90 protein-coding genes and 1 pseudogene (2 of these 91 cut by a window edge) are annotated in these 115,343 nt (G+C 43.5%); 50 read left to right on the top strand and 41 right to left on the bottom strand.

Translation table 11 applies throughout. From position 1 onward, the window contains the following. Positions 1-228, bottom strand: the beginning of a protein-coding gene (locus tag ABIE26_RS06620; protein WP_310138703.1) for an HD domain-containing protein. 627 nt of this gene lie to the left of the window's left edge; 228 of the gene's 855 nt are visible here — the first part of the coding sequence; it begins with the start codon at positions 226-228; its stop codon lies off the left edge, out of view. A 302-nt stretch (positions 229-530) separates the two neighbouring features. Then, the gene (locus ABIE26_RS06615) at positions 531-1,121 is read right to left on the bottom strand and encodes an RNA polymerase sigma factor (protein ID WP_310138704.1); all 591 of its coding nucleotides are present in this window, start codon (positions 1,119-1,121) and stop codon (positions 531-533) included. 134 nt (positions 1,122-1,255) lie between these two features. On the opposite strand from ABIE26_RS06615, the gene ABIE26_RS06610 reads away from it, so the two are divergent. The 24 genes from ABIE26_RS06610 to ABIE26_RS06495 all read left to right on the top strand — a co-directional run bounded on the left by ABIE26_RS06610 (position 1,256) and on the right by ABIE26_RS06495 (position 38,435). Then, the gene (locus ABIE26_RS06610) at positions 1,256-2,461 is read left to right on the top strand and encodes a FecR family protein (protein ID WP_310138706.1); all 1,206 of its coding nucleotides are present in this window, start codon (positions 1,256-1,258) and stop codon (positions 2,459-2,461) included. Between the two features lie 121 nt (positions 2,462-2,582). Further along, a complete protein-coding gene (locus tag ABIE26_RS06605; RefSeq protein WP_310138709.1) occupies positions 2,583-6,254 on the top strand; it encodes a SusC/RagA family TonB-linked outer membrane protein in 3,672 nt (1,223 codons plus the stop codon). A 10-nt stretch (positions 6,255-6,264) separates the two neighbouring features. Next, positions 6,265-7,740, top strand: a complete 1,476-nt coding sequence (locus ABIE26_RS06600; RefSeq protein ID WP_310138710.1) for a RagB/SusD family nutrient uptake outer membrane protein — start codon at positions 6,265-6,267, stop codon at positions 7,738-7,740. 51 nt (positions 7,741-7,791) lie between these two features. Then, positions 7,792-9,333, top strand: coding sequence for a redoxin domain-containing protein (locus ABIE26_RS06595; protein WP_310138714.1), 1,542 nt, complete (start codon positions 7,792-7,794; stop codon positions 9,331-9,333). Between the two features lie 19 nt (positions 9,334-9,352). Further along, entirely contained in the window at positions 9,353-11,284 is a 1,932-nt protein-coding gene (locus ABIE26_RS06590) for a protein-disulfide reductase DsbD domain-containing protein (RefSeq protein ID WP_310138717.1), read from the top strand. 33 nt (positions 11,285-11,317) lie between these two features. Next, the gene (locus tag ABIE26_RS06585; protein ID WP_310138720.1) at positions 11,318-12,463 is read left to right on the top strand and encodes a TlpA family protein disulfide reductase; all 1,146 of its coding nucleotides are present in this window, start codon (positions 11,318-11,320) and stop codon (positions 12,461-12,463) included. A 130-nt stretch (positions 12,464-12,593) separates the two neighbouring features. Beyond that, on the top strand, positions 12,594-12,863 hold the full coding sequence (locus ABIE26_RS06580) for a hypothetical protein (RefSeq protein WP_310138722.1): 270 nt from the start codon (positions 12,594-12,596) through the stop codon (positions 12,861-12,863). A gap of 56 nt (positions 12,864-12,919) precedes the next feature. Beyond that, positions 12,920-14,365: a TlpA family protein disulfide reductase gene (locus ABIE26_RS06575; protein ID WP_310138725.1), complete on the top strand. Its 1,446-nt coding sequence runs from the start codon at positions 12,920-12,922 to the stop codon at positions 14,363-14,365. Between the two features lie 65 nt (positions 14,366-14,430). Continuing rightward, the gene (locus ABIE26_RS06570; RefSeq protein ID WP_310138727.1) at positions 14,431-16,014 is read left to right on the top strand and encodes a cysteine peptidase family C39 domain-containing protein; all 1,584 of its coding nucleotides are present in this window, start codon (positions 14,431-14,433) and stop codon (positions 16,012-16,014) included. 138 nt (positions 16,015-16,152) lie between these two features. After that, a complete protein-coding gene (locus tag ABIE26_RS06565) occupies positions 16,153-16,422 on the top strand; it encodes a hypothetical protein (protein WP_310138729.1) in 270 nt (89 codons plus the stop codon). A 53-nt stretch (positions 16,423-16,475) separates the two neighbouring features. Then, positions 16,476-17,579, top strand: a complete 1,104-nt coding sequence (locus tag ABIE26_RS06560; RefSeq protein ID WP_310138731.1) for a TlpA disulfide reductase family protein — start codon at positions 16,476-16,478, stop codon at positions 17,577-17,579. 9 nt (positions 17,580-17,588) lie between these two features. Then, positions 17,589-19,790 carry a peptidase domain-containing ABC transporter gene (locus ABIE26_RS06555; RefSeq protein WP_310138733.1) on the top strand — a complete coding sequence of 734 codons (2,202 nt, stop codon included), beginning with the start codon at positions 17,589-17,591 and terminating at the stop codon, positions 19,788-19,790. Positions 19,791-19,794: 4 nt separating this feature from the next. Beyond that, entirely contained in the window at positions 19,795-21,108 is a 1,314-nt protein-coding gene (locus ABIE26_RS06550) for an HlyD family secretion protein (RefSeq protein WP_310138735.1), read from the top strand. Positions 21,109-21,144: 36 nt separating this feature from the next. Then, a complete protein-coding gene (locus tag ABIE26_RS06545) occupies positions 21,145-21,705 on the top strand; it encodes a thioredoxin family protein (protein WP_310138736.1) in 561 nt (186 codons plus the stop codon). A gap of 189 nt (positions 21,706-21,894) precedes the next feature. Continuing rightward, entirely contained in the window at positions 21,895-22,470 is a 576-nt protein-coding gene (locus ABIE26_RS06540) for an RNA polymerase sigma factor (protein ID WP_310138738.1), read from the top strand. An 89-nt stretch (positions 22,471-22,559) separates the two neighbouring features. Further along, entirely contained in the window at positions 22,560-23,654 is a 1,095-nt protein-coding gene (locus ABIE26_RS06535) for a FecR family protein (protein WP_310138741.1), read from the top strand. A gap of 188 nt (positions 23,655-23,842) precedes the next feature. Beyond that, positions 23,843-27,466, top strand: coding sequence for a SusC/RagA family TonB-linked outer membrane protein (locus ABIE26_RS06530; protein ID WP_310138743.1), 3,624 nt, complete (start codon positions 23,843-23,845; stop codon positions 27,464-27,466). 10 nt (positions 27,467-27,476) lie between these two features. Further along, positions 27,477-28,949, top strand: coding sequence for a RagB/SusD family nutrient uptake outer membrane protein (locus ABIE26_RS06525; RefSeq protein WP_310138744.1), 1,473 nt, complete (start codon positions 27,477-27,479; stop codon positions 28,947-28,949). 37 nt (positions 28,950-28,986) lie between these two features. Continuing rightward, entirely contained in the window at positions 28,987-30,405 is a 1,419-nt protein-coding gene (locus tag ABIE26_RS06520) for a TlpA family protein disulfide reductase (RefSeq protein ID WP_310138747.1), read from the top strand. 10 nt (positions 30,406-30,415) lie between these two features. After that, entirely contained in the window at positions 30,416-31,819 is a 1,404-nt protein-coding gene (locus tag ABIE26_RS06515; protein WP_310138748.1) for a TlpA family protein disulfide reductase, read from the top strand. Between the two features lie 111 nt (positions 31,820-31,930). Continuing rightward, a complete protein-coding gene (locus ABIE26_RS06510; protein WP_310138751.1) occupies positions 31,931-33,112 on the top strand; it encodes an MFS transporter in 1,182 nt (393 codons plus the stop codon). Between the two features lie 76 nt (positions 33,113-33,188). Then, on the top strand, positions 33,189-34,625 hold the full coding sequence (locus tag ABIE26_RS06505; RefSeq protein WP_310138753.1) for a 3-keto-disaccharide hydrolase: 1,437 nt from the start codon (positions 33,189-33,191) through the stop codon (positions 34,623-34,625). Between the two features lie 57 nt (positions 34,626-34,682). Next, entirely contained in the window at positions 34,683-36,635 is a 1,953-nt protein-coding gene (locus ABIE26_RS06500; protein WP_310138755.1) for a hypothetical protein, read from the top strand. Positions 36,636-36,749: 114 nt separating this feature from the next. Beyond that, the gene (locus tag ABIE26_RS06495; protein WP_310138757.1) at positions 36,750-38,435 is read left to right on the top strand and encodes a sodium:solute symporter family transporter; all 1,686 of its coding nucleotides are present in this window, start codon (positions 36,750-36,752) and stop codon (positions 38,433-38,435) included. Between the two features lie 186 nt (positions 38,436-38,621). On the opposite strand, the gene ABIE26_RS06490 is transcribed toward ABIE26_RS06495, so the two are convergent. Genes ABIE26_RS06490 through ABIE26_RS06480 form a run of 3 tightly spaced genes read right to left on the bottom strand, consistent with a single transcriptional unit; the run spans position 38,622 to position 42,434 of the window. Then, positions 38,622-39,980, bottom strand: coding sequence for a Gfo/Idh/MocA family protein (locus tag ABIE26_RS06490; protein ID WP_310138760.1), 1,359 nt, complete (start codon positions 39,978-39,980; stop codon positions 38,622-38,624). A gap of 12 nt (positions 39,981-39,992) precedes the next feature. Next, on the bottom strand, positions 39,993-41,354 hold the full coding sequence (locus ABIE26_RS06485) for a 3-keto-disaccharide hydrolase (protein ID WP_310138763.1): 1,362 nt from the start codon (positions 41,352-41,354) through the stop codon (positions 39,993-39,995). Positions 41,355-41,408: 54 nt separating this feature from the next. Further along, positions 41,409-42,434: a PmoA family protein gene (locus ABIE26_RS06480; protein ID WP_310138766.1), complete on the bottom strand. Its 1,026-nt coding sequence runs from the start codon at positions 42,432-42,434 to the stop codon at positions 41,409-41,411. Positions 42,435-42,639: 205 nt separating this feature from the next. Here ABIE26_RS06480 and ABIE26_RS06475 point away from each other — a divergent pair, with 205 nt between their 5' ends. Genes ABIE26_RS06475 through xseB form a run of 3 tightly spaced genes read left to right on the top strand, consistent with a single transcriptional unit; the run spans position 42,640 to position 45,212 of the window. Beyond that, positions 42,640-43,659: a S66 peptidase family protein gene (locus ABIE26_RS06475; protein WP_310138768.1), complete on the top strand. Its 1,020-nt coding sequence runs from the start codon at positions 42,640-42,642 to the stop codon at positions 43,657-43,659. Further along, positions 43,634-45,028 (top strand): exodeoxyribonuclease VII large subunit, encoded by a 1,395-nt coding sequence (xseA, locus tag ABIE26_RS06470; RefSeq protein WP_310138770.1) that lies wholly within the window; start codon positions 43,634-43,636, stop codon positions 45,026-45,028. Before ABIE26_RS06475 ends, xseA begins: the two co-directional genes overlap by 26 nt. Next, positions 45,003-45,212, top strand: a complete 210-nt coding sequence (gene xseB, locus ABIE26_RS06465) for an exodeoxyribonuclease VII small subunit (RefSeq protein WP_310138773.1) — start codon at positions 45,003-45,005, stop codon at positions 45,210-45,212. Before xseA ends, xseB begins: the two co-directional genes overlap by 26 nt. Before the next feature lie 2 nt (positions 45,213-45,214). On the opposite strand, the gene ABIE26_RS06460 is transcribed toward xseB, so the two are convergent. The 5 genes from ABIE26_RS06460 to spt are packed head-to-tail and all read right to left on the bottom strand — an operon-like array spanning position 45,215 to position 51,019. Beyond that, positions 45,215-46,219, bottom strand: a complete 1,005-nt coding sequence (locus ABIE26_RS06460) for an SPFH domain-containing protein (RefSeq protein ID WP_310138775.1) — start codon at positions 46,217-46,219, stop codon at positions 45,215-45,217. Positions 46,220-46,222: 3 nt separating this feature from the next. Next, complete coding sequence (locus ABIE26_RS06455) at positions 46,223-47,584, bottom strand: hypothetical protein (protein WP_310138776.1); 1,362 nt, start codon at positions 47,582-47,584, stop codon at positions 46,223-46,225. Between the two features lie 60 nt (positions 47,585-47,644). After that, positions 47,645-48,637: an NAD-dependent epimerase/dehydratase family protein gene (locus ABIE26_RS06450; protein WP_310138778.1), complete on the bottom strand. Its 993-nt coding sequence runs from the start codon at positions 48,635-48,637 to the stop codon at positions 47,645-47,647. Between the two features lie 20 nt (positions 48,638-48,657). Continuing rightward, positions 48,658-49,785, bottom strand: a complete 1,128-nt coding sequence (locus ABIE26_RS06445) for a GNAT family N-acetyltransferase (RefSeq protein ID WP_310138779.1) — start codon at positions 49,783-49,785, stop codon at positions 48,658-48,660. Between the two features lie 28 nt (positions 49,786-49,813). Next, complete coding sequence (gene spt, locus ABIE26_RS06440) at positions 49,814-51,019, bottom strand: serine palmitoyltransferase (protein ID WP_310138781.1); 1,206 nt, start codon at positions 51,017-51,019, stop codon at positions 49,814-49,816. Between the two features lie 385 nt (positions 51,020-51,404). On the opposite strand from spt, the pseudogene ABIE26_RS26540 reads away from it, so the two are divergent. From ABIE26_RS26540 to ABIE26_RS06425, 4 genes and pseudogenes are all read left to right on the top strand, one after another. Then, positions 51,405-51,479, top strand: a pseudogene (locus tag ABIE26_RS26540) (hypothetical protein); the annotation flags it as partial. Then, positions 51,474-52,259 (top strand): dienelactone hydrolase family protein, encoded by a 786-nt coding sequence (locus tag ABIE26_RS06435; protein WP_436410403.1) that lies wholly within the window; start codon positions 51,474-51,476, stop codon positions 52,257-52,259. The pseudogene ABIE26_RS26540 and the gene ABIE26_RS06435, both read left to right, overlap by 6 nt. Before the next feature lie 75 nt (positions 52,260-52,334). Further along, a complete protein-coding gene (locus ABIE26_RS06430; RefSeq protein ID WP_310138785.1) occupies positions 52,335-52,643 on the top strand; it encodes an RNA recognition motif domain-containing protein in 309 nt (102 codons plus the stop codon). Positions 52,644-52,731: 88 nt separating this feature from the next. Next, positions 52,732-53,424, top strand: a complete 693-nt coding sequence (locus tag ABIE26_RS06425) for a lysoplasmalogenase (RefSeq protein WP_310138788.1) — start codon at positions 52,732-52,734, stop codon at positions 53,422-53,424. On the opposite strand, the gene pbpC is transcribed toward ABIE26_RS06425, so the two are convergent. Together pbpC and ABIE26_RS06415 are read right to left on the bottom strand one after the other, a co-directional pair. Continuing rightward, positions 53,421-55,802: a penicillin-binding protein 1C gene (gene pbpC / locus ABIE26_RS06420; protein ID WP_310138790.1), complete on the bottom strand. Its 2,382-nt coding sequence runs from the start codon at positions 55,800-55,802 to the stop codon at positions 53,421-53,423. The two genes, ABIE26_RS06425 and pbpC, sit on opposite strands and share 4 nt — an antisense overlap. Before the next feature lie 154 nt (positions 55,803-55,956). Then, entirely contained in the window at positions 55,957-61,515 is a 5,559-nt protein-coding gene (locus tag ABIE26_RS06415; RefSeq protein ID WP_310138792.1) for an alpha-2-macroglobulin family protein, read from the bottom strand. Positions 61,516-61,724: 209 nt separating this feature from the next. On the opposite strand from ABIE26_RS06415, the gene ABIE26_RS06410 reads away from it, so the two are divergent. Then, the gene (locus ABIE26_RS06410) at positions 61,725-63,143 is read left to right on the top strand and encodes a DNA/RNA non-specific endonuclease (protein ID WP_310138794.1); all 1,419 of its coding nucleotides are present in this window, start codon (positions 61,725-61,727) and stop codon (positions 63,141-63,143) included. A 14-nt stretch (positions 63,144-63,157) separates the two neighbouring features. Here the strand turns inward: ABIE26_RS06410 and ABIE26_RS06405 are convergent, their stop codons facing one another. Both ABIE26_RS06405 and topA read right to left on the bottom strand, forming a co-directional pair. Then, a complete protein-coding gene (locus ABIE26_RS06405) occupies positions 63,158-63,562 on the bottom strand; it encodes a hypothetical protein (protein ID WP_310138796.1) in 405 nt (134 codons plus the stop codon). Continuing rightward, positions 63,562-66,120: a type I DNA topoisomerase gene (gene topA / locus ABIE26_RS06400; RefSeq protein WP_310138799.1), complete on the bottom strand. Its 2,559-nt coding sequence runs from the start codon at positions 66,118-66,120 to the stop codon at positions 63,562-63,564. The genes ABIE26_RS06405 and topA overlap by 1 nt, the downstream gene beginning before the upstream one ends. A gap of 443 nt (positions 66,121-66,563) precedes the next feature. On the opposite strand from topA, the gene ABIE26_RS06395 reads away from it, so the two are divergent. The 3 genes from ABIE26_RS06395 to ABIE26_RS06385 are packed head-to-tail and all read left to right on the top strand — an operon-like array spanning position 66,564 to position 68,772. Further along, on the top strand, positions 66,564-67,076 hold the full coding sequence (locus ABIE26_RS06395; protein WP_084240680.1) for a glutathione peroxidase: 513 nt from the start codon (positions 66,564-66,566) through the stop codon (positions 67,074-67,076). A 12-nt stretch (positions 67,077-67,088) separates the two neighbouring features. Next, complete coding sequence (locus ABIE26_RS06390) at positions 67,089-67,847, top strand: 5'-nucleotidase C-terminal domain-containing protein (RefSeq protein WP_310138803.1); 759 nt, start codon at positions 67,089-67,091, stop codon at positions 67,845-67,847. Then, the gene (locus ABIE26_RS06385) at positions 67,825-68,772 is read left to right on the top strand and encodes a bifunctional metallophosphatase/5'-nucleotidase (RefSeq protein ID WP_310138804.1); all 948 of its coding nucleotides are present in this window, start codon (positions 67,825-67,827) and stop codon (positions 68,770-68,772) included. The genes ABIE26_RS06390 and ABIE26_RS06385 overlap by 23 nt, the downstream gene beginning before the upstream one ends. Before the next feature lie 3 nt (positions 68,773-68,775). Here ABIE26_RS06385 and mnmA read toward each other — a convergent pair whose 3' ends face one another. After that, the gene (gene mnmA, locus ABIE26_RS06380) at positions 68,776-69,867 is read right to left on the bottom strand and encodes a tRNA 2-thiouridine(34) synthase MnmA (protein ID WP_310138805.1); all 1,092 of its coding nucleotides are present in this window, start codon (positions 69,865-69,867) and stop codon (positions 68,776-68,778) included. Between the two features lie 318 nt (positions 69,868-70,185). Here mnmA and ABIE26_RS06375 point away from each other — a divergent pair, with 318 nt between their 5' ends. Further along, entirely contained in the window at positions 70,186-72,495 is a 2,310-nt protein-coding gene (locus tag ABIE26_RS06375) for a GH92 family glycosyl hydrolase (RefSeq protein WP_310138807.1), read from the top strand. Positions 72,496-72,579: 84 nt separating this feature from the next. Here ABIE26_RS06375 and ABIE26_RS06370 read toward each other — a convergent pair whose 3' ends face one another. The 5 genes from ABIE26_RS06370 to ribD all read right to left on the bottom strand — a co-directional run bounded on the left by ABIE26_RS06370 (position 72,580) and on the right by ribD (position 76,382). Next, positions 72,580-72,900: a hypothetical protein gene (locus tag ABIE26_RS06370; RefSeq protein WP_310138809.1), complete on the bottom strand. Its 321-nt coding sequence runs from the start codon at positions 72,898-72,900 to the stop codon at positions 72,580-72,582. A 74-nt stretch (positions 72,901-72,974) separates the two neighbouring features. Continuing rightward, positions 72,975-73,841 carry a nucleoside phosphorylase gene (locus tag ABIE26_RS06365; RefSeq protein ID WP_310138810.1) on the bottom strand — a complete coding sequence of 289 codons (867 nt, stop codon included), beginning with the start codon at positions 73,839-73,841 and terminating at the stop codon, positions 72,975-72,977. Positions 73,842-73,861: 20 nt separating this feature from the next. Further along, positions 73,862-74,476 (bottom strand): IMPACT family protein, encoded by a 615-nt coding sequence (locus ABIE26_RS06360; RefSeq protein ID WP_310138812.1) that lies wholly within the window; start codon positions 74,474-74,476, stop codon positions 73,862-73,864. Beyond that, entirely contained in the window at positions 74,476-75,333 is an 858-nt protein-coding gene (locus ABIE26_RS06355; RefSeq protein ID WP_310138814.1) for an EamA family transporter, read from the bottom strand. Before ABIE26_RS06355 ends, ABIE26_RS06360 begins: the two co-directional genes overlap by 1 nt. After that, a complete protein-coding gene (ribD, locus tag ABIE26_RS06350; protein ID WP_310138815.1) occupies positions 75,330-76,382 on the bottom strand; it encodes a bifunctional diaminohydroxyphosphoribosylaminopyrimidine deaminase/5-amino-6-(5-phosphoribosylamino)uracil reductase RibD in 1,053 nt (350 codons plus the stop codon). The genes ABIE26_RS06355 and ribD overlap by 4 nt, the downstream gene beginning before the upstream one ends. 48 nt (positions 76,383-76,430) lie before the next feature. On the opposite strand from ribD, the gene prmC reads away from it, so the two are divergent. Beyond that, on the top strand, positions 76,431-77,297 hold the full coding sequence (gene prmC / locus ABIE26_RS06345) for a peptide chain release factor N(5)-glutamine methyltransferase (protein ID WP_310138817.1): 867 nt from the start codon (positions 76,431-76,433) through the stop codon (positions 77,295-77,297). Between the two features lie 3 nt (positions 77,298-77,300). Here prmC and xerD read toward each other — a convergent pair whose 3' ends face one another. Then, a complete protein-coding gene (gene xerD, locus ABIE26_RS06340; protein ID WP_310138820.1) occupies positions 77,301-78,200 on the bottom strand; it encodes a site-specific tyrosine recombinase XerD in 900 nt (299 codons plus the stop codon). A gap of 46 nt (positions 78,201-78,246) precedes the next feature. On the opposite strand from xerD, the gene aroQ reads away from it, so the two are divergent. After that, on the top strand, positions 78,247-78,666 hold the full coding sequence (aroQ, locus tag ABIE26_RS06335) for a type II 3-dehydroquinate dehydratase (RefSeq protein WP_310138823.1): 420 nt from the start codon (positions 78,247-78,249) through the stop codon (positions 78,664-78,666). A gap of 2 nt (positions 78,667-78,668) precedes the next feature. Then, a complete protein-coding gene (locus ABIE26_RS06330; RefSeq protein WP_310138825.1) occupies positions 78,669-79,637 on the top strand; it encodes a M20/M25/M40 family metallo-hydrolase in 969 nt (322 codons plus the stop codon). On the opposite strand, the gene ABIE26_RS06325 is transcribed toward ABIE26_RS06330, so the two are convergent. Together ABIE26_RS06325 and ABIE26_RS06320 are read right to left on the bottom strand one after the other, a co-directional pair. After that, positions 79,634-80,653 carry a glycosyltransferase family 2 protein gene (locus ABIE26_RS06325; RefSeq protein ID WP_310138827.1) on the bottom strand — a complete coding sequence of 340 codons (1,020 nt, stop codon included), beginning with the start codon at positions 80,651-80,653 and terminating at the stop codon, positions 79,634-79,636. The genes ABIE26_RS06330 and ABIE26_RS06325 overlap by 4 nt on opposite strands. Continuing rightward, positions 80,653-81,495: a lysophospholipid acyltransferase family protein gene (locus tag ABIE26_RS06320; protein WP_310138829.1), complete on the bottom strand. Its 843-nt coding sequence runs from the start codon at positions 81,493-81,495 to the stop codon at positions 80,653-80,655. The genes ABIE26_RS06325 and ABIE26_RS06320 overlap by 1 nt, the downstream gene beginning before the upstream one ends. Positions 81,496-81,572: 77 nt before the next feature. Here ABIE26_RS06320 and ABIE26_RS06315 point away from each other — a divergent pair, with 77 nt between their 5' ends. From ABIE26_RS06315 to bioB, 4 genes are read left to right on the top strand one after another with little or no spacing between them, the layout of a single operon-like run. Continuing rightward, positions 81,573-82,184, top strand: coding sequence for a WbqC family protein (locus ABIE26_RS06315; protein ID WP_310138831.1), 612 nt, complete (start codon positions 81,573-81,575; stop codon positions 82,182-82,184). A 3-nt stretch (positions 82,185-82,187) separates the two neighbouring features. Next, positions 82,188-83,306: a magnesium/cobalt transporter CorA gene (corA, locus tag ABIE26_RS06310; protein WP_310138833.1), complete on the top strand. Its 1,119-nt coding sequence runs from the start codon at positions 82,188-82,190 to the stop codon at positions 83,304-83,306. 28 nt (positions 83,307-83,334) lie between these two features. Next, positions 83,335-84,684: a magnesium transporter gene (mgtE, locus tag ABIE26_RS06305; RefSeq protein ID WP_310138836.1), complete on the top strand. Its 1,350-nt coding sequence runs from the start codon at positions 83,335-83,337 to the stop codon at positions 84,682-84,684. Between the two features lie 13 nt (positions 84,685-84,697). Then, on the top strand, positions 84,698-85,708 hold the full coding sequence (gene bioB / locus ABIE26_RS06300) for a biotin synthase BioB (protein WP_310138839.1): 1,011 nt from the start codon (positions 84,698-84,700) through the stop codon (positions 85,706-85,708). On the opposite strand, the gene ABIE26_RS06295 is transcribed toward bioB, so the two are convergent. The 9 genes from ABIE26_RS06295 to ABIE26_RS06255 form a co-directional block, all read right to left on the bottom strand. Then, the gene (locus tag ABIE26_RS06295) at positions 85,705-86,115 is read right to left on the bottom strand and encodes an organic hydroperoxide resistance protein (RefSeq protein ID WP_310138841.1); all 411 of its coding nucleotides are present in this window, start codon (positions 86,113-86,115) and stop codon (positions 85,705-85,707) included. The two genes, bioB and ABIE26_RS06295, sit on opposite strands and share 4 nt — an antisense overlap. A 77-nt stretch (positions 86,116-86,192) precedes the next feature. Then, entirely contained in the window at positions 86,193-88,352 is a 2,160-nt protein-coding gene (locus ABIE26_RS06290) for an FUSC family protein (RefSeq protein WP_310138843.1), read from the bottom strand. A 226-nt stretch (positions 88,353-88,578) separates the two neighbouring features. Then, on the bottom strand, positions 88,579-89,730 hold the full coding sequence (locus tag ABIE26_RS06285; protein ID WP_310138846.1) for a tetratricopeptide repeat protein: 1,152 nt from the start codon (positions 89,728-89,730) through the stop codon (positions 88,579-88,581). A gap of 84 nt (positions 89,731-89,814) precedes the next feature. Next, a complete protein-coding gene (locus tag ABIE26_RS06280) occupies positions 89,815-90,891 on the bottom strand; it encodes a tetratricopeptide repeat protein (protein WP_310138849.1) in 1,077 nt (358 codons plus the stop codon). A 98-nt stretch (positions 90,892-90,989) separates the two neighbouring features. Further along, positions 90,990-93,593, bottom strand: coding sequence for a DNA gyrase subunit A (gyrA, locus tag ABIE26_RS06275; protein WP_310138851.1), 2,604 nt, complete (start codon positions 93,591-93,593; stop codon positions 90,990-90,992). Between the two features lie 129 nt (positions 93,594-93,722). Continuing rightward, positions 93,723-94,619 (bottom strand): oxygen-dependent coproporphyrinogen oxidase, encoded by an 897-nt coding sequence (gene hemF, locus ABIE26_RS06270; RefSeq protein WP_310138854.1) that lies wholly within the window; start codon positions 94,617-94,619, stop codon positions 93,723-93,725. An 80-nt stretch (positions 94,620-94,699) separates the two neighbouring features. After that, positions 94,700-95,923, bottom strand: a complete 1,224-nt coding sequence (locus ABIE26_RS06265) for an MFS transporter (protein ID WP_310138856.1) — start codon at positions 95,921-95,923, stop codon at positions 94,700-94,702. Positions 95,924-96,041: 118 nt separating this feature from the next. Beyond that, positions 96,042-96,251, bottom strand: a complete 210-nt coding sequence (locus ABIE26_RS06260) for a coproporphyrinogen III oxidase (protein ID WP_310138857.1) — start codon at positions 96,249-96,251, stop codon at positions 96,042-96,044. Between the two features lie 85 nt (positions 96,252-96,336). Beyond that, positions 96,337-96,642 carry a phosphoribosylpyrophosphate synthetase gene (locus ABIE26_RS06255; RefSeq protein WP_084240656.1) on the bottom strand — a complete coding sequence of 102 codons (306 nt, stop codon included), beginning with the start codon at positions 96,640-96,642 and terminating at the stop codon, positions 96,337-96,339. An 81-nt stretch (positions 96,643-96,723) separates the two neighbouring features. Between ABIE26_RS06255 and ABIE26_RS06250 the strand changes: the two genes are divergently transcribed. From ABIE26_RS06250 to ABIE26_RS06230, 5 genes are all read left to right on the top strand, one after another. Then, a complete protein-coding gene (locus ABIE26_RS06250; RefSeq protein WP_310138861.1) occupies positions 96,724-97,209 on the top strand; it encodes a DUF4442 domain-containing protein in 486 nt (161 codons plus the stop codon). Between the two features lie 17 nt (positions 97,210-97,226). Beyond that, a complete protein-coding gene (locus ABIE26_RS06245; RefSeq protein WP_310138862.1) occupies positions 97,227-97,850 on the top strand; it encodes an AlbA family DNA-binding domain-containing protein in 624 nt (207 codons plus the stop codon). Positions 97,851-97,980: 130 nt separating this feature from the next. Next, complete coding sequence (locus ABIE26_RS06240) at positions 97,981-99,348, top strand: MATE family efflux transporter (RefSeq protein WP_310138863.1); 1,368 nt, start codon at positions 97,981-97,983, stop codon at positions 99,346-99,348. A gap of 301 nt (positions 99,349-99,649) precedes the next feature. Beyond that, complete coding sequence (locus tag ABIE26_RS06235) at positions 99,650-102,586, top strand: TonB-dependent receptor (protein WP_310138865.1); 2,937 nt, start codon at positions 99,650-99,652, stop codon at positions 102,584-102,586. An 86-nt stretch (positions 102,587-102,672) separates the two neighbouring features. Beyond that, positions 102,673-103,611: a sulfite exporter TauE/SafE family protein gene (locus tag ABIE26_RS06230; protein WP_310138867.1), complete on the top strand. Its 939-nt coding sequence runs from the start codon at positions 102,673-102,675 to the stop codon at positions 103,609-103,611. Positions 103,612-103,615: 4 nt separating this feature from the next. Here ABIE26_RS06230 and ABIE26_RS06225 read toward each other — a convergent pair whose 3' ends face one another. From ABIE26_RS06225 to ABIE26_RS06195, 7 genes are all read right to left on the bottom strand, one after another. Beyond that, entirely contained in the window at positions 103,616-103,813 is a 198-nt protein-coding gene (locus ABIE26_RS06225; RefSeq protein WP_084240650.1) for a hypothetical protein, read from the bottom strand. Positions 103,814-103,849: 36 nt separating this feature from the next. Then, positions 103,850-104,431 carry a DUF4833 domain-containing protein gene (locus tag ABIE26_RS06220; RefSeq protein WP_310138870.1) on the bottom strand — a complete coding sequence of 194 codons (582 nt, stop codon included), beginning with the start codon at positions 104,429-104,431 and terminating at the stop codon, positions 103,850-103,852. A gap of 99 nt (positions 104,432-104,530) precedes the next feature. After that, complete coding sequence (locus ABIE26_RS06215; protein ID WP_310138872.1) at positions 104,531-105,040, bottom strand: DinB family protein; 510 nt, start codon at positions 105,038-105,040, stop codon at positions 104,531-104,533. A 343-nt stretch (positions 105,041-105,383) separates the two neighbouring features. Next, the gene (locus ABIE26_RS06210) at positions 105,384-105,839 is read right to left on the bottom strand and encodes a GNAT family N-acetyltransferase (RefSeq protein WP_310138874.1); all 456 of its coding nucleotides are present in this window, start codon (positions 105,837-105,839) and stop codon (positions 105,384-105,386) included. A gap of 95 nt (positions 105,840-105,934) precedes the next feature. Further along, a complete protein-coding gene (locus ABIE26_RS06205; protein WP_310138876.1) occupies positions 105,935-106,636 on the bottom strand; it encodes a sterol desaturase family protein in 702 nt (233 codons plus the stop codon). A 157-nt stretch (positions 106,637-106,793) separates the two neighbouring features. After that, positions 106,794-107,438 carry a DsbA family oxidoreductase gene (locus ABIE26_RS06200; protein WP_310138877.1) on the bottom strand — a complete coding sequence of 215 codons (645 nt, stop codon included), beginning with the start codon at positions 107,436-107,438 and terminating at the stop codon, positions 106,794-106,796. Next, positions 107,438-108,475, bottom strand: a complete 1,038-nt coding sequence (locus tag ABIE26_RS06195; protein WP_310138878.1) for an aldose epimerase family protein — start codon at positions 108,473-108,475, stop codon at positions 107,438-107,440. The genes ABIE26_RS06200 and ABIE26_RS06195 overlap by 1 nt, the downstream gene beginning before the upstream one ends. 224 nt (positions 108,476-108,699) lie before the next feature. Between ABIE26_RS06195 and ABIE26_RS06190 the strand changes: the two genes are divergently transcribed. Together ABIE26_RS06190 and ABIE26_RS06185 are read left to right on the top strand one after the other, a co-directional pair. Beyond that, positions 108,700-109,851 (top strand): galactokinase, encoded by a 1,152-nt coding sequence (locus tag ABIE26_RS06190; protein ID WP_310138879.1) that lies wholly within the window; start codon positions 108,700-108,702, stop codon positions 109,849-109,851. 15 nt (positions 109,852-109,866) lie between these two features. Then, positions 109,867-110,397, top strand: a complete 531-nt coding sequence (locus ABIE26_RS06185; protein ID WP_310138880.1) for an RNA methyltransferase — start codon at positions 109,867-109,869, stop codon at positions 110,395-110,397. Positions 110,398-110,456: 59 nt separating this feature from the next. Here the strand turns inward: ABIE26_RS06185 and ABIE26_RS06180 are convergent, their stop codons facing one another. Both ABIE26_RS06180 and gltB read right to left on the bottom strand, forming a co-directional pair. Next, complete coding sequence (locus ABIE26_RS06180) at positions 110,457-111,923, bottom strand: glutamate synthase subunit beta (protein ID WP_310138881.1); 1,467 nt, start codon at positions 111,921-111,923, stop codon at positions 110,457-110,459. Between the two features lie 62 nt (positions 111,924-111,985). Continuing rightward, a protein-coding gene (gene gltB / locus ABIE26_RS06175) for a glutamate synthase large subunit (protein ID WP_310138882.1) crosses the window boundary here: on the bottom strand, positions 111,986-115,343 show its 3' portion. 1,151 nt of this gene lie beyond the right edge of the window; 3,358 of the gene's 4,509 nt are visible here — the last part of the coding sequence; its start codon lies beyond the right edge, outside the window — the gene reads right to left on this strand; it ends in the stop codon at positions 111,986-111,988.

Raw genomic sequence — 115,343 nt, 5'->3', positions numbered from 1 at the left:
AAGCAGGCCGGCAATCTGTTCCAGTTCTGTGCCTCCAAGCATCCTGATGAGCAGGGCTACCCCAATAGAATGTTCCAGACGGGAATGGCCCAGATCGGGGTTTACCAGGAAAATTGCCCCGCTCTGATGAATACCAGCTAAACGCTTCAATGCCTTGGTATCCAAAAGATCAGCAAAAACTGCTGGCAGTTCCACATTTCCGTAAAGTATATCATTCACCTGTATCATTTTTGCTGGGGCTAAAAATTATATAATCGTATTAAATATTGATGACGCAATAATACTAATTATTTTAGCAAACAAAAAATAATGCGACTTTTTTTAGTGTTATAATCTTCCAATAAAAGCCCTATATGCGTCTAAGATACTTAGGATCCCGCTAGGTCTTTTCTAGGTCCTTTCTAGGTCGTCTCTAGGTCAAATAACCCAAAAAAGACCTACGAATGTCCTAATAAGGTTTAAAAGATATTTAAAGGGTAGAAGCAACAACCTTTAGCCTTAATTACAGTCGGCAAATGGACATTAAATCTTTATTTCAGAAACAGCCAGGCCAGTAAAATACTATAGGAAATTCCCGATTCTTTGAATTGCTGCCGGAGGTTCTTTAAGGCTTCAACAAGGTGGTTGTTTACTGTATTTTTAGAGATGTTTAATCTTGCTGCAATCTCCTCATGGCTAAGCCCTTCATAACGGCTAAGTTTAAAAACCAGCTGCTGCTGTTTGGGCAGTTTAGCTACAGACTGATCGGTAAATTCCTGCAGATCGGCCAGCAATACCGCTTCTTCTGTTTCATTATGTGCCTCGCTAAGGTCTGACCATAATTTTTCGCGTGCAGCTCCTGCTGTTGCTGCATTGCGCAGTACATTTAGCGTTAACCTCCTGGCAATCTTATATAAGTACGGACCGAGGGGGTAATTTACATCCAGCTGATGCCGGTTTGTCCAAAGGTTGATCAGGGTTTCCTGTACAATTTCCTGGCTCATTGCCTTGTTTTTAAGGAAACGCCAGGCAAAGCTATAAAGTTTGGTTTTATAAGTATCATAAACAATAGCAAATACAGGTTCTTCATTATTACGAAGCCCTATGATAAGTTTAGTTTCACTATGTATTTGCCCTTCCATGCCCCGGTTATTTCATCCCTGCAAGGTAAAAATAACTCGGCAATTTGCCTTCAGATAAAAAAATAAAAAAAAATGTATTCCGACTAGTTATCTTTTGCATCTGGCGTGTATTACCTATATTATCTCATTATAACATGACATCAGAAAAGAACTTCAATAAATCCAGAATACGTCAGTTGTTCGTTGCCTATGTGACCAATAGCATACCGCATACCGACTATAATGAGTTAATGGATTACGTACAGGAAGCCAGGCGTGATACAGAACTACATGCCTTTATGGAACAGGTATGGAATGCGCAACCCATAACGCAGCCTTTTACCGAGTTGGAATCGAAAGTACTGTATCAGCAGATTTTAAGTGACAAACGTTTTACTGCAAACCCCAAACCTACAATACCCGTTTATAGAATGTGGTACGGAATTGCAGCAAGTCTGGTACTGATCAGTCTGATTGCCATACTGATGCTGAATTACAGGGGCGTTTTTAAAGAAAAGGAGTTTTTATCAAAAAATATTATAAAAAATGATATTCCGCCCGGCACCCAGAAGGCTGTGCTAACCTTAGGTAACGGCATTCAGGTGGAGCTTACCGCTGCAGGCAACGATTCGTTGATGAGAAATTCGGAAAATATTGTTAAAGCAGCTGATGGACAGCTGGTTTATCAGCAATCCGGCAAAACAAGAGTAACCAGTTATAATACCATTGAAACCCCAAGGGGCGGACAATACCAGATCATACTTCCTGATGGGACCAAAGTATGGTTAAATAGCTCTTCCAGAATAAAATACCCTGAAAGCTTTGCCGGACTGCATAAAAGAGCGATAGAATTATCAGGGGAAGCTTATTTTGAAGTCGCACACAACCGGAAGCAGCCATTCACAGTAAATACGGACAATCAAACTGTTGAGGTTCTGGGAACCCATTTTAACGTCACTAGCTATGCTAATGAAAATGAAACCAGGACCACCTTAGTTGAAGGTTCGGTGAAAGTATCAAAAAATCAGGATAAAGATCAGCAACAATCCTTAACTTTGATACCAGGTCAGCAAGCTGTTTTAACCGGGGGAATACTTAATATTGAAAAGGCTGATCTGGAAGCTGCAACAGCCTGGAAAGACGGTTATTTTATTTTTAAGGATGAGAGTCTGCAAAGCATTATGCGCAAAATATCAAGGTGGTACGATGTTGAGGTTACCTACAGCAAAAATATTCCTGACAAGCGCTATGAGGGATCAATTTCACGATTTAAAAACGTATCCGAAATATTGAGAAAATTTGAGTTAACAGAAGGTGTTCATTTTAAAGTAGAAGGAAGGAGGATTACCGTTATGCCATAACTATACCCTGTAACGGTAACTGAATAAACCAGGAGTGATTGGAGCCACTCCCGGTAAATTTAGGTTACCTTTTAAATTGTCTTCACACAACCATATCAACTAACCTAAACAATTCAAATGTATGAAATTTTACATTCAATTGAAGCGTAAGCTACTGCTTTGCACTTCAACCAAAGGTATACTATCAAAACAAACAGTAATGCGGATAAACCTAACCTGTATTCTGCTCTTAATGACCCTGATGCAAGTATCTGCATCTGGTTTTGCCCAAAGACTGACCCTATCCAGAAAGAACATTACTCTTGAACAACTGTTCAGAGAAATCAAGGCACAAAGCGGTTACGACTTTCTATATGAACCACAGGAGCTGAGAAGTGCCAAACGCATCAGTATCAATGTAAATGGTGCCCAGCTCAGGAATGTCCTGGATGAGGCTTTTAACCATCAACCACTTACTTATACGATCGACCAGAATACCATTGTGGTCAGAAGAAAGGAAAAGTCATTGTTCGAATCTATTAGCGATTTCTTTAAGAAAATCAATATCAGTGGTAAAGTAACCGATCAAAAGGGAAATCCTTTACCTGGAGCAACTGTAAAGGTAAAAGGCAGCAGCAAAGCTGTGATCACCAATGCACAGGGAAATTTCAGATTAAACGATGTAGAAGAAGGCGTTGTGCTGGTTGTTTCCTATATAGGCTATAAACCTAAGGAAATAGCCGGCAGGGCTGGTTTTATGAACATTGTACTTGATGAATCTTCTGCAGAGCTTGCGGCAGTCGCGATCACAGGAAGTACTGGATATCAGAAAATATCCAAGGACAGAGCTACCGGTTCCTATGATGTAGTCGGTCAGGAGGTCTTGTCCAGACGGCCAGTTTCCAATTTGTCTACTGCACTACAGGGCACTGTTGCAGGTCTGCAAGCCAAAGAAAACCTGGATGGCAGTGTATCTTTTTTATTAAGAGGAGCGGGGACCATGAATTCAACAACCAATCAACCGCTTGCGGTAACACAACCATTGGTAGTAGTAGATGGTTTTGCCATTTCAGGATTTGATTTCAACAATATCAATCCCAATGATGTAGAATCAGTTACCGTATTAAAAGATGCTGCTGCCTTATCCATTTGGGGATCCAGGGGCGCTAATGGGGTAATTGTGATCACAACTAAAACGCCAAAAGCAGGAAAGTCCAATGTGGAAGTTCAGGCATTTACACGTATATCTGACATGATTGATCTGGACCAGGTGATGAGGCAGGCAAAGTCACCTGACCATATCCGTTATGAAAAACTTGCGTTTGATCGGAATTTGGTTCTTTTTCCTTATGCTGGTGGATTTACTGAAATCCAAAAGCCGCTGACCTTGGCCCAGGAACAATTATTTGCGTTTAGAAATGGTACCATCACCGAATCACAGTTAAACTCAGAGCTGGCCCGTCTTAGCGCAATTGACAACAGGTCTCAAATCCGTGAGGAATTGATGCAACGTGCTATTTTGAACCAGGTAAACCTCCGGTTTTCAGGTGGGACAGAAAAAATGAGGACTGCCGCCTCTTTATTGTATGAAAACAATCGGGAAGGATTTAAAAAAAGGGGCTATGACCGGGTCGTTCTCAATTTCAACAATAACTTTAAAGCCACATCTTTCCTTACTTTTAATTTCGGCGCAAACGTTTCTTACAGGAAGAACGACTTCAGTGGCGTGGGTGGACAATCAGGTACAGATATTGCTGAAATTGAGGAACTTTCCCCTTATGAATTGTTGTTAAACGAGGATGGAAGTTACGGGGTGAATTTACGTCGATTGAACAGGGTAGAACTGAGTAAGTTACCTTTAAACAAGTTTCCTTATCAGGACTGGTCATACAACTTACTAAGGGAAGTTCGTGGCAGGGAACGTACCAACGAAAACATTAGTGTACGACTCCAGGGAGGTGTTACCGCTAAAATTTTAAGCGGCTTAAATTTTGACGGTACTGCCCAATACGAAAAAAGAAAAATAAATTCCAGGTCGTATTTTAACGAAGAGACTTTTGAGGTTAGAAATTATGTGAATTCTTACCTGGAGTACAATGATGCGACCAAAGCTGTTGGCAAAATATATTTGCCGAAGGGAGGTATTTTACGCACATCGCAGGGAATTTATGACGGTTCCAACCTAAGGGAGGGTGATTTTCAAAGTTATACCTTAAGGGGACAATTTAATTTTGACAAAAAAATTGGGAATAAGCACCAGATTACGGCAATTGCAGGTTCGGAAATAGTTGACGAACTGACTACAGGACAAAATAACCCAACTGCATGGGGATACTTTCCAGAAAAGAATCAGATTACAGTCCCTCCCTACGGCTATGGAAGTTCAGTGAATCCACTCCGTACATTTGACAACCCTGTTGCAGCGGCACCATTACCCCCTTTAGGCTCTTTGTTTCCAACCGATGGAGGTAACACCATTTTGTCATGGAGGTCTAATCGCTTGGCTTCTTTTTACACCAGTGCCGGGTATACTTTTGACGGGAAATATAGCTTATCAGGAAGTGTAAGGAGTGACGCTTCGAATTTTATTACCGATAATCCAAAACTAAGATGGACCCCATTATGGTCGGTAGGCGCGATGTGGAATGCCGGAAATGAAAACTTTATAAAACCGTTAAAATGGATTGATGCCTTAAATGTACGTTTAACTTACGGGAGTAATGGCTTAGCCAATCAGACAGTTTCTACACAAACATTGGTAAATATTGGAACTTCACCAAATGCTAGTACCGGATTAATATCAGGTACAATTGGAACTGTAGGAAATGAACTTTTACGGTGGGAAAGGACCTATACCACCAATTTTGGTATTGATTTTTCATTGTTTGGGCGAAAGCTTTTTGGGAAGTTTGATGCTTACAATAAAATCGGCAAAGATATCGTTGGGAATATTGCACTTGCGTCGGCAACCGGAACAACCAGTGCACGCGTAAACAATGCAGGCATATCGAACAAGGGCATTGAAATTGAACTCGGAACATTGGTAACCATTAGCCGTGATTTTGCATATAACACCAATTTAACCTATGCTTACAACAAAAATAAGGTAACGAAGCTTTATTTTCCAGCACTTGTTGCTTTTGAGATGATTGATGGTCAGTATGTAGAAGAACGACCTGTAGGCGCTGTATACGCATACAACTACGCAGGTATGATTGACGGTGTACCATATGTTGAAGGCCCCAATCAAACACCATCCACAATGAATGCGGTTACTTTACATAACAGGGGCTTAGGCCGTGAATTTTTGAGGTATGAAGGAACTGCTATTCCGCCACATACCCTGGGTTGGATTAACAATTTTAGCTACAGAAACTTTAACCTAATGGTTGTAATGACTGGTACTTTTGGAGGTAAGTTCCGCAGACCGGTGTTTAATTATTCTACTACTGTTGGATCGAGTAAGACATCAGTAGACCGTTTTGTGGCGGATGTTTTTGCTGGCGACCCAACTATGCCAGAATTTCCAAAACTAAACGAATCCAATTCCTATTTATGGTCTAGGTATACGCCAAACCTGCATGGATTGGTAGAGAGTTCCTCTTTTATGGAATTGAAAGAGGTTAATTTAGAATATTTTCTTCCGAAATCATGGGCCAACAAAGCCAGCTTTAGTAACATTAAGGTGTATGCACAAATGAGAAATATGGGTTTGCTTTATACCAACAATAGCAAAAATTACCACCCGGAATGGTTACCGGGAACAAACAGGCCTGTTGGAACCTATACTTTCGGTCTAAATCTTCAATTTTAACTTATAAGCTATGAAATTATCATATATAACAACCTTAGGTATTATTTTAATGCTGAGTGGAACAGGTTGTAAACGTTTTTTAGAACAGGAACCAACTCGTCAGACATCTATTAAGAATGTAGACCAGTTACAAGCACTTGTTGATAATAGTCCTGCCCTGTGTGATGAACCAAACAATACAGCCGTATTTTCGACCGATGATACGGAAATTCCTGCTGATTTTTATAAAAATAATGTTAACAGGGCGCATGCATTGGCTTCTATATTTTATTACGTTTTTGATGTTGACATGATCGTTGGTGAACCTGCAGATAATTTTTGGAGTCGGGAATACCGTAATATATTTACTGCAAACACAGTACTTGACAATGTCGAAATGGCTGCTGGGTCAGCTACAGATAAAGCAATGGTTAAGGCAGATGCACATTTCCTCCGTGCATATTCTTATTGGATGCTTGCCAATTATTATTGTTTGCCTTACAGTTCAGCTAATTTGGCGACTCCAGGACTACCTTTAAAAAAAACTTCGAATGTTGAAGAGTCTCTTAAACGCTCAAGTTTGGGAGAAGTCTATCAGTTTATACTGGATGATCTCAACGAAGCGATGAAGGTGAACAGAGAGGATGTTGATGCTTCAAAGCGGTGGCGGGTCACCAGGAAAACGGTTGAAGCAATGCTTAGCAGGTATTACCTTTTTACAGAAGATTATCCTAAATCATTGGAATATGCAAATAGAGCTTTAAGTTCAACAAGTGTAGTGCTGAAAGATTATAAAACTATCATTGCCTCTCCTCCGATCGTATACAACAACCCTACAGCATCTTTGGAAATCCCCGAAATGTATAACTGGTCAAATTTACAGACACTCCAGTGGCCTGAACTTTATTACCCTCGCTATACAAATACCCCAGGCCAATGGTTTCAACCAAGCGAGTCTTTGTTACAGATGTACGAAGGCCAGAATGATCTTCGTTATAAGTGGTTTGTGATTGAAAACGGAGGCAGGAGATTCAGTGTGATCAGCCCTATTGCCTTTAGATATTCACAATTTAGCGATGGTCGTCAAATCATTTCTGGTCCTTCCCGGGCAGAAATGTTATTGAATAAGGCTGAAGCCCTAGCGCGTACCGGAAAGCCAGGCGAGGCTATGAATGCAGTTAATGAACTGCGGGCCGCCAGGTTTACCACACCAACAAACCTAAGCGCTGCTGATACTAATCAGGCTATTAAGAATGTACTGGCAGAACGAAGAAGGGAATTTCCTTTCGCCATGCGCTGGATGGACATCAGGAGGTTCAGTATAAACAATTATCCTGGGGATGATGTAACAGTCACACGGAACTTCTTCAAAGTCAATGCAGGTGGGGTAGATGTAAATACTCCCCAAACGTATACACTTCCTGTGGGCAGCAAGAGATATATGGTGCCTATTAACGGGGTAGATATCAATGCAAGCAATGGCCAGATCGAACAAAACAAATATTAATTAAGATTGGAAGGTCTCTCATCAGACCTTCCTTGTTTAAAACCTATAACTATGATATTGAACAGATTAAATGCAGCTGCAATGCTGCTTACTGGCATGCTATTTTTCAATTCAATTGAAGGGTTTGCCCAGCATGGTAAAAATGAAGTAGTTACCGACAAGGCCCAGCTTGCCAAACTGAAAGCTGCAGTAGAAGCAAGTCCCGATAGCTTAAGTGTACATACAGCTTATACCAAAGCCATCGGTACAGAAAATCCAGAACTGGAAAAACAATATGCCATCTGGATGAAAAAGCACCCTAAATCGGCTATGGTACCATATGGTATAGCAAAAGCCTATCTGAATGAAGAAAGTCCGAAAGCCAAACCTTACCTGTTAAAAGCAGTTGAGATCGACCCTAAATTTACAGAAGCCTGGGGAGGGTTGTGGTCGGACGGCGAACGTTGGGGGGATTTCAAATTATCTGCCAGCTATCTGGCTAAAGCAGCAGCATCCGATCCTTCTAATCCTACTTATGCCTTTTATTATGCGTCATCATTTAGTAAAACAGATGAGGTAAAATGGACAAAAATGAGCCTTGAAGTAGCCAAACGTTTTCCTGATCACGAACGTGGGGCGCAGGCATTGTATTGGCTTGCTGTGCGGTCAAAGAAAACTGTCGATAAAATGAAGTACTTTGAATTGTTGCACCACAGTTATGCGCCAGGTAAGTTCAACTGGTCGGCAAGTGGCATGTCTTCTTATTACAACATTTTGCTTTCAGAAAATCCTCAAAAGGCTGTAGCTCTGGCTCAGGAAATGCAAAAGACCGAAAAAGAGGAAAGAAAGCAATGGCCAGGCATGGTATTGCAAGCCCAGACCATAGCAAAAGCAAAAACACTAATGGATCAGAAAAAAGGTGCTGAAGCTTTGACTGAATTGAAACTGTTAAAATTATCGAAATATTCCTCGTTTAAAACAGAGTTGGAGCTGCTAAAAGCACAGGCAAATGATGTGGCCGGTAATACCAGGGGAGCTTACGATAGCCTGATTGTGGTTTTTGCAAAAAGTCCTTCTACTGCATTAAGAACTGCGATAGCCAGCTACGGCAATAAACTGAGCAAGAGCACAGCACAAACAGATGCAGATATCTGGGCAGGGTTAAATGCCAATGCACAAGTTGCCACTGCATTTAATGGTTTAAAACGTTACCTGAGCCCTGGTGAAGCTTCATTAGCCGATTATAAAGGCAAAGTAGTATTGTTAACCTACTGGTTTCCGGGCTGTGGGCCATGCCGTGGGGAGTTCCCGCACTTTGAAAATGTAGTCCAAAAATTTAAAGGTAAAGACCTGGAATACCTGGGCATCAACATCGTATCCAAACAAAATGACTATGTAGTACCCTTTATGAAGGGCAGTGGTTATAGCTTTACGCCTTTGGAAGATGTGGAAGGAAGGGCAAAAGGAAATCTGGATAACCGCAACGCAGCCCCTATGAATTTCCTGATCGATAAAGAAGGCCGCCTGATTTTCTCAAATTTCCGTACGGATGGCGACAATGAGGATGACCTGGAGCTGATGATCAATCTATTGCTCAACCCTAAACAAGCATAATTCAAGTAAAACCAATGCCATGAAAAGAATAACATTTCAGATTGCAGTGCTGCTTTTAAGCTTGTGCTGTTTTGTGCCTGCAATGGCTCAGAAAAATGGTAGCCTGAACAATCTCAGCGTTTTGTATGTTGGTGGCTCTGCCAACTGGGAAAATGATGCTTTTAAGACACCTGAAGACAAAGCAAAAGATGTACAGCGACGTATGGCTTCATTTGAAGCCATGCTTAAGCAACATTTCAGCAATGTAAAGGTAGTGGATGCCAAGGGGTATACTCAGGACATGTCCAATACTTATGACGTAACTGTAATCGATGGAACGCCTAAACCGATTGCTGAAAGACAAATGATCAAAGATGCCAAGGGCAATGTCACCAAATATATTCCCCCGGCTTACCTGACAGAAAGTTTTAACAGACCTGTTGTTTTTATAGGTGAAACGGGCGAGAAGCTGGGACGTAGCATTGGTTTAAAACTGGATTGGTATTGCCTGTGCCTGGACGCCTATGCACATAGCTTCCGTAAAGAACATCCGATCTTTAAAGGGCCATTCCCGGTAAAAATGACCATTGAACAAAAAGCTACACCAGAAGATGCTTTTCATTACGAGTATTTCATGGGTAAGCCTACCCCTAAAACCTTACCCATGTGGAGGGTGCAAACCAAAGGCTATGTGACTGATAAGGGGTTCAGAATTGGAATGGTAGCCAGACCATGGGGCTTTGAAGATTCTCCGGATGCAGAATCCATTTCCAGCGGGGTATGTGCCAAAACACTGGACGCTGTTGCCTTGGGCCGGCATGGAAACTTCTTTCACTGGGGCTTTGCCGCTTCTCCTGAATACATGACCGCGGAAGCGCAGAACGTGCTGGCAAATGCCATTGTTTATATTTCAAAGTTTAAGGACAAAGGCGTGATTGCCCGTAAATATCTGGACAGGCGCGCCACCAAGGAATACCTGAAAGAAAGGAAATACCTGGCCACAAAAGAAGCTTTTGACAGTTATGCAGAAATGGACCTGAAATTCGATCAGCAAATGCTGGCCGCAAAAAAGGAAGCAGAAGAAAAGAAAGTCAGGAATGAAAAGCTGACAGAACGTGAGGAACAGAGTTTAAGCTACCAGACACAGCCAAAGCAGACCTTTGAAGGCTTTCTGAAGAAAAACCAGAAAGAGCTGTTCAACAAGTTTAGCACGAACAGCGCTGCCTACCTCAAATATTACGATGAAAACAAAGATTACTTTTACTCAGAAGATGCCAGTTACGTAATTACCGTAGATGAAGATGTGAAAAGCCTGGGTATCCCAAACACCGACAAACGCCTGTTGGAAAAATGCATTGCTATGCTGGAAAAAGGTCAGGACACGGAAAAGGCCAAACGCATCCTGGGCCGCTATACCCTGCTTGACTATAAAACGGCAGGAGAGTGGAGGAACTGGTACGAGAAAAATAAGAGCAAAATATTCTTCACAGAAACCGGAGGCTATTATTTTATGGTAAACAGCTATGATAAGGATACCGAAGGAAATAACTATAAAAAAAAGTCAACAGAGGTATCTTATAACCAGATCAAACCGGCAGAAACAAATGACAACAATGCCGTAAGTGTGGCCACAGGTATTGTAGACAAGGGTGCAAATAAAGAAGTTGTGGTTAAAGTCAGGATTCATCCTGGCTACCACATCTATGCTTTTGTTGCAGATGTTGACCCCTATACCCAAACCGCCATAAAGATCAGCCTGCCTGAAGGCTATGCGAAAGTAGGTGATCTAAAAAAGCCTTCTTTCAAATACTTCAGTGATAGTGGAACTACCATTTATGAAGACGAGATTATGTTTACCCAGGAAATCAGTGGCAGCGGAAAAGGCGCAGTAACTTGCGCAATTTCATATCAATGCTGTGATACGCATATCTGCTTTCCACCAGTTAATAAATCATATGAAATTCAGATATAATTTAAAAAACATTAAAGTCTAAAATGTAATAAAATGAGAAAAAAAATGATAATTTCCTTGTTATTGCTTTCTTCATCCGTATTTGCCCAAGAAGGAAAATTCACTGTATCGGGTAAAATAGATGGCCTTGAATCAAAAACAATACGCATTTATACCAAGGACAAAAATGGCAGTAGCGTAGTCGATTCTGTCAAAGTTAGTGATGGATACTTTAATTATACTAGTAAAATTGAAGGTATGGAATCGATTAGTTTTTATCCTCCTAATGAAAGCGTAATGAAGAGGGTAAATAGAGGGTTTTATCCGGCTAAATCCTCTACATTTCAATTCATCGCCTTTCCGGGAGCAAACATAAAATTCAGCGGAAAAATTACTGACTTCGTTGATGCTTACCCCTCTGGAGATCCAGCAAATAATGATCTGGGTAGTTTAAACAACGCCATATATCCATTAATGAATGAGAGTGTTAATCTGGCCGTTAAAATCGCTAAAATTTTAATTACCGATTCTTTAGCTATTAAAAAAGCGAAAGAACAAATTGAAAAGCTGGACAATGACGTAGTAAATATCAAAACAGCATTTATAAAGAACCATCCTTCATCCGCGGCGGCAGCATGGCTGCTTGGCGACATGATGTTAAGAAACCAGGTCAAAAACGAGGAAGCAATTACCCTATATCAGAAAATGGACCAGCAAAAACTAAAAACCAACCCATTCTATATAGAAGTTGTAAAGAGAGTAGAAGGACTTCGAGCCACCACAATTGGGAAGCCTGCTCCGACAATCAACTCAATGCATACTTATAATAAAAAAAGGTTTGAACTTGCTGCTTTGAAAGGCAAATATGTAATTTTAGATTTTTGGGGTACATGGTGCGGCCCTTGTGTTTCCGGAATGCCCAAAATGAAAGAATATCTGGATAAGTACAAGGGTAAAATGGAAATGGTAGGCGTTGCCAATGAGTCTGATAATGGCAATAAATGGCGAGAGTTTCTTGACAAAAATAAGGATTACCACTGGCACCAGGTTTTGAACAGGAATGATGATGATTATATTCTTAAATATAGTGTAGCAGGCTTTCCAACAAAAATTATTGTGGATCCACAAGGGAATATTGTAGGGAGATATGTTGGCGAGGATGATTCGATCTACAAAAGAATAGATGAAATTTTTAAATAAACATAAGAGGTTCGTCAATATGTTATCGTTGTTTCAGTGCGAATTTACTTTCCGCCTGTAAATGATAAGCAATTAATGTCACCAAAATAGCCCTGGTGGAATCGGGCTCTACATAACTAAACTTAATTTTATGAAAAACTTCACTCCCCTCAGCAAAGCTGAGATGAAAAAAGTAGTAGGAGGTGCCTATTGCATGACAGATTCTGATTGTTTACCAAATCAGGTATGCAGTGCCACAACCCATGCCTGTTTTCATAACGATGGCAGCGGTACCATGACCTGTGAGATAACAGGCAGTGGGGGTGGTTGTGGTACAGGGGCTAGCATTACAATGCCCGTTTCACAAGACCCCTATGCATGGTGTAACTCACAACCATGTTGTGCAAGCATTTCCTGCTAATTCGATTTTCAAGGTATGCATGAAAATGCATACCTTAACCCAAAAAACCAAACCAAATGAAATTAAAGCTCCTCTTGTTACTGTTGTTTTATGCCGGAATTCATTCAAATGCCCAGCAAACAACAATAGTTCTTTCTTATAACCCAAACCAGCCTGGTTTCAATAAAGACGCATTTCATTTTGTTTTAAATAAAAAACTATACGCACTTTGCACCGGAAAAATCCCGTCTCATAAACCTGTAAATATCCAGGCAATTAAATCCGGCGAGATGAGCAGCACCATTGTTACCTATGCGCTCAAAGATACCAGCCTTGCCATATTTGAAGATCTTTTTGGTCACGAAGTGATTTTAATTCCGGGAGATACGATGAAAGTTACTATTGGCAAACTGGAAAAACCTAAGGACATATTGCTGCCATGGTATTATAGCCTAAGTTATTCAGGTAAAAACAAATACATCTATAGCATCCTGGATTCCATGGCACTTGCAACTACCGACGTAAAATCAGACATGATCAATCCAAAAGGGAAAACAGCTGATGAATTTATCCGGTTAGCTGAAACGAGGTTTCACAATCGCCAGAATTACCTCAATGAGTATTGTATCCGGCATAATATCCCTTTACACATCAAAGAAATGGTATATAATGAGGTTTATGCAGCTTATGTAAGAGACCTGGTCTTCCTGCAGTCAACTCTGAAATCAGATGACACTTCAGCAGATATTACCTCCATACTAAACCCAAAAATTGATTACAACAGACTTAAATCAGAAGGATTTTCAAAGGCAGTCACTTCAGCCCATGTGCTTTACCAATATCTTCTGGTGATGACTTCGCCCTTCAAATCGGCTGATTTTTATAATCAAAATCGCTTTACTACAACCTACAACCTCATAAAAAGGGACTTTAAAGATGAAATGAGAGATGATTTGCTGTCAAGACACTTGAAAACATACATCAGCTATGGCGATCACAGGATGATCAGCCCGGAAATAATGACACGTTTTAACTCCGACTGTAAAAATCCAAAATTTATCTCTTATATAGATTCATTGCTCAAAACAAAGCAGGTAAAAGAAAGCCTGAATTTTATTGATGTAATGAATAGCCAGGTTACAAACGTAAAAGGAAAATCACAACCATTAAAAGATATAATTACCAAAAAGCCAACCCTGATTGATTGCTGGGCTTCCTGGTGCAGGCCTTGTATTGATGAATTCCCGTTTTCAAAGGAACTGGAAAAAAGCTATGGCAATAAAATAAAATTCATTTATTTATCCTTCGACAAGGATACCAAAGCATGGTGTTCAAAAGCAAAAGAACTGAATTTGCAATCTACCTACCACATGCCAGATAACTTTGAATCCAACTTTGCGGCCTTTTTTAAACTAAAAACGATTCCGAGATACATTTTGATAGATGCAAATGGTATTCTGCTGAAAGCAGATGCGCCAAGACCAAGTGATCCCCGATTGAAAGAAATTTTCGATTCATTGTAATCAATTTTGTCATTGATATTCGAATTAATTTTCTACTTTTAAATAACTAACCAAACTTTCAAACTATGCTCTTATCTCCCTTTTCAAAAAAAGAAAACGCCGTTGCTGTACTTCATGCACTGGTAAAAAAATTAAATGTCCGTGTAAGTTATGAGACCATTAAATCCGCATTACATGAACATCCGGATTATCCAAGTCTGCTGGCACTTAGTGATTGCCTGACCGAATGGAAAATCCCCAACAATGCCTATCAGATTGATAAAAATGATTACAATCCGGCCGATCTTTCCTTTCCGCTGATTGCACACCTTCAGAAAACGGGGCAGTTTATCCTGATCAACAACATCAATAAAGGATCTGTAAACTATACCGACGAGAAAAAAAGCAACGCCAGCATGCCTGAGCAGGATTTTCTTGCCCAATGGGGAGGGGTGATCTTATATGCCGAAGCAAGCGCAGAAAGTGGGGAGGCCGACTATAAAGCACAGTCTTTTAAGGGGCTTTTAAACGGCTTGCGCATCCCTGCACTGGTTGTTGCCATTTTAAGCTGCATCGTCTATGTCTTTTTCCAGTACAGCTTCAGCTGGGTGTTTACAGCTTTAACTGTACTTAGTTTGGCAGGCCTTACGGTAAGTACTTTACTGCTGATCTATAGTGTCAATGCCAGCAATCCTTTTGTACAAAACCTCTGCAGTCTGGGCAAAAAAAACGATTGTAATGCCATTTTAAAATCCAAAGAAGCAAAGGTTACCGACTGGCTAAGCTGGAGTGAAGTAGGCTTTTTCTACTTTGCAGGCTCCTTGCTGAGTTTGTTATTCGTAAATAATGCGGTTCCCTATTTAGCCATTTTAAATTTATGCTGCCTGCCTTATACTTTCTGGTCGCTCTGGTACCAGTATAAAGCCAAAAACTGGTGTGTATTGTGCTGTACGGTGCAGGCTTTGCTTTGGCTGCAGTTTATCGTTTTCGCAACAGGCACAGGATACACAGTACCAGCTTTGGAAATAACCACAATTCTAGCTATGCTGTTCAGTTTTGCAATCCCGGTTGTGATATGGGCATTTGTAAAGCCCTTTATGCTGAAAGCGGAGCAACTGGCTCCTTTGAAACAACAATTAAAGAAATTCAAATACAATAGCGATCTGTTCAACCAGGTTTTGACCAATCAACCGCGTTTTTCGGTACCTAATGACATTATGCCTATTGTATTGGGTAATGCTGAAGCAGAAAACATCATCACCATGGTCAGCAATCCGTTCTGCGGCCCATGTGCCAGTACGCACCGCACCCTTGACCAATGGTTAAATACCAGGGACGATATTCAGGTAAAGATCGTCTTTACCACAGCCAATCATGACGATGACCCGAAAACAAAAGTAGCAAGGCATTTAACCGCGCTGAGTTTACTGGGCGATAAAAAGAAAGTAGAACAGGCATTGAGCGATTGGTACGATAGTGCCAAGAAAGATTACGATACCTGGGCAAAGAATTATCCGATGCAGGTGAATGGCGAAATGGAAGTGGTTACCCAAAGGCAAAAGGAGTGGTGCGAGTTGACAGAAGTTACCTTTACCCCAACCATCCTGGTGAATGGGTACAAGCTACCTGATCCTTACAGACTAGATGACATTAAGTATTTATTGAGTTAAAGACCTTGTGCACAACAAATGAACTGTTAAGTTGCAACGATACGGTTCAGATAACCAGCATCAAGTTATAAAATTGATGCCTCTCATGTAACTCGGGTGAAAATGAGTTACCTACTTTAAAACTCTAAATTCAATGTTATGAAAAATCTAACTCCTCTAAACAGGGTAGAAATGAAAAAAATAACAGGAGGAAATGATACTGTTTCCTGTCCTCCAGGCCAAATTTATGACCCTATAACAGATATGTGTGTTATAGGACGATGTAAAGAAAATGTGATTTGCCATGCTTTTGGTCCTTATAACGGAACCTGTGAACCTATGCAAACCGGGCAGTGTAGATGTGTAAACTATGAAGATGGCGTAGCGGTTGAAAGCGTTCCGTGGGACCTTTGCAAACAAGTAAATTAAGTTATTCCAAAAGAGGGGAGTCATTAATGTGCTCCCCCTTAACAAGATAAAAAATGAAGACCTGGAGCTTAATTGTAGTATTTTGTCTTATGATTAATATCCCTTGCTTTAGTCAGTATAGTTTCGTGCTCAATGCATTCAGTGCTACTTTAACGGGGAAAAAGATCTACTTAAGTTTTATGGACTTTACAACGCTAAGGTTTGTACGAGTGGATTCTTGTGTTGTAACAAACAACTTAATAAAGATGCAAGGAAAAATGACCCAGCCAGCTAGTTTAGTACGTTTTTCAGTATTACACAAAGGAAAATCTGTTGCGTCCAATTTCTTCCTTGATTCGGGCATAAATAATTTCAATATGGAATTAATTAATGACAGAGGCTTGTTGAAGCTACAATCAAATTCAAAGAGCAATCATATCGATAACGAATTGAAAAACATATTTAATGCCAAAGCAGCATCTACAAAAATAAATGGTTATTATCAAGTTACAGCCGCGCTCAATAGTGAAATTATAGCCGAACAAATGAAAGCACTTCATGCTTACAAAAATAATTTTACAGCTATATTGTCTTTATATTTAATTGGTAAAACAACAACTAACGTTGGGGATGCGAAAAAGATACTGACTACACTTGCGATTTTCGAGGATAGTATTAGAAATTCTGAAATTGGTAAAAAACTATACGATGAAAAACTAGCATTGATAACCAATACGGAGTCTTCAAAAATTGGCAACAAAGTAAAGGAGTTTGTTATAAATGATATTGATAATAAAAAGTTTAACAATAATGACCTTAAAGGGCAAAACTATCTGATCGTTTTTTCTGCCACCTGGTGCGGTCCCTGCCAGGAACAATTACCCAGATTAAAAGAAATATACAAAAACTATAAAAGTAAGGGTCTAAAAGTTGTATATTTTAACAATGATGACGATGTAGCGCGTTGGAAAAAACATGTACAATTAAATAAACTGGACTGGATAAATGTATCTGAAAGATTAAAGCCTTCTGTGAGCAAAATCCAAAAATCATTTGGTGTTTATGCAATCCCCACCTGTTTGTTAGTCAATAAAGATGGCATGATTGTCTACAATTCTGATCAAATGGATACAGAACTTTATCAGCTCGAAACATATATAAAGAAAACATTAGAGTAACTTACCCACTTGAAAAAATTCCCCCATTATAAACAACCCGATCAGATGGACTGCGGCCCGACCTGTTTGCGCATCATTGCCAAACACTATGGCCGCAATTACAGCCTGCAGCGTCTGCGCGAAATCTCCGGCATCAATCGAGAGGGCGTGTCCCTGCTGGGTATCAGTGAAGCTGCAGAAAAGATCGGTTTCCGTACCACAGGCATCCGGCTAAGCCTGGAGAAGCTGCATGAAATAGACCTGCCCTGCATCCTGCACTGGCAGCAAAAGCATTTTGTGGTGCTGTACAAGATCAGCTCAAAATCATCTTCCAAAAGAACTTATCACATCTCCGACCCGGCAAGGGGACTGATTGAATATAAAGAAGCAGAGTTTTTAAGGTGCTGGCTCAGCACCCAGAACAACGGACATTCAGAGGGCATTGCCTTAACGCTTTCTGCTGCCCCTGAATTTTATGCCCAGGGAGGTGACCCCAATAAAGGGCTCGACCTGAGTTATATGCTCCGCTACCTGTACAAGTACAAACAGCTCATTGTTCAACTGTTCGTAGGGCTGGGCGTAGGCAGTTTATTGCAACTGATTCTGCCTTTTCTGACCCAGTCGGTAGTCGACATCGGGATCAATACCCGCAACCTGAACTTTGTTTACATCATCCTGATTGCCCAGACCATGCTGTTTCTGGGCAGGATGAGTGTTGATTTTATCCGTTCCTGGATTTTGCTGCACATCACCACCCGGATCAATATCTCCATCCTTACAGATTTTTTGATCAAGCTGATGAAGCTGCCCATGAGTTTCTTTGAAACCAAAATGACGGGTGACATCATGCAGCGGATGAGCGACCAGGGCCGTATCCAGAGTTTTTTAACCGGTTCATCGCTCAGTACCATATTTTCCCTGTTCAACCTGGTGGTATTTGCCTTTGTGCTGGCCTATTACAATGTCAACATCTTTATCATCTTTTTGGTAAGCAGTATCCTGTACAGCCTCTGGGTGATCTTTTTCCTTAAAAAGCGCCGGGAGCTGGACTTCAAGCGTTTCGACATTTCTTCAGAAAACCAGAGCAATATTGTACAGCTGATCGGCGGGATGCAGGAGATCAAACTGAACAACTGCGAGCAGCAGAAACGCTGGGAATGGGAGCGCATACAGGCAGGCTTGTTCAAGTTCAGCATGAAAAGTCTGGCTTTGGGGCAGTACCAGCAGTTTGGGGCTTTTTTCATCAACGAAGGCAAGAACATCCTGATTACCTTTATGGTCGCCAAATCGGTCATCGACGGGCAGCTTACCCTGGGGGCGATGATGGCCATACAGTACATCGTAGGCCAGCTGAACAGCCCTATAGAACAACTATTGGGTTTCCTGCAATCCTTCCAGGATGCCAAGATCAGTCTGGAACGTTTGAATGAGATCCATGAACTGGAAGATGAAGAACCTGTTGACAGACAATTCTTAAGGGAACTTCCATTGAACAAAAGCGTCAGCATGCAGAACATCACCTTTACCTATCCCGGTGCGGGGAATGAGCCTGTTTTGCAAAACATCAGCCTGAACATCCCCGAAGGAAAAACTACGGCCATTGTAGGCATGAGCGGAAGCGGCAAGACCACCATTTTAAAGCTACTGCTGCGCTTTTATGAACCTGAAAAGGGCGAGATCAGGGTGGGCAGTACCCATCTGCAGCAGATCGGTTACCGCTACTGGCGGGGCAAATGCGGCATTGTGATGCAGGATGGATTTATCTTTTCGGATACCATAGCCCGCAACATTGCCGTGGGCGATGAATACCCGGACATGCCCAAACTGCTGCATGCCATCCAGGTAGCCAATATCCGTGAGTTTATTGAAGAGCTGCCGCTGGGCCTGAACACCAAAATCGGTGCGGCAGGAAATGGCATCAGTCAGGGACAAAGGCAAAGAATGCTGATTGCAAGGGCAGTTTACAAAAACCCGGACTATATCTTTTTTGATGAGGCTACCAATGCACTGGATGCCAATAACGAAAAGGTGATCATGGAGAACCTGGAAACCTTCTTTAAAGGACGTACGGTAGTGGTGGTGGCCCACAGGCTCAGCACGGTTAAACATGCCGATAACATCATTGTGCTGGACAAAGGGCTAATTATAGAACAGGGCACACACCAGGAACTGGTAAGTGCTAATGGGGAATATTATCAGCTGGTGAAAAACCAATTGGAACTGGGGGCATAAGTATATGGAAACAACAACAGAACAGGCACAGGAAACAGACAAAAGGATCAACGGACTGGAGGTGAACAGCGAGGAGGTGCAGGAGATCATCACTGCAGTGCCTTCCTGGCTCCTGCGCAGGGGCATAACGCTGATTTTCACTATCCTGCTGGCCATAGTACTGATCTCTGCCTTTATCCAATACCCCGATGTGGTGAAAACCAGTCTGAAGGTCAATTCCCTGAATGCACCAAAGGCAGTATTTGTAAAACAGACCGGTAAACTGCTTAGCCTGCTGGCTCCAGAAGGCAGCACGGTTAAGCAAAACCAGCCCCTGGCCTTTATGGAAAGTACGGCCAATCATAACGATGTATTGAAATTGCACGACATCCTGGCAAAGATCACTGCTGAACTGAGTGCTAGCGGCATTGCCCCGAACCTTTTGGTAAAAGGCTTAAACCTGGGCGAACTGCAGGGGGCTTACCAGAATTTTTACCAGCAGTACCTGCAATATGTATCGGCACAGAATGGGGGCTATTACCTGAACAGGAAACAGTTCCTGGAGCGCGACCTGAAAGAGATCGAAAAGTTAAAGGCGCAGATCATCGACCAGCAAAAGATTCAGGAAAAGGAGTTTGCCAATGTGGAGCATGAGTTTGAGGCTTACAAAAAACTGTACCAGAAAAACATGGTCTCTACCAGCGAATTTAAGCAGCAGGAGAACAAATACCTGGCCGGCAGGTATCCTTTGCAGCAAAGCGCTACCGCCTTGCTGAACAACAATACCAATTATGCAGCCAAACAAAAGGAAATCCTGGAGCTGGAACATACCATACAGGACGAAAGGGCAAAGTTTGTACAGTCGCTCAGCAATATGGTAACCGAAACCGATGCCTGGATCAACCAGTACATTTTAAGGGCGCCTGTAGATGGGCGGGTGAGTTATGCAGGGATAGTGCAGGAAAACCAGACCCTGAACGCAGGGCAGGAGGTATTTATGATCAACCCGGCCAATACCGATTTCTTTGGAGAGGTGTACATCCCGCAGTATAACATGGGTAAGGTTAAGACCGGGCAGCGCACACTGGTAAAGATGAGGAGTTTCCCTTTTGAGCAGTATGGACTGATCAGGGGCAAGGTCAACTATATCTCTGATGTGGCTTTTAAGGATAGTGTATTTATTGCCAAGATCGGTTTTGAACGCTTTGAGAACAAAGACCCTGAGCATAAGATTGTATTGAAAAACGGTATGCAGGCGGATGCAGAGATCATTACTGAAGAAAGTTCCCTGCTGCAAAGGTTCATGAGGAATATCACAAAGATGTTAAACAGCAATTGAGGGAAATCCCTTAACTTTATACAAACTTATTAGATCATGAAACTAAAAACATTGTTGTTCGCATTTGCAGCAGCGCTGACCATTCAAACGGCAATTGCGCAAAGCACACCTGCCCCGGCTACCGAGGTATTGAACGCCGCCATTAAAAAGGCTGCAAAAGAAAAAAAACAGGTATTGGCTGTTTTTCATGCCTCCTGGTGCGGCTGGTGCCATAAAATGACGGCCAGCTTAAACGATCCGGCCATCAAACCTTACTTCGACAAAAATTATGTGATTGCCGACTTTACAGTGTACGAGAGCAAGGGAAAAGAAAACCTGGAAAACCCAGGCGCTGCCGATCTGTTGAAAAAATACAACAATGCCGATCAGGGCTTACCTACATGGCTGGTATTTGATGCCAAACAAAACCTGGTTGCCGATTCGCAGATGAGACCTGCAGGTGCTGCACTTACCGCTAAAGGCGATAACGTAGGCTGTCCGGCAAAACCGGAAGAAGTTGCACACTTTATTGCTTCCTTAAAGAAAAGCTCTAAACTGAACGATAAAGAACTTGAAGATATTGCTGTGGTTTTCAGGAAGAATGAGATCAAAAGATAAAGAAATTATTAAGTTATAAAAAAGGCGCAGGTCAGATGATCTGCGCCTTTTTTATGACCATACCATAGTAAATGTCATTTAATATTTATAAGATTGTGGAAATTCTGATGAAACAGATTGGGCATTCAGCAGTCTGATTAGAGAAAAATAGTTAAATTAGACAATCATTCAGACGGAAGGGAAAATACAATGGTAACGTATGGTGGTCTTTCAGATCAGGAACTTGTTTCCTTGCTAAAGCACGGAGACAGGCTTGCATTTACCCAGATTTATGACAGGTACAAATACCTGTTGTATGCCCATGCTTTCAAAAGGTTAAGAAATGACGAAGAATCGGAAGACCTGATCCACGATCTTTTTGCCACATTATGGAACAGAAGGGAAACTTTTGAACTGAAAAGCCATTTACAAGGTTACCTGTATACCGCAGTCAGGAACCGCATATTCAAGCTACTGGCGCATAAGGATATTGAATCTGAATACATTTCCTCATTTCAGCAGGCAAGTGAACAGAGCAGCAATATTACCGACTACCTGGTGCGGGAAAATCAGATGGCCATGAGGATCGAAAAAGAAATTGCCGCCCTGCCCCCAAAAATGCGGGAAGTATTTGAGCTGAGCCGCAAACATAACCTTTCGCACAAAGAAATCGCAGAACAATTGGGCATTTCAGAACAGACAGTTTCCAGGCAGGTAACCAATGCCTTAAAGATCCTGAAAACAAAGCTTGGCCTGTTGGTTTACCTCGTTTTCCTGATCAGGTAAAAAAATATTTCTTTTTTTTAATATCATCTACCTGTTACCCGGATGTTAAGGGTCTATAGTACTAATCAGGGCAAAACCCACCCTTTAATATGAACAAACACGAAGTAAAAGCACTGTTAGAAAAGTTTGACGCAGGTAACTGCAGCGAAGAGGAGCTTGCCATGCTGGAAAGCTGGTATATAACCTGGCGAAACGAAGAACCGTTAAAAATAGAAAGTACTGTTGCAGACAGAAGCGTTGAACGGATTTGGGCGAGATTGCAGGAGAATGAAGAAAACAAATCAGTTAAATTATGGCCAGGTAAACTAATATGGTGGGCAAGTGCTGCTGCTGTGTTTATCGTAATGGGTATTGGCTTCTATTTTTATAAAAACCAACACGCTGCACCTTATGCAAACGACATTGCTCCGGGTAGCAACAAGGCTTACCTCATATTGGCCGACGGGAGCACCATCAGTTTAAGTGATGCAAAAGCAGGATTAAATATACAGGATAACCAGCTCCACTATAATGATGGAACCCAGGTAAAAACAGGATCAAAAGATTTATCGCTCCTGGAAAAAGGCATTACCATTAATACTCCTCGCGGTGGTACTTACCAGATAAGCCTACAGGATGGTACCCGTGTGTGGTTAAATGCAGCCTCAAGCCTCACCTATCATAAAGGTCTGAACAAGCGTGGTGAACGTATAGTAACGCTAAATGGGGAGGCTTATTTTGAAGTAGCCAAAGACAAAATTCACCCATTCATTGTACAAAGCAAAAAACAAAGGGTAGAAGTGCTGGGTACGCATTTCAACATCAGCAATTATGATGACGACAGCACCGCTAGAACAACCCTGCTGGAAGGGAGTGTGAAGATTAATGAAACGATGCTGAAACCAGGCCAGCAATCGGTAATTACAGGTAATCAGCTTAAGGTTGTTCCGGCCAATATAGAATTGGCAATGGCCTGGAAAAAAGAGGATTTTATATTTGAAGGGGAGGATTTTAAAACAACCATGCGGAAAATTGGACGCTGGTATGATGTAGATATTGAATACGCCCCTGGTGTAAGGGAAGACATTGAACTGGGCGGTTGGATCTCCAGGAAAAGCAAGCTTTCTGAAGTACTGGAAAAAATAGAACAGGTAGGAAATGTACACTTTAAAGTTGAAGGAAGGAGGATTATAGTGGAAAAATAGATACCATCCTGTATAAGCCTTAAAACAAGAAGTCAGAAGTGCACCAACACTCCTGACCCAAGTTTGGCTTAGATGAATCAAATTATCAACGTAAACGCATAATGCCGAAGCTTCGAACCTAAAGGCAGCATGCTCACCAAAACCTTAAACAAATGTATAAAATTTATAGTTGTAAACTATTGCGCATTATGCGATTAACCACCGCCATATTAATAGTAACCATGTTACAGGTAAGTGCCGCTACCTTTGGCCAGCGGGTAACACTAAACGAACAGAAATCTTCCATTGAAAACGTCCTTAAAAAGATAAGGTCCCAAACCGGCTACGATTTTTTATTCGAACGCAAACTGGTGAGGAGCGCCGGCTTGGTAGACCTTAAACTCAACAATGTAACCTTAGACGAGGCGCTGAAAACCCTGTTCAGCAAAGTTCCGCTGACCTATAACATTGATGGCAAAATTGTGGTCATAGAAGCCAAAAAGAAATCTATCCTGGATAAAGTTATTGATCTATTTAGCGAAATTGATGTAAAGGGTAGGGTACTGGATGAAGAAGGAAAGCCCTTGCCCGGGGCAACCATAAGCATCATCTTTCAGGAGTCTTCTGAAAACAAGAAAACAGGGGATTTTTCTATGATGGTTAAGGGAAGAAAAGCGGTTACCATAACAAATGCTGCCGGAGAATTTGAACTTAAAAGCATAGATGAAAAGGCTTACATCATTATTTCCTATACAGGTTACCAGGACTATTCTGTTAAAGCCGCAAAAGATCTGGGCACCATTAAAATGAAGCTCTCCGGAAATCTGGAAGAGGTCATTGTAAGTACGGGTTACCAGAAGATATCAAAAGAGCGGAGCTCCGGTTCATTTTCAAAACCTGATATGGAGGTGCTGGCCAACAGGGCAACCAGCACCAATATCATACAGCGGCTGGACGGCCTTATCCCGGGACTTGTAATCAACAACTCACCGACCTCTGGCAAACAGCAGTTTCTGATCCGCGGATTAACGACCTTGCCTACAGTACAAAATTATACGAGTGCTTCTCCTTTATTTGTGGTAGACGGGATCGCAGTGCCTGACATCTCTTTTATAAACCCTCAGGATGTGTTGGATGTAACCGTACTAAAGGATGCAACTGCCGCCTCCATCTGGGGTGCCCGTGCGTCGAATGGTGTGATTGTGATCGTCACCAGAAAAGGGGAGAACAGTCAGAAACTGAAGATCAATTACGACGCATTTGCCAATTTCCAGGGCCGGCCTGATATCGAATATTTCCCGGTATTGAATAGTCAGCAGTATATCCAGGCATCTAAAGAAACCTTTGATCCTGTAAGCTTTGCCTACAATCCTGCTTATAGTCCCGCTACCGGCAATACCGGCTATTCACCTGATCGGCAAATAGAGTGGGATTTTTCCCGTGGAAAAATTTCGGCAGCTGTAAGAGCTAGCAGGTTGGATAGTCTTGCCGCCATAAATAACCTGAGCCAGATGCGGGATATCTTTTACCGTCCGCAAACGCTGATGAACCATACCCTGTCTATGTCTGGCGGCACCGAAAAATATGCCAATTATACTTCGTTAGCTTATACAGGTAATCAAAATTACATCCCTGGAAATAAAGACAATACATTTAAGATCAATACACGGAACGACTACACCTTCAACAGCTGGATCAAGGCATTCTTTATTGGCGACCTGACCAACCAGCGTACCGGCTCAAACCGGGCTGTTTCACCTGATAACCGCTTTTTGCCTTATCAATTGTTCCGTGATGCACAAGGTAACAATATCGACATGTCCTATCTGGGTTTCCTGCCAAATGAAGCCATTGGCCCGATAGCCAGTTTAACCGGACGGAGCCTGAATTATAATCCGCTTAGTAATGCAGAAACCGGCACTACAAATAGCAATGCCTTAATTGCACGCCTAACATCAGGTCTTACCATAAACCTTTACAAAGGCTTACGCTATGAGGGTGTATTTGGCTATACCAGAGGAACAAACCGAACAACAATATACGACGACAATACAAATTATAGCCAGAACATCCTGCTGCTTAGGTTTGCCCAGAACAATAACGGAAATATCAAATATAATTTACCCAATACTGGCGGCAGATATGCTGTTTCCAGTTTAACCGATGAGAACTGGACACTCAGGAATCAACTGGTTTATGATTACGCTACATTAAATCAGCTCCATCAACTCAGTGTGCTGGCAGGGTATGAAGAACAGGAACAGAAGAATATCATCACAGGCAATACTGTATACGGCTACGATCAGAACGCAGAAACATCGGTATTGCTTGATTACAATACACTGGCAACAACAGGTATAGTAGGAGGAATCCTGCCATCGCTCGGTGGAAATGCAATATTTGGAGGAAACTCAACACTCGGTGAAGCCCCTGTTACACAACACGAATCATTACTCAGGTTCAGATCTTATTACGCCAATCTGGGCTATACCTATGGTAAAAGATATACCATAAATGCAAGCTGGAGACAGGACAAAAGTAATTTGTTTGGAATTAACAAATCGGCACAACGCAAACCTGCATGGAGCGTTGGCGGTAAGTGGGCCCTAAGCAATGAAGAATTTATGCAGAGCGTCAGCTTTGTGAACGATTTGTCGGCCAGGATTACCTATGGCATCGGTGGAAATTCTCCTCTGCCGGGTAAAAGTGCGAGTCAGGATGTATTAAGACCATTATCAAATCCTTATGTACCGGGTGGACAAGGATACTATGTAGCTACCGCTGGTAATAAGAATCTGACCTGGGAGCAAACCAGAACACTTAACATTGGGTTAGACCTTTCTCTGCTGGACCGCCGTCTGAACGCTTCATTGGATTACTATCAAAAAAAATCAACCGATCTGATCGGGCCTCTGGAAGTAAATCCTTTTACAGGCTTTCCTACCATTGTAGGTAATGTAGGTGATCTTTCAAACAAAGGAATAGAGGCTGCCATTAATTCTGTAAACATCCGCAACCATAGCTTTCAGTGGAACAGTTCCTTTACATTGGCTTACAATAAGAATAAGATCACCAAAATCAACCTGCTAACCGCTGTCGCCACTGGTCGCGATCAGATCGCTGCCCAGTATTTACCAAATTATCCTGCCTTCTCTGTCTTTGCTTATAACTACGCCGGACTGGATGCCAATGGTAACCCACTAGTAAGACATTCAGACGGTACCACATCCTTAGGAATGACGAATGCAGACTTACCTAAGGTAAATGATGTGTTATTTAAGGGCGTATTCCAGCCGGCATGGAGTGGGGGGCTATCCAACACCTTTGCTTATAAAGGTCTTTCGCTCAACATCAATGTCATTTACAATCTTGGCCACGTCATGTTCCGCGACGTAAATAACACCTATATAGAATCCACACAGGGTTATGGTTTTATTAGCAACCAGAATTTCCAAATAGGAAACCTGCATGCTGATTTTGCCAATCGCTGGCAAAAACCTGGTGATGAGAACCGGACCGATATTCCAGGATATAAGACACCTTCTGATAACGCAGACAGAAACACAGCCTATTATATTTATGGCAACCAGAATGTGGTCAGCGCTTCTTACATGAAGATAAGGGATTTGGGGTTAACCTATGCATTTCCACGGTCTGTTATCGGAAAATTGAAAATTGAAGGCCTGAGCCTACGCGCAGGTATGTCAAACATCATGCTTTGGAAGGCCAATGATTACGGTATTGATCCTGAATTTCAGGATGCACGCTATGGCTCAAGATCCCTGCCTACAGGCCAAAATGCATTTAATGTAGGTGTTCATTTAACCTTATAATTTAAAAGCCATGTCTTACTATAAAAATATTATAAACATAATCAGCATTGCTATTCTAACCATAAGTTTAAGTTCTTGTAAAAAGGATTTTCTGGAAGTTGTTCCAAAAGGAGTGGCCATTGCCACCAAAACCTCTGATTATGAGCGTTTGCTGAATGACCTTAACTTAAATTCTATAGCTTCAGTTTCACAGATTGTAATGTCTGATGAGCTTGCGGGCTTTGCCCCTTTGTACAGCCCCGGAACAGGTGTTTTGAACATTGCCGATCAAAAGGCTTTCGAATATCAGGACGACATTTACCTGCCAACTGAAAATACATCTGAACTAACCCAATTGGAAAAACAGTTATACACCTATAATAAGGTAATTAACGAGGTAATGGAATCTAAAGAAGGGAACGATGCTCAGAAAAAGAGTCTGCGTGCCGAGGCGCTAGCCGGGAGGGCATGGGTGCATTTCATGCTCGTTAACTATTATGGCAAACCCTATAATGCCGTCACAGCTGCTTCTGACCCTGGTATTCCCTTAATAAAAATAGCAGACGTAACCCAAACTACGTTCACCCGAGTCTCAGTACAGGCCGCTTACGACCTGATCATCGCCGATTTAACGGAAGCCATTTCTGATCTGCCTGCCCGGATCATCAGCAGACACCGCATGTCCAGAGCAGCTGCAGAGGCAATACTGGGAAAAGTATACGTATACATGCAGCAATTTGATAAAGCCTTGCCCTTGTTTACCTCCTGTCTCGCAAATCTTTCAAACGCCAGTGTTTCAGTAGGACTATATGATTTTAATGGCGCTTTTAGTACAGGAGGGGTTTTCTTCCCGGTCAACCCCTTTACAGGCCCAAACAGGACCAATATGCAAATCGACCAGGAGGTATTGTATCTGAAAATGTTCATTAATTTTTACAGTTATTTTTTTTCAGGTATTCCCATCAGCAGACAAACTGCAGAATTGTATACAACAACAGATTTGCGCCTTAATTTTTTTACAGCCTCACCTTTCCCGCCAACAGGCGCTACTTATCCGAATAAAATGATGAGGTGTTATGGCAAATATGCCAATATGGGGATAAATGTTCCAGACGTTTATCTGTTAAAGGCCGAATGCGAATCACGTAGAGGTGATCTTACCAATGCCGTTAATGACCTTGTTGCCTTGCGTAGAACAAGGATGAACAAAAATGTGGCAAACGCAGCCGATGTACCCGCAAATATCGCTTCAGATAAAGTGGCGCTGACCAAATACATTTTAGAAGAAAGGATCAGAGAATTTGCTACCACGGGAGAGCGTTGGTGGGATATGCGTCGTCTTTCAGTTGACGACACCTACAAATCTACAGTAGGCATGGTACATCACATGTATGATGCCACAGGAAATATTGTCAAATCCTATCCATTAAGGCCTGAAAGGTTAACCTTCCGGTTTCCTCAGTATATCATAAACGCTAATCCGGGTTTGCAGCAAAACCCATAAAAACAGGGACAAAAAAAACAATTTAATAAACGGAACCATGAAAAAATTAATCATGATGTCCATACTATGCCTGTACGCAGGCATAGTATTCGGACAAAAAAGAGAAACAAAAGTAACCATTGAGCTTACCTCAATTAAGCCCGATTCTATCTGGGTGGCCGATTATGGTGAAGTCTTTTTTGCCAAACCAGACAAAGACAATAAATACGTATTGCATTTTAAACACGATAAGCCTTTAAAAGTTAGAATAGGGTTTGACAAACCAGAAAAAAGAAGCATGACTTTGTATCTTGAACAGGGTGGGCCGTTGAACATTATATCTGATTTTGATAAAAACAGTTCATTTTCTGGTAAAGATGCTGAAAACACCAGGGTATTAAACGAATGTACCAACATTTATGCATCAGCATATCAGAAGAAGGGAGAAGAAATAGGTGATAAAATATTGAGCCCGGAAGATGCTGTAAAAACCTATTATGATCTTGGGCAATTGAAATTGAATGTGCTGGAAGCCAACAGGCAAAAGGTTAGTAAGACGTTTTATGACGACTGTTACATCTCTTTTTCTTGTGAAAAGCTGAATCTCCCGATTTTGCTTCCAAAATACTATGTTACCCCGGAAAAAAAGTTCTCAAAATGTATTCCAGCCAGCTATTGGAACCTGGAGAAAGACATTAAAGTGGATGACCGGTACATCACGAATCCCAACTATGAGAGATTTATGACACACGTTTTTCCGGCATTTTTAAGCAATAAGGAAAAATTCAAACTGGGAACACTGGATAAATCTTTATCGCCGGAAGCAGAGCTTAAACTTAAGATGGCACTCGTAGAAAAAACATATCCTGAAAAGCTAAAGCGTGCTGCCCTTTTTGGGATGGTGAATGCTGCTGTGGGCAGCAGTAAAGATCTGGTTCTGGTTAAACCATTAATGGACAATTACATCGCCAAATATGCTACTGAAGCCCAGGCAAAGGAATTAAGAGCCAATTATCTTAAAGTGGATAAATTATCCGCCGGAAAAACGCCTCCGCCTTTTGTTCTAAAAGACCTGAACGGTAAAGATGTAACCCTGAAGGATTTTGCAGGTAAAGTAATCTATATGGATTTCTGGGCAAGCTGGTGTTCGCCCTGCAGGTATGAAATGAAAAACGGGAGTCCTAAACTACATGAGAAATTTAAGGACAATAAGGATGTAGTTTTCTTATACATCAGCTTAGATAGTAAGATAGATGCCTGGAAGAAAGCAATTGCTGATGACAAAATAGAAGGAATACATTTACTTTCTCAAGCCAAAACTGGTGTAGATAGCGCCGTAGGCAAGGCCTTTAACATCAGCGGCATCCCGCGCTATGTCATCATTGGCCGTGATGGAAAAATCTTCGATAATGACGCACCAAGGCCAAGCCAGGATGTTACACCTGCAAAAATCAATGAAGCATTAAACAAAAGCTAAATATTAAAAAATGAAAAGAACGATCGCAATTATCCTCCTGTGCATTTGCACGGGAATTGCATTTGGCCAGCAAAAAGGAGCCACCATTACGGTAGACGCCGGTCCGCTGAAGTTAGACTCCCTGCGCCTCTTTAAGTACGACAATGACGACATCTACGCAAAACCAGGCAAAGACGGAAAATTCCACTATAACCTTGCAGATGGGCTTCCTAAAGAGGTGATATTAATTGGTCCGAAAAATAAAATGGTTTATGCGTTTCTGGAAAACGGTAGCCAGTTGAACATCAAAACTGATTTTGACCAGCAGACAACCTACTCAGGTAAAGGCGCAGAAAATTCGCAGGTCTTTAATCACTTTATGGACGTTTTTGAAACCAAAAAAGCTAAAATCGATGCCAGTAAAATGACCACCAAAGAGTTTTTTGACGTACTGAACAGCACCAATCAAATTCCGATCGACCTGCTTAATGAAAACAAACAAAAAGTTACCCCTTCTTTTTACAACTACGAACTCACCAGCCTGAACTACGCTAAATTAAAAGATTACATGTGGTACGGATACTATTACATCCTTGGGGTAAAGAAAAAGTTTGCAGACGAATCTCCGGCAGATTTATGGGAACTGGACAAACAGGTGAAATACGACGACCAGCTGTTGGGTAATCGTGCTTACGATGCACTTCTTTTATATTTCTATCCGCCGTATCTGCGCAGAAAAGAACTTTTTTTACAAGGAAAACTGGATAGCCCGCATGAGCTCCAGGATGCCCGAACCGATTATGATATGATTCTCAAATACTATCCGGCAGGCAAAGTAAAGAATGAAGCTTTAAGTAAAACCATAGTCAGCGTGCTCGATCAGGCCAAAAACCTGAAAACCGTAAAATCCCTTATGGAAGAACACATTGCTAAATACAGTGATGCCAGCACTGCAAAAATGCTAAGAGAGAAGTATAAGGCGATGGACAATCTATCCGCCGGAAAAATGGCACCTGCATTCACTTTAAAAAGCCTGGAAGGTAAAGATGTATCACTTCAGGATTTCAGGGGTAAAGTGGTATATATTGATTTCTGGGCAAGCTGGTGTGCACCGTGCAGGGGAGAGATGAAGAATGGCGCCCCTAAACTGCATGCCAAATTTAAAGACAATAAAGACGTGGTTTTCCTTTATGTGAGTTTAGACAGCAAAGTAGATGCCTGGAAAAAAGCAATAGCCGAAGATAAGATAGAAGGCATCCACTTGCTTTCTCAGGCAACTTCAGGTATGGATACGCCTATAGCAAAAGCTTTTAACATTAGCGGAATTCCACGTTATGTGATCATTGGTAAAGATGGCAGTATCTTCGATAATGACGCACCAAGGCCAAGCCAGGACATTACACAAACAAGGATCAACGAGGCGCTGACCAAATAGCAGCTTTGTAGCCCACGTTATTTATTAAATCCGACCGGTACTTTTATGAAGTACCGGTCTTTTATTTTTAAACCTTATCTTTGCCCGGACATTCGTCACCTAATCCCGTTCATGCAGCAACCTTCCGATTCCATATACACCCTACAGTTTGGCCTTGTTTGTTTAAGTTCCTTTCTTTTCTCCGCCAGTTTCAACATGCTTATTCCTGAACTCCCGGCTTATTTAACCACTATGGGCGGAGCGGAATATAAAGGTCTCATTATTGCCCTGTTTACCCTCACAGCAGGGATATCCCGGCCATTTAGTGGTAAGTTAACCGATACCATTGGCAGGGTACCAGTAATGGCAGTGGGCTCTCTGGTTTGTTTTGTATGTGGTTTCCTTTACCCTTTGCTTACGACCATTGCCGGTTTTCTTTTTCTGAGGTTAATCCATGGTTTTTCTACCGGCTTTAAGCCAACCGCTACTGCCGCCTATGTGGCCGACCTGGTACCAGCAGGGAAATGGGGAGAAGCCATGGGGGTACACGGGGTTTGTTTTAGCACCGGACTGGCCATTGGCCCTGCAATAGGCAGTACCATTACCGATCATTATTCCATCAATGTCCTTTTTTATTGTTCTTCTCTATTCGCCTTGCTTTCCATTGCCATTCTGGCCAATATGAAAGAAACCCTGCCGGGAAAACAGAGGTTCAGGGTGGCTCATCTAAAGATCAGCAGAAAGGACATCATTGAATGGCGTGTGATACCGGCAGTGGTGATCATCTTTATGAGTTATATCAGTTACGGGGCTATCTTAACCGTAATTTCCGATTGGAGTGCCCATTTAGGCACCAGCAACAAAGGCCTGTTTTTTATGGTATTTACGCTTACTTCCTTGCTGATCAGATTTGTGGCAGGGAAGGCTTCCGACCAATACGGAAGAACACTGATCTTAAAAATATCACTTAGCCTTCTGGCCGTTTCGCTGCTTTGGATTGGCCTGGCCAGTTCTTCTTTAAGTTTAATGCTGGCTTCGGCGCTTTATGGCATTGCCACGGGTATGCTCTCGCCAACTGCTACAGCATGGACGGTAGACCTGAGCGAACCCACACAAAGGGGAAAAGCCATGGCAACCATGTACATTGCCCTGGAGGCAGGCATAGGATTAGGAGCTTTGCTTGCCGGATGGTTGTTTATTGATGATATCCGGATGATTCCTGTCACTTTTTATTACTGCACAGGTGTAACCCTTATCGCACTGGCTTACCTGCAGTTTTTTTACAAGGCCAAAAGCAATCCGAAAGGTAGTTAGTGTATTTTTTACAATATTATTTTTGGTGTATAATTGAATTTGTTACATTTATTCAATTAACCAAATAAACACACAAATGAAATTAACTTATTTAAGGTTCGGAACAACAGCATTGGTGTTGTTGTTTGGAACAGTTGTGGTATCGGGTCAGGACCTGCCCCAGCTGTCTGCGCTCAGCCTCAACGACCTTTCTGCTTTTAAAAACCCCGGCAGTAGCTGGACCGTAGCCGGTTCGGTAACAGCCAACCTGAATGCAGCCAACGAATTGACAGCTGTAAAAGGATCGGGGACACTGATCAATAACCCCGGAAAAAAAGGCCATGGCAGCGATCTGTTTAGCCATGCTGTTCATGGGGATATGATCCTTGAACTGGATTACCTGATGGCCAAAGGCTCCAATTCGGGCATTTACCTTCAGGGTAACTACGAGTTCCAGCTGCTGGATTCCTGGACAGCCACCAATCCGCTTTCTTCAGACAATGGGGGGATCTATGAGCGCTGGGACGATAACAAACCAGAAGGGCAGCAGGGCTTTGGTGGTTATGCCCCGCGTCAGAATGCCAGCAAAGCCCCGGGCTTGTGGCAACACCTTAAAATTGCCTTCCAGGCCCCTCAGTTTGATGCTTCGGGGAACAAAACTGCCAATGCAAGGATCCTGAGCGCTGAGCTGAATGGCGTACTGATCCACGACAATGTGGAACTGTTTGGTCCTACCAGGGGGGCTGCCGATAAGGAAAAAGCTTTGGGCGCATTGCGTTTCCAGGGCGACCACGGTGCTGTAGCTTTCAGAAACATCAAAATCACGGCCCTGCCCAAAGAACTGCGCAATGGGGGCCAGAAAGGCGGGGGCGGTGCAGACCCGATCTATATTGATGCACCCGTAAACACCATGATCAGGAGCTTTGTCGACATCGCCCCACGTATCCGGGTAGTGCACGCCATTTCTGTGGGCAGTCCGCAAAAGGTACATTACAGTTACGACCTCGACAAGGGCCTGCTGGTTTATGGCTGGCGGGGGGATTTTGTAGATGCCACCCCGATGTGGGATGGCAGGGGCAATGGTACCTCCAGGCCGCGTGGTGCCAGAACAGCATTTACTGCAACACTGCAGCCGGCCCTTGCCCGGCTTGAAACTGCCCAGGCAGCATGGCCCCTGGATACCACCGGAACCGGCTTCAAACCCAGGGGTTATGTAATGGACAATGAAGACAGGCCTGAGTTTAAGTACAACCTGCATGGGCTGCAGGTTAGCGATGCCATTAAGGCGCTGGAAAATGGAGAAGGTTTAAGCAGGGAGATCAGTCTTGATAAACCTGCAGCAAACATTTACCTGATGCTGGCCAGTGGAACCGATATACAGGAACTCAGCAAAGGGGTTTACCTTGTTGATGGGCAATCCTGGTACCTGAAATTCAATGGTCCGCAGGATAAGCCCATCATCCGTGATGCTGCTGGTAAAAAGGAACTGATCATCCAGCTCCGCAGTAAATTAAACTATTCCATTTTATTCTAATCCGGCCCAAAGATGACAACATTATTTAACAAGATATCAAAGTTGAGCGCGTTCTCAATGCTCTCAACGTTCTCCCTGGCAGCACTAAGCCTAACCTACAATATCGCCACAGCACAGGAAACGCCAAAAGAAGAAGACTTTTTTAAGATCATGAAGGTACGGGTACCGGAAGGGCCGGTACTGGAAGTAGGTGGGCTGGTAACCCTGCCCAATGGTGACCTGGGCATCTCTACCCGAAGGGGGGATGTGTTCATCGTTGAAAACCCGACCAGCAACCGCCCTTATTTCCGCAAGTTTGCTACCGGCCTGCATGAAATACTGGGACTGGCCTATAAAGAGGGTGCCTTATATGTGGCACAGCGGGGAGAACTGACCAAGCTGGTGGATAAAAACATGGACGGCAAGGCCGATGTCTATGAAACCATATATGCCTGGCCATTGAGCGGGCACTACCACGAATACAGCTTTGGCCCTGCAATAGCAGCCGATGGTTCATTCTTTGTGACAGCGAATGTGGCTTTTGGTGATGAAGAATGGTGGCGTGCAGAAAGCAGGGTTCCTATGCGGGGCTGGGCGATGCACATTACCGAAGATGGGAAGATGACGCCCTGGGCTGCAGGGTTGCGCTCACCTGCCGGTCTGAATGTGATCGACGGGCAGCTGTATTATACCGAAAACCAGGGCGACTGGGTAGGTACCGGCGGACTTTGGAAAGTAAACAAAGGGGATTTTATAGGACATCCTGCAAGCCTGGCCTGGACGGGCAGAAGCGATTCCCCTTTAAAGCTGAGTGCTGATTTTTTCTATTCCAAACTGGATGAAAGGAGGATAAAAGACGCCAATGGCCGCTACATTAAACCCGAAAACAGGATAAATGAAGAATTCAAAACCCTGGCCGATATGAAAAAGGATTTTCCTGAGCTGCGCTTGCCTGCGGTACGGCTGCCCCATGGTATCCTTGGCATTTCCAATTCGGAGCCGCTAAAAATACCTGCCGGTACTTTTGGCCCTTTTGAAGGACAGCTGCTGGTGGGCGATCAGGGCATGAGCATCATTTCCAGGGTATTTCTGGAAAAGGTAAACGGGGAGGAACAAGGTGCTGCATTTATGTTCAGGAGCGGCTTCCGCTCGGGTGTATTGCGCATGGCCTGGGCCAACGATGGCTCCCTGTTTGTTGGGGAGACCAACAGGGGCTGGGGTTCTGCAGGAGATGCCAATGAAGGACTGGAACGCCTGGTATACAACAACAAAGTACCTTTTGAGATGAAAGCAGTAAGGGCCATGCCGGATGGGTTCGAAATTGAGTTTACCAGTCCTGCAGACCTGAAATCGGCCCAGGATATCGCTTCCTATAGTGTAGAAAGCTTTACCTATAAATACCAGCCTGTGTACGGTTCACCTATGGTAAACCAGCAAAGCCTGAAAGTAAAAGGGGTTAAAGTAAGTGCCGATGGTTTAAAAGCCAGGATTGTGGTGGATGGGCTGCGCCGGTATTACATCCACAGCATCAGTGTAAATGGCATCAGGGAAAAGCAGCACTACTATTCAGTGGTACATCCTGTAGCCTACTATACGCTGAACAACATCCCGGCAGGAGATAAACTGGCGGCAAGCGAGCTGAGCACCCGGAATTCGGCAAATGATCCGAAGGCCAGTGCAAGTCCAGCAAAAAAGACAGCAACAGCGGCCAAAGGGAAAACAGCAGTAGCAGAAAAAAAGGAGCTGCCGGCAGCAAAAACAGCAGCCAAAGCACCAACTTACAATGAAGTAAAAGGCCTTTTGACCAATTACACCTGCCTGGCCTGCCATAACCCAACCAAAAAGCAGATCGGCCCTTCATTTACCGATATTGCCAAACGCAAATACAGCAATGAAAAGATCCTGCAGCTGATCCACAACCCTAAGCCTGAAAACTGGCCGGGTTATGCAACAGAGATGCCGCCGATGCCACAGGTGTCCAAGGCCGATGGATTGAAAATAGCAGCATATATTAACTCATTGAATAAATAGCCAATAGAAATTAATAAGCCAATCTGGTAAAATTAAAAACCATATTGGCTTATTCAGCATAACAAGAAATAAAATATCGTAAATTACTAACCAAATTATAACCAAAAAACAAGGATGAATACACTTCACCAATACGACTACATCGTATTTCTAGTTTACTTCTTGATTGTATCCTGCTACGGCTTCTGGATCTATTACAAGAAGAAATCGGCAGCGGCCGACTCAAAGGATTATTTTCTGGCAGAGGGTTCATTAACCTGGTGGGCCATAGGTGCGTCACTTATTGCTTCCAATATTTCTGCTGAGCAGATGATCGGAATGAGTGGTTCCGGCTTTAAACTTGGATTGGCCATCTCGGCCTATGAATGGATGGCGGCGGCTACGTTAATCATTGTAGCTGTGTTTTTTATGCCGGTTTATCTGAAGAACAAGATCTTCACAATGCCCCAGTTTTTGAGTCAGCGTTACAATGAAAAAGTGGCCATGATCATGGCTGTATTCTGGCTGGCGCTGTATATTGTGGTGAACTTAATGTCTATTCTTTACCTGGGTGCTTTGGCCATCAGCGGCATATCCGGATTGAACATCACCGCATGTATTCTTGGACTGGCTGTTTTCGCCATCATCATTACCCTTGGCGGAATGAAGGTAATTGGTTATACCGATGTAATACAGGTATTTTTCCTGGTGCTGGGCGGATTGGTAGCTACTTATATCGCTTTAAATCTTATTTCCGGACAGCAGGGTATTGCAAAAGGTTTTGCTATCCTTACCGATGGTGCCTCGGAACATTTCCACCTTATCTTTAAAAAGGATGACCCCAACTACATGGACCTTCCAGGCCTGAGTGTATTGATAGGGGGTATGTGGATTGCCAATTTAAGCTATTGGGGCTGTAACCAGTACATCACGCAAAGGGCATTGGGTGCATCCCTGCCTGTTGCCAGATCCGGACTTTTGTTCGCAGCTTTCCTCAAAATGCTGATGCCGGTAATCGTTGTGATCCCTGGTATTGCTGTTTATTACATCATTAAAGAAAAAATTCCAGGCATCAGCGCCGATAACCTGATGACGGCCTCGGGCGTACAGGATCCGAACAAGGCATATCCTGCATTGCTGGGCTTATTGCCAGTTGGTTTAAAAGGCCTTTCATTTGCAGCCTTAACTGCTGCCATTGTAGCTTCCCTTGCCGGAAAAGCGAATAGTATTGCCACCATATTTACACTCGACATCTATAAAAAAGCATTCAATACCAATGCCAGTGAAGGAACACTGGTAAACGTAGGTAAAGTTACCGTGGTGGTATCTATGCTGATGGCCGTACTGCTTTCATTAATTGTAGGTGATGCACTGATGGGAGAAGGTAAACAAGGCTTCCAGTACATTCAGGAATATACAGGCTTTGTATCTCCGGGTATCTTTGCCATGTTTATATTGGGCTTCTTCTGGAAGAAAACAACCTCAAACGCAGCTTTATTTGCAACCATTGGCGGTTTTATCGTTTCCGTAGTCCTTAAGTTCCTGCCGGGATGGGTGGACCTTGCCCCGCTGCACGATTACGGCTGGGCAGTAGCCAATTCCAGCGGCATATTCGAAATTCCTTTTATGGACAGGATGCTGATCGTATTTGCGGTATGTGTAATCGGCATGTATTTCATCAGCGTTTATGAAAACAAAAAAGGCATCGTGCCACAGGGCCTGGAAGTAGATCCAAAAATGTTCCGTGTTTCAACTTCATTTGCCGTTGGTTCCTTGATTATCATTGCCATGCTGGTAGCCTTATACTCTGCTTTCTGGTAAGAGGTAAAAGTTAAATGTAAATAAATATAAAAAAGAGCCTGTTCCAGATTTGGAACAGGCTCTTTTTTATAACATCCCATTTTCATTTCAGTACTGTACTGAAATTTTCTAATGCTCAGAAGCAGCCTCGCGTCTTCCCCGAAGGGGATTATGCAGCTGCTGAAGAGTCATTAAAAATTTCACACATCAGTACTTAAACACCTTCCCATCTACCATAACCTCCTGCGTTTTCTCGTCAAAAGTTGCCTTCTTTCCGGTCCTCGCTGCAGCATTCGTCATGATATTGGCAATAGAGTGGTAATAACCAGCCTCTACGGGGGCATTGGTTTGCTTGCGGCTCCTTACACACTCCATCCAGTTGCGCATGTGTGCTGATGTCAATTTATCACCGCCCGTATTGGCCGATGCAGCTACTTTCTCTGTATTGTCTGTAAGTTTCATTTCCGGCAGCAGGTTAGGCTGCATGTGCATTGCTGCAGCAGCTTTAGCGCTTAAACCACCTTTAGGTGAAACCATATTGGTGTTCAGGTTCAATTCACCACCATTGGCGTAATAGATCTCGGCCGGACTTTCATCGCCATTGTGCATTCTGGAAGTAAATATGACCTGGAAGCCGTTGCTCGGGTCATTTGCCTTGCCGTAATCAAATACGGCGGTAGTCGTATCCCAGTTCCGGCGACCATCTTTCCACTGGTAAATACCACCATTGGCCACTACGCTTCTCGGGTGCTTCAAATCGGTAAACCAGTGTACGGTATCGATCTGGTGCGACATCCATTGACCTGGCATTCCTGATGAATAGGGCCAGAAAAGGCGGTACTCCAGGTATTTACGCGGGTCCCACTCCTCAAAAGGCCGGTTGATCAGAAAGCGTTTCCAGTCGGTATCCTCCTGTTTCAGCTTTGCTACCAGGTCGGGCCTGCGCCAGCGTCCCGGCTGGTTAACATTCCAACTCAATTCTACCATGGTGATGTTGCCGAATTTGCCTTCTTTGATAAACCGCTCTGCGGCCATATAATTGTTCCCGCTTCTACGTTGCGAGCCGATCTGAACAATCTGCTTAGATGCCTTAACTGCTTTCAGGGCCATACGTGCATCTTCCATGGTTTCGGCAAAAGGCTTTTCGCAATATACATCACATTTGTTGTTTACCCCTTCAGCACAATGGGTGGCATGCTGAAAATCGGCCGTACTTACGATTACAGCATCAATGTCTTTCAAGCCATAAAGCTCATCGTTGTTGCGACAAGCGGTAATGTCGTGGCCAAATTTCGATTTCAAATGCTCAACGCCCAAACCTCTTCTGTAATTCCAGAGGTCAGATACCGCAACAATATCAAAATTAAGTTCTTTATGGTGGTTTAAAAAGGAGGGTAGCAGGGAATCCTTAAAACGGTCCGAAAACCCCACTACGCCCACCCTTACACGGTCGTTAGCACCGATAATATTTCCATAACTCTTGGCACTTAAACCCATTGTTCCCAGATAGGTTCCGGCAGCGGCTATGGCCGACTGCCTGATAAATTTTCTTCTTGAATCTAACATGATGTTATAATTTTAGAGCTCCTTTATTTTGATACTTCTGAAAGAAACATTATCTCCGTGATCCTGAAGCAGGATATGGCCTTTTGGTGCCATTCCAAAGTCCTTCCAGTTTTTATATTTACTGCCCGCAACCAATTCATTGAATTCATCCGACCCGCGTACATATTCCAGAATCTTAAAGCCGTTCAGAAAATACTGGATCGTATTGTCCGGATAAACCCTGATCACCCCTTTATTCCATTCTCCGATTTTCTTTTGTGCATTTGGTATTTTTTTGCTGGTGATGAGGTCATACAACGATCCCAGTGTTCTGTTTCCATTTTTGCCCAGTTTGGCATCGGGATGGCGCTCATCATCAAGAATCTGGTATTCCGGACCAATTGCGGACCCTTTGTTACCTTCCGAAAGTGTAACAAAATACTTTACCCCACTGTTAGCCCCCTCGGTAAGCTTGAAGTCAAACTTCATTTCAAAAGCTCCATATTGTTTTACAGTTACAATGTCACCACCATTGGTAGATTCAGCACCGTCAGACTTCACTACACTCAGCACACCGTCCTTAATTTCCCAGCCTTTTTCCGGAAAAGCTGTTTTATAGGCACCTATCCAGCCCTTAGTGGTCTTACCATCCCACAACAGGTTATAACCATTGGCCTTTTCAGCGGCCGAAAGGTTATTAGGGATCATGTTTACTACAAAAATACTGTCTGCTTTGGTTGGTTTCAGATTTTCTGTCTGGATACGTATGTTTCTCCATCTGATCTGTTTACCTGCCTCGTCATTCTTGCCTATTGAATGAACCTGCAGTGCTATAAAGCCGGAAGCAGTCATATCATCCACCAGGCTTGCAGTTGGAATACCGTTTACAAATGTCCTGATAGAGTTCCCAATGCACTCAATCCGGTATTTGTTCCATTCGCCCTTTTTAAAGGCTGTTTTGCCTTTAGCATTGATGTCCATAGGGTACAACCAGCCACGACGGCTCTCATCGTAAATTCCTCCGCTATAAGCCCTGTCAGAAGGGTCAACCTCCATCTGGTAGCCATGCACCCGGCCGTCTTTGTAATCGGCTTTACTCAGGCTCCTGAACTGGATACCGGAGTTCATGGAATTGTCTACCAGCAGTTCTACCTCAAAGATAAAATTGCCATAATTCTTTTCAGTAGTTAAAAAGGAGTTAGGTGTATCGTGAACTGTAGTGCCTACAATCTCACCGTTTACAACCTCGTATTTGGCCTTTCCGTTCAGCTGTTTCCATCCCTTCAAATCTTTGCCATTAAAAAGGCTGGTCCATTTTCCGCTCTGGGCCTGTACAGCATTAAATGTACTGCCGATTACCAAACCGGTTAAAATTAGTAATTGTGTGGTTTTCATTAGTGGTTATTTGTTCTTGGTTAAATTATTTATTCGGCTAAAAAAATTAAAATATCATTTGCTAAAGTCGGCCGCCTGCTGATCCAGCATTTGCGCCGTCTGGTTTTTACCTGAAGTGATCACGATCCTGTAACGGAAAGTAACTGATTCGCCCGGCTTTAAAGTCAGGTTCAGACTTTCCTTTCCCTTGCTAAAAATGGCTTGTCCCAATGGGTTGGCCGCAAACAAACCATAATCTCTGGCATGCCAGTAAGTAGGATAGCCCGGGTTTTCCGGATGATCGATGATGGCAACAGACACCGGCTGCCCATCTTTATGCCCATACATCATACACCATTTACCCCTGGTTCCCCAGGCATCGTTGCCTGTTTTTCCCTCACTCGTCAGGTAATTGCCATTTGCCCCGTTTTTTGCAGAAGAGACTTTAGTTACGACCCCATTATTGTCCATATACGATTCCTCCTTATCGGATGGCAGTTCAAGCTCTTTGGTTACCCTTAAACCCAGCATACCATCTTTTATATCTTTAAAATAAACCGTATCCATTTGAGCAGTTAAAGTCGTGATCCGGTCTATGGTCCGGGTTTGAGCTGTGCCGCTAAATACAAAAACAGTGGCTTCTTTGAGTAAAACCCTTTTGTCCTGCCTTTCCCAATTGGCCGTATAATTTAAACTCCCGCTGGTATTTCCATTTTGTACTTTTCCAACTTTCACGTTTCTGATCCAGCCGTATTTTATTTTTTTATCTGCGGGAATATTGTACGAATTGTTCCAGAAATCCAGGCCGTTCACACTTTCATAATTCAGCCACAAACCCACATGATGAGGGTGATCTGTGCGTTCGTTGCCACGTTTTTCCAGAGGAAAGCCGCGGGTTATGGTAAGACCGCTGGCCGTTTGTAAAGGATAAAGAATAGGTTTTTCCAGATCATCTGGATAAAGAAAATTGGTAAAAGGTTGGTCATCTACCAGCACCTCTACTTTTTTCTGGCTGGAATTGTTTCTAAAGCTTACTTTTTGAGTTTGTGCAATCGAATGCAAACTCAAAAAGCAACAAAAAAAAATAAATCTTCTAGTCATTATATCTGGTTAAAAAACTGTTAGGCCCTCAACTGGCATTGCTAACAAAAACATCCAAGTTCGTAGCTAAATATACCTTTCTTAAAACACAAATTGGCCGAAAACATGGTCCTTTCACTAAAAAAATTACGAAAACGATTGAGTAAATTTTTAAAAATTATCGGCAATAAGCCTTATAATTGTCTGTCCAAACCGTCCAGTACAAATGAACCGTAAATACTTCCTATCCTTCATGCTTACCGCCGGCGCAAGCCTAAGCTCCTTTAAAACCTGGGGGAATAATCCTGAATCTGCAAAAGAGGTTAAGATACCCCCATTTCTTAAAACAGGAGATACGATTGGCATCACCTCGCCTGCAGGTTATATTACAGCAGAGCAAATCCAGCCTTCAGTACAGCTGATGGAAAGCTGGGGATTTAAAGTAATTACCGGCAATGCCATAGGGAAACGGGATTTCAGTCTTGGCGGAACAGACGACGAACGGGTATCCGATTTTCAGGAAATGCTGGATAACCCCGAAATTAAGGCCATTATGTGTGCCCGGGGAGGATATGGCGCTGTCAGGATCATAGACCGGCTGGATTTCAGCAGATTTAAACAAAACCCCAAATGGATCATTGGTTTTAGCGACATTACGATATTCCATTGTCATTTGAACAGGCAGCTCAATGTGGCTTCCATACATTCAAAAATGTGCAATAGTTTTCCGTCCGACTGGACCATCGCCGAACCGATTCAGATTGAAACCATACTCTCTATCAGGCAGGTATTGACCGGGCAGGCTGTAAAATACACAGGCACACCCTCAACCTATAATAAAAATGGCAGGGCAGAGGCTGCGCTTATCGGTGGTAACCTCAGCATTATCGAAACCCTCGCCGCAAGTAAATCGGACATCAATACCGATGGTAAAATACTTTTTGTAGAAGACACCGGGGAGTACCCGTACAGCATCGACCGTATGTTCTGGAACTTGAAACGCAGCGGCAAACTCGACAATTTAAAAGGGCTGATCATAGGCGGATTTAAAATTAAGCCTGAAGACGAGGGCGATGAATTTGGCAAGACAGTATACGAGATCATTTCCGAAAAAATAAAAGAATATGATTATCCGGTATGTTTTGATTTCCCTGTAGGTCATCAAAAGAATAACTTTGCATTGAAGTGCGGAGCAAAACACGTGCTTAATGTTGATGTCAATGGAAGTTCACTCATATCCATCTAATCCCGCCGCTATAAGGCTTTCTGAACTGACTGGGCAGATCAGGCAAACGCTTGAAGGCACTTTCGGCGGCAGGACCTTTTGGGTAATTGCCGACGTGACCAGCCACACCTATAAGGCCCAGAGCAATTACCATTACTTTGAACTGGTAGAAAAAGACAGGTCATCCAGCAGGATCATTACAAAAATAATGGGCAGGGCCTGGGGCAATGCCTCCATTAACATTGCCAATTTTGAAAGGGCAACAGGGCAGCGGTTCTGTAATGACATCAATGTGCTCGTACAGGTTGCCGTACAGTATACCCCTGCATTTGGCCTGCAGCTGAACCTGCTGGATATTGATACCAGTTTTACATTGGGGCTGTTTGAGCAGCAACGGAAAGAAACACTGGAACGTCTGCTTCGGGATAACCCTGAATTCATACAAAAATCAGGAGAACAATACCTCACCCGCAACAACAGGCTGAACCTGAATAGGGTGATCCAGCATGTTGCGGTCATTTCCTCAGCTACTTCGGCAGGTTATCAGGACTTTAAACACACATTAGATAACAATTCTTTTGGTTACCGCTTCCAGGTAGACGATTATTTTACACTGGTACAGGGAGAAGCCAATGCCAGGCAGTTCCTGGCAAAAATAGTAGAGGTGTTCCAATCGGGAAAAGCGTACGATGCCCTATTCATCATCAGGGGCGGAGGGGCGCAAACCGATTTCCTGATCTTTGACAATTATGACCTGGGCCGGGCCATTGCTAAATTTCCTGTCCCGGTCATTACCGGTATAGGGCACCAGAAAAATGAGACCATTGCAGATTTAATGGCACATACGGCAACCAAAACGCCTACAAAGGCGGCAGAACTGATCATTGCGCACAACAGGACCTTTGAAGAAAACCTGTTGAGTACACAAAAAATGATGCTCATCAAAACCTATCAGCTCATCAATTACCATAAAGACCAGCTGGTACAACTTAAGCAGCAAACCATCAGTACCACCAAAGAACTGCTGCAGGAACAGCACCGGAGTATTTTGAACTTATCCAGACTGGTGCTTACCAATCCTAAAATCGTCATTTCCAACCGGCAAAAGGACCTCAGCAATATCCTTGGTAATATAAAGTCCTATAACAGGATCTATTTTGCCAACAAAAGAGGATATATTGGCCATTTTCAATCGGTGGTAAGGTTAATGAGCCCGCAAAACATATTGAACAAAGGATTTGCCATCCTTAAAATAAATGGCCGTATTGCCGCCAACGCGGATCAGATTGAACCGGGCAGCGAACTGACGGTACGACTGGCCGCATCAGAAATTAAAACAACAGTAAAAGCTAAAACCGCAATAAATGAAGACAACGGATTTGACCTATGAATTGGCTTACAAAGAGCTGACCGCAATTGCGCTGGAGATAGAAACCGAATCAGTATCGGTAGATGTACTTGCAGAAAAAGTAAAGCGGGCATCAGAACTGATCGAATTTTGCCAGACCAAACTCCGCGCTACAGAGACAGAAGTGAACAAGATCATTAAACAAATGGAAAATCCGGCAGGCTAACACTACATTTTACTCAGTATTTCTTTCTTTTTGGTATCAAATTCTTCCTGGGTCAGGATACCTTCATCCAGGAGTAATTTTAATTTCTGCAGCTGCACAACAGGGTCCGTTGTTGTGCTGTACGCTGTAAGTTCTTCTTTTTTATCATTCAGAACTTTACCGAGTTCCATTCCAAAGCCCAGTTGTAAACCTGCGCCAGCCAGGCCGCCTTCGTTTCTTGCAGCATCGCGTAATGCTTTTAATTTTTCTATTTCCAGGTAGCTTAGCCCACCTTCAGCAGCCGCACGGCTTTCGGCAGTAATGTCTGCAATTTTACCTATCCGTTGCTGGGTTTCCTTGTCAAAGGAAGTTCCCTGAATCCTAAAGTCCTTTAACTCCAGGCCTAAGTCCGAAAAACCAGCATTCAATTGCGCTTTTAAATCTGAAGAAAGCCGGTCCAGCTGTGCGTCAATATCCAGATAGGATAATTTCGACTGGGCCAAATAAGAGATCAGCGTTTGTGGCAGACGTGAAAGGAGCAAGGCCTTTGTATCGGCAGTGGTATATTCATTCCTCGAACCGACGACGTCCCTGAACAACAACAAAGGATCCGCAATCCGCATGGAATAGTTTCCATAAGCACCAAGTTCAACTGGTATGTGATACTGACCATCCAGGTATTTTACAGGCGAGGGCGTACCCCAGGGCTGGTTTAAGATATCAGCCTTCCGATAAAAATATATGCGCAGCTTGTGCTCACTTTCAAACAGCTGCCGCAATTTGAGCAGACTGGTAATAAAAGGGTGGTTATCTGTTTGCAGGTCAAACAGGCCTTCATCAGAAATAATACCTTTAATTTCACCTTCATATACCACGATGCAACCTTGTCCAGGTGCCACAATCAACTTGCTTGCATTTTTAATCTCATCAGTAGGTGCAGGAAATTTATACAGCAGCAACTCCGGCTGCTGGCCTTTCCACTCGATAACAGTACTGAGCTGTTTTTTAAAAAAATCCCCTAATCCCATAAACTATTCAATTTTATAAGTGCTCGTTAATTTACCTTTCGCGTCAAACTGCAGGAGCTCTTCATCGTCGGTAACCCCGATAAAGCCGTTTTTATACCTGATTATCCTCTTAATTTCCGATCCCTTTGATTCATCGACCGTCCATTCTACAGCTCCCGTCTGGCTGTTCAGCTGCTGGAGTTTATAGCCACTGTTTGGATTTGCATCCGGTTTAAAAGAAATGAGCAATGAGCTGTCGTCGTCAAACATCACCTCCGGCTCAAAATACAATCTGCCTGGTGTCAGGTCCTTCCAACCCAGAATCCTGTCGGCCTGCCTGGTATAGTCGCTAAAAAGCACCTTTTTATAAGGGTCCCTGTCGGTAAAGATACCCGAACCACCGTAATCCTTGCCCCAGCTCAGGTTGTCGACCACATCTTTTGGCCCGGCACCATTGTCTTTATATCTGATTTTAATGAGCTGCAACTTGTCTTCCGGATAATCGCTGCTTTTTCGGGTAAAAACATGGATTACCTTTTCCTTTGCGCCCGGCAGGAGCGAGCTGAAACCTTTTCTGGCCTCGTAATACTTATTTTCATTATAGAGTTTTTGAACCAGGGGATAGTAGTACAATTTTTTTCCATCATTGGTGAGCAGTATCAGGCCATCGCCATTGTCTTCGTAAACAAACTCGATCGTAGCTACACCTACCTGGAGTTCTTCTTTGGCGCTGAAGAACTTTTTGCCGGCATCTGTTAATTTTAACGTGCTTTTATCTACCACGTACAGGGTGCTTTTATTGGCAATCACATACAGATTACCATCACTGAAGGTACGGAATTTAATATCTGATGTAGATACATGCGTTCCCTCAACCTTATGTTCTCCAACCAGCCCTTTGCCTGGAGTATAAAATGCAATATAAACACCATCCCTTTGCGCTTCAGATTTTGCTTTGTAACGCCTGTCTTCAGCTACAATAGCTATTGCGGCATTGCTGCCCGCCTGTGTAAAAAGGTCAGGACTGTACCTGCTGGCCGAAAAGCCGGTTTCTTCGGCGACAGCCGGGCCGGCAGAATAAGCAGAAGAGGTAGTGGCAACAGATTTAGGACTAAAGATGGCGGAGATCACATTGATCAGTATGGTCAGCACAATAAATACCCCAATAATAAGGGCAATTACTTTGATCACCTTTTTACCGCTGTCGTTATTAAACGGCAAATTGAGGTTGTGGTTATAATTGTGATTGTAATTAATGGTTACCTCATCATCGTCCAGGAAATACTCGGTATGACAGTTATTGCAACGATAAAAATCCGGTTTAAGCTCAGTTTTGGCAGTGCTGCCGCATTGCGGGCATTTAATTACCTTAATCTCTTTGGCCATTTAGACAGTAAAATTGTTAATCACAGGGTATATGTTCAACAATTTTAAGCAAAAAATAGCTTATAACCAATTATTCAGCTTATACCATTTGACGGTCTGCATGATACCTTTTTCCAGGTCATACTCGGGTTCATAACCCAGATCAGTTTTTGCCCTTTCGATATTGCAGGCCCAGTTGATCGCGGTAAGTTCGGCCATTTTTTCCTTATTCAGTGTTGGGGTATTTTTGCTTCCGGCATAAATAAAGTCCATAAAAGCTGCCATTCCAGATACGAGCATTACCGGTAAATGAAACTTAAAGGTTTTCCTGTTCAGGGCTTTTTTGGTATAGGTAGCAAGTGCATAACGATCGTAAACTGCACCATCTGAAATATTGTATTGCTGCTGAATCATGGGGCGGCTTAAGGCATTGATGATGACCCTGGCCAGGTCTTTCACGTAAACAAAACTCAATTGCTGTTTAAAACGACCAATATGGGGTTCAAGCCCTTTGTTTATGCTGTCGAAAAGAATAAAAAGATCTTTTTCCCTTGGCCCGTAAACAGCTGTAGGCCGGATAATAAGTAGCGGGAGATTTTTAAAATCTGCGAGGTACTGCTCAGCCAGCTTTTTGCTCGCACCATAATGGGTTACCGGATGGGCAATACTGCCGTCCTGTATTTCAGCAGATAAATCTTCCAGGGGGCCCAATGCAGCCAGACTGCTTACAAAAATGAATTTCTCCAATGGTATATTCGCGGTATTTGCCGCTATAGCCAGGTTTTTGGTATACATGGCATTGACCTGGTCGTACACCTCTTTTGTTTTGGCCTTTGTAGTGCCTGCTGCGTGGATGATATAATGGTATTTTTTTTCTTCCAGCTCCTGTTTAAGACTCGCTACAGAACTGTAATCCAGATCTGTATAACATACATCAAATGCTTTGAGATGCGACACATCGCTGCTTTTGCGGACAGCTGCATATACCTCCAGGCCTGCATTCAAAGCCGCTTCAATCAGGTGGTATCCCACAAACCCACTTGCACCAGTAATCAATACCTTTTTTTTGCTCATCTATTTTATGCTCACATGCGCTATGCGCTCAATGCTCTCTCGTAAATTCTATATTTTTTATAAGGGTCGCCCTTGATGGCAATGATGGCATTGTTTACCAGTTCATTGTGTTCCAGGGTCCAGGACGCCTCAGCATATTCCATACCTTTTTCACGGTAGGCTTTAATGATCCGGCCATAGATACAGGCTTCAATTCCCATTTTGCGGTAACCATCAATTACACCCAACAGCAATATCCTGATGCCTTTTACTTTTTTCTTTCCGAACAACAATTTAAAGATACCGGTAGGCAGGAGTCTTCCTTTTTTAATTTTAATCTGGATCTGGTTCATGTCGGGAATGGCAGCGCCAAAGCCTACCAGTTTGCCATCCTGTTCGGCTACCAGACAAAAATCAGGGTCTAAGACCAGTTTCAGGTCTTTGGCCTGGTAATCAAACTCTTCATCATTTAAAGGAACGAAGCCCATATTCTTATCCCAGGCCTTGTTGTACACCTCACGTAAAGCTGCTGCTTCCTGCTTAAAATTCTTTAGGTTGATCTTACGGATCACGATGTTGTTGCGCGTTAAGCGCTCTTCCAGGCGGTCCATAAGTTTTACAGAGCGATCGTCATAGTTATCACCGTTAAATCGCCATGCAATCAGATCTACCTGCTTCTTTAAACCCCAACCTTCCAGCAAAGCAGGGTAGTAGCTGGCATTATAAGGCATCATGACCACTGGTGGCATATCGAAGCCCTGGATCAATAAACCACAGGATTCATTGGTCGAAAAGTTTACAGGACCAATCATCTTTTCTTTAGCTCCCTTATCTTCCAGCCATTTAGCTGCTGTATTTAACAAAAAGCTCGCAGATTCCTGATCATTTATACAATCAAAAAAACCAAAAAAGCCATCGCTGGTATTGTTCATGATATTGTGGCTATTGTTTAGGATAGCCGCAATCCTGCCTATGACCCGTTCCCCTTCATAAAGTAAAAAACACTGCAGTGAAGAGTGTTTGTGAAAGGGATGCGTTGGACTTAAAAGATCGCGCTGCGCAATGAACAGCTCCGGAACATAATTTGGGTCTGCTTTGTAGAGCTCATGCGGGAAATCAATAAATGTTGCTAGCTGTTTTTTGGAGCTAACGGCAACAATATGTTTCATTTGGTTTATGGTTTGGTTGAGGGTATACTTAAATGGTTTCCTGGAAGGACTTCACCTGTACTTCTTTGGCCGCTGCTGATAGTTTTTCCACCGCTTCTTCAATCTGCTCAAAAGTATGGGTAGCCATCAGCGAGAACCTGATCAATGAAGAATCAGATGGAACAGCAGGGGATACCACAGGGTTTACAAAAATTCCGTTTTCATTCAGAATATTGGTCACCAGGAAAGTCTTGTCGTTATCCCTGATGTAAACCGGGATAATCGGACTGTCGGTATGGCCGATATCAAATCCTGCCTCCACAAGCAGTTTCTTGGCATGATTAGTATTGGCCCAAAGTTTATCGATACGCTCAGGTTCAGATTCAATGATGTCAAGCGCAGCAATTACACTGGCCACAGCACCCGGAGGCATACTGGCACTGAACATTAAAGAACGTGCCCTGTGTTTTACAAATTCAATGGTCTCTTCAGTTCCTGCAATGAAACCACCCAATGAGGCAAGCGATTTACTAAAAGTGCCCATAATGAGGTCTACCTTGTCTGTTAAACCAAAATGAGAAGCAGTACCTGCGCCATTGAGCCCGATCACCCCTAAGCTATGGGCATCGTCCATCATGATGTTTGCACCAAATTCATCGGCTATGCTTACAATCTCAGGTAAGTTCACCAGGTCACCTTCCATACTGAATATCCCATCAGCAACGATCAGCTTTGCAGCATCTTCAGGTAGCCTGCTCAGCTTTTTGCGCAGATCGTCCATATCATTATGTGCATACTTTATGGAGCGCGAGAAGGATAACCGGCTTCCATCAATGATAGAAGCGTGGTCATATTCATCCAGGACCAGGTAATCGTTCCTGTCGAGCAAGCAGGAGATTACGCCCAGGTTTACCTGGAAACCGGTGCTAAACAATACCGCAGCTTCTTTGCCTACATAGGCAGCAAGTCTGCGTTCCAGTTCAATATGAATGTCGAGTGTACCGTTTAAAAATCTTGAGCCGGCACAGCCAGTACCATATTTATCAATTGCAGCTTTAGAGGCTTCTTTAATTTTAGGGTGGTTGGTCAGCCCCAGATAGGAATTGGAGCCAAACATCAGCACCTTCTTCCCGTCAATCATTACTTCTGTGTCCTGACCTGATTCTATTGCACGGAAATATGGGTATAAACCTTTTTCCTTAATTGCCGTAGCATCTTTAAAAGCTGCTATCCTATCGTGTAATTTTTTGCGCATGCTGGTACTTGTATGTTTAGATCACAGAACTTTTTAGTTGATATTATGTTTAACATGGGAGATTACCTGTTCTGTCTTTAATAACCCCCATCATTTTTTACTGACTAAATTAACAATTTTGTCAATTCGTAAAAGTTCCCAAAGCTAAGATCATAAACACAGAAAACAAAACTTGAAGTCAACCAAGTTTGAATATATTACTTTTTAAAATAAAATTTACAATTTTGTTATAATTAAATGTAAATCTCATCCACCTTATCGCCTTAAAATCAAGAACTATCTTTGATACCCAAAATGCTTGCCATTTTTTCTTTTAGTGGATTATTTTTTTGCAACCGGCAAACCAAATAAAGCTTATCTTGTTTAAAAATGCAAAACCCCACAGTATATGGATCAAAAAATCATTACTCTATATGATGAATACACACATAGTGGCATCAGCAGAAAAGACTTCATGAAAAAACTGGCTGTCCTTACCGGCAGCACTGCATTGGCTTTATCTATTTTGCCTTTACTGGAAAACAATTATGCGGCAGCAGCTACTGTAAACGAAGAGGAGCTGGAAACAGAAACCATTACCTATAAAGGTGACGGCAGCGATGTCAAAGCATTTCTGGCAAAGCCCAAGATAAAAAGCAATTTTGGTTGTGTTTTGGTGATACATGAAAACCGTGGATTAAACCCGCACATCATTGAAGTAACCAAAAGAGTAGCAGCCGAAGGGTTTATTGCCTTAGGGGTCGATGCACTATCGCCTTTTGGAGGTACCCCTGCAGATGAGGACAAGGGACGGGAACTGATCAGCAAACTGGATCCTGAGAAAAATCTGCAAAACTATCTTTTAGCCCTTGAATACCTGCGCGGCAGGAAAGATGGAAATGGCAAAACAGGATGTATAGGCTTTTGCTGGGGAGGGGGTATGGCCAATAAACTGGCCATTGCAGATCCGAAATTACTGGCCGCCGTTGCTTATTATGGCGCACAGGGCAAAGCTGAGGATGCCGGAAAGATCAGAGCAAGTCTGATGCTGCATTACGGTGGGCTGGATGAAAGGATCAATGCAGGAATCCCCGCATATGAAACCGCATTAAAACAAAATCACATTGATTATAAGCTTTTTATATACGAAGATGTAAACCATGCCTTCAATAACGATACCTCACCAACCCGTTATAATGAAACTGCGGCCAAACTCGCCTGGAAAAGAAGTATTGATCTTTTCCGGCAAAAATTATCCTAATTATACTTCTACCTGACACTTACATTGAATTTTAAGCGAAAAAATGCTTATTTTTGTACAAATTTTTAAACATTAATGAAGATATTTATTACAGGCCTTCCTTTAGAAGTAGGGGAAGATGAATTGACGGCCGTATTTGGTGATTTCGGTCAGGTAAAATCACTTAGGATTATCAAAGATCGTGACACTGGTCAAAGTCGCGGTTTTGGTTTTGTGGAAATGCCTGTGGAGGAAGAAGCAAAAGAAGCCATCCTGCGTATGAATGGGGGGGATTACAATGGTAACCGTATTAAAGTTGCTGAAGCACAGGAAAAGCCAAACACAGGAACTGGAGCAGGTAACAACAATTTCAGACGTAACAACCGTACAGAAAAAAGCTATTAGGCTTGACAGCTACTGGTGTATCCATACTATACAAAACAGCAGTTGCAAATAGAATTGTAACTGCTGTTTTTTTATATAGCTTTGTGAGATGCTAAAAAAGTACCTGGGTTTTAACCTCTTGTTTGCACTGATTTTTATCCTGCAGATTGCTTCAGGATTTGTCAGCAGCCCATATCTGGCATACTTTAGCAAGCCGGCCATCGTAATTTCCCTGCTTGTTATGCTTGCATTGAGCACCCGCCTAAAAGGGCGTTTCCATAAGCGTATTTTTATGGGATTGGTATGTGCCCTGGCCGGTGATGTGTTGCTCATGTACACAATAAAAGACGAATCTTTTTTTATATACGGGCTGGCAGCTTTTCTGCTTTGTCATGTCTTTTATATCAGTGCATTCTATCTCGATTTTAAATCTGCACCCGAACTGGATAAAAAAGGGGCCAGGATAGCTATTTTATGCTGCGCTATTGTCAGCATCAGCTTTTATTTTTTCCTCCGGCCTCACCTGGGCGTCATGAAACTTCCGGTAATGATCTACGTGCTGGTCATTAGTATGATGGTAATGATGGCTTGTTTCCGCAATCAGCGGGTAAATAAATCTAGCTTCAGGCTTATTCTTTTTGGTGCCATATGTTTTACTTTCTCCGATTCCATTCTGGCTTACAATAAATTTGTTGCCCCGTTTGATTATGCCGGTACCTGGATCATGGCCAGCTATATGGTTGCACAATATCTGATTACAATTGGGGCAGTTGAACGAAAACTTTTGCATAACAAGCCCTAATTCTTATCCAGGATAATGAAAGTCTGCACCAGCCTTTCCCCGTTTTCGTCTACCAGTGTCAGTACGTGTTTTCCGGGAGCAGGACTTATCGCCAGCTGGTGATAGTTTTTGGTTGTGGCCACGTATGCTCCATCGATATGCCAGTAAATTTTCGCATCCTCATTGCGATGGGTGGCATTTAGCACCACTTTACCTCTTGTTCCGTCAAACTCAACCGGTACGTAGATACTGGCATTGTTCTTCGGGTAAATCATGTCCATCACATAATTCTGTTCAGAGCTTTCGCAGCCGGGCTTAAAAGGTGGCAGCGACTTATAATCGCTGTTCTTGATCTTATAGTAATACTCCATCGCCGGAGGCAGGATAAACCATGGTATATGCTGCATATCGGCAGGTGCTTCACAGGCATCGGTTACCCGATAAGTTCCCGTACGGTCAAGATGGACAAGTTTGTGGTAGGGACAAAGACTTGTTTTTTCTCCTGCAGGGGCGACCAGTTCCTCAACCACCTCCTTACAATACTCACCCGCTTTATATCCGCTTTGCCGGCATACCCTCATTTTCTTCAGTTTGTTTTTAGGTGCCTGAAACCATTTACCATTGGGCAGCAGTTTAAAAATATCGAACATTACCGGAGCAGCCACATCAATCCCTGTTAACCCGGGCCGGCCTTCACCATCGGCATTGCCTACCCATACGCATACCACGTAATCGGGGTTCAACCCAATAGCCCAGGCATCTCTGAACCCAAAACTGGTTCCGGTTTTCCAGGCCAGTCGCTGTGAAGAGGAGAACTGCTCCCACAGACCCTCCTCGCCGGGCCGCATCACTTCTTCCATCGCATTAAAGGTATTCCATATCGAGCCAAAGTCGAGCGCCGAATTCAACTGCAGTTCATATTCGTCAAAACGGCTGTCCCGCTTTTCATTGATATATACCGGACTGTCATAGTCGTGTGGATTGTACTTTCCGCGATAAGCATTAAAATGGTTTAAGGTCCGTGCCATCCCCATATAGGTACGCGCCAGATCCCACATGGTCACTTCGCTGCCACCCAGGATCAGTGACAAGCCATAATGATCGGCAGGCTGGTTTAATGTACTGAAGCCCATCTTTTTGAGCTTATCATAAAAGCGCTGGTATTTATAGTTCTGCAACAGCTTAACAGCAGGTATGTTCAGTGAACGGCTCAATGCCTTATCTGCCGGAATGGCACCATCATAGCCCAGATCATAGTTTTGTGGAGAATAACCGCCTATCTGCGTGGGGACATCGGGAACCAGGGTACGGGGCAGGATGAAGCCATCATTCAGCATACTGGCATACAGAAGCGGTTTTAAGGTACTGCCAGGACTACGCGCTGCTGTAATCATATCTACATGGCTTTCCAGTTCTTTGTTTTCCGGCTGATAAATGTTGCCCACATAACTGCTTACGGAACCTTTTTTCACATCCAGCACCAGGGCTGAAATGTTGTTGATGTCGTTGGACCTGTACCGGTTATTGTACCTTTTTAATAATGCATTTACCCTCAATTGCAGATCGTAATCAACCGTAGAAGTGACCCGGGTACCCGTTTTAAGTTTAGCTGGTAAAGCATATTCCTTTTTGAAGCGGTTGAGCAGGTGAGGGGCATACTGTGGTAAAGCCTGAGGCCTTCCCGGAATAGGTTCCAGCTTGGAAAGGTTGGCTGTAGCCTGATCTATAAAACCAAAAACAGCCAGTTTGTCGAGCAGATCATTCCGTTTTTTGATCAGGCGAGGCGAGTTTTTGCCGGGATGAACCAGCGATGGGCTGTTTGGCAAGACAGCCAATGTTGCCATCTCACCCCAGGATAAGCTTCCAGGGCCGCGCCCAAAATAACGCCAGGAAGCGGCCTCCAGCCCAACCACATTACTACCAAAGGGTGCATTGGCGGCATACAATTTCAGGATATCAGATTTGGAATTGGTCAGCTCCAGCCGCACAGCCAGCAGCATCTCGATCAGTTTCTGCAATAGGGTCCGGTTTTCACGTCTCGACAAACGGATCACCTGCATCGTAAGGGTACTGCCACCGCTAACTACACCTTTGGCCTTCAGGTTTTGCCGCATCGCCCTGGCCATGGCCAGCGCATCCACGCCCGGATGGTCATAAAAGCGTTTATCTTCAAAAGCTACAATACAATGTGCAAATTTTTCAGGAACACGATCAGCCAGCGGAAAGCGCCATTGTCCATCGCTGGCAATCGCCGCACTCAGCAATTCGCCATTTGCCGCTTCAACCACATAAGAGGTGGGCGCCCTGAACAGCTTCGAAGGCAATGCAAACAGGAATATCAGCAGCAAAACAAGACAGACCAGATCTGTAAGAAGTATAATTTTTTGTGCTTTCAGCATTCCTTCTCGCTTATTGTGATCGGTTCAGGTAACATTTTTCCATAATTATTGATCTGTAATAAATCAACAATTATGGAAAAGGTTACTGCATTCTTAAGGTTCTCTGCCGGCTTTGTCAAATACTTATTAATTAATGTATGGCCAAGGCTGTAAATTATTTGATAACCTGTACCCATTGACCAGCCTCGGTAGCACTGATGCTATTGTTGTACATGGCCTCACATTGTACGGCAGATAAATAGTACCGGCCTATATAGGAGGCATTCAGCAATACCTTATACGTTACTGTTTCGTTCTCCCTCAGGTTGAAATAGGTAAATACCCGATCGTCCCTGATATCCCTGTAAGTATAAGGGGAAGAAGCAATGATGCTCTCATTGTCGTTTACCCTGGTATTGATGATCTCCCAGCCTGAAGGGAAAATCTGTGTTAAAGCCATTTGCTCATAATAGCCCATCCGGCCCGGGTTTTTAACCACCACTTCCGCATAAAAATCTGTACCCTGTTTCAGTACGGCAGGGTTGATCGGCTTGCCATTCAGCAATTTATAGCTGATGCTCATGTCCAGTATTTCAGGATTATTTGGCAGGAAGTTATTTTGTCCGGCTGCGGGTTGTCCTTCCAGTATCAGGCGTACGAACAGTACCCTGTCGCCTGCATTGCTGATCATTACCCCATTTCCGCCTTTAAAGGACAAAGCAGTACTGCTGAGGAACTGATTGGAATTTACGCTGCCTTTTTTACCGTCTATGGTATAATTGAACCTGAGGTTACTGGAAGCAGTATTTGCCCCGCAGAATTTGGCTATCGCCAGCAAGCTATAAGCAGTTGTCTGGGTGCTGTACCAATCGTCTTTACCCAGTTTTATGGCCAGCGACTGCACCAGTTTTCCAGCTTCTGCCTTACGGCCCAGCAGGGTAAGGGTTTCCAGGATCATGGCTTCATCCCTGATGTCCGATCCGTAAGTACCCCCAAGCTGGTTATAGGGCTGCACTTCAAATGAAAGTCCGCGGATAAGGTTGTTAGCCGCATCCGTTTGTCCGGCCAGTTTATAGGCCGCTGCCAAACGCCATTTAGCACTTACCGATAGGTACTGGAAGCCACGCAGTCTGTTCATTGCGCCCATATCGGCCCTTTTTGCCAGGGCAAGCACATAAAGACGGTAAGATTGCGACAGGTCGCCACCATAGAAGTTATTGCTGTTGGGCGACCAGTTGGCAGCTTTCGATTTCAGGTAACGTAGCAATTCATCCAGCATTCCAACAGGCATCGTATAGCCTGCATTTTGCGCCTCTACCAGGAAATGACCTGCATAGTTGCTTCCCCACTCATCGGAAGTGCCGGCCCCCGGCCAGTAACCCAGGCCACCGTCAGTAGTCTGAAAATTACGCAACCTTGTGATACCCGCTTTCAGGTTTCGCTCTGTACTGGCTTTCTGCTGCTCGGTTAATGGCGTAAGCTTACTCAGGAACAACTGTGGGAAGATTCCGGAGGTAGTCTGCTCCACACAGCCATGCGGGTATTGTACCAGGTAACTGAGTCGCTTTTTAAGATTGATAGGTGGAATGGCCGAAACTTCTACACTACCAGAATTGGTACCCGCCATTCCTACAGGCACGTAAGTAGTACCCCAGTTACGCCCAGGTTCTATCACTGCAGAAGCTACATTGGTTACGAATGGATTAGGGTTGCGGATATCCAACTCTACGTCATAAGCTGTCTTCTCTGCGCCGCTTTGGGCAACTAACCTTATTTTCGCAACACCCGTCATTTCAGGCGCTTTAACCTCGAAATAAGCCATTTGCTCTCCCGGCTGTTTAAACACCAGCTGCTGTGTTCTGAGTCCCTGTACCTGTAAATTCTGCGGTTGCAACTGCAGGGTTACATTTTTCAGGTTATTTTCGGTAGCAAATACCGTTGCAGGCAAGGTAAAGCTTTCGCCCGGGCCAATCACCCTCGGTACCGTAGCCAGCAGCATCAGCGGCTTTTTCACCTGAACTGCCTTTTCAGCCTTGCCATAGGCGCCGTCCTGCCCGGCCACTACCATTGCCCTTACCGAGCCGATGTATTGCGGCAGTTTAAATTTATGCGTTTGCGAAGCACCCTTACCTAAAGCAAAAGGCCCAATGTATTTTACCACCGGTACAAACCTGTTGGCTTTAGCCGGGTTCAGGTTTTTATTGATGCTGCCATCACCACCAATACTCAAAATGCGCTCCAGGTTACCGCCCCAGGCACCAAGAACATAATCAAACAGATCCCATGTCTTAACTCCCAAACCTTCACGGGCATAAAATACGCTGTGCGGGTCAGGCGTTTTAAATCTGGTCAGGTCCAGCAAGCCTTCATCTACTATAGCAATGGTATAGGTCATGGCCTTACCATTCTGCTCGCTTACGGTAATACTGCTTTCCGTTTCAGGCCTCAGTTTATCGGCCATCCTGATCACAGGCTTCAATATCGTCTGCGGATCTTCCACCAATAACGGAATGGCCCCATACATGCGGATCGGCAGGTCGTTTACCGTTTGCGCATGCGGCTGCAACAGGGTAACGTTGGCAAAAACATTCGGTGCCATTTCCTTTTCGGCCTTAAATTTAAACTGTGTCTGTCCGGCCCTGGTATCGGTCCAGAATGTTTTTAAGACCTTGCTGCCATTCTCTATGGAGATGAGCGCCCTGCCGCCAGCACCAGATGGGATCGTCAGCACCACTTCTTCACCTGCCTGGAATTTCGTTTTATTGGCAGTGAAGGAAAGCATCGAGGCCTCGGTAGGGTTATTGCCCTGCTCGCGTTGCGCCCATCCCGGCCAATCGATATAAACAGATTTTCCGGTTACATGGCCACCGTTAACATCTCTTACCAATACGAGGTAACGACCCCATTCAGGTTCGTCTATCCTTATTTTCCAGCTGCCTTTCCCGTTATTTAAACTGATATACTCCTTTTTAATGAGCTTATTGTAGGAATTCTGTGTGAAGTTTGCATAGGAATTTTCATTATCCTGTTCCCACCACCAGCGCCATTGTACCTTATAGAGCTCCACTTCAACAGATTTACTGCCCTGGAGCAATTTACCGTTACGATCTACATTCACCACATCAATCTTATGGTCTTCTCCGGTAAGCAACATTCCGCTCATTTTATCGCCATCAGGTGTTTTTATGCCATAATAATTGCTGTACACATGATAAGGAATACTGAAATTGTCGATACTGAAATTACCTCCGGCCTCAAATACCTTGGTGGTGAAATTGGCTTTCAGCATACCAGGCGCACTGTTATTTTCGTTTAAATTGGTATTTACCGTTGCCATGCCATTCTCGTTGAGTGTTCCTTCAAAAATGGTTTTTACCTGCGACTGGAATACCACCGTCGGATTGTCAAAAGTATAACCATCAAAACCTTTAAAGGTAGTCTGCATGGTATTCAGGTTCACATCTACTTTAGCCTTCAGGTGCTTGCCCGGCGCACCAAACAGCCAGTTGGCTGACAGGGCAGCAGTCGACGGCCCGCCAGAGCCCAGATAGGTACGGCTGCCGATATCAAAATTGATCTTCAGCCTGTTTGGCATTACGGTTTCAATTTTTAGGGTCTTAGAGAAGGTTGCGCCGCCGGCTTTAACTTTTGCCAGCCAGTTGCCGGTAGGGGCCGTACTTTCAGTAGCCGTTCTGAAAGCATAGAAACCATTTAAAGGTTTACCGTTAATGGTTCTTTTGACCAGCTGTCCCTGAGGGTTATATAACTCAAATGTAACGGGGTAACTTCCCGGAAGTTTCTTCAGCTTGTCTTCCAATACAAAGGAAAGAAATACCGAATCCCCGGGTCTCCATACGCCACGCTCTCCGTAAATATAGCCCTTCAACCCATTCTGAACCACATCTCCGCCTACATCAAAACGGCTCAGCGGAAGCGAGTTCCCATCGTCCAGTTTCAGGTAACCACGCTCATCACCATTTTTAGCAACCAGCAGAAAAGGCTTTCTTTTCAGTTCAAAAGAAGCCATTCCGTCGCCATCTGTTTTTACGGTGTGGATTACCTGGCGCTGGTAATCCAGCAGCTCCAGGGTTACGCCGCTCATGGTTTTGGCTGTCAGCAGGTCTGTAGCCACAATCAGCATGCTGTTATCGTTACCCCTTTTGGCAATCAGACCAATATTGGAAGCCATTAAATTGCGGCTGGCCCAGCGTTCGTTGGTATAGTAGGATGGGGTACAAGGATTATCGCGGTCTTCCCATCTGTAATTGTTCGGGTAATAGCTGTTGTAGCGCTCCCAAAACTCATCGTCTTCGTCAATTTTCTCTCCGTAACGTTCGTAGTCATCGCCATCGCCTTCAGCGGCCTCATTCACGTCCGCACAATCATATACATTATAAGTATGCCTGAAGCCGATCGTAACACGGTACATTGCACCAGGTTCCGTACGGATGATCTTATCCAGATCGAGTGTAAAACGGTGTTTTTTATGCAGATCAAGCGCTTTATCCTCGTCAAGCCGTATAGTTTTCTGAACCACCGGCTTACCCACACGGCGCAGTTCGCCGCCATCTTTATAGTTATTGGTCTGGAAAAACTGAGGAATATTGTTTTCGTAAATCTTGATGACGGTTACATCTACAGCTTTTAAATTTACTGCTTCAAAAGGCAATACCAGCTTTCCTGAATTCGGGATGATGGTTCCGCTACCGGCTATGACTACCGAAGGGAGCTTATTTTCAAAAACGATATTGGCCGTTTTACCAGCCTGAAGTTTTTTGGCGTTTATATTTTCAACACCCTCATTAACGGTCAGGGTATAATTACCCTCAAGTGTAACAGGAGAATAAATCTTCACCTGGCTACCGTCTATGGTATAGCGCAGGTCCGACTGACCCGCCAGGGAAATCAGGCCGTTCAGGTCTTGACCAACGCCTACCGGCTCCGAAAACTGTACCAGGGCAAAATCTTCAAGATCCTGTACAGCCCTAATGTCCAGCACCTTAAAAACACCAGATACCGGCACAGTAACTGTCTCGGTACCTTTACCTTCGGCGCCAATAGGGCTACCCGACCAGTTCAGCTTCAGCTGATTTTCTTTTCCTGTTTTCTTAATGCTGTCGACCGTAAAAACAGAGGTATTTTTTGCCGGATTGTGCTGCCATTTTACTTTAAGCGGTGTAGAAAAGTCTACTTCCAAGGCTTTTTCAATCAGCTTGGTATCTTCCTGATCTGAAGTGGTGATCTCACCACTCAGCTTCATGTAATCGAGCGAGGTATTGTTCTGGGAAACCAGTCCGTTTTGCGTTAAATGCATGCCGGGTGCAATTACCCTGAAATCAAACTCAAATTCTTCCAGGCCTGCCTCTGTTTCCAGCAATTTACCAAGGTTAAAGGTAGCCTCGTAGTTTTCGCCTGATTTCAGATTTTCCTCCGGTCTGAATTCCAGGGTCTGGGCATCTATCCAATAGGTTTTTCCTTTTACAGAAGGAGAGAAGCTGAACAGGTCGCGGCTGTCGGCTACCCCCACATCGCTTACGGTTTTTACTTCATTGGCCAGGTGCACCCTGATGAAACTCTTTTTGGAGACCGTGCCTGAAGTATAGGCTTCTATATACTTTGAATATTGCTGGTTATAGTCTTTAGGTCTTTCTTTCTTAAAGAAGAAGAATGCCCCTATACCAATTAGAACGGCCGCGGCTGCGCCGATGAGTACGCGTTTTTTAGTACTTTCCATACACTGATGTTTAACAATAAGATGTGTAGGAAAATTAGCAAAAAGGTTTGATTTAACGGCAGAATTGTTATCAACATCAACTTTTGCACAATTCTGCAAGTATTCCCATAATATTATCTGAACATAAAAAAAACCAAAATAAATATCAGAATCCTAACATTTAGATAATATAAATCTACCAAATTTGTACCTCCTTATTGAAAACAGATATGACTCTAAAACACCTGCCTTTTTACCTTGGCCTGGCGCTGGCGCTTGCCGCCTGTTCCAAAAAAACCACTCAGGAATTAAGACCTGATCCCATTGATCCTGTTGTTGTGCCACCGGTGGTCTATTCCATTACTGAAGACTTTGAAAACACACCTGCCAAAGGTGCTTATGCCAGTGCAGTTGTGAAAATGCCTACCGGAAGCTGGACCCTTGATGATGCCCTGGTGGGCAATCTGACAGCCGATTTAAAGAACGGATTAAAGAGTCTAAGGCTTCGTACCGGAAAAATAACCATGAACTTTGACGTTAGCGGGATGACCATGCTCTACATCAAACATGGTAAGTATGGTACTGATGCCGCCTCGACCTGGAAGCTGATGCTTTCTACCGATGGTGGTGCGACCTTTAATCAGCTGGGTACAGATATTTCAGAAACCAACAGTACTTTAAAACTGGATTCATTTGCAGTAACCAGTACCGGAAAAGTACGTTTTCAGATCCAGAAGGAGGGAACAACCCGGATCAATATAGATGACATTACCTTTAAGGGCAAAGGCGATCCGGGAATTGTGGTTTCCACGCCCGACCCTGATCCTGTAGACCCGGACGGAAGCCCCGCATCAACGCCCAGAGGCGTTACCGCAGGTACTGATGCACAGCCGGCAACGGGCGACAACAGCAACCTGCTGTTCGGAAACCCTTCGGGCGCCAATTCGGTAAGTGTGGATAATTTTCTGATCGACCAGAGTTATTATGTGCAGTCTTACAGCAGCAGCCGCGGCACGCCGAACTGGGTAAGCTGGCACCTGGATGCCAGCAATATTACCGGAGCAACAGACCGGCTCGATAACTTTGCCGGCTTTACAGGCTTACCCCAGGGTGCTTTTGTAGTACAGAGCAACACTTATTCCGGTTCAGGTTTTGACCGGGGCCATAACGTGCCATCGGCCGATCGCACCAGTTCAACCAATGCCAACAGCGCCACTTTCCTGATGAGCAATATGATCCCTCAGGCCCCTCAAAACAACCAGCAAACCTGGAACGGCCTTGAAGGCTACCTGCGCACAAAAGTGCTGGAAGGCAATGAAGTTTACATCATCATGGGCAGTTATGGCATGGGAGGTACAGGCAGTAAGGGCAACGCAAGTACCATTGCAGGAGGCAAAGTAACCGTTCCCTCTAACATCTGGAAAATAGCTGTTATCATCCCTGCAGGTAACGACGACATCAACAGGGTTTCGGCCAGCACACGCGTGATTGCCATAAACACACCCAATGTAAATACTATTGAAACCGACTGGAAAAAATACAGGGTAAGTGTCCGTTCTATTGAGGCTGCGACCGGTTATAACCTGTTATCCGGACTACCAGTAAGTTTACAGGACATTATAGAAACAAAAACAGATGCTGCCAATTAGCAGCATCTGTTTTATTATTTGATCATCACTCCGGGCATATTTACCAGTGGAATATGGATCAGGTTTTCATCTACAATACTCTCCGGAAGGAAAATGAATTTTTTATCATAAATGACCCCATCTATATAATAGCTTAGCCAGTACTCGTTGGTGAGTCCAAAAACCTCAGGGTCTATCGCCTCCACGCCGGCAAAGGAGCCGGGCTTCAGATCGCCAATAAAATGGCGTAAGACGGAAGTTTTAACCATTTTGCCATCTTTTTCGCCATAGCCCTTAGAACTGATCAATACATTATTGAGTCCTACATCTTTCAGATTGACGATATACACCGTCCAGTTCTTTACTTCAGGGGTTTCGCCAATCAGCACAACGGCCATGGCCACATCTTCAACTATATTCTCCGGAAGGTCTTTCTTCATTATTTTTTCTTTGCGGTCGTTTTTTTGGCCGGTGCCTTTTTCGCCGCAGCTTTCTTTTTAGGTTCAAACGCATTCGGAACCTGCTCCACAATCAGTTTTTTAACCTCATCCAGCGAAATTACCGCCAGTTCTTCGGCAGTATATTTATCGTTTGTTGCAGGGTTTTTGCGAAGTTTCAGCATTTCTTTGCCAAAACGGATGAATGGTCCCCATCTGCCGTTTTCTATGGCGATTTTATCGGCCGCCCACTGCTGGATAAACCTGTTGGCTTCCTTTTCTATCTTTTTCGTAATCAGCTCTTCGATATCAGTCTGCGACAAACGATCGAAGTTATAGGCCCTGGGCACATTGATGAACAGATCGTTCCATTTGATGAAAGGCCCGAAGCGTCCGCTGCCCTTGGTTACCGGCATGCCCTGGTAATGTGCCACGGGTGCGTCAGCACTGATTTTCTCAGCGATGATCTCTATGGCACGATCCTGATCTATAGACAATGGATCTTCGTTCTTCGGAACAGAAATAAAAGCATCGCCCCATTTCACATAAGGTCCAAATCGGCCAATACCTACAGCAACCTCTTTACCCTGGTAATCTTCCAGCTGGAAAGGCAATTTAAATTGCTCCAGTGCTTCTTCCAGGGTAATGGTACCTACAGATTGTGATTTGGTCAGACTGGCATAACGTGGTTTTTCTTCGTCGTCATTTTCACCAATCTGAACCAGGGGACCAAAACGGCCCACTTTGGTATATACATTTTTGCCTGTTGCCGGATCAATTCCCAGCAAACGCTCGCCATTGGCCCTGTCGGCCGTTTCAAGTGTGGTTTCTACCTCTAAGTGAAAAGGGGTATAAAACGAATGGAGCATTTTTGTCCATTCCTGCAAACCCTGGGCAATCTCATCAAATTCTTTCTCTACGTTGGCGGTAAAGTTAAAATCAACAATCCCTTTAAAATGCTCAACAAGGAAATCGTTCACAACCTGACCGATGTCTGTCGGGAACAACTTAGCTTTTTCGGCGCCTGTAATTTCAGTTTTTGTCTTTTTAGTAACCGCACCGTTTGCCAGCTGAATAGCTCCGAATGTGCGCTGCCGACCATCACGGTCTTCCTTAACCACATACCCGCGGTTCTGGATGGTGGAAATGGTAGGGGCATAAGTTGATGGCCTGCCGATCCCCAATTCTTCCAGTTTTTTAACCAGGCTGGCTTCAGTATAACGTGCCGGTGGTCTGGAGAACCTTTCGGTAGCATTCATTACTTTTAAATGAAGCTCCTGTCCGCGTGCCAACGGGGGCAGCATATTACTTCCTTCAGCATCTTCCATGTCCTCATCATCTGATGATTCCAGGTATACCTTTAAGAATCCATCAAATTTCAGAACTTCGCCCTCGGCAACCAATTGTTCCTTGCGGGTACTGAGCCCAATCTGTGCAGTTGTTTTTTCAAACAGGGCCTCGCTCATTTGCGATGCAATGGCCCTTTTCCAGATCAGTTCGTACAGACGCTGCTCGGCATTATCACCAGGCACCGTATGCTGATTGAAATAGGTAGGGCGGATGGCCTCGTGCGCTTCCTGGGCCCCTGCAGATTTCGTTTTATAGGTTCTTGGCTGGTGATATTTATCGCCCCATGCCGATCGGATCTCATTTGCTGCAGCCTGCAAGGCAGTTTCTGATAAATTTACAGAGTCTGTCCTCATATATGTAATGCGTCCGCTTTCATACAAGCGTTGTGCGATCTGCATGGTCCTGCTTACCGAATAACCCAGTTTTCGGGAAGCCTCCTGCTGAAGGGTAGAAGTGGTAAATGGAGCTGCCGGATTACGTTTGGCAGGTTTGGTTTCCAGATTGTCTACCGAAAAGCCTGCACCAATACAGTCGTTCAGGAATTTTTCTGCATCGGCTTCCTTTTCAAAACGTTGCGGCAGTTCAGCTTTAACCAGTTCTTTACCATTGGCACTGGTCGAAAATTCAGCCGTAATCTTATATGCAGCCGTAGCATTAAATTTATTGACTTCACGCTCACGGTCTACAATTAAGCGAACGGCTACTGATTGTACACGCCCGGCGGATAGGGAGGGTTTGACTTTTTTCCACAATACCGGCGAAAGCTCAAAGCCTACCAGCCTGTCAAGTACCCGGCGTGCCTGTTGGGCATTTACAAGATTATAGTCTATGCTTCGCGGGGTTTCTATAGCTTTAAGGATAGCTGGCTTGGTAATTTCATGAAAAACAATCCTTTTTGTCTTGTTTTCCTTAAGCCCCAAAGTTTCATATAAGTGCCAGGATATGGCTTCTCCTTCGCGGTCCTCATCGGATGCGAGCCATACCATTTCTGCGTCTTTGGCTAATTTTTTAAGTTCTGCCACCACCTGCTTCTTATCAGCCGGAACTTCATAGGTTTGGGCAAAGTTATTGGAGATATCAATCCCCATATCTCCTTTAACCAGGTCACGTATGTGTCCGTAACTTGATTTAACCAGAAAATCTTTACCTAAATATCCTTCAATCGTTTTTGCTTTCGCAGGTGACTCAACTATTAATAAATTCTTCGCCATTCAGACCGGTTTTTCTGCAAATAAAGCTATAAATAAGCCTAATTTCAAAATTCGATAGAATTTTATGGCATTTTTATTTACAAATGACTCATTTAACTGAATATATAGTATTAATTAAATAGCTGGAATAACTGCAATGCGTGGTGGGTGTGTTCAGTATGCGTTCGGGCTGCGCTCGAGTTTATGCAAGGGTTAAGCAGACATTGCATAAGGGTTGATAAGGTATAGGGGTATATCAAGGCCTAGCCAACCCCTAACCAATGCCTGCTCAAGGGTTAAACAACCTCGAACGCAGCCCGAACGCATACCAAACGCGCTCTAAACGCGCTCTATACGCAGACTAAGCGTACCTACCGGCCCCGTAAACCAGATTTTACCGAATAATTATAATTTCCTAACCTAATAATAACTAATTTAGACCATCCAATAAAAACACATAACTTATGAATACATTATTAATTCTGCTGAGCCTGTTTTTTACACCGCCGGCAAAAAGCGTCTACGATTTCTCTTTTAAAACCATTGACGGTAAGGAAGTTAAACTTTCTAAATTTAAAGGCAAGAAGATCCTCATTGTAAATACGGCTTCAAAATGTGGCTATACACCGCAATATGAAGATCTTGAAAAACTACACAAACAATATGGCAGCAAACTGGTGCTGATTGGTTTCCCGGCAGGAAATTTTGGCGGACAGGAACTGGCCACCAACAGTGAGATCAAAGAATTTTGTACCGGAAAGTTTAATGTTACTTTTTTACTGGCCCAAAAGAGCAGTGTAAAAGGGGAGGACATTAACCCTTTGTTTAAGTACCTGACCACCGCCGAAAACCCTGATTTTACGGGCGACATCAATTGGAACTTTGAAAAATTCCTGATCAATGAGAAAGGACAGCTCGTACACCGTTTCCGCTCTAAAGTGAAACCACTGGACGAAGCCATTACCAAAAACCTGTAACAACCACCAGGTATGGATCAAATGAGGCACCTGCGGATTTTTATTGCTTCAGCAATTGCATTAAGCTTTGGTTCCTGTAGTCAGCACTACCATCTGGTTAAGGCCAACCGTGCAGAATATGCCATCAACAACAGTGTTTCACCCGACAGTGCGGTTATTAAAACTTATCTGCCTTACAAGACGCAATTGGATGCAGAAATGAACCAGGTTATTGGTCATTCTGATGTGCAGATGCCTAAAGTAGACACCATACCCGAAAGCCTGCTGGGCAATTTTTTTGCAGATGCGACCTTACAACAGGCCCGAAAATACGACACTACCATAGATTTTGCCATGCCTTCTACCAAGGGCGGCATCAGGGTAGCTTTGCCCAAAGGGAATGTTACCCTGTCGAATATATTTGAGCTGATGCCCTTTGAAAATGAGCTGGTTGCCTTTACCTTAAGTGGCACCGATACCCAAAGCCTCATCAATTTTATAGCCGCCACAAACGGACAGCCGGTTTCTGGCTTGAGGATGAAGATCAAAAATAAAAAACCAGAAGAGGTGATGATCAACGGAAAGCCTTTTGATGCTGGAAAAACCTACCGGGTACTAACTTCAGACTATATTGCCAGCGGGGGCGACAATGCCCTGGGCTTCAAAAATCCGCTGGAAAAGAAGGTGTTGGGACTGAAAGTAAGGGATGCGCTGATAGGATATGTGAAAGAAACTGAAGCTGCAGGAAAAACCATTAATGCTAAACTGGATGGAAGAATTACTAAAGATTAACCGGAGGAATTTCATCAGGACTGGCGGGCTAGCTGCTGCTGCCCTCGCGCTAAACCTGGATGCGGCCAGTGCTTTTGCGGCAGGCGACCTGGTAAAGCTGACCATACTACATACCAACGATGTGCATAGCCGTATTGAACCTTTCCCTATGGATGGGTCTAGGAACCAGGGACTGGGAGGTACGGCCAGACGCGCTGCTTTGATCAACAGAATCAGGGTTGAAGAAAAAAATATATTGCTATTGGATGCCGGTGATATTTTTCAGGGCACCCCATATTTCAACCGGTTTGGCGGCGAACTGGAAATCAAACTAATGACCGCGATGGGCTACGATGCTGCAACCATGGGCAATCATGATTTTGACAATGGCCTGGAAGGTTTCCACAAACAATTGCCCCATGCAAATTTCCCGATCATCTGCAGCAATTATGATTTTTCCAATACCCTGCTGAACAAATCAACCCTGCCTTATAAGATCTTTAAAAAAGGAGGACTTAAAATAGGGGTGTTTGGCGTTGGCATACAATTGAAAGGCCTGGTAGAGGATAAAAACTATGGCGATACCATCTATATAGATCCGGTAAAAAAAGCCAACAAAATGGCCATGCTGCTTAAAAATGAACTCAAATGTGACCTGGTGATCTGCCTGTCGCACCTGGGCTATAAATACAATTCAGATAAGGTATCTGACCAGGTACTGGCAAAGAACACCAGGGACATAGACCTGATTATCGGTGGGCATACGCATACCTTTATGGATCAGCCCGAAGATGTACAGAACCTGGATGGCGGCATCACCACCATTAACCAGGTAGGTTTTGCGGGCATTAACCTGGGACGTATAGATTATTACTTTGAAAGGTATAAAGGCAAGAGGGTCAAAACAGCTTCGCCCTACCTGATTTCTAATGCACTGGAAAGCTGAGGCTTAACAAAGGAAGCCACCACCCAGCAAATCATTGCCTTCATAGAATACAGCTGACTGTCCGGGTGCAATAGCCGAAACATTGTGATCAAACACCACACGCATGTTGTCTTTTTCCTGTACAATGCTACTTAGCATCCCTGCGTCTTTATAACGGATTTTAGTAACCACATTATCCAGCGGCTCATTGATATGCTCGTATTTGACCAGGTTAAGGTTCCTGACCATAGCTTCTTTGCGCTCCAGTTCATCGGCTCTGCCCAGTACCACGGTATTACTTTCCGGAAGGATCTGGGTAACGAACATAGGTTCTCCAAAAGCAACGCCAAGACCTTTACGCTGCCCAATCGTATAAAAAGGATAACCTTTGTGCTGACCAATCACCATGCCCTGGCTGTTCACAAAGTTACCTCCGGCAACCCGCTCTTCGAGTCCCTCTACTTTATGTTTTAAAAATGAGCGGTAATCGTTATCAGGCACGAAGCAGATTTCATAGCTTTCGCTTTTTTTAGCCAGTTCTTCCTGTCCCATATCCAGCGCCATCTGCCTGATCTCTGATTTGGCAAATGAGCCCAGCGGAAATTGGGTACGGGAGAGGTTTTCCTGAGAAACGCCCCAAAGTACGTAGGACTGGTCTTTGTTTTCATCTTTCCCTTTAGAAATCACATAACGGCCATTGTCCTGCAAACGGATGTTGGCATAGTGCCCGGTTGCAATAAATTCGCAATCGAGTTTATTGGCGCGTTTTAACAGGGCTTCCCATTTGATATGCGTATTGCACAATACGCAGGGGTTAGGGGTACGTCCGGCAAGGTATTCATCCACAAAGTTATCGATCACAAAATCGCCGAATTCATTGCGGATATCAAGTATGTAATGGGGAAAGCCATAGTTTACAGCAAGGGTACGGGCATCGTTGATGCTGTCGAGACTGCAACAGCCGGTTTCCTTGCTGTTGCTTCCTGAGGTAGCATAATCCCAGGTTTTCATGGTTAAACCAATTACTTCATAACCTTGTTCGTGCAGCATCACTGCGGCTACGGAACTGTCGACACCGCCACTCATGGCGACCAATATTCTCCCTCTTTTGCTCATTGTATTTTAAAATAGGCCGGGTTCAAAGCCCGGTAAATAAAATTTAAGGCACAAAAGTACGGGATTTAAAGCGGAAAAGTTTAATGGGCTTGTAAAATTAAAATCTGGTGATCTTTCTTCGGACTGGAAACCTGTGCCTGAAAAAGGCAAAATTTTCCTATGTCCTCTTAAGACACCAAATTTTGGGGGAGTGGAGGGGCGAAGGATGAGTTGATGGGGTAGAAAGGACTAATAACGAACTATTTTCACTGTGTGCGGAAACAATTAAGATTTTTTATACATTAGGGCTTTTATTTATTTATTGTTTTTATGGCTGGTATGTTGTTTTTGAATAGGTTAAGCAGTTTATTTTTGTTTTCAGTTCTGTTTTTACAGGCATTACTTCCCACGGGGACTTATGCGCAACAAGCCCTGGTGAAGTATGTAAAACCCATTATTGGCACACAGAAAATGGGGCATACCTATCCTGGAGCTACAGTACCTTTTGGAGCTGTACAGCTAAGTCCGGATACAGATACGCTTTCTTATGAACTGAACGGGAAGTACAACGGAGACGTGTATAAGTACTGTGCCGGCTATAAATATGAAGACAAAACAATAGTGGGATTTAGTCACACTCATTTTAGTGGTACCGGGCATTCCGATCTGGGTGATTTTTTAGTGATGCCTACACAGGGCAGGCTTAAATTAAATCCCGGCACAGCAGACCGGCCAGGGAGTGGCTTCCGTTCAGGATTTTCTCATGCCAATGAACGTGCAGAAGCAGGTTACTATCGTGTAAAGCTGGATGATCACCGGATCATGGCTGAACTGACCGCTACCGAGCGTGTGGGCCTGCACCGTTATACCTTTCCGAAATCAGAAGACTCGCATGTGATTCTGGACCTGATGTCGGGAATTTACAATTATGAAGATAAAAACGTATGGACTTTTGTAAGGGTGATAAATGATACATTGATCACAGGCTACCGGCAAACCAATGGCTGGGCGCGAACCCGGACAGTTTATTTTGCGATGTCTTTCTCAAAACCGTTTAAGGGGTATGGACAAAAGAATTTTGATAAAACACAGGTATACAAAGGCTTTTGGAGGAAGTTTGACCAAACCAGGAATTTCCCTGACATCGCTGGAAAACAGATCAGGATGTATTTTGATTTTACCACTGCAGACCAGGAACAGGTCATGATCAAATTTGCCTTGTCGCCGGTAAGCCAGGAAAATGCATTGGAAAATATGCGCACTGAAACACCAGGCTGGGATTTTGATGGGATAAAAGCCAAAGCACAGGCAAAGTGGAATACAGAACTGAATAAAATTGTCATTGATGCCAGTGAGGATGATAAGATTAATTTTTATACAGCGATGTACCACGCCTTTATCAATCCTACCAGTTACATGGATGTAAATGCGGAATATAAGGGGCTGGACCAGAATGTACATCAAGCCGATGGCTTTACAAATTACACTACCTTCTCGCTATGGGATACCTATCGGGCATTGCACCCTTTTCTGAATATTGTACAGCCTTCGCGCAACAATGATATGGTAAAATCCATGATGGCACATTATGAGCAAAGTACCTTAAAAATGCTGCCTATATGGTCGCATTATGCCAACGACAACTGGTGCATGAGCGGCTATCATAGTGTTTCAGTTATAGCAGACGCCATCATTAAAGGGGTGTACAATGGTGATGCAGAAAAGGCCCTGAATGCCTGTGTGGCTACTGCAAGTCGTCGTAATTACGAGGGAATAGGAGATTATATAGATAAAGGTTATATCCCCGCAGAAAACAACCGGACTTCTGTTTCGAACACACTCGAATATGCTTATGATGACTGGTGTATTGCACAGATCGCCAAAAAACTAGGGCGTGGGGATGTGTATGCCAGTTTTATGAAAAGGGCGGGCAACTGGAAAAATGTGTTTGACTCCCGGATTGGTTTTATGCGTCCGCGCCTGGCAGATGGCTCCTTTAAAAAGGAATTTGATGTACTGAGTACGCATGATCAGGGCTTTATTGAGGGTAACACCTGGAATTACAGTTTCTTTGTGCCGCATGACCCCGCTGCAATGATTACAGCTATGGGCGGCGCTAAAAAGGTAGCTGTACGCCTGGATTCACTTTTTAACATGCATCTTCCTGATGAATTTTTTGCCGAAACGGAAGACATAACCCGCGAAGGTATTATTGGAGGTTATGTGCATGGCAATGAACCTGCACATCATGTAGCATACCTGTACAACTGGGTAGGACAGCCCTCGAAAACGCAGGAAAGGGTAAGAATGATCCTTAAAATGCAGTATAAACCTACGCCTGATGGCCTGGGTGGAAATGACGATTGCGGCCAGATGAGCGCATGGTACATGTTTTCTTCATTGGGCTTCTATCCGGTTTCACCAGGTTCTGACGAGTATGCATTGGGAAGCCCGGCAGTGAAAACTGCTGTGTTGAATTTAGAGAACGGAAAAAAGTTTACCGTTGAGGCCATTGGCCAGAGTGATCAGCACATTTATGTCTCGAAAGTATTTCTGAATGGGAAGCTGGTTAAGGGGCATAGCATCAGGCATGCCGACATTATTGATGGCGGAGTTCTGAGATTTGTTATGACAGATAAAATCAGGTGATCTTTCTAAAGACACCGGATTTTATGGAAGCGAGAGAGCAGGAGGCGCCGGGACCCGTCTTTTGTAAGTTGTTCAAACTTTTCGTTAAACGAAGGCGGGAACATCTGAGCGTGGATCGTTGCCTTGTATCTGGTTTTTTCTGATATCCGAAGGCTGAACCGGCTGTTTAATGATCTTTTTATGGAGGCCGGAAGCGGCACTGTACAGCAGTATACTACCTAATACAATTTCTTCGGCAGCTACGATATGATGTTTCCTAATTTTTCTGATTCCTTTTTGCAACATATAAACACCCGCAATTACGGAAATCAGTCTTTTTCCGGCATCCAGTTCTTCGGCTTCGTATTTCGTGAGTAAGGAGCTGACCAATGAGGTAGTGAACTCGTCTTTTATCTTTTTAAACATAATTTTCTATTAATAACTACTTAATTAACGCTCAAAAGCTTCTTTTTGTTTGTCGGTCAGCAATCAAAAGTGCCCTATAACTTATCCAGCACCATATTTATGGCTTTGTTAACGACTTTTACGGGTTCTTTACTGAACTGATAGTTTACCCTGCTGGCCAGTATGGCGTTTACTGATAAGGCTTTATGTCCCAGAACCTTTGCCAGGGCATAAATACCGGCTGTTTCCATTTCCAGATTGGTAATTCTGTAGCCTGAGTGGCGAAACGAACTGAGATGCATGATGAGGTTCGGAATGGCATTTTTTGCACGCACCTGCCGGCCTTGCGGTGCATAGAAGCCCGGGGCGGTAACTGTGATCCCTTTTTCCATTTCGGCAGCAATAGTGTTCAGCAGCCCGCTATCGGCTGCAGTAATATAAGGGCTGATGCCTTTGAGGTGGGAAAAATGCGTTTTTATACCCTCAAGCAGGCTATGTTCATCACCCGATAGTTCATGTATATAATAATGCATCAGTGCATCCATACCTAAACCAAAGGAGGAAGCCAGAATGGTACCCATAGGCACATCGTCCTGTATCGCACCTGAAGTGCCAATCCGGATGATGCTCAACGAGCGGAGTTTCTTTTTAACCTGCCGGGTTCTGAAGTCAACATTTACCAATGCGTCAAGTTCATTCAGAACGATGTCGATGTTGTCTGTCCCAATACCTGTAGAGATAACTGTGAGACGCTTTTTACCGAGGTACCCGGTATGGGTGATAAACTCCCGTCCGCCTTTACGCAGTTCAACGGTGTCAAAATGTTTGGATACCTCTGGCACCCGGTCCGGATCGCCAACTGTAATTACGGTATCGGCAACATCATCAGGTAAAAGGTTAAGGTGGTATATGCTGCCATCAGGATTAATGATCAGATCGGCAGCCGACAATTCTTGGCCCATAAGCTTAAAGTTATCAAATTTTAAGCAGTAAATAGATACCTTGCTGTAACGCCTTCTATTTTTTCTATTTTATGGAGAATGGTATTGAGGCCCGATTTCCTGATCTCCAGCTTCATACTGCAGGAGTTGTCAAAGTTCTGGGACAAAATATTTAGTTTTTCCTCTTTGATCAGTTTCATCACATCATTCATGAGCAGATAGTCAAAATGGATTTCATAAATGTCATTAACCGTCTTTTCTACAATTTCTGCTGCCTGTATGGCTTCTGCAGCAGCAGTTTTATAGGCATTGATAAGACCCGGCACACCAAGCAAGGTACCACCAAAATAGCGCACTACCACCACCAGCACATTGGTAATATCGGCCGAAAGCAGGGTATTGAGGATAGGCCTCCCTGCAGTGCCTGAAGGCTCGCCATCGTCCTGAATGCGAAAAATGCTTCTGTCGGGACTTAAACGCAAGGCCCAGCAGAAATGCCTGGCTTTGGCATGTTCGGCCCTAAGATTAGATAGTATATCTTTAACCTGATCTTCAGAAAGCACCGGATAAGCATAGCCGATGAATTTACTTCCCCTGTCGCGGAATACCCCTTCAGCTGCCGCTGCTATGGTTTTATAAGTATCGTCGAATAACATTAACTAAATGGATTGGTAATCAGCAAAATAGCAAGCAAAGCAAGAGCAAGCCCCCAGTAGTTCAACTTGTTTAGCTTTTCTTTAAAAATAAGTATCCCTACCAGGCTGCCCGCAATAATCACCCCCATATTCATGGCAGCAAATACCACGGAAGGATTATCAGCCATCATACGGTGTGCCTTGAGGTAAAAAAGGATATTGAAAAAATTAAAGAAGCCAAGGATACATCCGCAAATGAAATTCACAAACTCTATTTTTTGTTTTTTAAAGGCCGAGAGGTAGAAAACCGCGACCAGTGAAATGACAAAAGCAAGGATGAAGATCACAATCAGTGAACTGGTATAGGGGATGGCTTTGATCTGGGCAATCTTTTTAAAAAGGATATCGATAATTCCGAATCCAATGAATACAAAAATAGGGTAGAGCCAGTTTAAGCCTTCATTCTTTTGGGCAGTTTTTTTATAGAGCGTAAAAAATATGGCAATAAAACCTACCGACAATCCGGCTATTTTAAGGAGACTGAACTGCTCTTTAAAGATAAAATAAGCTGCCATTATCGGCAAAAATAACGACAAACGTTGCGCAATATCGGTTTTTACAATACCTATATTTCTTACCGAACCGGCAAGAAACCAGAAGACAACGGGTAACAATATCCCCAAGGCAATGTATACGGAGTTGACCGGAGCACTGGTAAGTTCGCTAAAGGAAGGCTTGAAAAAGAATAAGCTAAGTACAATGGCAAACAGGTAGTTCCAGGTTACTGCCTGCACAATATTGATCTTATACCTTCGGGCAAGCTTGAGGAGGACGGCGACTGTAACGCTACAGCAAATACTGATGAGTAAATAGATCATGAATGGTTATTTTGATAGATCGTTAATTTGTCTTTATCAAGGTCCAGATGTTCGATAACATGTACCTGTATTTTTGGTGCGGCAAGGCCCTCGTTCCAGGTATGGGCAGCTGTAAACACCCTCGCCTCGTCCCACAGGCCAGCTGAAATGAACTGGTTGAGTATGTTTGCCCCACCCTCAATGATCACAGAAGCAATATCCATCAGGTAAAGCTGGAAGGCTATTTTCTGGGGCAGGTAATGCTGCATGTCCTCCATTTGTATAAAATGGACATTTCCTTCTACAGCGGTCTTTATTTCGTTAAATATCACTGTCTTGGTCTGGTTATCATAAAGGTGACTGCCGGTTGAAACCTCTAGTTTTCTGTCGATAAGCAGACGGATGGGATTTTTGCCTTCCCACTCGCGTGCACTGAGCCGTGGATTATCGGCAAGGGCCGTTTGTTTGCCCACCAGAACCGCATCCTCTTCTGTACGCCATTTATGTACCAGTTTTTTAGCCAGGGCTCCGCTGATCCATTGTTGCAGGGAATTTTTAGGCGCAAAATAACCATCAGCTGTTTCTGCCCACTTCAAAATGATGTAAGGGCGCTGCAAAGCGATGCGGGTAAAGAACCGACGGTTAAGCCGGCTGCATTGCTGCTCGAGTATACCAGTAACGACCTCAATGCCTGCATTTTTAAGTTTTTCTATGCCTTTGCCGTTTACCCCATCAAATGGGTCGGTGTTTCCAATAACCACCTTTTTAACCTGGTGCCTGATGAGCAGATCTGCGCAGGGCGGGGTTTTGCCAAAATGAGCACAAGGTTCAAGGCTTACATATACCGTAGCATTGGCCAGTAATTCCGCAGCCTGGTCTCCATAGGCACTACATACCGAATTAATGGCATTTACCTCGGCATGGGCATCACCGAACTTCACATGATAGCCTTCGCCTATGATTTTTCCATTGTTTACGATAACGCAGCCCACCATAGGATTCGGGCTCACATTTCCCATTCCCATAGCGGCGAGTTCAAGGCATCTCTGCATGTATAAATCGTCGGTCATTACAGCAAAAGTAAGGTATATTGTTCGATTTACTTACTTTTGCAGGGTATGAATTTAAGACAGCTGTTGCAACATTTTACACTACAATTACGCGACATTTATGACGCTGAGGAAGTTGCGTCTATCTTTTACCTTGCAACCGGACATGTTTCCGGATTAAGCAGGGCCGAGCTCAGTTTAAGAAACGACAGGGAACTGACAGGGGTAGAAGCTGATCGCTACACAGCCATATTAAAAGCGCTGGAAAGCGGGAGGCCCATCCAGTACATACTGGGCGAAACTGAGTTCTACGGATTACCGTTTAAGGTAAACCCGGCAGTGCTGATACCCAGACCTGAGACCGAAGAGCTGGTGGAGTGGGTACTGGAAAGCTGTGCACTTACTGCAGCCTCAGGCGGAAAAATGCGCATACTGGATATCGGCACCGGCAGTGGTTGTATTGCTGTAAGCCTGAAAAAAAACCTGCCTGATTTTGAAGTTTTTGCCCTGGATGTATCTGAAGCTGCAATTGAAATTGCAACTGCTAATGCCATTTTAAATGAGGTAGATATCCGGTTTATCAAGGCTGACATCCGCAAATATGTTTCAAAGCAAAAGTTTGACCTTATTGTGAGCAATCCGCCTTACATCACCTTAAAAGAGCAGGCTGAAATGCATGAAAATGTGCTGGCTCATGAACCACACCTGGCCTTATTTGTTGCCGACGAAAAGCCCCTGGAATTTTACGAAGCCATTGCTGATTTTGCACAGGTACACCTAAGTGGTATGGGCCTGCTTTTTTTTGAGATCAATGCAAATTCAGGTAAGGAAACAGTTGATATGCTGACAGCTAAATCCTTTATAAATATAGAAGTAAAAAAAGACATGCAGGGCAAAGACAGAATGATAAGGTGCAGGAAAGGACAGCCGGTATAAAGCCTAGCTTCGGGAGTGGAACCCGTTTATGATGCCCCTCAAATAATCGCGGTCCAGATGGGTATAGATCTCGGTAGTAGTGATACTGGAATGCCCCAGCATTTCCTGTACCGCACGCAGATCGGCACCACCTTCAATTAAATGTGTTGCGAAAGAGTGGCGGAAGGTATGGGGACTGATGCTCTTTTTTATACCCGATTTTATGGCCAGGGTCTTAATGATACTAAATACTGAGACCCTGGAAAGCCGGCTTCCGCCGCGGTTCAGAAAGATATAGTCTTCAAATCCCTTTTTGATACGGATGTGTAGCCTGGTTTCCTGCAGGTAAATATTGATGTATTTTAAGGCGGTAGTTCCAATAGGTATCAATCTTTCTTTATTCCCTTTACCAATTACCCTGATGAACTCGTTTTCTTCAAAAACATCTGATATCTTGAGGTTAATGAGCTCAGAAACCCTTAAACCACAGCCATAAAGGGTTTCGAGAATGGCCTTATTGCGCATGCCATCGGGCTTGGAGGCATCAATAGCCGCTATCATTCCATTGATTTCATGAATATCCAATGTATCGGGCAGGTGCCTGCTGAGTCTTGGTGTTTCCAGCAGGGCAGATGGGTCGGTGGTAATAGCCTCTTCCAGCATTAAAAAACCAAAGAAGGATTTTAAGCCTGAAAGCACCCTGGCCTGTGTACTGGGCAACATCCCCAGCCCGTTGATCCAGGAAATGAAAAGCTTCAGGTCGTTGGAAGTAATATCCTTGACATGAGGCTGTTGTTCCAATGATTCAAAATACTGAAACAGTTTATTTAAATCGCTAAGATAGGCCTCAATAGAATTTACAGAGAGGGAACGTTCCAGTTTGAGGTAATTTCTGTACGACTGCAGATAAGGGTTATGGATCACAAAATAAATTTTATACGCTACGTTTTTTTTGGCTAAGTTTGAGCTGATGAAGATACAAATTATTAATGGCCCAAACTTAAACCTTTTAGGGCTTCGTGAACCTGGCATATATGGAAACCAGGGCTTTGATGAATACCTCAATACACTCAGGGAAATGTACAGCATCCTCGAAATAGACTATTTTCAGAGTAACGTAGAGGGTGAACTGATCAATAAACTACATGAAGTTGGCTTTAGTTATGATGGTATTGTGATCAATGCCGGCGGGTATACCCATACTTCTGTGGCCATTGCTGATGCCATTGCAGCCATAAAGACCCCTGTAGTTGAGGTGCATATCTCCAACATCTATGCAAGGGAAGAATACAGGCATGTTTCGCTTACCGGAAAGAACTGCAAGGGTGTTTTAACAGGCTTTGGGATGGATGGCTACCGTCTGGCCATAGAGAGTTTACTGAAAGGATAACAATGAACATTAAAAAATTTCTGTTGGCAGCCGTATGTACCGGTTTAAGTTTGACTGCCTATTCGCAATCAGAAGTTACTGAAACCGAGATCAAGGCGCATATCTCATTCCTGGCTTCGCCTGAGATGGCCGGACGTTTTCCTGGTACTGTGGAAAATAAAAAAGTGGTGGCCTACCTGATCAAGGAATTCAAAAAATCGGGTATTAAGCCCTATGGGAAGTCTTATTCACAGGATTTTATTGCCAAAATAAGGGTAAAAAAGGGAGTTAGCGACACCCCAAAAGTGCTTACGCAGAATGTGATCGGTTTTATTGAGGGGTCTGACCCCTTGCTGAAACAGGAATTTATTGTACTGGGTGCGCATTACGACCATTTGGGCATGGGAGGACCTTCTTCTAAAAAGCCGGATACCACAGGCATACACCTCGGGGCCGACGATAATGCCAGCGGTACTGCAGCTTTGTTGGAAATTGGCGAAAAGCTGGCCGCAAACAGGAAACAGCTGAAACGCAGTGTACTGCTGATTGCTTTTGGAGCAGAAGAACAGGGTTTGCTGGGATCGAAATACTTTGTTGAACATCCTGTAATTCCGCTGCAATCTATAAAGCTGATGCTGAATATGGATATGGTAGGCCGCATGAACGCTGAAAAACAACTGTACATGGGTGGTGCCGCCTCTTTTAACGGAGGTATGGAGTTGATGAAAGGCCTCGGACCGGAAGCTGGCATCAACCCTATAGTGATTGCTTACGATGTAGGCGGATCAGACCATGTGTCATTTTACAAGAAAGACATCTCTGTTTTAGGTTTCCATACGGGCGGGCATCCGCAATACCACACACCTGAAGATCAGGTTTCACTGATCAATATATCCGGAGAAAAGCTGGTATGCGATTACATTTACAAGGCTATTTTAAGCGTTGCTAACCGTAAGGATGCTATTGTATTTGTGCCGGAACAGAAAAACTAAATTCCAAGCTGGCTAAAGAACCTGATCTTTTTAATGAAATAAGCCCATACAATACTGGATGGGTACTGGCCTGTGTGTTTCAGGAAAGGGATTTGTTTTGCGGTTCTTTTCGCCCCATTTTTTGACAGGTTGCAGAGGAAATCGTAATGTGCCTTGTTGATGGCCCAGGCAAACTGCGGCTTGCCCTGCAGCAGAAAATGTATCCATGCAACGAAATCGATAGACATGCGGATAAAAATACGCGGGTAGGCATCGGCTAAAGGAAGGTTCTTTTGCATGATGACCAGGTTATTTTTAAAATTCAGATAGGTTTTGTAAGGGTTATTTGAATTCAGGGTGCCGCCTCCTACATGGTAAACTTCGGCCTGGGGGCAGTAAATGATCTTATAGCCCAGATTTTTCAACCGCCAGCAGAGGTCTATCTCTTCCATATGGGCAAAAAAATCGGGATCCAGTCCTCCGGCCTCTTTCCAGCACTTGCTTTTGATAAATAATGCAGCGCCACTAGCCCAGAAAATCTCTTTCTGATCATTATATTGGTTATTGTCTTTTTCTACAGTATCGAACAGGCGGCCCCGGCAAAAAGGAAAAGCATGCAAATCCAGATAGCCTCCGGCAGCACCTGCATATTCAAACTGCTCCTTATGTTTCTGCCATTTGATCTTTGGCTGGGCAACAGCAATCTGCGCATCTGCTTCCATAGCATCAATAACAGGTTGTATCCAGTTTTGCGGCACTTCAACGTCAGAATTGAGCAGTACATAATAATCGGCCTCTATCTGCTCCAGCAATTTACCATACCCCTCGGCAAAGCCATAATTTTGATCGTTCACCATCACTTTTACATCCGGGTAATTCACTTTTGTAAAAATGACAGAATCGTCTGTTGAGGCATTATCTCCAACTATAATTTGCAGATTAGGGTATTGCGATTGCACTACGCTGGGTAAAAACTGCTCAAGCAGGGCCTTTCCGTTCCAATTTAAAATTACTACTGCTACACTGGGTACTGTCATTATCCTGCGCTTTGGGGTTTATGTTTCCATCGCCTGTGGCTCCAGAGCCAGTAAGCGGGTTCTTCTTTGATGATTTGTTCTAAAAGGTTGAATTGCATATCAGAGATCTGGTGTCCCTCAGTTTGTTTAGGGTTAAGGCATAAGGGAATGCAATCGATCTCATAATACCCTCTTTTAATGACCTTTGTTTTAAAGTAAAATATTGGCCTGTTGGTCTGCAACGCTATTTTTTCCAGTCCGAGCAGCACTGCTGTCGGCTGGTTTAAGAAATTGATCCAGTAATTCGTTTCGTTCCAGAAGGGGGTCTGATCACCCGCAAAGCAATAGATGTTGGCCTCATTTCTGGTGGCTGCAATAGACCTTAATGTCTGTTTCATGGGGATAAACCTGTTTCCGAAGCGGCTGCGCAACTGGTAAAACCAATTGTCAAATACCTGGTTGTTCAGGGTTTTATAGATCACATACGCCGGTTTGGAAAGGTTCAGTCCCAGGGCCATTGTTCCCAGCTCCCAATTGCCGTAATGTCCGGTACAGGCCAAAGCACTCTCGCCCTTATTAAAATAGGCCTCTACGAGATGGAGATTGGTAAACCGGACCCTTTTGTTGATTTCTGCCGCAGAAATAGAATGCATTTTCAGCATCTCAAAAACCATATCTATGAAATAGCTGAAAAACTTCTTTTCTATTTGTATGATCTCTTTCATCGGTTTTTCGGGAAAGGAATGCTGAAGGTTTTCCCGTACCACTTTTTTGCGGTAGGGAATAATATAATATACGATGTAATAAGCCAGATCTGCGAAGATGTAGAGGATGGAGAGGGGCAGGAGTGATAAAAAGTTCAAAAAAAATATTCCTATATAAGAAAAGGTTTTTTTTATCATTAATTTGGCGAATTGAGAATGCAAACATAAAATATCAGATGCAAAGTTCAGCTATATTCCCACTTTTTTATCTTCCGCCTGTCGCTTATTTTTCTGGTTTAAAAGAATTGAATTACAATTTTTTAATAGAAAGAGAAGAGCATTTCCCTAAACAGACCTATAGGAACCGGGCAAGAATATACTCACCAAATGGCGATCTGGACCTGATTGTTCCTGTACTCAAAGGGTCAAAGGTGCATACCAAAGTCAAGGATGTTAAGATCAGCAATGATTTCAACTGGCAAAGGCTGCACTGGAAGAGTTTTGAAAGCTGTTACCGGAATTCTGCCTATTTTGAGTACTATGAAGACGAATTTGTCCGTTTTTACGAGCAGCCATTTGATTACCTGTTTGATTTTAATTTTCAGTTGCTGGAATGGCTGTTTAAGCAGTTAAAAATTAAGCCAGAACTTGATTTTACGTCGGAATATGTTAAGGACGCAGAACCAGAGCTTGATTTCAGAACAAAACTACATTTCAAGAAAAACACCACAGTTACTGATTTCAAGCCTTATTTCCAGGTTTTTGATGATCGGCAAGGCTTTAAGCCAAACCTAAGCATAACAGATCTGTTATTTAACCAGGGGCCGCAGGCTAAAAACTACTTTTAAGTTATGGGTAAACCGGCAAAACACAAGCGCAAACGTAAACACTATTCTTTACCGGTAGCCGGCTCCAGTCCGGGCGTGGTATACATTGATGAACATTCTTTGAAACCTGTGATTACGTTTCACAGTTACAACGACCATCACTATGCGGTTAAAGAATTGGACAACATTGAGAATTTATCCAGAATACTGGCTAATAAGGAGTTCAATTACTGGATAGAGATCAAAGGTTTCAATTCGGTTGCCATGTTTGAAACCCTGAACACCGATTTTGGCATCAGTAAACTGGTTCTGGAGGACATTACCCGGACTTATCAGCGCCCTAAGCTGGAAGAATATGGTAAATATGATTTCGCCACCAGCAGAATGCTGCATTTTGATGAACATAAGAACCTGGACAATGAGCAGGTTTCCTTTATTTTAATGGAAAACGCATTGTTCACTTTCCAGGAAAGCTATGAAGATTGTCTGGACCCCATAAGGAACCGCTTAAGCGTAGGAAAAGGCAACATCAGGATTGCCGGAAGCAGCTACCTGATGTATGCCTTGATGGACATCATTATTGATACCTATTTTGAGATCCTGGGTGCCTGGGGCGATGAGCTGGACCTGATTGAGGACCGTTTATTCGATAAGCCCGACCGCACGGTGATGTTTGATACCCAATTTGTGAAACGGAACCTGATCAATATGAGGCGGGTAGTATGGCCGGAAAGGGACAAACTGAACGATATGCTGAGAAGCGACAGCCTGCTGATCCCTGACCAGACAAAAATGTACATCAGGGATGCTTACGACCATTGCATACAGATCATTGATATCGTGGAGTCTCTAAAGGAGATTTCGGCCAGTAACATAGACATGTACCTTTCCATCATCAGCAACAGGATGAACGAGATCATGAAGGTACTGACCATCATTTCCTCCATATTTATCCCTTTAACTTTTATTGCCGGTATTTATGGGATGAACTTTGCCATTGAGGATCCCGTTACCGGCAGAGTATTGCCACAAAATATGCCTGAATTGTATCAGGAGCATGGCTATTTATACACGATGATTGTGATGGCCGCCATCGCGGTATTACAAATCCTATATTTCTGGCGCAAGGGATGGTTTAAATAGAACCGATTATTATTACCTTTACCGGCGTATGCAATCTTTCGATCTGGACAGGACAGATGTCTCTAAGATTAAGGTAGCCTTAAACGGTGATGATGAACAGCTCAAAACTCTTCTGGGGGAATATCATGCCTCGGAGATAGCCATTTTATTTGAGAGCCTGAATAAAGATGAGCAGCAAAGAATCATCAATTTACTGGATGTAGAAACAGCTTCGGAGGTCATTGCTGAAATGCATGAGGAATCGCACCCTGAAGAATTGCTGTTGCAATTACATCCGGATAAGCGTACCGAAATTGTTGAAGAGCTCGATTATGATGATGCCACAGACATCATTTCACAGTTGGAGGAGCATGAACAAAAAGAGATCCTGGCCGACCTGAGTGAGGATGATGCATCGAATATCAGGAACCTGTTAAGCTACCACGAAGAAACCGCGGGTGGTTTGATGAATACGGAGTTTATCCGCATTAACCTCAACCTGACCAAAAAGGATGCAATTGATGAGATCATTCGCCAAAGTGAAGAAATAGAAGAATTCTATACTATTTTTGTGGTAAACGACGACAATACGTTCCAGGGCATTGTTTCTTTAAAGGACATCATTAAGGCTAAGGGAAATGTAAAGATAACGGAGCTGGTAAAATCTGAAGTGGCCTGGGTTTACCCGGATACAGATCAGGAAGAAGTAGCAAGGCTGATCTCTCAATACAATATTACCAGTATACCCGTACTGGATAAAGACATGAAACTTTTAGGACGCGTCACCTTTGACGACGTAATAGACGTTCTGGAAGATGAGAATACGGAAGACATCTTAAAAATATCAGGGGTTTCGGAAGACGAGGAACTGAGCGGTAATTGGGTAGAAGCGGTAAAATCACGTCTTCCCTGGCTGATCCTGAACCTTGGTACAGCTTTCCTTGCTTCCGGTGTAATCCGTCATTTTGAGCCCACCATTAAACTGATCGCTGTGTTGCCCGCTTACATGACAATTATTGCCGGTATGGGTGGAAATGCCGCCACACAGGCCCTTGCGGTAACTGTAAGAAGGATATCCTTATATGATTTGACGGATAATCAGGCTTACAGAACGGTGCTCAAAGAACTTACAGTAGGGGTGATCAATGGGGCCTGTACGGGTTTGATCGTATTTTTATTTGCTTTGTTTTTTGACAGCAATCCGCTATTGGGACTGGTTATTTTTCTGGCCATGAGCGGAAACTTATTGATTGCGGGCATCACAGGCGCAGGAATTCCACTCATTTTAAAACGGGTTGGTATAGATCCGGCCATTGCTTCTTCAATAATTATTACAACATTTACAGACGTTTTCGGATTTTTACTCTTGCTGGGACTGGCAAGTAAACTTTTACTTTAATTAAAAACAATATATGCAACCAACTAGACACAACTGGACTAAAGAAGAAATATCGGCCATATACCATAAGCCGTTTCTGGATTTAGTTTATGAAGCTGCAACCATACACCGCGAGAATAAAGATTACAACGAGGTACAGGTAAGTTCACTGATCTCGATCAAGACAGGCGGATGTGCAGAAGATTGTTCCTATTGTCCGCAGGCAGCCCGTTACCATACCGATCTGGAAGTACAGCCACTCATGCAGCTTGGCCAGGTAGTCAGTGCAGCGGTAAAGGCGAAGGAGGGAGGGGCCTCGCGTTTGTGTATGGGCGCTGCATGGCGTGAAGTGCGCGACAACCGCGATTTTGACCGTGTTATTGAAATGGTTAAAGCCGTAAATGACATGGATATGGAGGTATGCTGTACCTTGGGCATGCTTACTGAAAATCAGGCGCAACGACTGGCAGATGCAGGTTTATATGCTTATAACCACAATATTGATACTTCTGAAGACGATTATAAACGCATCATATCTACACGCGGCTATGACGACCGTTTAAATACCATTAAAAATGTACGCAAGGCAAAATTAACCGTTTGCAGCGGAGGTATTATTGGCCTGGGCGAAACAACTGAAGACCGCGTTTCTATGCTGCAAACACTGGCCAATATGGAAGTACACCCGGAATCTGTCCCGGTAAACGCCCTGGTTCCGGTAAAAGGCACACCTTTGGAGGATCAGCCACGCGTACCAATCTGGGATATGGTAAGAATGATTGCTACTGCCAGAATTGTGATGCCAAATTCGGTAGTACGTTTATCGGCCGGAAGAAATGAAATGAGTACTCTGGAGCAGGCCTTTTGCTTTATGGCCGGTGCCAGCTCAATTTTCGCCGGGGATAAACTGCTGACTACGCCTAACCCTGCCTTTGTAGATGACATGGCCATGTTTGAATTGCTGGGATTAAAAACCCGGGATGCTTTTAAGAATGGCAGGCCTGTAAATACTTTGAAGAAAACTGAAGAGGTAACAGCTGGTTAAATAGCTGTTACCCTTGTTTCTATATTGCCCCTGGTAGCCTTGGAATAAGGGCATACCCGATGGGCCTTATCAGCAAGTTGCTGGGCTTCTTCCAGTGAAATACCTGGGATATGCACATCCAGATCGGCAGACAATAAAAATGAATTGCCATCCTGGTTAAATGAGACATGAACCTCCACAGTTGCCTCCGAAACCTCAACGCCATCGTGTTCAGCTATAGCTCCCAGTGCGCCTAAATAACATGGCCCCCAGGCTGCTGCAAACAATTGCTCAGGGTTGGTTGCACCTCCTTGTCCACCCATTTCCCTTGGCTTTCTTACATCAAACTCTATTGTCCCATCGCTGGATTTAATATGACCATTTCGGCCGCCCCGGGCTGTAACCGAGGCTGTATACAACTTTTCCATAGCTAACTATTGTGTTTTTTTATTGATAATATAACAGCAGAAGATATACTAAAGTTTCAGCTTTTTATGTCTTACGCTTATATTTTAATTTTTTCTGACAGCTTAAATATGTCATAAGCCGCTTTCTGGATCAGGTCAATTTGCTCTGCCACAATCATCTCGTCATTTTTATCATGTATAGATTCAGCAATATTATTCCTGATGAGCGGTACATTACTGGTGAGGCCCCTGTTGTGTTCCAGATTTTCTACAGCCAGGTTTAACAGATAAAGGGTATTTTGAACCGTAGGTTTCAGGTCATCAAAATTGGCTACCATAAATGCATGTTCCTTTTTATAAAGTGAGAGTGTGGCTATATAGGATGAAAAAAGATGATTGAGCGCTGTAAACTGATGAAGTTCAGTCATCATTAACTGCTTACTTTTGGGTTCAGAAAACATGCGCTGAAAAAGGGACGCCAGGTTAGCTGAAGTTACATACACCTCTTTACGTGCCACCTTGTAATTTGTAAGGTTATGGACTTCGTCAACATACAGCAATACCACCTCCTCAAAATACTTCATATTCGCTTTTAAAGTGTCTATCATGGCTTCCTTCAGCTTTTCGTGTTCCCAGTTAGGGAATAAGGAATAGCTGGCCAGCAGGGCAATACCAGATCCAATCAGTGTATCATAAATCCTTTCACGGGCTATGGATAAACTTCCCATCCCCAGGAAATCGAACAACACGAGAATATAGGGCGTCATAAACAGCACGCTGACCACGTAGTTTTTACGTTGGAAACTATATGCACCGATCATACAAAAAAGCAGGATGACAAACAGTGTATTTTTATCCTGCACATAAACCAGGATGCCCATACCAATGAAAGCGCCGACAACCGTACCAATAATCCTTTCGTAATTGCGTTGCTTGGTTAAGCTAAAGCCTGGTTTTGAAATTACCAGAATGGTAAGCAAAATCCAGTAACTGTGTGAAAGGTTTAAGGTTTTGGCTACAATAAAACCGATCAGCATTACAATAGCGACCCGTAAGGAATGCCGGAAAGTTGAGGAACTGAAAGTCATGTTCTCGTAAAGCAGTTTTGCATCAATGTTTTGTCTGCTCACAAAACGGTCTATTTCTATATCCCTTGTTTTGAGGTTTTTCTTTTCCTTTTTATTGAAATAGCTGTTGATGGTTTTAACGCGTGAAAGAATATTCTCTATATTAACCTCTATATTTTTCAAAGCAATGATACCCAATGTATTGTATTTTCCATCGGTATTATTGGTTTCCAGCGCAGTGATTTCATGCTTTAGCTTCTCTACATCTTCAATTAAGGAAGTAGGCAGGCTAGGGGTGGCACCGGTTTTAAGCGCAAAGGCAATATCGTCCAGCTCATCTGCAATCTTAATAATGACAGATTCATAATGCTTAAGAATGCCGGAAGCATCAAATTGTTCATGCAGCTGCTTGTAATTGTAATAGGTAGACATTACCTGCTCAAAAAGATCTACCATATCCACAAAAACGAGCAATAAAAACCGTCCTTCGGGAGTAGACTCCCTTACAATTTCGCGGGTTTTAAACAAGACCTCACGCACTTCGTCCTGTTTTTCGTGTACCAATACCTGAAGCTGCAGGAGTTCTGCATAATTATCATCATAATCTATATTTTTATGATAAAATCTGGCCTTTGCCCTTAAAAAAAGACTGACTTCATGAATAGAGTCGCTCAAGGTTTGCTGTACGAGACGATAGGGGCGTATGCGATAAAAAAAATAACTCAGGCCGGTATACCAGAGGCTTCCAAAGAAAATAAGTGCGGAAGAAAAAAGCACTTCCCGCCATGGCCTGAGGTCATCAATACTGAGCACCATAATGAGCAGTACAGCCGTACCGATGGATGCAGCCCGATTGCCATACAGGAAAAACATAGAAAAAATGAAACTGAAAATAACGATCAGTACACCTGTAAAATAAATATTACTGTTGGTTAAACCTACGATAATGAAAGTAATTGTAATCAGACCTGTGGTAATGAGCATTGCATTCCGCCGGTGTACAATTGGCCCGGGCGAATCGACAACACTGGCGCAAAGGGCACCTAATGAAACTGTCATTCCGTATTGCAACAGGCCAAACTGAGCCAAAACCAGGGACGGACAAAGCACGCCAAGTGTAATACGAAGACCGTCAGCAAAATAAGTACTTAATAAAAAATCATGAATATTTCTGACAGGACGATTAAACATATTGCAAACTTAGATTGTTAGATACCTATCAATTATTTGACCATTTCAGCTATTAATATCAACATTTTTTATCTTAATTTGATTTCAATGAGAAAATTCTCATCCAGTCGTATTTAACCGGGTATGACGGCAATCACCAGCTTTCATTAAAGTCTTATAATTAATATTATGTTAAGTAATAATTTATGAAACAACCCTATTCTCCTTACTTCAGGCTATCAGCCGTTTAAAATTCTTCTAACTTTCCTTTGAGTTCCTGGACTTTATCCAGGCGGTTTTTACGGGTATAGATCTCGATCAGTAATTGTACGGTAGCTTTATCGTTCTGATTGATCTCGTGTGCCTGAAGTAAGGCTATTTCCGCTCTGTTGATATAAGAAACATATTTCTGGTTACGTTCTTCAGGCTTTCCTGATTTAAAGGCTTCATTTGCCGAGTTGATGTAAACCAATCCCAATTGGTACAATGCGTCAAAATAGTTTTCATCTAATCCAAGGGCGCGGTTATACGCCAGTTCTGCAGTGCCGTTATTGGCTTTATTTTGCTGCAGGTAACCGTATAGAAAATAAAGCAGTTTGTTAGTCGACTCAACCTTTAACGTTGATTCTATCACATGCATGGCCTCTGTATATTTTTCATTATCCAGTAACAGGTTGATGTAATCGTTGGTTAGAAATACGTTATAGGGATTTACTTTAATCCCATCCTCCAGTGTTCGTATAGCGAGTTCATGTTCAAACTTAGAGCTATAAATACTGGCCATATTCTGAAAAACAACAGGATTTCTAATACCGTTTTCTTTGGCCCGTTTAAAATAAAATAGTGCTTTATCGTACGACTGCGTATTTTGTGCCGACAAAGCAGCATTGATGGCAATGGTTGTATCCTTTGGCAATAAGTCGCTCACTTCCTTCAGCAGATCAAAAGCCGCTGCAAAATCCCCTTTGGCGTAAGCTACGTTCCCTTTTTTTTGCTTTCTGATGTTTATATTGTATGCCGCAGCATCAATTAAACGGTAGTTTGCCTGAAATTTATCCAGTCTTTTTGCGGAATCAAGTGCCTGAACAGCAAAATTATAATACCTGTCTGCATTTCCTTCATCAGTCTCAATAATTGAAATATAAGCACTTAGATATGCTTTTAGTGCCCAGGTTTCCGGCCATTTTTTTGTTTTGTTATCATTCTGTGCTGCTTCTGCTGCCTTAACCCCCTCTCCCAGCACACTGAGTTGTTTTTTGGCATCTTGCTTAGCATTTATGGCTACCTGTAGCTTACCTACACTGTTACGTGCAATTTGAAGTTGGCTTTTTTGTGCAAAAGCCACATTAAAACTCAATGAAACCAGGAATATACTGCCAGCTAAAGATATCTTACTCATACAAAACTTGTTCTTGATACAAACTTAAAAAAAAAAAAGAGGGATAAAAATTACCCCTCTTTTTAATGTGTTATTCTAAGTAAATTATGGCTTTAACTCTGCCAGTTTCTTATTAATGGCTTCGTAATTTACCTTGTCGTCTTTAAACAGATAAATGATCTTAAGATTTTCCAAAGCATTTACATTTTTTGGATCAAGATCTAAAGCTGCTTTATAATAAGGTACAGACTGGTCAATTAATTTGGTCATTTTAGCACCCAGTTCATTGAATTCTTTAGTTTTCTTAACATCTAAAGCGTTTCTTTTAGTTTGGATGGCCAAAGCCTGCTTGTAATAAGTATCTCCCATCAAATACTGATAAATTGCATTTTTAGGGTCTTTAGCGATCAGTTTGGTCAGCATTTCCTGAGATTTTTCGATATCTCCTTTTTTAATGTAAAGGTCGGTTTCCATACCGATGAAATAAGAATCATCAGGGAATTTAGCAGAAGCTTCTTTTAAAATAGCCAGTCCGCCAACGCTGTCTTTGATCTTATCAAAAGTAATGTTCACGATCTCTGAATACAGGACTTTTGAATCTTTATAATTCAGGTCGATCGCTTTTTTAAAGTTACGCACTACCTCAGGATAATTCTGCAGTTCCTTTGCGGTTACACCAGCATTTACATACATGGTCGTATCATTAGGGTTTTTAGTGGTAATTTCATTAAAAGCTTCCAGTGCACCTTCAAAATTCTTTTTGTTAAAAGCATAGATCGCCCTGTTTCTTAAAGCATTCTCAACGTTCACACTTGCTTGCTGAATGTTTTCTTTTTCAGCACCCTTGGTATCCAAGGCCTTAGCTTTGGTCAGGGCTTCCTCTGCTATTTTCTGGTTGGCCTTGGCATTGTTCAGGTCTACTGAATCTACCAGGGCAATTCTGGAAGCAAACAGCGCTCTGTAAGACCATGCATCCGGTAAATCTTTAGACTTCTCATGTGCTATGGCTTTATCAGTATGGCCTAATCCGTCATTAAGAGCTTTTAAATTATCAGCAAGGGTCTTACCCGAAGTAATACTTAAAAGATTCCATGCTTTTTTGGCTTCGCTGATTTCACTTTTTTGAGCGTTTGCGAGTGAGGCGACACCTACAAACAACATTCCTAAAAGTACTTTTTTCATCTTTTTATCTTTTGTTTTTTAATGTTGATGAAACGATCAGGTTCATCTTTTATTTTATTTATTGCGTTTTATTTATGAACCATCCGGCTCTTTGTTCCTTAAGCTTCCTCTCCCTCGGTGTCCTCACCGCTTTCTTCGCCTTCCTCGCCCTCTTCTTCAGCAGCATCTTCTATCGGTTCATCTTCTACTTCACCAGCAGGTTCACCATCTACTACTACATGGCTTTCTATCTCTTCGTTTTCCTCTTCTTCATGCTCAATCCTGGCCACTGAAGCGATCTCATCGCTTCCCTTAAGATTAATCAGACGAACGCCCTGTGTGGCACGGCCCATTACCCTTAATTCGCTCACCACAATCCTGATGACGATGCCCGATTTATTGATGATCATTAAATCATCTGCATCAGTAACATTTTTAATGGCAACAAGGTTTCCGGTTTTTTCTGTAATGTTAATGGTTTTAACACCCTTACCACCCCTGTTGGTAACACGGTAGTCTTCGATATCAGTACGTTTACCGTAGCCTTTTTCTGAAACCACCAGTACAGTTGCTCCAGGATCATCTACAGCAATCATGCCAATCACCTCATCTTTTTCGTGTGCAAGTGTTACTCCCCTTACTCCCGTAGCGGTCCTGCCCATTGGTCTTACTTTGGCTTCGTTGAAGCGGATTGCTCTTCCTGAACGTAAGGCCATTACAATTTCGCTTGAACCAGTAGTTAAACTTGCTTCAAGCAGCTGGTCGCCCTCATTGATGTTTATGGCATTGATACCATTTACCCTTGGTCTCGAATAAGCCTCTAAAGAGGTTTTCTTAATCGTTCCCTTTTTGGTACACATGATGATGTAATTGTTTTCAAGGTATTCCTGATCTTTCAGGTTTTTAACCTTGATAAAGGCTTTAATTTTCTCTTCTTTAGGAATATTGATAATGTTCTGGATTGCCCTGCCTTTGCTGATCCTTGATCCTTCAGGTATTTCGTAAACCCTTAACCAGAAACAACGGCCGGCTTCAGTAAAGAACAGCATATAGTTATGATTTGAGGCAATCAGCAGGTGTTCAATAAAGTCCTCATTTCTTGAATCGCTGCCTTTTGAACCTTTTCCACCTCTTCCTTGTGTGCGGTATTCAGTTGCAGGCGTACGTTTGATGTATCCTTCATGAGAAATGGTAATTACTACCTCTTCATCCTCAATAAAGTCTTCCATGCTCATGTCTTCCGCCGAATGAACGATTGTAGTCCTGCGCTCGTCACCGTATTTCTCTTTCATTTCGGTCAGCTCGTCCTTGATGATCTGCATACGTTTTCCTTCATCATCTAAAATTGACTGCAAGTATTCGATGGTTTTCATCAATTCGTTGTACTCCTCTTTGATCTTATCACGCTCCAGACCTGTTAACCTGCGCAGGGTCATATCCAGGATAGCACGGGCCTGAATATCAGTCAGGCCAAATTTCTCCATTAACCCCGTTCTGGCGTCTTCAGGGGTATCTGAACTACGGATCAGCTGGATTACTTCATCAAGGTGATCAAGTGCAATCAATAAACCTTCAAGGATATGGGCCCGTTTCTTGGCTTCAGCAAGTTCAAATTTGGTCCTGCGGACCACCACTTCATGCCTGTGCTCCACAAAATAGTGGATCAGGTCTTTCAGGTTCAGCAACTGCGGCCTGCCCTTAACCAGGGCAATATTATTTACACTAAATGAGGTCTGTAAAGCCGTTTGTTTAAACAGGTTATTTAAAACAATTGAAGCATTTGCATCGCGTTTAATTTCATAAACAATGCGGATACCGTCTTTATTGGACTCATCTTTAATGTTCGAAATGCCTTCAATTTTTTTCTCGCCAACCAATTCAGCGGTACGCTCAATCATCTGGGCCTTATTTACCTGGTAAGGTATTTCGGTTACAATAATGGTTTCACGGTCTTTTGAAGCTTCGATTTCAGCTTTGGCGCGCATTACAATACGACCCCTACCCGTTTCAAAAGCTTCCTGTACGCCTGTATAGCCATAAATAATTGCCCCAGTAGGAAAATCCGGAGCTTTAATGTGTTTCATCAGTTCAGCAACGGTAACCTCATTGTTCTCAATATAGGCTATGGTGGCATTAATGGTTTCGGTGATGTTGTGCGGAGGCATATTTGTTGCCATACCTACAGCAATACCAGATGAACCATTGATGAGCAGGTTGGGTACTTTTGAGGGAAGAACAGTTGGTTCTTCCAGTGAATCATCAAAGTTTAACTGGAAATCAACGGTGTCTTTATTGATATCGGCCAGCATCTCTTCGGCTATTTTCTGGAAACGGGCCTCGGTATAACGCATTGCAGCTGGAAAATCCCCGTCAATTGAACCGTAGTTCCCCTGTCCTTCTACCATCAGGTAACGCAGGCTCCATTCCTGGGCCATCCTTACCATGGTGTTGTATACAGATGCATCGCCATGCGGGTGATACTTACCCAGTACCTCTCCAACAATACGTGCTGACTTTTTATATGGTTTATTGTTTGTTAATCCCAGATCGAGCATCCCGTATAAAACACGGCGGTGAACCGGTTTTAAACCATCCCGAACATCGGGCAGAGCCCTCGATACGATAACCGACATCGAATAATCGATGTACGCGGACCGCATCTGCTCGTCAATATCGATTCTAATTATTTTGTCGTTTTCCTGATTTTCTAAATCTTCTGCCATAAATCTTAATGTTCCTTAAGAACGCTTTAAATGTGGTATTCTTATAACCTTGCGAATCTAATAAAAAATGCGCCATAAAGGCGCATTGTGGAAAAATTTTAACCTATAAATCCGGCATTTATCAGGCATTTATGCCCATGTAATTCCCTTTTTAAGTTTGCTTAAAGTGTAGGACTCCTGACTGCCTGAAACAGGCTGGTAATTGTATGTCCATTTGGCCATTGGCGGCAGGCTCATCAGTATAGATTCTATACGTCCATTGGTTTCCAAGCCAAATTTGGTACCTGCGTCATAAACCAGGTTAAACTCTGCATACCTGCTCCTGCGCAGGTATTGCCATTCCTGCTGCTGGGCTGTAAATTCTTTATCCCTGTTTCTTTCTATCAGTTCTGTATAGGCTGGAATAAAGGTGTTTCCAACCGCAATAGAATAATCAAGCAATTGCTCGAAAGATAAACCCGTATTTTCCGGTTTTAACCGATCGTAAAATATACCGCCAACTCCCCTGGTCTCTTCTCTGTGTTTGATAAAAAAGTAATCATCAGCATTCGTTTTAAATTTGGTATAAAACGTTGGATCGAAGGTATCACAGGTCTGTTTTAAGAGGTGATGAAAAAACCTGGCATCGGTATCAATGATGTAATGCGGGGTTAAGTCTATCCCGCCCCCAAACCACCTGGTTTGTTCATCCATTTCGAAATAACGGATATTCATGTGAATGATGGGTACAAACGGATTTGAAGGGTGCATTACAATAGAAACGCCGGTAGCAAAAAACTCATCACTGTCTACCTTAAAGGCTTTTTTTATAGGATCAGGTAATTTTCCATGTACTGCAGAAAAATTTACGCCTCCTTTTTCAATTACATCTCCATGCTGCATGATACGGGTTCTTCCGCCACCACCACCTTCCCTGTTCCAGATCTCCTGTTCAAACTTCGCCTTTCCATCAGCAAGCTCCAGACTGGTACAAATATCATCCTGGATCTTCTGATAGGCCGCTACTACTTTATCTTTAAACACCATTTCAGTAAAACTAAGCTCAAAGTTAACCTTAATAAAAGGTCATGGCCCGCTAAATTTACAGATAGTACATTGTTTTGACACTATTCCTCTATGAAATCAAGATCGCGTCCATAGGTTTCGTCCAGGTTATAAAGGGCAATATAGGCCAGACCCACGGTTATTACCCCAACGCATAAAGCCGCTTTTATGATCCCCATGCTCCCCAGCAGGCATTGAAACAAAAGGGTAACCAGAATTAACGAGCCCCTGACCATATTTGGGGCGCTGGTAGTTACCGTGGCCCTTAAATTGGTCCCAAACTGTTCTGCAGCCATCGTCACAAATACCACCCAATAACCCGTAAAAATACCAAACAGCAGGCATAGTGTATAAAAGCCGGAAGCTGTCCAGCCTGTATTGAACAGGTAAAAAAGCATGGTGCAAAAAGTAAGCGTTAAAAATACAAAAACGATCTTCTTTCGGGTTTTAAATACCTGGCTCAATGCACCGGTCAGGAAATCGCCCAGCGAAATCCCAATGTAAGCAAACATCACCCCTTTACCATTATCCAGCGGATCTCTGGCGTTCAGGGCCTTGCCAAAATCGGGCGCTATACCTATCAGTATGCCTACTACGAACCAAAGCGGAACGGCTATCAATATACAATTCAGGTATTTGAAGAAACGTTTCCGGTCTGAAAACAGCATCATAAAATTCCCTTTGGAGACTTCCTTTTTTGTCATGGCATGAAACATCCCGGATTCGAAAACGCCAATCCTCAACAGTAAAAGTACTATCCCTAAGGCCCCTCCTACAAAAAAGGCGGTACGCCATTCAAAATAATCGCCTACCAGGTATGCTGCTACTGCCCCGCTCAGGCCGATACCAGCAACCAGCATGGTACCATATCCCCTTTTCTCTTTACTCATGCTTTCGCTGACCAGTGTGATGCCCGCCCCCAGCTCACCGGCCAGGCCCAATCCGGCAATAAACCTCAAAGCAGCGTACATAGGTATACTGTTTACAAAGCCGTTGGCAATATTGGCAAGGGAATACATCAGTATAGACCCAAAAAGCACTGAAAGCCTGCCTTTTTTATCGCCCAGTATACCCCAGAATATGCCACCTATAAGCAAACCAGCCATTTGCCAGTTCATCAGGTTCAACCCGGTTTCCGTTATTTTATCGGCAGGAACACCAAGTGCACTGAGGCTTTTGTTTTTGATGATCAGGAACAAAAGCAGGTCGTATATATCTACAAAATAGCCCAGTGCGGCTACCAGGATCAGAAAAAACAGGTTTTTGTTTTTCTCTTTTTCAATCATATCGGGTTTATTTGGCGACTGAAAGTACAAACAAATTTAATGACTGAAAATTTTTATATAAAAAAGACCGTAATCATTATAAAATGAACGGCCTTTTAATTTCGTTTTTGCCTGAATGTTATTGAGCAGGCGGCATTTTTGTGGTATCAGGCGGCATTGTTTTCATGGTATCCGGCATTTTTTTACTGGTATCAACAGGGGGCACGGCCATGGTTGTATCAACCCTCGTTGTATCGGAACCGCCCGAAACATTTTTTGTTGAATTGCATGCTGAAACGGCAATGGTTAAAGTACCGGCAACAGCAAGACTTAAAATTAGCTTTTTCATAAGTCTATAGTTTTGTTGTGTAAGGAAACGTTCCTGTTTAATCTCAACTGATTAACAACACTATAGCTTAAAAAGTTTTAAAATGCTAATGATGCACCTTTAATTTATCCAGCAACTCCGGCGAGATATTTTCGGCGTAGGCACCGTAAGCATCAATAAGTACACCTTTTAAATTGCCTACGGGAGATGATATGGCATAGATCACGGCACTATCGTCAGGATCGGTCATTCCTTCAAAACGATAAAACTCATCAATCTCAAATTCTTCCGGCATCAGCTGGATATCAATAGCTTTACATTCTATGTATTCGGCTGTTAAATTGAAATCATGTTCGTAGCCCCGTTTCTCGAGGTCTGATACTGCGTCGGTAAGGGTGTCGTATATGTACATAGTTCTAATTTACTAAAATTTTACCTTTTCACAGTACAATTAAATTTTATTGTTCAATAAACTTTCTGATATTTAAGCATCATGGTTGTATCGGAAAAAACCCTTAAATGGGGCTTGTGTTTATATCCTCCTTTATTATTTCAGCGCATCTGGGTCAGAAAATTTCATAAGGGTTTTCGCGGCGTTGATGTGAAAATTGCCAAAAGCCTCTTAAATAAAAATTATAACGGTTCTATTTTTGGCGGCACCATTTACGCAGCAACCGACCCTTTCTATGCGCTGCTTTTTGATCAATTGCTGCAAAGAGCAGGCTTCAAAGTGCGGGTCTGGCTTAAAAGCGCCTCCATTCAGTACCTTAAACCAGGACGGGGAAATTTATATTTTACCATAACAGTTACGGATGAAATGCTAAACGATGCCATAATGGCGTTAAATACGAGCGGTAAGTTTGTAAAAGCCTATCCAATGGAAATTACAAATGCAGCCGGAGAGCTTTGTGCCACAGTAATGAACGAGGTTTACGTTCGGAACCTCCATCAGGGAGAAGAACCACGTATTGCTTATTAACCCTTTAAGAAACGCAGATGAATATCAGGAAACTAATTTTACAGGGTGAAGGTACCACGTTAGATTTTAAAAAAACCATTACCAGCAATGAAAAAATAGCCAAAAGCCTTGTTGCATTTGCCAACAATATGGGCGGACAGCTGTTGATCGGCGTAGCCGACGATGGCAGTATAAAAGGTGTGAAATCGGAAGATGAAGAACGGTATATGATCACGAAATCGGCACATCAGTTTTGTAAACCCGCCATTGAACCGGAATTTGAAGAAGTATATGTAGATGATAAGCTGGTCCTTGTGGTTAAGATTGCAGCGAGTGATACCAAGCCCCACTATGCACTGGATGAAAATAAGAAATGGTGGGTATATTACCGGGTTAAAGACAAAAGTTTGCTGGCCAGCAAGATTATGATTGATGTAATCAAAAAAAGCAGCAATAAAAACGGGCAGCTGATCACTTATACTGAACAGGAAAAGAAACTCTTCGAACATCTTGGTGAAAAAGGGCGTATTACGTTAAAAGAGTTCAGCAAGCTCACCAGGAGTTCATACAGACAAGCGCAAAAGGTATTGGTAAACCTGATTATCGGCGGGGTAATTACCCCCCATTCTTCCGAAAAAGAAGAGTATTTTACCTCAAACTAAACCACGCCCGTGTCATACTAAATTCATTTCCGCCAGGCAGATATTATTTTAAACGTTTTAAACCGTGTTTCGTCATTAATTTCAAAATGAACTGGCAAAAATCAGTCTGAAAAACCCGATTTTTGCCGGAATGTTGACGAGTCTTTATACAAAATACAAACCTTATTATTCCGATAATTTACGTCTGGCCATGCCTATCGTAGTGTCTCAGCTCGGACATACATTGGTCCATCTGGCCGACAGTGTTATTGTAGGTCATTTTGCCGGAACTGTTCAGCTGGCTGCAGTATCCCTGGTGAACAGCCTGTTTATGCTGATCCTGGTAATCGGCATGGGCCTGGCTTATGGATTGACGCCATTGATTGCACAGGAAAATGGCCGTAAAAACTATGAGGAATGTGGAAAGCTTTTATCAAACAGTCTCATCATCAACTTCTTTACTGCTTTATTGCTCTACACTTTTGTACACCTGGGCACCTTACTGGTCATCGACCATATTGGCCAATCGCCCGAGGTAGTCGCCTATGCGAAACCTTATCTGGGCTATCTCGGAATATCCATTATTCCGCTGATGATATTTCAGACCTTTAAGCAGTTCGCTGAAGGCCTGGGCTTTACCAAACAAGCCATGTTCGTTTCCATATGGGGCAACCTGCTGAATGTGATTCTTGGGATCATCTTTGTAAAGGGGATGTTTGGCATCCCGGCAATGGGTGTTAAGGGGGTTGGATTGAGTACATTGATAGACCGTACCCTGATGGCCATAGTGATGTCTGCCTATGTCATGCGTTCAGCGCATTTTAAACGCTACATTCAAAGCTTCAGGTTAACCTGTATAGACAAAGTAAGGAGCCTGAAAATCATAAAGATTGGTGCCCCTGTTGCATTGCAATATTCGTTTGAAATCAGCGCTTTTAGTGGTGCTGCCATCCTGATCGGCACTATTGGTGCTGTAGAACAGGCTGCCCATCAGGTAGCCATCAACCTGGCGGCAGTAACTTACATGATGGCCAGCGGAATTGCATCTGCTGCGACCATCAAAACCGGCAACAATTTTGGAAAACAGAATTTTGAGGATCTAAGAAAATCAGCCATTGCCAGCTATCATGTCATTCTTTTGTTCATGAGCATAACAGCCATCATGTTTATTGCAGCCAACAACTTTCTTCCATATATCTATACAGAAGATAACGCTGTAATCAGTATAGCCGCTCAGCTATTGATCATTGCAGGTTTCTTTCAGCTATTTGATGGTACACAGGTAGTCGGACTCGGTGTTTTACGTGGTGTTGGCGATGTGAACATTCCTACCATCATTACTTTTGTCGCTTACTGGGTAATTGGGATTCCATTGGGATATCTGCTGGGCATTAAACTTGGGCTTGGTGTTAACGGCATCTGGTATGGACTAACATTTGGCCTGCTTACCGCCTCTGTCCTGCTGTTCATCAGGTTCCAGAGCAAAACTAAAGTGCTGATCAGCAGTTCTGCAGATTAGCAAGTCTCCCCTCTTTTTATTTTCTCCGTTTTCAGGGCCACTCCTATTATGGCCCTGAAAGCACGTATAAGCAGATTTTGAAATTAAATCTATAAATTTAGTAGAATTATTTTGAATATTAAAAAAGTTGAACTAATATTGTCGACTAATTTGATAGAAATTATATGAAACTAAAACTACGCAAGCCAAATGATCCTACCTCGCTGAAGAATAATTACTGGACATCTGCCTGTTGTTGTTGAGCTGAAATCAAAGCCAACTCAATCAACATCACATCCATTTTTATTTTTCAAACATTATAATGAAACTGCACATACATAAACTTTTATATCTGATTATATTACCTGTCGCTACCCTGTTCCATCAGCAAACCTACGCCCAGGGAAATAACTTTATTGTCATATCAGGCAAAATCATCGACGAAGCTACAAAAGAGCCCCTCCCAGGGGTCAATGTGCTCATTAAAGGAACCGTTAACGGAATTTCTACCGGTTCAAACGGCGAATTCAATTTAAAGACCAAAGCCAGATTCCCTTTTACGCTGGTAGTATCCAGTGTAGGCTTTCAAACCCAGGAATTTGAGGTAAAGGGTACCGATTCCAGAATAAACATTGCCATGGTTACCCAAACCCAATTGGGGCAGGAAGTGGTAATTACGGCTTCCCGGGTTGAGGAAAGTATCCTTAAATCACCCGTAGCCATTGAAAAGCTGGACATCCGGGCCATACGTGAATCTCCTGCACCGAGCTTTTACGATGCACTGGAAAACGTAAAAGGCGTTCAGATGATTACTTCAAGCTTAACTTTTAAAGTACCCAACACACGCGGCTTTAACATCCCGAACAACTTCCGCTTTATGCAGCTGGTAGATGGTGTAGATATGCAGGCCGCAACTTTAGGCGTTCCCCTTGGCAATGCCATTGGCCCTACCGAGCTGGATATTGCCAGTGTAGAGATCACCCCGGGTGCAGCATCTGCACTGTATGGTATGAATGCCATCAACGGTATGGCCAACTTAATTACCAAAAGCCCATTCCTTTACCAGGGACTAAGCTTTTACCAGAAAACAGGGGTAAATCATATCGGTGGAACCGGCAGAGACCTGAGCAATCTTACCGAAACATCAATTCGTTATGCAAAGGCATTTAACAATAAGTTTGCCTTTAAAGTCAACCTCAGCTATTTAAGGGGTACAGATTGGGTTTCGGATACACGGACCAACCAGAACCCCAATAACCTCATAACTGCAAACCCGGCTTACCCTGAACTGAATGCTGATGCCGATAACCCCGCTTATGATGCCTGGAACAAATATGGCGACGATAGCGGAAGCAATGCCGTAACCATAAGTGGTTTAACCATTCCGGGAAAAGGTTCGGCAAACAGCATCATTACACGCCGTACCGGCTACTGGGAGAAAGATGTGGTTAGCCCCAATATCGACAACCTGAAATTTGATGCCGCGCTTCATTATCGCCTGAACGACAATGCCGAACTCTCCTATTCTTACCGTATTGGCAAAATGGATGGGGTATTTCAGCGGGGTAATAAAATACAGCTGGATAACGTAATTGTTCAGAACCATAAATTAGAGTTAAAAGGCGATAATTATTTTATCCGCACGTATATGTCGAGCGAATCTACAGGCGATTCTTACAACATCAAGCCTTTGGTAGATAACCTTGACCTGACCAACAAGTCGAACAGCGTTTGGGGCGCAGATTTTAAAACTGCCGCCCAGAACGCCCTAAACGGCGGATCATCTTTAGCCGATGCACTCAGGTTGGGCAGAATTGCTGCTGATGCAGGACGGGCGGAACCTGGTACAGCTCAGTTTAACGAACTCAAAAAAACAATCATTAGCATCAACAACTGGGACCATGCTAAAAATGTGGCGGGTGCTCCGGCCACAGGTGGTGCCTGGTTAAAACAGGAAAGCCATACCTATCATGCAGATGCACAATGGAATTTATCCAAATACACCAAAGTGTTGGACCTGCTGATCGGTGCCGATGCCCGTATTTACGAGGTGATCCCTGATGGAAATAACTTTGTAGATTTTAAAAGACCAGTGGCCGACAGGAATAAGCCTTTGGCGGATGGTTCTTTTGGCGATAATGTCTATTATAAAAAATTCGGGGCTTTTTCTCAGATCACCAAAACGTTCTTTGATGAAAAACTGAAATTGTTCGGTTCTATCCGGGTAGACTACAACCCTGAATTTGAAGCCAAAATCAATCCGAGGGTGGCCGCGGTTTACACCGTAGCCAAAAGGCACAATTTCCGCGCCTCTTTCCAAAACGGATACCGGTTCCCGGCTTTATTCGAAGCGGTATCTTTTGTAAACAATGGAAATATCAGAAGGGTTGGCGGTTTGTCTTACATCAACGAGGGCCTCAACTACCTGGATAACTCCTACACCCTGTCTTCCATTAATGTGTTCAATGCAAAAGTAAATGCCGATGTTAAGGCCTCCGGAGGTACCTTAACAGAAACCCAGGCTGCCATCAACAACAAGGCACTGCTGGAAATCACAAGCCTTTCGGCAACCAGACCAGAGCGGATCAATTCATTTGAAGTGGGTTACAAAAGCATCCTGTTAGACAACAAGTTGGTGGTTGATATAGATGCCTATGTGAATCAGTACGACGGTTTTCTTGGCCAGGTAGAAGTTGCCGTTCCTTATGCAGCCGGCTTAGCCAACCAGCTTACTGTCGGATCGGACGATGCGGCCATTGCTGCGCTGGCCTCTAAAAGAAATGCCCAGCAAACGCGCTACAGGGTTTATACCAATGCAAAAAACAAATACAATAACTACGGCTCTTCTTTAGGTATTACCTACAATTTCTTTGAAAAATATACAGTTGTAGGCAATGTCAGCTTTAACGACATCACCAAAAATAAACAGGCAGATGTTTTTGTAACCGGTTTCAATACGCCTAAATGGTCTACCAATGTTTCTTTCGGGAACCGCGAGATCCTGAAAAACCTGGGTTTCAACATTGCCTGGAAATGGCAGGAAGAATTCCTGTGGGAAAGTCCGCTTGTTAACGGAACGGTACCGGCCTTCAATACATTCGACGCACAGGTTACTTACCGGGTACCGCAATCTAAAGCAACGCTTAAGGTCGGGGGTACCAATATATTCAATAAAAACTACGTGCAGTATGCAGGCGGACCAACACTTGGGGCGCTTTACTACGCTGCAGTTACACTAGATGGCTTGCTGACCAAATAAGGCAGCCTGAAAAATAATAAAAGTATATCCGATAGCGCTGCAAAGGGCTATCGGATTTTAGATGAACAAAACTTACAGAACGACCAATGAGTATCCAGGAAAACGAAATTAAAGTCAGCATCCAACGCAAATCGCAGGAAAAAAAATGGAGGACAGTAGCTTATTTATGTCTGCTTATCCTTACTGCCCTTTTTGTAGGTTATGCCCTATACTCCTATCTCACTTATGACACCCTTGTTGCTTTAGGCAGGGATCTTTATGGACAGATGGATCAGAAATTCTTCTGGATGCTGGCAGTAGGTTTTCTGGCGCAGCTGGTAGACGGGGCGCTGGGCATGGGTTATGGTGTGGTATCTACTACCCTGTTGTTATCCGGCGGATTAAACCCCGCAGTGATATCGGGCAGTATACATACTGCCGAAATGTTTTCCAGCGGTGCCTCGGGCTTCAGCCATTACCGTTTCGGGAATGTGAATAAGAAATTGTTCAAAACACTGCTTATCCCTGGTGTCCTGGGGGCAATTGCAGGGGCAATTTTACTGGGTTATGCCGGAGATGCCTTTTCGCAATGGATCAGGCCCGTAATATCCATATACACGCTTTTGCTGGGCATCCGCATACTGAGCAATGCATTTAAAGAAAAACCAAAACCCCAAAAGGTTAAACGTGCTGGCTGGCTGGCCGGAGCCGGAGGTTTTCTGGACTCATTTGGCGGCGGCGGATGGGGCCCATTGGTGACATCAACCCTCATTTCCAAAGGCCGGACGCCTAAATACGTCATTGGTTCAGTAAGTTTAACGGAATTTTTCGTAACCATGGCAAGCGCCATCACCTTCTTTTTTATACTGGGTGTAAGTCACTGGCAATCCATTATAGGCCTGATTGTAGGTGGCGTTATCGCCGCACCAATAGCAGCCAAACTGGTAGGTAAACTTCCCATTAAGAAGATGTTTATCGGGGTTGCCGTAATCGTCATTATATCCAGCATCCGTATCATCTGGATGTCGCTGGATAAATTGTTTTAAAGGGTTATTCCCTTCTTACATGATCCAGATAGTTTAAACCTTCTGCTGTAATGGATGCAGAATGCTGAACGCTGTCCCTGTTTATCCTGATGTATCCTAATCTCTCCAGTTCCTCGTAGGTTTCTTCCATTCCGCCCAGTATAGAAGAACTTACCTGCTGGTCAATGATCTCTAAAAGTGATATAATGGCTTCTTTTTCCATGACTTTAAATAATTAGTTTAATAAAGATAACAAAAATTAAACTTTTATTCTTTCCACAGTTTGTGCTTTGGTAGCCGTATTGAGCCCTTTCAGTTCTACATATTTTACATTGGGCAGCCAGAAAGATCCACCCTCTATCCGAAGAAAGATACGTTCCAGCTGGATTTTCTTTTTATTGGCTGTAACATATACATGGTATTTTTTATCCTCGGCTGATCTCATCAGGTACATCGGAAACTTTTTGTAGGATACAAACTTCAGTTCATACTGATCGTTTCCTATGTCTTTGGTCTGAATGCCGTAGGCAAACTTCTTTTGGATATAACTCAGGCCTTCCTTCTCTCCTTTTTCAGCATAACGCAACCAATATACCTTTATAGGCTCTTTCTTATTCAGTTCCCCATCTCCATCTAGGTTCAGTTCGCAGATAATGGTATTGGTGTTGGGATCTCTCTGTAAATAAAACAGCTGGTTGCTGATCCCCTGGGGAACCGGAAACTTTAAAGGTGAAGGGTCGCCATTATCGGCAGTTTGTGCAAAAGCTCCCTGACATGCAAACAAGGCCATCAACAACCAAATTGAGAAATGTGTACGAAGCGTTATTGAAGCTGTTTTCATGGATGTTCTTTATGAGTAAGCAAATTTAAAGCAAAAGCTCCCCATACCACCTGCAGGATGGTTATTTTACATTAAGACTATATTTACCGGAGCTGCAGATCAGGCTTGCAGACTTTCCCTGATACGGCTAAGCTGCTGCGCATGCCTTTGTGTATGATAAATGATAAAGGTAATGGCTTCAATACGCGTCAGATATCCGTAAACCGGCAATTCAAACGCAACACAGGTTTTATCCAGATCGAGTTCCTCAATAGCTTTGACCACATCCTGTTTTACTTTCTCCAGGCCATTCACCAGACTGTCTTTCTTATATTCCCTCATTTCGGGCACCACAAAATCCGGGGCATCCATTTTTAAGCCGAAATTCAGGAAGGTTTCCCTGATACCTTCTACCCGGGCATCCGCTGCCCGTTCAGTATCTTTAACTGGTCCGTTAATCACTTCCACAAAACCTGAATTGGCCATACGCATGTGTTGTCCCAGCTGACCGGCTGTCCAGCTTCCTTCATAGGGTACGGTATTGAGTTGGTTTGCATCGATTAAAGAAAGCTGCTCCTGAAAGCCTGATATCGCATTTTCTACCGCTTTTATAAGTTCATTTCTGCTCATGATCTGGTGTTTTTAAGGATTAAAGTGTAGGAATTGAGTGTAATTTTAAGCTAATTTTAAAATAAAAATAAGGGATTTATTTTTCAAAAAAGGCTTTAAAAGCGTCAAAAAAGAGGGTTATTTGCGACAATTATAAAATTAAAGTCATAAAAATGAAATTTTAATAGTGTACTATATACACTATATAAGAAAAGTATGTACATTTGTAGTGTTAAAAATGACAACAATTTCTGTTCAGGCTAGGCCCGGCAGAATTAAAGAGAAAACCCGTTCATACAGGTTTATATTTGGTTAGAATAGAGGAGTGCTTGGATGAGACGCCTCTTTCTTTTTTTATAGGGGTTTAAGACTTCAACCGCATGGTAAGCAATAAAGGTTCAAAGCCTGCCTTTTCATAAGCCGCTATCGCAGATTCATTCTTGTCATACACATCCAGTCTTATTTCTGTGATGCCTTTTTCTTTTGACCAATCTATCAAAAAATCCAATATCAGTTTATTAACACCTCTCCCCCTGTATTCTGGTTTTACGTACATAAAACCGAGGTAAGCATAGGTCTCAAAATTAAAATAGGGCTTCTCCGCTTTTTTAATGAGGGCATATCCGCTCGCAATTGCTACACCGCCTTCTTCAGCTACGGCAACCACTGCCTCATCAGTGGACATCAAATAATTCAAATCATAATATTGAATTTTACCATCAATCAGGGTTGGGTTAAAGGGCCGCTCTGCCGATATAACCCCCTGTTCAAATTCCAATAAAGTACTTAAATCTTCTGGCTTCGCTATTCTAATAATCATACGCATTGTTGTCTATTTATAGTTCTGGTAAGCTATTGAATTTTCAAGAGCTGGGAAATTCAAATATAGCAAACCTTAGCGGTAGTTACGTGGGATTAGCTTTTATACGTCCCAAATATCCGATCCCAAACAGAGGTATAAAAACCAAAGTTTTTATGTTCGTTTAAATGGTGCTGGTTATGAAATTTTGTAGTTCCCAAAAACAATTTTTCCGTCCATTTTGGAAAGAATTCCCGATTCAGATGCCCAATAGTTCCCCAGATCAAATTGATGAACAGGTAAACCGTAATGGAAAAAACAGAAAAATCGTGCAACATTACCACAAAGATGATCATCAATCCGAAACCTAAGGTTTCAAATGGGTGCAACACAAAAAGGCTTAAAAAATTGGTACTTGTATGTTCGTGATGTTTACGATGTAAAATTTTATAAATAAACGCATGATGCGCCAGGTAATGAAAAATATACATCAGCAGGTCCATCACCAACGTAAGCAAAATAATTTCAACAAGAAGTGCCAGGGTAGTTTTAGATTCGTTTAATGAAATCCATCCCGATCTCCATAAATAAACACCAATCAACATCACCACGCTATTGAGAAATAAGGTTAGCAAGCTCAGATACAGATCGGATTTTAGCAAAGGATGATCTGTCGTTTGGATCTTATTTTTCGGACAGGTTTTATCGATAAAAAGATAAAGTCCAATCGAAAAAAAATACAAAAATGTATTAGCTGCCAGACTGAAAACAATCCACTCCAACCAGGAGAGGTCTTCAAAAAAAGATAGAAAATTCAAAATCGTTCCTTTGTTCAAGTTTATCCTCCAGGGGATCGCATCGCTGTTGCCAGGGAGTTGCCTCGGTAAATGACCACCAGACTGCGCCCCAACTACGGCGATGGTTCGGCCTAACTACGGTTCAGATAAAGTACAATATAAGCGCAGCTATAGTTTGTTACTGGAAGTTCTCCCCACCTTCTACTTTGTTCATGGCATCCAGAAATACCTCCGGCTCCTGCGCTCCGGAAATACCCAATTTTCCGTCAAACACAAAGAAAGGAACCCCTTTGATCCTGATCTGCTGGGCAATATTCTCATCATGCCGCACCTCTTCCGTAAAATCTTTGCTCTTCAGCATCATCTCCACTTCCATGCCGCCTAAGCCACATTGTTTTCCAATTTCGATCAGCACCACATGATCGGCTATGTTTAGTCCATCTGTAAAATGTGCCTTAAACAACAGTTCTTCCACTTCCCCGGCTGTACCAATGCTCTTGGCCATCTGAATCAGGCGATGTGCATCAAAAGAATTGGCCATCACTGCCTTATCAAAATTGAACGTTAAACCCACCTGAGCGGCCGACTCGGCAACCCTGTTGTGGGTTTCAATAGACCATTCCCTGTCCCTGTCATAGCGGTCTGCAAGGTAATCATAAGCGTCTACCCCTATCAGTGTTTCCGCATTTGGGTCCAGTTCAAAACTATGCCACTCTATCTCCACACTATCTTTATGCGCAAACTGTGCCAAAGCTTTTTCAAGCTTTCTTTTGCCTATATAGCAAAACGGACATCGTACGTCCGACCAGATATCTATCTTCATCAGGTATGTTCTATTTTATAAATTGTAGTTTGTTTGTATGTCTCACCGGGCCTTAAAATTGTAGATGGAAAGGCTGGTATGTTTACGGCATTAGGTTGGTGCTGTGTTTCCACACAAAATGCCTCAAAAGGATGGTAGTCCTTCCCTCCTTTACCCTGCTTTACATTTAAGTATTTGGCCGTATAAAAATGGGCTACAGGCTCGGTAGTGTAAACCGACAGCTTTAACCCGCTTCTCTCCTCGGAAGTCTCAGAAGCCATTGTAAATTCACCATAATTTTTATCCAGTACGTAGGTCTGGTCATAACCTTCTGCAGGATCCCAGTCGCGCCCGATTGGTTTATCTCCTAAAAAGTCATGAATGGTCCCTTCTACAGGCAGTAGCTTTCCGGTAACTACGTAATTGTCATCCTGCTCCAGGTAATTGCTGGCTGGCATTCGGTGGATATGGCCGCCAATTGAACCCCCATCGGGCGACAAATTAAAATAACTATGGTGTGTCAGGTTAACCGCTGTTGCCGCATCAGTGGTGGCTTTAAAGTCCAGGATCACCTCGTCCTCATCGGTAAGTTTAAAAGTAAGCTGCACGGTCAGGTTCCCCGGAAAATTTTCCTCGCCATCCGGGCTCACATACTGAAGTGAAACGCTTGGATCTATCGTTGACAAGACATCCCATACCCTTCTGTCAAAGCCTATATCCCCGCCATGCAAACAATCGCCCCCTTTGGCCTGTGAAAGCTGGTGGGTTACGCCATCAATGGCAAACCGCCCATTTTTAATGCGGTTGGCATAACGCCCTATTACAGCCCCGAAATAAGGGTAGTCATTCAAATAGGCTTCACTTGTATATTGGTCGATGTCGTCAAATCCTAAAACAATATCCTGCTTTTCGCCGTGTTTATTGGTCACAACAAACTTATTCAGGATCGCTCCGTAATTGTATATTTTCACATAGGTACCTTTGGTATTGGTCAGTTCAATTCCCAGGACTTCTTTTCCATCGATAATTTTACCTGTCCTGATCAGCTTTGTTTTCATTTGTGTTTATTTTCCTCTTTGTGTTTATCCTCATAAAGTACCGTACCACTATCGGTTAATTACAATAAAAATCCCCCAGGCATAATAATCCGGCGCTTTTTTACAGCTGAATTACTTATGATGATCCATAAATTGTATATTCGAATCATCTGTTATTTAAAACAATACTATCAATACTTTATTTAAAACCGAAACTTAATTTAAAATATAATTTAAACCTTGTAATGAAAACCGAACTGATCAGTAAATTCTTAGAAAAATATGGACACGAACCTGCAAAAAATTACTTCACTCCCGGACGTGTAAACCTTATCGGAGAACATATTGATTACAATGGCGGCCTGGTCATGCCTTGTGCCGTTACACTCGGAACCTGGTTAAGCATAGCGCCAAATAACGACAATGTGATCAGGTTCAAGAGCCTGAACTTTCCTGAAGAACGGGAGTTTGAACTTCAATCTGCCTATACCAAAACCGGTCCTGAATGGTACAACTACCCCCTGGGTGTATTCCATGAAATCTTAAAGAAACATAAATTACCTGTTGGACTGGACCTGCTGTTTTTTGGCAACATTCCAATCGGATCGGGCCTGTCTTCCTCGGCCTCCATTGAGGTAGCCATGGCTTATGCGTTAAACGATTACTTTAACCTCGGTTACGATAAAATAGAGATCCCTTTACTTGCCCAAAAGGTAGAGAACGAATTTATAGGCGTAAACTGCGGCATTATGGACCAGTTTGCAGTGGCTTTTGGGGAAACCGATAAGGCCATTGTTTTGAACTGTGACACCTTAAAATACAAGCTGGTAGATTGCAACCTGGGTGATTATTCGCTTGCCATCGTCAATACCAATAAACCGCGTAAACTTGCGGAGTCCAAATACAATGAGCGGGTTGCAGAATGCCAGACTGCCCTGAAGCAACTGAACCAGGAAATTACGCTGCACAATTTATGTGAACTGAATGCCGAAAAATTTGCCCTGCACAGTCACCTCATTACAGACCCCACCGTGCTGAAAAGGGCAACACATGTGATCAGGGAGAACGACAGGGTGAATTTAGCCGCCAAAGCACTGAACGAAGGTAACCTCACAGAGTTTGGCCGCCTGATGTATGCCTCCCACCAATCTTTAAAAGACCTTTATGAAGTAACCGGGTTGGAACTGGATGCCGTTGTGGAATTCTGTACCGGTTATGAGCATGTAATTGGTGCACGTATGACGGGTGCCGGCTTCGGCGGCTGTGCCATCGCCTTGCTTAAAAAAGGACAGGAAGAAGATTTTGCCAAAAAACTAACCGATTTCTATGTTGCTCGTGTGGGTTACCCTGCTGCCATTTACATCAGTGAAATTGGCAATGGTGCTTCCGCAATTTAATTTTACTTTTGCCCCATGCAAAAGTTAAAATTAGATGAACTGAACCGTGTTGATATAGAAGGATTCAAAGCACAGGAAAAACTGCCTGTTGCAGTGGTGCTGGATAATGTACGCAGTATGCACAACGTAGGTTCGGTTTTCAGAACTGCCGACGGTTTTGCGATCGAAAAGCTATACCTCTGCGGCATTACCGCACAGCCACCGCATCGCGAAATAGAAAAAACAGCCCTGGGGGCCACCCAATCTGTAGAATGGGTACATTTTGAAAGCACAACTGAAGCTATAGCGGCTTTGCGGGCAGATGGCTACCAGATCATCGCCATTGAACAGGCCGCAGGCAGCATCATGCTGAATACCTATAAACCAGCTGACGATAAAAAATACGCACTGATTTTTGGCAACGAGGTGAACGGAGTTGCCGATGAAGTTATGGCACAAATTGACGAATGCGTAGAAATCCCGCAATTCGGCACCAAACATTCTTTCAATATTGTAATTTCCGCAGGTATTGTACTCTGGGATTTCTTTGCCAAACTAAGGCTATAAAAAAAGCGCATTGGAAGAACCAATGCGCTTTATTCACAACACAATTGAAATACGTTTTTTTAAGCATAAGGGATACCATCTTTAGATGGCAGACTGCTGTGCCCCATCAGGTACTGATCTACCTTACGAGCAGCTTCCCTGCCTTCGGAAATGGCCCAAACTACTAAAGACTGACCGCGGCGCATATCACCGGCAGCAAATATCTTGGCTATATTGGTCTGGTATTTACCTTCCTCGGCCTTAACATTACCACGGTTATCTGTTTCAACGCCCAATTTTTCAATCAGGCCTTCTTTCTGCGGATGCAGGAAGCCCATAGCCAGCAATACCAGCTGACAAGGCAGGTCTCGCTCGGTACCAGGTTTTTCCTTGAAGTTTAGCGGACGGCCCGACGGATCGATATCCCACTCTACATCAACCACTTTTACCGCTTTCAGGTTTCCCTGCTCATCTTTAATGAATTCTTTGGTATTCACACCCCAGCCACGTTCGCAACCTTCCTCGTGCGAGGTCGTTACCTTCAGCAGCATCGGATACGTTGGCCATGGCATATTTGAAGTCCTGGCCGATGCAGGCATTGGCATGATCTCGAACTGTGTTACCGATTTAGCGCCCTGACGGTTAGAAGTACCGATACAGTCAGATCCGGTATCCCCCCCACCAATCACAATCACATCTTTCCCGGTAGCCAGTATGTCTTCCCCCTCAACAGCAAAGCCACGTACACGTTTGTTCTGCTGCTTTAAAAAGTCCATTGCAAAATGTACACCCTTGGCATCCCTGCCCAGGGCAGGAAGATCGCGCGGGATAGTAGAGCCGCCAGCCAGAATGATAGACTGGTAATCCCTTAACAGGGTATTCAGTTCTACATTTACACCAACATTGGCATTGCATTTAAAAACGATGCCTTCTTTCTCCATTAGCGCAATACGCCTGGTTACCACGTCTTTCTGCAGTTTAAAATCAGGAATACCGTAGTTCAGCAAACCTCCGGGGGTATCGTCACGTTCGTAAACCACCACCTCATGCCCCGCTTTATTGAGCTGCGCTGCAGCTGCCAGTCCGGCCGGACCAGAGCCGATCACAGCCACCTTTTTACCGGTGCGGATCAATGGCTGCTCCGCTTTGATGTAACCTTTGGCAAAAGCAGTTTCAATGATGTGCTTTTCAATCTCTTCAATAGACACAGGCGATTTATTGATCCCCAGTACACATGCGGATTCGCATGGTGCCGGACAAATCCTGCCTGTAAACTCAGGGAAATTATTGGTACTCAGCAAAATGGTTGTCGCCAGCTGCCAGTCTCCTTTATATACAGCCTCGTTAAATTCAGGAATTACGTTACCCAGCGGGCATCCCGACTGGCAGAACGGCACCCCGCAATCCATGCATCTGGCCGCCTGTTTATTAATTTGCTCAGTTTCAAAAGCTTCAACAAATTCATTATAGTGTTTTAAACGAACTTTAACATCTTCTTTTGCAGGAGCAGTTCTTTCATACTCTAAAAATCCAGTTACTTTTCCCATGGTCTAAGCTTTATTTGAATTGTTTATTCTGGTCATGTTCTTTTCTTTGATCTGTGAGCGGCTTAAACTTTAACTTTCTGAGCCCTGCTCTGTAATACGGCCTTGTATTCTTTAGGAAATACTTTAATGAAATGTGCAGATTGGGTAGTCCAGTCGTTTAAAATAAACCTGGCCACACTACTGTCGGTCAGCTGTATATGTCTTTTCAGCAACACATTGATCCTCAGCTCATCCTGCTCATCCAGCGGATCCAGATCTACCATTTCCTTATTGCATTTGCTGGCAAAATCGCCTTTTGCATCATAAACCCAGGCAATACCACCGCTCATACCGGCCGCAAAATTGCTTCCTGTATCGCCAATTACCAGCACTTCACCACCCGTCATGTATTCACAGCCGTGGTCGCCCAAACCTTCTACAACCGCAGTACCACCAGAGTTCCTCACGGCAAAACGCTCACCTGCCTGTCCGCGTACAAACAACTCACCCGAAGTTGCACCATACATGGCCACGTTACCGATAATGATATTCTGCTCAGGCACATATTTTACATTGCTGAAAGGATAAATGGCCAGTCTTGCGCCCGAAAGCCCTTTACCTACATAGTCATTTGCCTCTCCCTCAAGCTGTAAGGAAATACCTTTGGCTGCAAAGGCACCAAAACTTTGTCCGGCCGAACCTTTAAATTTAAAGTTGATCGTATCGGCAGGCAGCCCCTGGCTTTTGTAGATTTTGGATACTTCATTGGACAGCATGGTACCAATGGCACGGTCTGTATTTTTAAGATCAAACTCTTTATATACAGGCTCTTTACTGGCCAAAGCAGGCTGTGCAGCTTTAATCAGTTCATGATCCAGCACTGCTGCCAGCCCATGATCCTGTTCTTCTGTCTGGTACAGGCTTAAACCGTTATCAGGTGCTTTATACAATATGGCAGAAAGGTCCAGGTCTTTTAGCTTCCAGTCGGCCTGATCGATGTTACGAACGCTCAGGGCATCTGCCTGACCTACCATTTCCTGTACCGACCTGAAGCCCAGTTCGGCCATGGTTTCTCTTAATTCTTCAGCAAGGAAATAAAACAGGTTCACCACATGGTCCGGCTCGCCGGTAAACAGCTTCCTTAAATTCGGGTCCTGGGTGGCTACACCAACCGGACAGGTATTCAGGTGACATTTACGCATCATGATACAACCTGAGGTTACCAGCGCAGCAGTTGCCACACCCCATTCTTCAGCGCCCAGTAACGTTGCTATCGCGATGTCTTTACCGGTTTTCAGCTGCCCGTCTGTTTGCAGTACAACCCTGCTGCGCAGGCGGTTTTTAACCAAGGTCTGGTGCGCTTCGGCCAAGCCCAGTTCCCATGGTAAGCCGGCATGCTGTATAGAAGTTAAAGGTGAAGCACCTGTACCCCCATCAAATCCGGATACCAGGATCACATCGGCATGCGCCTTGGCAACCCCTGCTGCAATTGTACCCACACCGGCTTTGGAAACCAGTTTCACATTGATCCTTGCAGCGCGATTGGCATTTTTAAGGTCAAAGATCAGCTGTGCCAGATCCTCAATAGAATAAATATCGTGGTGCGGAGGAGGAGAAATTAAACCTACCCCAGGCGTAGCGTGACGAACCTTTCCGATCCAGTCGTCCACTTTCTCGCCCGGCAGCTGTCCGCCTTCACCAGGTTTGGCACCCTGTGCCATTTTAATCTGCAGCTCATCTGCATTGGTGAGGTAATAACTGGTTACACCAAAACGTGCAGAAGCAATCTGCTTGATGGCCGAACGCATGGAATCGCCATTAGGCAGCAGTTCGTACCTCAATTCATCTTCCCCACCTTCGCCGGTATTGCTTTTACCGCCAATGCGGTTCATGGCAATAGCTAAGGTAGAGTGCGCCTCGTGAGAGATGGAGCCAAACGACATGGCCCCTGTAGCGAAACGCTTCAATATGTTTTCTACCGGCTCAACTTCCTCCAACGGAACTGCCGGACGGTTGTAATTGAATTCAAATAAGCCCCTGATGGTATAAGCCTGGTTGGTTTGTTCATTAACCAGTCTGGCATATTGTTTATAAATGCCATAGTCCTTTTTACGGGTTGCATTTTGCAGCAGGTGGATGGTCTGAGGGTTAAACAGGTGCTGTTCCCCTTTACGTTTCCATTTGTAATTACCGCCGGTAGGCAATATCGGATCAGGGCGGTTAGCCAGTTTAAAGATCCTGTTGTGCTTAATCAGCGTTTCTTTTGCAATCTCGTCTAAACCAAGACCACCAATCCTGGAAACCGCACCGGTAAAATAATTGTCGACCACATTTTTATTGATCCCCAGAATTTCGAAGATCTGCGCACCATGGTACGACTGTAAGGTAGAAATTCCCATTTTAGAGAAGATCTTTAATAATCCGTTATTTACTGCATAAATGTAATTCTTAAACAGCTTTTCTTTTTTGGCATCAAACTCGGTCTCAAAACCGGCAATGGTTTCCAATGCCAGGTAGGGGTTTACTGCCGTAGCACCAAAGCCGATTAAGGTTGCAAAATGATGTACTTCCCAAACGTCGCCGGCCTCAACCACGATACCTACAGCCCCTCTGTACCCTTTACGGATCAGGTGGTGGTGTACTGCTGAAACCGCTAACAACGAAGGAATAGCGGCGTGTTCTGAATCCAGGGCACGATCCGAAAGGATGATCACCTGGAAGCCATCTTCAACCGCATCTACTGCATAACGGCACAAGCGGTCTAAGCCCTTGGCCATTGCCCCTGGTTGTCCGTCGGCCCTGAAATAGGTTTGAAGGGTTTTAGACTGGAACACACCGGTATCTATACTCCTTAATTTTTCGAGTTCTACATTGGTCAGTATCGGGTGTTTAATGCCTACACAATGACATTGCATGGCATTTTCTTCCAGGATATTTCCGTTGTTGCCCATAAAGCCTGCAAGGCTCATCACCACTTTTTCCCTTATCGGGTCGATTGGCGGATTGGTTACCTGGGCAAACAGCTGCTTAAAGTAAGAAGAAAGGTGCTGAGGCTTCTGGGAGAGTACAGCCAGCGGAATGTCTGTTCCCATTGAACCGATAGGCTCCTTACCATCCCTGGCCATAGGCTTCAGGATCAGGTCAACATCTTCCCTGCTGTAGCCAAATACCTGCTGGTACCTGAAAATAGACTCCTGGGATAAGCCACTAAAGACTACTCTTGGTTCAGGTAGTTCTTCCAGCCTGATCTGGTATTTGTTGATCCAGTCGGCATAAGGCCTGCTTCCGCAAACCTGCTGCTTGATCTCTTCGTCACTAATGATCCTGCCCTGCTCCATGTCTACCACAAACATTTTGCCTGGTGTTAACCTGCCTTTTTCAATGATCTTGCTTTGATCCAATGCCAGTGCACCAGCCTCGGAAGCCATGATCACATGATCA

The organism is Pedobacter africanus (assembly GCF_040548825.1).
Lineage (GTDB): Bacteria > Bacteroidota > Bacteroidia > Sphingobacteriales > Sphingobacteriaceae > Pedobacter > Pedobacter africanus_A.
The sequence above is the reverse complement of the archived record's forward strand: the minus strand, read 5'-3'. Positions and strand labels throughout refer to the sequence as shown.

Excerpts from the sequence above, each read along its gene's own strand:
- ABIE26_RS06190 (WP_310138879.1), top strand. The coding sequence starts at position 108,700 with ATGAAAACCGAACTGATCAGTAAATTCTTAGAAAAATATGGACACGAA.
- ABIE26_RS06485 (WP_310138763.1), bottom strand. The coding sequence starts at position 41,354 with ATGAAAACCACACAATTACTAATTTTAACCGGTTTGGTAATCGGCAGT.
- ABIE26_RS06610 (WP_310138706.1), top strand. The coding sequence starts at position 1,256 with ATGACATCAGAAAAGAACTTCAATAAATCCAGAATACGTCAGTTGTTC.
- aroQ (WP_310138823.1), top strand. The coding sequence starts at position 78,247 with ATGAAGATACAAATTATTAATGGCCCAAACTTAAACCTTTTAGGGCTT.
- ABIE26_RS06495 (WP_310138757.1), top strand. The coding sequence starts at position 36,750 with ATGAATACACTTCACCAATACGACTACATCGTATTTCTAGTTTACTTC.
- xseB (WP_310138773.1), top strand. The coding sequence starts at position 45,003 with ATGAAGACAACGGATTTGACCTATGAATTGGCTTACAAAGAGCTGACC.
- ABIE26_RS06595 (WP_310138714.1), top strand. The coding sequence starts at position 7,792 with ATGATATTGAACAGATTAAATGCAGCTGCAATGCTGCTTACTGGCATG.
- ABIE26_RS06180 (WP_310138881.1), bottom strand. The coding sequence starts at position 111,923 with ATGGGAAAAGTAACTGGATTTTTAGAGTATGAAAGAACTGCTCCTGCA.
- ABIE26_RS06415 (WP_310138792.1), bottom strand. The coding sequence starts at position 61,515 with ATGGAAAGTACTAAAAAACGCGTACTCATCGGCGCAGCCGCGGCCGTT.
- ABIE26_RS06505 (WP_310138753.1), top strand. The coding sequence starts at position 33,189 with ATGAAATTAACTTATTTAAGGTTCGGAACAACAGCATTGGTGTTGTTG.
- ABIE26_RS06590 (WP_310138717.1), top strand. The coding sequence starts at position 9,353 with ATGAAAAGAATAACATTTCAGATTGCAGTGCTGCTTTTAAGCTTGTGC.
- prmC (WP_310138817.1), top strand. The coding sequence starts at position 76,431 with ATGAATTTAAGACAGCTGTTGCAACATTTTACACTACAATTACGCGAC.
- ABIE26_RS06360 (WP_310138812.1), bottom strand. The coding sequence starts at position 74,476 with ATGTTATTCGACGATACTTATAAAACCATAGCAGCGGCAGCTGAAGGG.
- ABIE26_RS06230 (WP_310138867.1), top strand. The coding sequence starts at position 102,673 with ATGAGTATCCAGGAAAACGAAATTAAAGTCAGCATCCAACGCAAATCG.
- spt (WP_310138781.1), bottom strand. The coding sequence starts at position 51,019 with ATGCGCAAAAAATTACACGATAGGATAGCAGCTTTTAAAGATGCTACG.
- ABIE26_RS06245 (WP_310138862.1), top strand. The coding sequence starts at position 97,227 with ATGAATATCAGGAAACTAATTTTACAGGGTGAAGGTACCACGTTAGAT.
- ABIE26_RS06615 (WP_310138704.1), bottom strand. The coding sequence starts at position 1,121 with ATGGAAGGGCAAATACATAGTGAAACTAAACTTATCATAGGGCTTCGT.
- ABIE26_RS06265 (WP_310138856.1), bottom strand. The coding sequence starts at position 95,923 with ATGATTGAAAAAGAGAAAAACAAAAACCTGTTTTTTCTGATCCTGGTA.
- ABIE26_RS06215 (WP_310138872.1), bottom strand. The coding sequence starts at position 105,040 with ATGAGCAGAAATGAACTTATAAAAGCGGTAGAAAATGCGATATCAGGC.
- ABIE26_RS06605 (WP_310138709.1), top strand. The coding sequence starts at position 2,583 with ATGAAATTTTACATTCAATTGAAGCGTAAGCTACTGCTTTGCACTTCA.
- ABIE26_RS06480 (WP_310138766.1), bottom strand. The coding sequence starts at position 42,434 with ATGACTAGAAGATTTATTTTTTTTTGTTGCTTTTTGAGTTTGCATTCG.
- ABIE26_RS06455 (WP_310138776.1), bottom strand. The coding sequence starts at position 47,584 with ATGGCCAAAGAGATTAAGGTAATTAAATGCCCGCAATGCGGCAGCACT.
- ABIE26_RS06225 (WP_084240650.1), bottom strand. The coding sequence starts at position 103,813 with ATGGAAAAAGAAGCCATTATATCACTTTTAGAGATCATTGACCAGCAG.
- ABIE26_RS06220 (WP_310138870.1), bottom strand. The coding sequence starts at position 104,431 with ATGAAAACAGCTTCAATAACGCTTCGTACACATTTCTCAATTTGGTTG.
- ABIE26_RS06460 (WP_310138775.1), bottom strand. The coding sequence starts at position 46,219 with ATGGGATTAGGGGATTTTTTTAAAAAACAGCTCAGTACTGTTATCGAG.
- ABIE26_RS06200 (WP_310138877.1), bottom strand. The coding sequence starts at position 107,438 with ATGAAGATAGATATCTGGTCGGACGTACGATGTCCGTTTTGCTATATA.
- ABIE26_RS06390 (WP_310138803.1), top strand. The coding sequence starts at position 67,089 with ATGGATCAAATGAGGCACCTGCGGATTTTTATTGCTTCAGCAATTGCA.
- ABIE26_RS06185 (WP_310138880.1), top strand. The coding sequence starts at position 109,867 with ATGCAAAAGTTAAAATTAGATGAACTGAACCGTGTTGATATAGAAGGA.
- ABIE26_RS06585 (WP_310138720.1), top strand. The coding sequence starts at position 11,318 with ATGAGAAAAAAAATGATAATTTCCTTGTTATTGCTTTCTTCATCCGTA.
- ABIE26_RS06235 (WP_310138865.1), top strand. The coding sequence starts at position 99,650 with ATGAAACTGCACATACATAAACTTTTATATCTGATTATATTACCTGTC.
- ABIE26_RS06500 (WP_310138755.1), top strand. The coding sequence starts at position 34,683 with ATGCTCTCAACGTTCTCCCTGGCAGCACTAAGCCTAACCTACAATATC.
- ABIE26_RS06385 (WP_310138804.1), top strand. The coding sequence starts at position 67,825 with ATGGAAGAATTACTAAAGATTAACCGGAGGAATTTCATCAGGACTGGC.
- ABIE26_RS06560 (WP_310138731.1), top strand. The coding sequence starts at position 16,476 with ATGAAGACCTGGAGCTTAATTGTAGTATTTTGTCTTATGATTAATATC.
- ABIE26_RS06290 (WP_310138843.1), bottom strand. The coding sequence starts at position 88,352 with ATGTTTAATCGTCCTGTCAGAAATATTCATGATTTTTTATTAAGTACT.
- ABIE26_RS06405 (WP_310138796.1), bottom strand. The coding sequence starts at position 63,562 with ATGAAGAAAGACCTTCCGGAGAATATAGTTGAAGATGTGGCCATGGCC.
- ABIE26_RS06295 (WP_310138841.1), bottom strand. The coding sequence starts at position 86,115 with ATGGAAAAGTTGTATACAGCCTCGGTTACAGCCCGGGGCGGCCGAAAT.
- ABIE26_RS06545 (WP_310138736.1), top strand. The coding sequence starts at position 21,145 with ATGAAACTAAAAACATTGTTGTTCGCATTTGCAGCAGCGCTGACCATT.
- ABIE26_RS06410 (WP_310138794.1), top strand. The coding sequence starts at position 61,725 with ATGACTCTAAAACACCTGCCTTTTTACCTTGGCCTGGCGCTGGCGCTT.
- topA (WP_310138799.1), bottom strand. The coding sequence starts at position 66,120 with ATGGCGAAGAATTTATTAATAGTTGAGTCACCTGCGAAAGCAAAAACG.
- ABIE26_RS06520 (WP_310138747.1), top strand. The coding sequence starts at position 28,987 with ATGAAAAAATTAATCATGATGTCCATACTATGCCTGTACGCAGGCATA.
- ABIE26_RS06565 (WP_310138729.1), top strand. The coding sequence starts at position 16,153 with ATGAAAAATCTAACTCCTCTAAACAGGGTAGAAATGAAAAAAATAACA.
- ribD (WP_310138815.1), bottom strand. The coding sequence starts at position 76,382 with ATGACCGACGATTTATACATGCAGAGATGCCTTGAACTCGCCGCTATG.
- corA (WP_310138833.1), top strand. The coding sequence starts at position 82,188 with ATGGGTAAACCGGCAAAACACAAGCGCAAACGTAAACACTATTCTTTA.
- ABIE26_RS06255 (WP_084240656.1), bottom strand. The coding sequence starts at position 96,642 with ATGTACATATACGACACCCTTACCGACGCAGTATCAGACCTCGAGAAA.
- ABIE26_RS06530 (WP_310138743.1), top strand. The coding sequence starts at position 23,843 with ATGCGATTAACCACCGCCATATTAATAGTAACCATGTTACAGGTAAGT.
- ABIE26_RS06285 (WP_310138846.1), bottom strand. The coding sequence starts at position 89,730 with ATGAGTAAGATATCTTTAGCTGGCAGTATATTCCTGGTTTCATTGAGT.
- ABIE26_RS06550 (WP_310138735.1), top strand. The coding sequence starts at position 19,795 with ATGGAAACAACAACAGAACAGGCACAGGAAACAGACAAAAGGATCAAC.
- ABIE26_RS06490 (WP_310138760.1), bottom strand. The coding sequence starts at position 39,980 with ATGTTAGATTCAAGAAGAAAATTTATCAGGCAGTCGGCCATAGCCGCT.
- ABIE26_RS06280 (WP_310138849.1), bottom strand. The coding sequence starts at position 90,891 with ATGAAAAAAGTACTTTTAGGAATGTTGTTTGTAGGTGTCGCCTCACTC.
- ABIE26_RS06210 (WP_310138874.1), bottom strand. The coding sequence starts at position 105,839 with ATGATTATTAGAATAGCGAAGCCAGAAGATTTAAGTACTTTATTGGAA.
- ABIE26_RS06325 (WP_310138827.1), bottom strand. The coding sequence starts at position 80,653 with ATGACAGTACCCAGTGTAGCAGTAGTAATTTTAAATTGGAACGGAAAG.
- ABIE26_RS06475 (WP_310138768.1), top strand. The coding sequence starts at position 42,640 with ATGAACCGTAAATACTTCCTATCCTTCATGCTTACCGCCGGCGCAAGC.
- mnmA (WP_310138805.1), bottom strand. The coding sequence starts at position 69,867 with ATGAGCAAAAGAGGGAGAATATTGGTCGCCATGAGTGGCGGTGTCGAC.
- bioB (WP_310138839.1), top strand. The coding sequence starts at position 84,698 with ATGCAACCAACTAGACACAACTGGACTAAAGAAGAAATATCGGCCATA.
- ABIE26_RS06425 (WP_310138788.1), top strand. The coding sequence starts at position 52,732 with ATGCTAAAAAAGTACCTGGGTTTTAACCTCTTGTTTGCACTGATTTTT.
- ABIE26_RS06445 (WP_310138779.1), bottom strand. The coding sequence starts at position 49,785 with ATGAAACATATTGTTGCCGTTAGCTCCAAAAAACAGCTAGCAACATTT.
- ABIE26_RS06435 (WP_436410403.1), top strand. The coding sequence starts at position 51,474 with ATGAAAAAACTGGCTGTCCTTACCGGCAGCACTGCATTGGCTTTATCT.
- ABIE26_RS06195 (WP_310138878.1), bottom strand. The coding sequence starts at position 108,475 with ATGAAAACAAAGCTGATCAGGACAGGTAAAATTATCGATGGAAAAGAA.
- ABIE26_RS06515 (WP_310138748.1), top strand. The coding sequence starts at position 30,416 with ATGAAAAGAACGATCGCAATTATCCTCCTGTGCATTTGCACGGGAATT.
- ABIE26_RS06375 (WP_310138807.1), top strand. The coding sequence starts at position 70,186 with ATGTTGTTTTTGAATAGGTTAAGCAGTTTATTTTTGTTTTCAGTTCTG.
- hemF (WP_310138854.1), bottom strand. The coding sequence starts at position 94,619 with ATGGTGTTTAAAGATAAAGTAGTAGCGGCCTATCAGAAGATCCAGGAT.
- ABIE26_RS06240 (WP_310138863.1), top strand. The coding sequence starts at position 97,981 with ATGTTGACGAGTCTTTATACAAAATACAAACCTTATTATTCCGATAAT.
- xseA (WP_310138770.1), top strand. The coding sequence starts at position 43,634 with ATGGAAGTTCACTCATATCCATCTAATCCCGCCGCTATAAGGCTTTCT.
- ABIE26_RS06370 (WP_310138809.1), bottom strand. The coding sequence starts at position 72,900 with ATGTTTAAAAAGATAAAAGACGAGTTCACTACCTCATTGGTCAGCTCC.
- mgtE (WP_310138836.1), top strand. The coding sequence starts at position 83,335 with ATGCAATCTTTCGATCTGGACAGGACAGATGTCTCTAAGATTAAGGTA.
- ABIE26_RS06525 (WP_310138744.1), top strand. The coding sequence starts at position 27,477 with ATGTCTTACTATAAAAATATTATAAACATAATCAGCATTGCTATTCTA.
- ABIE26_RS06540 (WP_310138738.1), top strand. The coding sequence starts at position 21,895 with ATGGTAACGTATGGTGGTCTTTCAGATCAGGAACTTGTTTCCTTGCTA.
- gyrA (WP_310138851.1), bottom strand. The coding sequence starts at position 93,593 with ATGGCAGAAGATTTAGAAAATCAGGAAAACGACAAAATAATTAGAATC.
- ABIE26_RS06315 (WP_310138831.1), top strand. The coding sequence starts at position 81,573 with ATGCAAAGTTCAGCTATATTCCCACTTTTTTATCTTCCGCCTGTCGCT.
- ABIE26_RS06600 (WP_310138710.1), top strand. The coding sequence starts at position 6,265 with ATGAAATTATCATATATAACAACCTTAGGTATTATTTTAATGCTGAGT.
- ABIE26_RS06330 (WP_310138825.1), top strand. The coding sequence starts at position 78,669 with ATGAACATTAAAAAATTTCTGTTGGCAGCCGTATGTACCGGTTTAAGT.
- ABIE26_RS06575 (WP_310138725.1), top strand. The coding sequence starts at position 12,920 with ATGAAATTAAAGCTCCTCTTGTTACTGTTGTTTTATGCCGGAATTCAT.
- ABIE26_RS06250 (WP_310138861.1), top strand. The coding sequence starts at position 96,724 with ATGGTTGTATCGGAAAAAACCCTTAAATGGGGCTTGTGTTTATATCCT.
- ABIE26_RS06570 (WP_310138727.1), top strand. The coding sequence starts at position 14,431 with ATGCTCTTATCTCCCTTTTCAAAAAAAGAAAACGCCGTTGCTGTACTT.
- ABIE26_RS06450 (WP_310138778.1), bottom strand. The coding sequence starts at position 48,637 with ATGAGCAAAAAAAAGGTATTGATTACTGGTGCAAGTGGGTTTGTGGGA.
- ABIE26_RS06355 (WP_310138814.1), bottom strand. The coding sequence starts at position 75,333 with ATGATCTATTTACTCATCAGTATTTGCTGTAGCGTTACAGTCGCCGTC.
- ABIE26_RS06535 (WP_310138741.1), top strand. The coding sequence starts at position 22,560 with ATGAACAAACACGAAGTAAAAGCACTGTTAGAAAAGTTTGACGCAGGT.
- ABIE26_RS06365 (WP_310138810.1), bottom strand. The coding sequence starts at position 73,841 with ATGGGCCAAGAATTGTCGGCTGCCGATCTGATCATTAATCCTGATGGC.
- pbpC (WP_310138790.1), bottom strand. The coding sequence starts at position 55,802 with ATGCTGAAAGCACAAAAAATTATACTTCTTACAGATCTGGTCTGTCTT.
- ABIE26_RS06510 (WP_310138751.1), top strand. The coding sequence starts at position 31,931 with ATGCAGCAACCTTCCGATTCCATATACACCCTACAGTTTGGCCTTGTT.
- ABIE26_RS06580 (WP_310138722.1), top strand. The coding sequence starts at position 12,594 with ATGAAAAACTTCACTCCCCTCAGCAAAGCTGAGATGAAAAAAGTAGTA.
- ABIE26_RS06260 (WP_310138857.1), bottom strand. The coding sequence starts at position 96,251 with ATGAAAAAGCTAATTTTAAGTCTTGCTGTTGCCGGTACTTTAACCATT.
- ABIE26_RS06395 (WP_084240680.1), top strand. The coding sequence starts at position 66,564 with ATGAATACATTATTAATTCTGCTGAGCCTGTTTTTTACACCGCCGGCA.
- ABIE26_RS06430 (WP_310138785.1), top strand. The coding sequence starts at position 52,335 with ATGAAGATATTTATTACAGGCCTTCCTTTAGAAGTAGGGGAAGATGAA.